Annotated in this window: 109 protein-coding genes and 1 tRNA gene (2 of these 110 running past the window's edge); 64 read left to right on the top strand and 46 right to left on the bottom strand. The window is 69.7% G+C overall.

Features of this window, described 5'->3' with window-relative positions; all coding sequences use genetic code 11:
• The 4 genes from ASF18_RS16770 to map (ASF18_RS16785) form a co-directional block, all read right to left on the bottom strand.
• Positions 1-147: the 5' portion of an alpha-E domain-containing protein gene (locus ASF18_RS16770; RefSeq protein ID WP_056218850.1), read on the bottom strand. 798 nt of this gene lie to the left of the window's left edge; 147 of the gene's 945 nt are visible here — the first part of the coding sequence; the start codon lies at positions 145-147; the stop codon falls past the left edge of the window.
• Positions 148-275: 128 nt separating this feature from the next.
• Entirely contained in the window at positions 276-1,715 is a 1,440-nt protein-coding gene (locus ASF18_RS16775) for a circularly permuted type 2 ATP-grasp protein (RefSeq protein ID WP_056218853.1), read from the bottom strand.
• A 102-nt stretch (positions 1,716-1,817) separates the two neighbouring features.
• The gene (gene radC / locus ASF18_RS16780; RefSeq protein ID WP_056218856.1) at positions 1,818-2,531 is read right to left on the bottom strand and encodes a DNA repair protein RadC; all 714 of its coding nucleotides are present in this window, start codon (positions 2,529-2,531) and stop codon (positions 1,818-1,820) included.
• A 10-nt stretch (positions 2,532-2,541) separates the two neighbouring features.
• Positions 2,542-3,372, bottom strand: a complete 831-nt coding sequence (gene map / locus ASF18_RS16785) for a type I methionyl aminopeptidase (protein WP_056353210.1) — start codon at positions 3,370-3,372, stop codon at positions 2,542-2,544.
• A 213-nt stretch (positions 3,373-3,585) separates the two neighbouring features.
• Between map (ASF18_RS16785) and ASF18_RS16790 the strand changes: the two genes are divergently transcribed.
• The 3 genes from ASF18_RS16790 (at position 3,586) to ASF18_RS16800 (ending at position 5,165) form a co-directional block, all read left to right on the top strand.
• Positions 3,586-3,840, top strand: coding sequence for a zinc-finger domain-containing protein (locus ASF18_RS16790; protein ID WP_055956304.1), 255 nt, complete (start codon positions 3,586-3,588; stop codon positions 3,838-3,840).
• A 17-nt stretch (positions 3,841-3,857) separates the two neighbouring features.
• A complete protein-coding gene (locus ASF18_RS16795; protein ID WP_056353212.1) occupies positions 3,858-5,042 on the top strand; it encodes an FAD-dependent monooxygenase in 1,185 nt (394 codons plus the stop codon).
• 37 nt (positions 5,043-5,079) lie between these two features.
• Positions 5,080-5,165, top strand: a tRNA-Leu gene (locus ASF18_RS16800).
• Positions 5,166-5,209: 44 nt separating this feature from the next.
• Here the strand turns inward: ASF18_RS16800 and ASF18_RS16805 are convergent.
• Both ASF18_RS16805 and ASF18_RS24325 read right to left on the bottom strand, forming a co-directional pair.
• Positions 5,210-6,073, bottom strand: a complete 864-nt coding sequence (locus ASF18_RS16805) for a DUF4336 domain-containing protein (protein WP_082487658.1) — start codon at positions 6,071-6,073, stop codon at positions 5,210-5,212.
• A 654-nt stretch (positions 6,074-6,727) separates the two neighbouring features.
• A complete protein-coding gene (locus ASF18_RS24325; RefSeq protein WP_056353213.1) occupies positions 6,728-7,141 on the bottom strand; it encodes a hypothetical protein in 414 nt (137 codons plus the stop codon).
• 298 nt (positions 7,142-7,439) lie between these two features.
• Here ASF18_RS24325 and ASF18_RS16815 point away from each other — a divergent pair, with 298 nt between their 5' ends.
• Together ASF18_RS16815 and ASF18_RS16820 are read left to right on the top strand one after the other, a co-directional pair.
• Positions 7,440-7,877, top strand: a complete 438-nt coding sequence (locus tag ASF18_RS16815; protein ID WP_056218867.1) for a globin family protein — start codon at positions 7,440-7,442, stop codon at positions 7,875-7,877.
• Positions 7,878-7,952: 75 nt separating this feature from the next.
• The gene (locus ASF18_RS16820) at positions 7,953-8,582 is read left to right on the top strand and encodes a L,D-transpeptidase (protein ID WP_082487660.1); all 630 of its coding nucleotides are present in this window, start codon (positions 7,953-7,955) and stop codon (positions 8,580-8,582) included.
• A 40-nt stretch (positions 8,583-8,622) separates the two neighbouring features.
• On the opposite strand, the gene ASF18_RS16825 is transcribed toward ASF18_RS16820, so the two are convergent.
• Positions 8,623-9,873 carry a GGDEF domain-containing protein gene (locus tag ASF18_RS16825; protein WP_056353214.1) on the bottom strand — a complete coding sequence of 417 codons (1,251 nt, stop codon included), beginning with the start codon at positions 9,871-9,873 and terminating at the stop codon, positions 8,623-8,625.
• A 341-nt stretch (positions 9,874-10,214) separates the two neighbouring features.
• Here ASF18_RS16825 and ASF18_RS16830 point away from each other — a divergent pair, with 341 nt between their 5' ends.
• The 3 genes from ASF18_RS16830 to eda all read left to right on the top strand — a co-directional run bounded on the left by ASF18_RS16830 (position 10,215) and on the right by eda (position 14,368).
• A complete protein-coding gene (locus ASF18_RS16830) occupies positions 10,215-11,693 on the top strand; it encodes a SulP family inorganic anion transporter (protein WP_056353216.1) in 1,479 nt (492 codons plus the stop codon).
• A 201-nt stretch (positions 11,694-11,894) separates the two neighbouring features.
• A complete protein-coding gene (gene edd, locus ASF18_RS16835) occupies positions 11,895-13,718 on the top strand; it encodes a phosphogluconate dehydratase (protein ID WP_056353219.1) in 1,824 nt (607 codons plus the stop codon).
• 32 nt (positions 13,719-13,750) lie between these two features.
• The gene (eda, locus tag ASF18_RS16840; RefSeq protein WP_056353221.1) at positions 13,751-14,368 is read left to right on the top strand and encodes a bifunctional 4-hydroxy-2-oxoglutarate aldolase/2-dehydro-3-deoxy-phosphogluconate aldolase; all 618 of its coding nucleotides are present in this window, start codon (positions 13,751-13,753) and stop codon (positions 14,366-14,368) included.
• A 189-nt stretch (positions 14,369-14,557) separates the two neighbouring features.
• Here eda and ASF18_RS24850 read toward each other — a convergent pair whose 3' ends face one another.
• Positions 14,558-14,791, bottom strand: a complete 234-nt coding sequence (locus ASF18_RS24850; RefSeq protein WP_244472779.1) for a hypothetical protein — start codon at positions 14,789-14,791, stop codon at positions 14,558-14,560.
• On the opposite strand from ASF18_RS24850, the gene ASF18_RS24855 reads away from it, so the two are divergent.
• The 5 genes from ASF18_RS24855 (at position 14,741) to ASF18_RS16860 (ending at position 19,491) form a co-directional block, all read left to right on the top strand.
• Entirely contained in the window at positions 14,741-14,971 is a 231-nt protein-coding gene (locus ASF18_RS24855; protein WP_056218889.1) for a cation:dicarboxylase symporter family transporter, read from the top strand. The genes ASF18_RS24850 and ASF18_RS24855 overlap by 51 nt on opposite strands.
• Before the next feature lie 349 nt (positions 14,972-15,320).
• The gene (locus tag ASF18_RS24860; RefSeq protein ID WP_348271407.1) at positions 15,321-15,653 is read left to right on the top strand and encodes a transporter substrate-binding domain-containing protein; all 333 of its coding nucleotides are present in this window, start codon (positions 15,321-15,323) and stop codon (positions 15,651-15,653) included.
• 32 nt (positions 15,654-15,685) lie between these two features.
• Positions 15,686-15,853 carry a hypothetical protein gene (locus ASF18_RS24865; protein WP_244472738.1) on the top strand — a complete coding sequence of 56 codons (168 nt, stop codon included), beginning with the start codon at positions 15,686-15,688 and terminating at the stop codon, positions 15,851-15,853.
• Positions 15,854-16,575: 722 nt separating this feature from the next.
• Positions 16,576-18,252 (top strand): porin, encoded by a 1,677-nt coding sequence (locus ASF18_RS16855; RefSeq protein ID WP_056218894.1) that lies wholly within the window; start codon positions 16,576-16,578, stop codon positions 18,250-18,252.
• A 309-nt stretch (positions 18,253-18,561) separates the two neighbouring features.
• On the top strand, positions 18,562-19,491 hold the full coding sequence (locus tag ASF18_RS16860; RefSeq protein ID WP_056218898.1) for an amino acid ABC transporter substrate-binding protein: 930 nt from the start codon (positions 18,562-18,564) through the stop codon (positions 19,489-19,491).
• Positions 19,492-19,530: 39 nt separating this feature from the next.
• On the opposite strand, the gene ASF18_RS16865 is transcribed toward ASF18_RS16860, so the two are convergent.
• Together ASF18_RS16865 and ASF18_RS23810 are read right to left on the bottom strand one after the other, a co-directional pair.
• Positions 19,531-21,795: an ATP-binding protein gene (locus tag ASF18_RS16865; RefSeq protein ID WP_162239181.1), complete on the bottom strand. Its 2,265-nt coding sequence runs from the start codon at positions 21,793-21,795 to the stop codon at positions 19,531-19,533.
• 118 nt (positions 21,796-21,913) lie between these two features.
• Positions 21,914-22,372, bottom strand: a complete 459-nt coding sequence (locus ASF18_RS23810) for a hypothetical protein (protein WP_156649908.1) — start codon at positions 22,370-22,372, stop codon at positions 21,914-21,916.
• Positions 22,373-22,885: 513 nt separating this feature from the next.
• On the opposite strand from ASF18_RS23810, the gene petA reads away from it, so the two are divergent.
• From petA to coaA, 11 genes are all read left to right on the top strand, one after another.
• Positions 22,886-23,461, top strand: a complete 576-nt coding sequence (petA, locus tag ASF18_RS16870) for a ubiquinol-cytochrome c reductase iron-sulfur subunit (protein WP_056218904.1) — start codon at positions 22,886-22,888, stop codon at positions 23,459-23,461.
• A 33-nt stretch (positions 23,462-23,494) separates the two neighbouring features.
• Positions 23,495-24,781, top strand: a complete 1,287-nt coding sequence (locus tag ASF18_RS16875) for a cytochrome b N-terminal domain-containing protein (protein ID WP_056218907.1) — start codon at positions 23,495-23,497, stop codon at positions 24,779-24,781.
• A 22-nt stretch (positions 24,782-24,803) separates the two neighbouring features.
• Complete coding sequence (locus ASF18_RS16880) at positions 24,804-25,694, top strand: cytochrome c1 (RefSeq protein ID WP_056353228.1); 891 nt, start codon at positions 24,804-24,806, stop codon at positions 25,692-25,694.
• Positions 25,695-25,794: 100 nt separating this feature from the next.
• Complete coding sequence (locus tag ASF18_RS16885; RefSeq protein ID WP_056218913.1) at positions 25,795-26,670, top strand: S-methyl-5'-thioadenosine phosphorylase; 876 nt, start codon at positions 25,795-25,797, stop codon at positions 26,668-26,670.
• A gap of 97 nt (positions 26,671-26,767) precedes the next feature.
• The gene (gene hisB / locus ASF18_RS16890) at positions 26,768-27,370 is read left to right on the top strand and encodes an imidazoleglycerol-phosphate dehydratase HisB (protein ID WP_056218915.1); all 603 of its coding nucleotides are present in this window, start codon (positions 26,768-26,770) and stop codon (positions 27,368-27,370) included.
• Positions 27,371-27,407: 37 nt separating this feature from the next.
• Complete coding sequence (locus tag ASF18_RS16895; protein ID WP_056353229.1) at positions 27,408-27,893, top strand: DUF2628 domain-containing protein; 486 nt, start codon at positions 27,408-27,410, stop codon at positions 27,891-27,893.
• Positions 27,890-28,552 carry an imidazole glycerol phosphate synthase subunit HisH gene (gene hisH, locus ASF18_RS16900; protein WP_056353230.1) on the top strand — a complete coding sequence of 221 codons (663 nt, stop codon included), beginning with the start codon at positions 27,890-27,892 and terminating at the stop codon, positions 28,550-28,552. Before ASF18_RS16895 ends, hisH begins: the two co-directional genes overlap by 4 nt.
• A gap of 48 nt (positions 28,553-28,600) precedes the next feature.
• Positions 28,601-29,359 carry a 1-(5-phosphoribosyl)-5-[(5-phosphoribosylamino)methylideneamino]imidazole-4-carboxamide isomerase gene (gene hisA / locus ASF18_RS16905; protein WP_056353231.1) on the top strand — a complete coding sequence of 253 codons (759 nt, stop codon included), beginning with the start codon at positions 28,601-28,603 and terminating at the stop codon, positions 29,357-29,359.
• Positions 29,360-29,376: 17 nt separating this feature from the next.
• On the top strand, positions 29,377-30,153 hold the full coding sequence (gene hisF / locus ASF18_RS16910) for an imidazole glycerol phosphate synthase subunit HisF (protein WP_056353234.1): 777 nt from the start codon (positions 29,377-29,379) through the stop codon (positions 30,151-30,153).
• A 92-nt stretch (positions 30,154-30,245) separates the two neighbouring features.
• The gene (locus tag ASF18_RS16915) at positions 30,246-30,569 is read left to right on the top strand and encodes a phosphoribosyl-ATP diphosphatase (RefSeq protein ID WP_056353238.1); all 324 of its coding nucleotides are present in this window, start codon (positions 30,246-30,248) and stop codon (positions 30,567-30,569) included.
• A gap of 20 nt (positions 30,570-30,589) precedes the next feature.
• Positions 30,590-31,594 carry a type I pantothenate kinase gene (coaA, locus tag ASF18_RS16920; RefSeq protein WP_056354475.1) on the top strand — a complete coding sequence of 335 codons (1,005 nt, stop codon included), beginning with the start codon at positions 30,590-30,592 and terminating at the stop codon, positions 31,592-31,594.
• Positions 31,595-31,614: 20 nt separating this feature from the next.
• Here coaA and thpR read toward each other — a convergent pair whose 3' ends face one another.
• Positions 31,615-32,154 (bottom strand): RNA 2',3'-cyclic phosphodiesterase, encoded by a 540-nt coding sequence (gene thpR, locus ASF18_RS16925; RefSeq protein ID WP_056353241.1) that lies wholly within the window; start codon positions 32,152-32,154, stop codon positions 31,615-31,617.
• Positions 32,155-32,158: 4 nt separating this feature from the next.
• On the bottom strand, positions 32,159-32,755 hold the full coding sequence (locus tag ASF18_RS16930; protein ID WP_244472772.1) for an arylesterase: 597 nt from the start codon (positions 32,753-32,755) through the stop codon (positions 32,159-32,161).
• A gap of 194 nt (positions 32,756-32,949) precedes the next feature.
• On the opposite strand from ASF18_RS16930, the gene ASF18_RS16935 reads away from it, so the two are divergent.
• Together ASF18_RS16935 and ASF18_RS16940 are read left to right on the top strand one after the other, a co-directional pair.
• Complete coding sequence (locus ASF18_RS16935; RefSeq protein WP_244472739.1) at positions 32,950-33,663, top strand: ABC transporter ATP-binding protein; 714 nt, start codon at positions 32,950-32,952, stop codon at positions 33,661-33,663.
• Positions 33,664-33,667: 4 nt separating this feature from the next.
• A complete protein-coding gene (locus tag ASF18_RS16940) occupies positions 33,668-36,244 on the top strand; it encodes an ABC transporter permease (protein ID WP_056353246.1) in 2,577 nt (858 codons plus the stop codon).
• Between the two features lie 9 nt (positions 36,245-36,253).
• Here the strand turns inward: ASF18_RS16940 and ASF18_RS16945 are convergent, their stop codons facing one another.
• On the bottom strand, positions 36,254-37,252 hold the full coding sequence (locus ASF18_RS16945) for an aldo/keto reductase (RefSeq protein ID WP_056353249.1): 999 nt from the start codon (positions 37,250-37,252) through the stop codon (positions 36,254-36,256).
• A 100-nt stretch (positions 37,253-37,352) separates the two neighbouring features.
• Between ASF18_RS16945 and ASF18_RS16950 the strand changes: the two genes are divergently transcribed.
• Positions 37,353-38,264 carry a LysR family transcriptional regulator gene (locus ASF18_RS16950; protein ID WP_056353252.1) on the top strand — a complete coding sequence of 304 codons (912 nt, stop codon included), beginning with the start codon at positions 37,353-37,355 and terminating at the stop codon, positions 38,262-38,264.
• Here ASF18_RS16950 and ASF18_RS16955 read toward each other — a convergent pair.
• Positions 38,248-39,432, bottom strand: a complete 1,185-nt coding sequence (locus tag ASF18_RS16955) for a hypothetical protein (RefSeq protein WP_056353255.1) — start codon at positions 39,430-39,432, stop codon at positions 38,248-38,250. The two genes, ASF18_RS16950 and ASF18_RS16955, sit on opposite strands and share 17 nt — an antisense overlap.
• A gap of 119 nt (positions 39,433-39,551) precedes the next feature.
• Here ASF18_RS16955 and ASF18_RS16960 point away from each other — a divergent pair, with 119 nt between their 5' ends.
• The 3 genes from ASF18_RS16960 (at position 39,552) to der (ending at position 42,399) form a co-directional block, all read left to right on the top strand.
• Positions 39,552-40,160, top strand: coding sequence for an NnrU family protein (locus ASF18_RS16960; RefSeq protein WP_056273304.1), 609 nt, complete (start codon positions 39,552-39,554; stop codon positions 40,158-40,160).
• Positions 40,161-40,280: 120 nt separating this feature from the next.
• Complete coding sequence (locus tag ASF18_RS16965) at positions 40,281-40,994, top strand: tetratricopeptide repeat protein (protein WP_056218953.1); 714 nt, start codon at positions 40,281-40,283, stop codon at positions 40,992-40,994.
• 46 nt (positions 40,995-41,040) lie between these two features.
• Positions 41,041-42,399: a ribosome biogenesis GTPase Der gene (gene der, locus ASF18_RS16970; protein WP_056353257.1), complete on the top strand. Its 1,359-nt coding sequence runs from the start codon at positions 41,041-41,043 to the stop codon at positions 42,397-42,399.
• 9 nt (positions 42,400-42,408) lie between these two features.
• On the opposite strand, the gene ASF18_RS16975 is transcribed toward der, so the two are convergent.
• The 21 genes from ASF18_RS16975 to ASF18_RS17075 form a co-directional block, all read right to left on the bottom strand.
• Complete coding sequence (locus ASF18_RS16975; protein WP_056353259.1) at positions 42,409-43,536, bottom strand: carboxylate-amine ligase; 1,128 nt, start codon at positions 43,534-43,536, stop codon at positions 42,409-42,411.
• A gap of 36 nt (positions 43,537-43,572) precedes the next feature.
• The gene (locus tag ASF18_RS16980; RefSeq protein ID WP_056354481.1) at positions 43,573-43,992 is read right to left on the bottom strand and encodes a dihydrofolate reductase; all 420 of its coding nucleotides are present in this window, start codon (positions 43,990-43,992) and stop codon (positions 43,573-43,575) included.
• A 41-nt stretch (positions 43,993-44,033) separates the two neighbouring features.
• Positions 44,034-44,783: an SDR family NAD(P)-dependent oxidoreductase gene (locus ASF18_RS16985; RefSeq protein ID WP_056273291.1), complete on the bottom strand. Its 750-nt coding sequence runs from the start codon at positions 44,781-44,783 to the stop codon at positions 44,034-44,036.
• Between the two features lie 7 nt (positions 44,784-44,790).
• The gene (gene purF, locus ASF18_RS16990) at positions 44,791-46,281 is read right to left on the bottom strand and encodes an amidophosphoribosyltransferase (protein ID WP_056218966.1); all 1,491 of its coding nucleotides are present in this window, start codon (positions 46,279-46,281) and stop codon (positions 44,791-44,793) included.
• 107 nt (positions 46,282-46,388) lie between these two features.
• Complete coding sequence (locus ASF18_RS16995; protein WP_056353262.1) at positions 46,389-46,994, bottom strand: CvpA family protein; 606 nt, start codon at positions 46,992-46,994, stop codon at positions 46,389-46,391.
• A 395-nt stretch (positions 46,995-47,389) separates the two neighbouring features.
• Positions 47,390-48,826, bottom strand: coding sequence for a DNA repair protein RadA (gene radA, locus ASF18_RS17000; RefSeq protein WP_056218973.1), 1,437 nt, complete (start codon positions 48,824-48,826; stop codon positions 47,390-47,392).
• A 49-nt stretch (positions 48,827-48,875) separates the two neighbouring features.
• Positions 48,876-49,973, bottom strand: a complete 1,098-nt coding sequence (alr, locus tag ASF18_RS17005) for an alanine racemase (protein WP_056353263.1) — start codon at positions 49,971-49,973, stop codon at positions 48,876-48,878.
• Positions 49,974-49,993: 20 nt separating this feature from the next.
• On the bottom strand, positions 49,994-50,500 hold the full coding sequence (locus ASF18_RS17010; RefSeq protein ID WP_082487664.1) for a DUF29 domain-containing protein: 507 nt from the start codon (positions 50,498-50,500) through the stop codon (positions 49,994-49,996).
• A gap of 118 nt (positions 50,501-50,618) precedes the next feature.
• Positions 50,619-52,106 (bottom strand): replicative DNA helicase, encoded by a 1,488-nt coding sequence (locus tag ASF18_RS17015; protein WP_056218979.1) that lies wholly within the window; start codon positions 52,104-52,106, stop codon positions 50,619-50,621.
• 290 nt (positions 52,107-52,396) lie between these two features.
• Complete coding sequence (gene rplI / locus ASF18_RS17020; RefSeq protein WP_056218980.1) at positions 52,397-52,960, bottom strand: 50S ribosomal protein L9; 564 nt, start codon at positions 52,958-52,960, stop codon at positions 52,397-52,399.
• Positions 52,961-52,989: 29 nt separating this feature from the next.
• Complete coding sequence (locus ASF18_RS17025; protein WP_056218984.1) at positions 52,990-54,015, bottom strand: DUF2232 domain-containing protein; 1,026 nt, start codon at positions 54,013-54,015, stop codon at positions 52,990-52,992.
• Between the two features lie 163 nt (positions 54,016-54,178).
• Positions 54,179-54,466 carry a 30S ribosomal protein S18 gene (gene rpsR, locus ASF18_RS17030; RefSeq protein WP_056173092.1) on the bottom strand — a complete coding sequence of 96 codons (288 nt, stop codon included), beginning with the start codon at positions 54,464-54,466 and terminating at the stop codon, positions 54,179-54,181.
• A gap of 3 nt (positions 54,467-54,469) precedes the next feature.
• Positions 54,470-54,946: a 30S ribosomal protein S6 gene (gene rpsF / locus ASF18_RS17035; protein ID WP_055956175.1), complete on the bottom strand. Its 477-nt coding sequence runs from the start codon at positions 54,944-54,946 to the stop codon at positions 54,470-54,472.
• 456 nt (positions 54,947-55,402) lie between these two features.
• Entirely contained in the window at positions 55,403-55,666 is a 264-nt protein-coding gene (locus ASF18_RS17040; protein WP_056353268.1) for a PepSY domain-containing protein, read from the bottom strand.
• 67 nt (positions 55,667-55,733) lie between these two features.
• A complete protein-coding gene (locus ASF18_RS17045; RefSeq protein WP_056353273.1) occupies positions 55,734-56,489 on the bottom strand; it encodes a pseudouridine synthase in 756 nt (251 codons plus the stop codon).
• A complete protein-coding gene (locus tag ASF18_RS17050; protein WP_156649910.1) occupies positions 56,486-57,406 on the bottom strand; it encodes a methyltransferase in 921 nt (306 codons plus the stop codon). The genes ASF18_RS17045 and ASF18_RS17050 overlap by 4 nt, the downstream gene beginning before the upstream one ends.
• Before the next feature lie 127 nt (positions 57,407-57,533).
• The gene (gene era / locus ASF18_RS17055) at positions 57,534-58,436 is read right to left on the bottom strand and encodes a GTPase Era (protein ID WP_156389836.1); all 903 of its coding nucleotides are present in this window, start codon (positions 58,434-58,436) and stop codon (positions 57,534-57,536) included.
• A gap of 79 nt (positions 58,437-58,515) precedes the next feature.
• Positions 58,516-59,310, bottom strand: a complete 795-nt coding sequence (gene rnc / locus ASF18_RS17060) for a ribonuclease III (protein WP_056218996.1) — start codon at positions 59,308-59,310, stop codon at positions 58,516-58,518.
• Positions 59,311-59,323: 13 nt separating this feature from the next.
• A complete protein-coding gene (gene lepB, locus ASF18_RS17065; RefSeq protein ID WP_056218999.1) occupies positions 59,324-60,124 on the bottom strand; it encodes a signal peptidase I in 801 nt (266 codons plus the stop codon).
• A gap of 116 nt (positions 60,125-60,240) precedes the next feature.
• Positions 60,241-60,654, bottom strand: coding sequence for a holo-ACP synthase (gene acpS, locus ASF18_RS17070; protein ID WP_056353278.1), 414 nt, complete (start codon positions 60,652-60,654; stop codon positions 60,241-60,243).
• Complete coding sequence (locus tag ASF18_RS17075) at positions 60,651-61,412, bottom strand: pyridoxine 5'-phosphate synthase (RefSeq protein ID WP_056273276.1); 762 nt, start codon at positions 61,410-61,412, stop codon at positions 60,651-60,653. Before ASF18_RS17075 ends, acpS begins: the two co-directional genes overlap by 4 nt.
• A gap of 95 nt (positions 61,413-61,507) precedes the next feature.
• Here ASF18_RS17075 and ASF18_RS17080 point away from each other — a divergent pair, with 95 nt between their 5' ends.
• The 8 genes from ASF18_RS17080 to dxr all read left to right on the top strand — a co-directional run bounded on the left by ASF18_RS17080 (position 61,508) and on the right by dxr (position 69,187).
• Positions 61,508-61,882, top strand: a complete 375-nt coding sequence (locus ASF18_RS17080) for a PH domain-containing protein (RefSeq protein WP_056353280.1) — start codon at positions 61,508-61,510, stop codon at positions 61,880-61,882.
• Positions 61,883-62,051: 169 nt separating this feature from the next.
• A complete protein-coding gene (locus tag ASF18_RS17085; RefSeq protein ID WP_056353282.1) occupies positions 62,052-63,119 on the top strand; it encodes a 30S ribosomal protein S2 in 1,068 nt (355 codons plus the stop codon).
• Positions 63,120-63,304: 185 nt separating this feature from the next.
• Entirely contained in the window at positions 63,305-64,228 is a 924-nt protein-coding gene (tsf, locus tag ASF18_RS17090) for a translation elongation factor Ts (RefSeq protein ID WP_056273267.1), read from the top strand.
• Positions 64,229-64,395: 167 nt separating this feature from the next.
• Entirely contained in the window at positions 64,396-65,118 is a 723-nt protein-coding gene (pyrH, locus tag ASF18_RS17095) for a UMP kinase (RefSeq protein ID WP_056219019.1), read from the top strand.
• Positions 65,119-65,681: 563 nt separating this feature from the next.
• Complete coding sequence (frr, locus tag ASF18_RS17100; protein WP_056219022.1) at positions 65,682-66,248, top strand: ribosome recycling factor; 567 nt, start codon at positions 65,682-65,684, stop codon at positions 66,246-66,248.
• A gap of 153 nt (positions 66,249-66,401) precedes the next feature.
• Positions 66,402-67,145: an isoprenyl transferase gene (locus ASF18_RS17105; RefSeq protein ID WP_056219506.1), complete on the top strand. Its 744-nt coding sequence runs from the start codon at positions 66,402-66,404 to the stop codon at positions 67,143-67,145.
• Positions 67,146-67,147: 2 nt separating this feature from the next.
• Complete coding sequence (locus tag ASF18_RS17110; RefSeq protein ID WP_056353285.1) at positions 67,148-68,011, top strand: phosphatidate cytidylyltransferase; 864 nt, start codon at positions 67,148-67,150, stop codon at positions 68,009-68,011.
• 12 nt (positions 68,012-68,023) lie between these two features.
• Entirely contained in the window at positions 68,024-69,187 is a 1,164-nt protein-coding gene (gene dxr / locus ASF18_RS17115) for a 1-deoxy-D-xylulose-5-phosphate reductoisomerase (RefSeq protein ID WP_056353288.1), read from the top strand.
• 8 nt (positions 69,188-69,195) lie between these two features.
• On the opposite strand, the gene ASF18_RS17120 is transcribed toward dxr, so the two are convergent.
• Positions 69,196-69,840, bottom strand: a complete 645-nt coding sequence (locus ASF18_RS17120; protein ID WP_056353290.1) for a TetR/AcrR family transcriptional regulator — start codon at positions 69,838-69,840, stop codon at positions 69,196-69,198.
• 261 nt (positions 69,841-70,101) lie between these two features.
• On the opposite strand from ASF18_RS17120, the gene ASF18_RS17125 reads away from it, so the two are divergent.
• From ASF18_RS17125 to lpxB, 9 genes are all read left to right on the top strand, one after another.
• A complete protein-coding gene (locus ASF18_RS17125) occupies positions 70,102-71,232 on the top strand; it encodes an HlyD family secretion protein (protein ID WP_156650017.1) in 1,131 nt (376 codons plus the stop codon).
• 9 nt (positions 71,233-71,241) lie between these two features.
• A complete protein-coding gene (locus tag ASF18_RS17130) occupies positions 71,242-72,819 on the top strand; it encodes a DHA2 family efflux MFS transporter permease subunit (protein ID WP_056353300.1) in 1,578 nt (525 codons plus the stop codon).
• Between the two features lie 184 nt (positions 72,820-73,003).
• Complete coding sequence (gene rseP / locus ASF18_RS17135; RefSeq protein WP_056353305.1) at positions 73,004-74,164, top strand: RIP metalloprotease RseP; 1,161 nt, start codon at positions 73,004-73,006, stop codon at positions 74,162-74,164.
• A gap of 335 nt (positions 74,165-74,499) precedes the next feature.
• The gene (gene bamA, locus ASF18_RS17140) at positions 74,500-77,088 is read left to right on the top strand and encodes an outer membrane protein assembly factor BamA (RefSeq protein WP_056219042.1); all 2,589 of its coding nucleotides are present in this window, start codon (positions 74,500-74,502) and stop codon (positions 77,086-77,088) included.
• Positions 77,089-77,133: 45 nt separating this feature from the next.
• Positions 77,134-78,192 (top strand): UDP-3-O-(3-hydroxymyristoyl)glucosamine N-acyltransferase, encoded by a 1,059-nt coding sequence (gene lpxD / locus ASF18_RS17145; RefSeq protein ID WP_056353313.1) that lies wholly within the window; start codon positions 77,134-77,136, stop codon positions 78,190-78,192.
• A 172-nt stretch (positions 78,193-78,364) separates the two neighbouring features.
• Positions 78,365-78,829 (top strand): 3-hydroxyacyl-ACP dehydratase FabZ, encoded by a 465-nt coding sequence (gene fabZ, locus ASF18_RS17150; RefSeq protein WP_056219047.1) that lies wholly within the window; start codon positions 78,365-78,367, stop codon positions 78,827-78,829.
• On the top strand, positions 78,826-79,638 hold the full coding sequence (lpxA, locus tag ASF18_RS17155) for an acyl-ACP--UDP-N-acetylglucosamine O-acyltransferase (RefSeq protein ID WP_056353316.1): 813 nt from the start codon (positions 78,826-78,828) through the stop codon (positions 79,636-79,638). Before fabZ ends, lpxA begins: the two co-directional genes overlap by 4 nt.
• On the top strand, positions 79,635-80,549 hold the full coding sequence (gene lpxI / locus ASF18_RS17160; RefSeq protein ID WP_082487668.1) for a UDP-2,3-diacylglucosamine diphosphatase LpxI: 915 nt from the start codon (positions 79,635-79,637) through the stop codon (positions 80,547-80,549). Before lpxA ends, lpxI begins: the two co-directional genes overlap by 4 nt.
• Positions 80,546-81,718, top strand: a complete 1,173-nt coding sequence (gene lpxB, locus ASF18_RS17165; RefSeq protein ID WP_056353324.1) for a lipid-A-disaccharide synthase — start codon at positions 80,546-80,548, stop codon at positions 81,716-81,718. Before lpxI ends, lpxB begins: the two co-directional genes overlap by 4 nt.
• A gap of 5 nt (positions 81,719-81,723) precedes the next feature.
• On the opposite strand, the gene ASF18_RS17170 is transcribed toward lpxB, so the two are convergent.
• Together ASF18_RS17170 and hrpB are read right to left on the bottom strand one after the other, a co-directional pair.
• Complete coding sequence (locus ASF18_RS17170; RefSeq protein WP_056353330.1) at positions 81,724-82,167, bottom strand: DUF805 domain-containing protein; 444 nt, start codon at positions 82,165-82,167, stop codon at positions 81,724-81,726.
• A complete protein-coding gene (gene hrpB, locus ASF18_RS17175) occupies positions 82,164-84,668 on the bottom strand; it encodes an ATP-dependent helicase HrpB (protein WP_056354490.1) in 2,505 nt (834 codons plus the stop codon). The genes ASF18_RS17170 and hrpB overlap by 4 nt, the downstream gene beginning before the upstream one ends.
• 177 nt (positions 84,669-84,845) lie before the next feature.
• Here hrpB and map (ASF18_RS17180) point away from each other — a divergent pair, with 177 nt between their 5' ends.
• Positions 84,846-85,595, top strand: coding sequence for a type I methionyl aminopeptidase (map, locus tag ASF18_RS17180; RefSeq protein WP_056353331.1), 750 nt, complete (start codon positions 84,846-84,848; stop codon positions 85,593-85,595).
• Between the two features lie 112 nt (positions 85,596-85,707).
• On the opposite strand, the gene ASF18_RS17185 is transcribed toward map (ASF18_RS17180), so the two are convergent.
• The 8 genes from ASF18_RS17185 to ASF18_RS17220 form a co-directional block, all read right to left on the bottom strand.
• Positions 85,708-87,288: a cytochrome c gene (locus ASF18_RS17185; protein ID WP_056353334.1), complete on the bottom strand. Its 1,581-nt coding sequence runs from the start codon at positions 87,286-87,288 to the stop codon at positions 85,708-85,710.
• Positions 87,289-87,323: 35 nt separating this feature from the next.
• Complete coding sequence (locus tag ASF18_RS17190) at positions 87,324-87,632, bottom strand: hypothetical protein (protein ID WP_056353337.1); 309 nt, start codon at positions 87,630-87,632, stop codon at positions 87,324-87,326.
• A gap of 3 nt (positions 87,633-87,635) precedes the next feature.
• Complete coding sequence (locus ASF18_RS17195) at positions 87,636-88,133, bottom strand: TspO/MBR family protein (RefSeq protein WP_056354493.1); 498 nt, start codon at positions 88,131-88,133, stop codon at positions 87,636-87,638.
• Positions 88,134-88,141: 8 nt separating this feature from the next.
• Positions 88,142-89,338 (bottom strand): geranylgeranyl diphosphate reductase, encoded by a 1,197-nt coding sequence (locus ASF18_RS17200; protein WP_056353340.1) that lies wholly within the window; start codon positions 89,336-89,338, stop codon positions 88,142-88,144.
• Between the two features lie 4 nt (positions 89,339-89,342).
• Positions 89,343-90,704, bottom strand: a complete 1,362-nt coding sequence (locus ASF18_RS17205) for a BCD family MFS transporter (protein ID WP_056353343.1) — start codon at positions 90,702-90,704, stop codon at positions 89,343-89,345.
• Positions 90,701-91,585: a chlorophyll synthase ChlG gene (chlG, locus tag ASF18_RS17210; RefSeq protein ID WP_056219076.1), complete on the bottom strand. Its 885-nt coding sequence runs from the start codon at positions 91,583-91,585 to the stop codon at positions 90,701-90,703. Before chlG ends, ASF18_RS17205 begins: the two co-directional genes overlap by 4 nt.
• Before the next feature lie 132 nt (positions 91,586-91,717).
• Positions 91,718-93,163, bottom strand: coding sequence for a transcriptional regulator PpsR (gene ppsR / locus ASF18_RS17215; protein ID WP_056353347.1), 1,446 nt, complete (start codon positions 93,161-93,163; stop codon positions 91,718-91,720).
• A 71-nt stretch (positions 93,164-93,234) separates the two neighbouring features.
• Entirely contained in the window at positions 93,235-94,119 is an 885-nt protein-coding gene (locus ASF18_RS17220) for a cobalamin B12-binding domain-containing protein (RefSeq protein ID WP_056219082.1), read from the bottom strand.
• Between the two features lie 310 nt (positions 94,120-94,429).
• Here ASF18_RS17220 and bchF point away from each other — a divergent pair, with 310 nt between their 5' ends.
• The 16 genes from bchF to ASF18_RS17300 all read left to right on the top strand — a co-directional run.
• Positions 94,430-94,933, top strand: coding sequence for a 2-vinyl bacteriochlorophyllide hydratase (gene bchF, locus ASF18_RS17225; protein ID WP_056273211.1), 504 nt, complete (start codon positions 94,430-94,432; stop codon positions 94,931-94,933).
• Entirely contained in the window at positions 94,930-96,207 is a 1,278-nt protein-coding gene (locus tag ASF18_RS17230; protein WP_056353350.1) for a ferredoxin:protochlorophyllide reductase (ATP-dependent) subunit N, read from the top strand. Before bchF ends, ASF18_RS17230 begins: the two co-directional genes overlap by 4 nt.
• 4 nt (positions 96,208-96,211) lie before the next feature.
• A complete protein-coding gene (gene bchB, locus ASF18_RS17235) occupies positions 96,212-97,753 on the top strand; it encodes a ferredoxin:protochlorophyllide reductase (ATP-dependent) subunit B (protein WP_056353353.1) in 1,542 nt (513 codons plus the stop codon).
• Entirely contained in the window at positions 97,728-101,438 is a 3,711-nt protein-coding gene (locus ASF18_RS17240) for a magnesium chelatase subunit H (RefSeq protein ID WP_056353357.1), read from the top strand. Before bchB ends, ASF18_RS17240 begins: the two co-directional genes overlap by 26 nt.
• A complete protein-coding gene (gene bchL / locus ASF18_RS17245; RefSeq protein WP_056219099.1) occupies positions 101,435-102,328 on the top strand; it encodes a ferredoxin:protochlorophyllide reductase (ATP-dependent) iron-sulfur ATP-binding protein in 894 nt (297 codons plus the stop codon). The genes ASF18_RS17240 and bchL overlap by 4 nt, the downstream gene beginning before the upstream one ends.
• A 14-nt stretch (positions 102,329-102,342) precedes the next feature.
• The gene (bchM, locus tag ASF18_RS17250; protein WP_056353360.1) at positions 102,343-103,044 is read left to right on the top strand and encodes a magnesium protoporphyrin IX methyltransferase; all 702 of its coding nucleotides are present in this window, start codon (positions 102,343-102,345) and stop codon (positions 103,042-103,044) included.
• Entirely contained in the window at positions 103,041-104,459 is a 1,419-nt protein-coding gene (locus ASF18_RS17255) for an MFS transporter (protein ID WP_056273192.1), read from the top strand. Before bchM ends, ASF18_RS17255 begins: the two co-directional genes overlap by 4 nt.
• Positions 104,460-104,471: 12 nt before the next feature.
• Positions 104,472-105,248 (top strand): photosynthetic reaction center subunit H, encoded by a 777-nt coding sequence (puhA, locus tag ASF18_RS17260; protein ID WP_056353362.1) that lies wholly within the window; start codon positions 104,472-104,474, stop codon positions 105,246-105,248.
• Complete coding sequence (puhB, locus tag ASF18_RS17265) at positions 105,245-105,931, top strand: photosynthetic complex putative assembly protein PuhB (protein WP_056353364.1); 687 nt, start codon at positions 105,245-105,247, stop codon at positions 105,929-105,931. The genes puhA and puhB overlap by 4 nt, the downstream gene beginning before the upstream one ends.
• Positions 105,932-105,935: 4 nt before the next feature.
• Positions 105,936-106,412: a photosynthetic complex assembly protein PuhC gene (puhC, locus tag ASF18_RS17270; protein WP_082487672.1), complete on the top strand. Its 477-nt coding sequence runs from the start codon at positions 105,936-105,938 to the stop codon at positions 106,410-106,412.
• Positions 106,412-106,711 (top strand): hypothetical protein, encoded by a 300-nt coding sequence (locus tag ASF18_RS17275; protein WP_056219521.1) that lies wholly within the window; start codon positions 106,412-106,414, stop codon positions 106,709-106,711. The genes puhC and ASF18_RS17275 overlap by 1 nt, the downstream gene beginning before the upstream one ends.
• Before the next feature lie 44 nt (positions 106,712-106,755).
• Positions 106,756-107,799 carry a magnesium-protoporphyrin IX monomethyl ester (oxidative) cyclase gene (acsF, locus tag ASF18_RS17280; RefSeq protein WP_200917666.1) on the top strand — a complete coding sequence of 348 codons (1,044 nt, stop codon included), beginning with the start codon at positions 106,756-106,758 and terminating at the stop codon, positions 107,797-107,799.
• 1 nt (position 107,800) lies between these two features.
• On the top strand, positions 107,801-108,652 hold the full coding sequence (gene puhE, locus ASF18_RS17285; protein ID WP_082487674.1) for a putative photosynthetic complex assembly protein PuhE: 852 nt from the start codon (positions 107,801-107,803) through the stop codon (positions 108,650-108,652).
• Between the two features lie 107 nt (positions 108,653-108,759).
• Positions 108,760-109,977, top strand: a complete 1,218-nt coding sequence (gene hemA, locus ASF18_RS17290; RefSeq protein WP_056353367.1) for a 5-aminolevulinate synthase — start codon at positions 108,760-108,762, stop codon at positions 109,975-109,977.
• A gap of 102 nt (positions 109,978-110,079) precedes the next feature.
• Positions 110,080-111,195, top strand: coding sequence for a magnesium chelatase ATPase subunit I (gene bchI, locus ASF18_RS17295; protein ID WP_082487780.1), 1,116 nt, complete (start codon positions 110,080-110,082; stop codon positions 111,193-111,195).
• Positions 111,192-112,145, top strand: the 5' portion of a protein-coding gene (locus tag ASF18_RS17300) for a magnesium chelatase subunit D (protein WP_056353370.1). The gene runs 744 nt beyond the window's last position; the window shows 954 of its 1,698 coding nt (coding positions 1-954); it begins with the start codon at positions 111,192-111,194; its stop codon lies beyond the right edge, outside the window. The genes bchI and ASF18_RS17300 overlap by 4 nt, the downstream gene beginning before the upstream one ends.

A 112,145-nucleotide genomic window follows, 5' to 3' on the forward strand; every position in this document is an offset into this window, starting at 1 on the left:
GGAGGCCCACTCGTTGGTCTCGCCGCCGCCGTAGCTCGACGGCAGGGCGGCCAGGCGCAGGGCGGCATCGAGGATGCGGGCGACGAACTCCGCTCGCTCGGCGTAGCGCGAGAGCCAGTACAGGTTGTCGGCGGTCCGGGACAGCATGGGGTTCCATCGGGACGTCGGCTGGCGTCGGAAACGCAGGCCGCAGGGCGAAAAGGACTATGCCGGAGCCGGCACGGACTTGGAAAGGCACCCGGGACGGAAGGCCCCGCCGGATGCCCCGCGATGGCTCAGGCGTCGAGGACCCAGGTGTCCTTGGTGCCGCCGCCCTGGCTCGAATTTACGACGAGCGACCCCTCCTTCAGGGCGACCCGGGTGAGGCCGCCGGGGACGATGCGGATCTCGTCCGAGCCGCACAGCACGAAGGGGCGCAGATCCACGTGCCGGGGTGCGACCCCGGATGCGACGAAAGTCGGGCAGGTGGAGAGGGCCAAGGTCGGCTGGGCGATGAAGCCGTCCGGCGCATGCTTCAGCTTGCGTCCGAACTCCTCGATCTCGCGCTTGGTGGCGTGTGGGCCGACCAGCATGCCGTAGCCGCCGGAGCCGTTGACCTCCTTCACCACGAGCTCGCTGAGATTGTCCATCACATAGGCGAAAGCCTCTTTCTCGCGGCAGCGGTAGGTCGGCACGTTGTGCAGGATCGGCTCCTCGCCGGTGAAGAACTTCACAATCTCCGGCATGTAGCTGTAGACCGCCTTGTCGTCGGCAATGCCGGTGCCGACGGCGTTGGCCAGGGTAACGGTCCCACGCTCGTAGGCGTTCATGATGCCGGGGACTCCGAGCACCGAGTCCGGGCGGAAGACCAGCGGATCGAGGAAATCGTCGTCGAGACGGCGGTACAGCACGTCGACCCGGCGGGGCCCCTCGGTCGTCCGCATGTAGACGACGTCGTCCTTGGTGAAGAGGTCGGAGGCCTCGACGAGGTCGACGCCGAGCTTGTCGGCCAGGAACGAGTGTTCGTAGAAGGCCGAGTTGTAACGACCCGGCGTCAGCAGCGCGACGGTGGGGTCGCGGGTCGCCGTGGACGGCGCGAGGCTGCGCAGGGTCGCCAGCAGGGCGTCGGGATAGTTCTCCACCGGTGCGACGCGGTGGCGGGAGAACAGCTCCGGGAACAGCCGCAGCATGACCTCGCGGTTCTCGAGCATGTAGGAGACGCCGGACGGGGTCCGGGCATTGTCCTCCAGCACGAAGAAGTCGTTCTCCCCGGTGCGGACGATGTCGATGCCGGCTATGTGGACGTAGAGGTCGTGCGGCACCCGGAAAGCGCGCATTTCCATGCGGTAATGCGGGTTGCGGTAGACGAGGTCGGCCGGGATCACGCCGGCCTTGATGCATTCCTGCGCCCCGTAGATGTCCTTCAGGAAGGCGTTGATGGCGGTGACGCGCTGCTTGAGGCCTCGCTCCAGGAAACCCCATTCGGGCTTCGTGATGACCCGCGGGATGATGTCGAAGGGGATCAGCCGTTCGGTGGACTCGTTCGCGCCGTAGACCGCGAAGGTGATGCCGATGCGCCGGAACAGCATCTCGGCCTGGCTGCGGCGGGTGTTGAAATGCTCAGGCGGCGTGGTGTCGAGCCAGTGCTTCAGGCTGTCGTAGGCTTCGCGCACGGCGGGGTTGCTCAGCGCCCCATCGGGCAGCCCGGTCATCTCGTCGAATGCAGCGAGCGCCATTCGCGTCTCCCCCTTGAACACCGTTCTTGTCTAGGCAAGAGGCGCGCCAGCGACCTGGGATCGGAGTCCGCGCCCACCGCCCTTGCGTGTAGGGTAGCACGTTCAGATCAACTTCAAGCCCTTGAAGCTGGCGTGACCCTCCCGACCCAGGATGATGTGATCGTGGATCAGGATGCCAAGGGGGTCCAGCACCCCGATGAGCTCGCGGGTCATCCGGATATCGGCGGCCGAGGGAGTGGGGTCGCCCGAGGGATGGTTATGAGCCAGGATGATGGCGGTGGCCGAGAGCTCGAGGGCACGGCGCGCCACCTCGCGCGGATAGACTGGCGTGTGGTCGACGGTTCCCCGCCCCTGGACCTCGTCGGCGATCAGGTGGTTGCGCCGGTCGAGGAACAGCACGCGGAACTGCTCGCGCGCCGCGAAAGCCATGGTGGCGCGGCAATACTCCAGCACGGCGCTCCACGACGAGAGCAGAGGGCGGTCGGCGATCGCCCCGCGCGCCAGCCGATGCCCTGCCGCTTCGATGAGCTTCAAGTCGGCGATGACCCCGGGGCCGATGCCTTCAATTTCAGCAAGTCGCGCCGGCTCAGCGCTCACCACCTCGGCAAAGCTGCCGAAGCGTCGGATCAGGGCCTTGGCCAGGGGCTTCACGTCCCGGCGGGGAATGGCCCGGAACAGGGCGAGTTCGAGAAGCTCGTAATCCGGAAGGGCCTCGGCCCCACCCTGGGCGAACCGGGCGCGCAGGCGGTCGCGATGGCCGAGGTAATGCGGCTCGCCGTCCGACGGGTCGGGCGCGGACGGCGGCCGGGTTGTCATGAGCCCGAAATCAACCGGCGGTCGGCGCGGGCTGGTGCAGACCCTTGGGCGAAAGGGTGAAGATTTCCGCGCCCGTCTCCGTCACCGCCACGGTGTGCTCGAACTGCGCCGAGAGCGAGCGGTCGCGGGTGACCGCGGTCCAGCCGTCGGAGAGGACCTTCACCGCTGGCCGGCCGAGATTGATCATGGGCTCGACGGTGAAGAACTGGCCGGGCTGGAACTTCACGTCGTAGCTCGGCTCGACGTAGTGCAGGATGGTTGGGGCATCGTGGTAGGTGCGCCCGAGGCCGTGGCCGCAGAAATCCCGCACGACGGAGCAGCGCTCCGCCTCGGCATAGGACTGGATCGCCCGGCCGATATCCGTGGTGGAGCCCCCCGGCTTGATCACCGCGATGCCGCGCATCAGGCACTCGTGGGTGATCTCGCACAGGCGCTGGGCCTTGCGCGGCACCTCTCCGACATAGGCCATCCGGCTCGAGTCGCCGTGCCATCCGTCGACGATGAGGCAGATGTCGAGGTTGACGATATCGCCCTCGCGCAGGGGCTTGTCGTTCGGGATGCCGTGGCAGACCACGTGGTTGATCGAGGTGCAGATCGATTTCGGATAGCCGCGGTAGAGCAGCGAGGCCGGATAGGCGCCGTGGTCCATAGCGAAGGTGTAGGCGAGCTTGTCGAGATGGTCCGTCGTGATGCCGGGAGCGGTGGCCTCCATCAGCAGATCCAGGGCTTCCGCGGTCAGACGGCCGGCCTTGCGCATGCCCTCGAAGGCCTCCGGTCCATGAATCGGCGGCTGGGGCGCGCGGCGTCCGCTCTCGGACACGGCCTGTTCGTTCTGGGTCATGGGGACGTTTCGCGGAGGGGAACCGGGGCGGGGCCTGCCCCTATGTACGGTGACGCGCGCGCGAGGCCAACCCTTCGCGCGCTGCGCACTAGGATTGCGCCGAGGGAGAGGCTAGAGACGGGTCCCGGCAGACCCCGACAACACGGATGCCCGCACGAGCACGATCCTTCCTCGAGGACGAGGCTTCGGCGGGCCGGCAGGCAGGACGAGGCGATGGCTGACAAGGCGGTCCCGCATTTCCACAACGAGCCCGGCGTGGCGGTCATTCACGTCGGCTCCAAGGAGTTCATGTGCATCGGGGCCAAGCCCCCCTTCGATCATCCGCACATCTTCCTCGACATGGGCACGGACGACGAGACCATCTGCCAGTACTGCTCGACGCTGTTCCGCTACCGGCCGACCCTGGCCGCTGGCAACGCCGATCCGGCGATCTGCGTCTGGGACGACCGGACCTCGGCCGCCGCCTGATCAGGCGAGGCGGCTCCGTGCCGGCCCTGAACATCGCTATCGTCGGCGCGGGCATCGGCGGCCTGACGGCTGCGCTCACCCTCGATTCCGCCGGCCATGCCGTCACCCTCATCGAGCGCCGCACCGGATTCAGCGAAGTCGGGGCCGGGATCCAGCTCTCGCCGAATGCCAGCCGAGTGTTGATCGGCCTCGGCCTCGGCGCCGCCCTGCGACGCGCGGCGAGCGAGCCGCCGGCAGTGGTGGTGCGGGCCCTGACGAGTGGGACGGTCATAGGCGGCGTCGCTCTAGGAGCCCATCTGCGCGAGCGCTTCGGCGCGCCCTACTACGTCATCCATCGGGCCGACCTGCAGACCCTGCTCCTCGACGCTGTGCGCGGCCGGCCGGGTATCCGCCTCCTGATGGGACGGGACGTGACCGGTCTGGCGGAGCGACCGGACGGTGTCGACCTGACCCTGGAAAGCGGCACGGGCACGCGGACCGAGCGGTTTTCCGCCGACCTCGTCATCGGGGCCGACGGTGTACGCTCCCGCCTGCGCGGCCACCTCGACGGCAAGGACCTGAGGTCCGGGCGTGCCGCGGCGTGGCGGGCCATCGTTCCGCGGGAAGCCCTGCCACCCGAACTTTCGGGCGAGGCCACGGGCCTGTGGCTTGGGCCGGCGCGCCACGTGGTGCATTACCCGATCCGGGGTGGCCAGCACGTCAACGTCGTCGCCGTGATTCCGGAGCGGAAGGGCAGCGAGGGCTGGGGCCAACTCGGTGAGCCGGCCGTACTGCGCGCCCGCTTTCGCGACGCGGCGCCGCCCCTCGCGGCCCTCCTGGCCGTACCGGATTCCTGGCTGGTCTGGTCGCTGGAGGATCGGGGTGCCGCCCGTCCGATGGCACGCGGACGGCTGGCCCTGATCGGGGATGCCGCCCATCCGATCCTGCCCTTCCTCGCACAGGGGGCCGCCCTCGCCATCGAGGATGCGGCGATCCTCGCCAGGGAACTGGGCGCGGACGGCGCCGATCTCGGTGCCGCCCTGGCCCGCTACGATGCGGTGCGGCGTGCGCGGGTGCGCCGCGTTCGCCGGGCCGCCCGTGCCAATGGCCGGACCTATCATGCGGGGGCTCTCGTCGGCACGATCCGTAATGTCGTGATGGGCCGCCTCGGGCCGGACGGAATGAACCGTCGCTACGCCTGGCTCTACGGCTGGACGCCTTGATCTGCGGAGGCCGCCCCGCTACCGCTGATGCTGGCATGCGGACGTGGCGAAACCGGTAGACGCACGAGACTTAAAATCTTGCGGCCTTTGGCTGTGCGGGTTCGAGTCCCGCCGTCCGCACCAACTCATGCGATCCTGTCTCTGCACTCATCGGCTTGCAGCGACGATCAGCGCCGCGACCGACGGAGATAGACGAAAAGTCCCACGACACCCGCGAGGGCCACGCCCGCGAGTGCCGTCGAACGCAGGGGCGCTCGGGTGGACATCTCGCCGTCCGCAGACAGTCGAGCCAAGGCGCGGTCTTCGTCGAGGATCCAGGCGAGCGAGCGCCGGAGTGCATCGGCGGCATCGCGGTTGAACCATTGGCCGTGCGCGAAGATCACCCGGTCCGGATGAAAGCCGACGAGACGCTGCGCGGCGCGGACCGTGTCCCGATGGTTTAGGCGCAGAAGGACTCGCAGGTAGAGCTGTGCCTTGCCATCCGGGGCGACGATGCCGAGCAGACGAGCCAGGGGGCGCGCGAAGACCGGCAGAAGGTCGCCCTCGAGGTTGATGACGAGATCCGTCAGCAGGAGGGTCCGGCTTGGGCGATGGAACAGACAGATTTCCTGGAACACGGGTCCGGCGACGAGGACCTGATCGATCTCGTTCGCCCAGACGCGTGGCGGCTGGTCTCCCAATTCCGCATCGATCGCGAGGCCAGATCGGCGCACCTGGCTCCGGTCTTCGAGCCCCGGCACCGCCCAGGTGATCGCGTTGGGGCAAGCGGTCTGCCAGTCCTTCAGGAACATCCAATGCCCGACACTCGGGGCTACGAGGTGCCCGATACGCCCGAGTCCCTCCACGGCACGTTGAAGGCCCGGGTGGTGCGGAACGGGCGAGTGGAGCAACAGCTCACCGCCGGCCAGTCGCAGCACCGTCATCCGCAAAGGGAGTAGAATGCCGCCCGCGCGAATCGGTGCGGCATCGACGATCCAGACGCCGTCCGCCACCTCCTTCGGTTGGTTCAGGGGGCGGATAGCTGAGGTCATGCGCCAAGGTCCTGCACTCCACATCGACGTACACCCGGGGGAACGCTTCGGCAGAACCCGGAGGTCCATCTGTCGTGCGCGACCACGACCATCCCTCGCGCCGGGCGCCGCCCGAAACCGGCGGGTACCACGCCCACCCAGGTCAGTTCCGAAGGAAAGGGCGCATCTTCGCTTACCGAGGCGTCATGCGTGTCGATGGGTCGAATCCGCGGGATGGTTTCCCGCCTTCGGCCGGCCTCTGCGATGAGCCTCACGCGCCCGGCGCTGCGCCCTCGGCTACGCCGGGATGCTAGCTCGGTCGTGATCACCCGCCCCCTTCATAGTGCGGCGGGAGGACGGCGATCAGCGCTTCCAGAGCGTGCATCAGCCGATCGGGAAGGTCTCCGTCCATTTGAGGCGGAAACAAGAGCGCCAAGGCGCGGTCGACCCCGACGCGAAAGGGCGTCCGATTGCAATTGTCGGGGCGAGGAAAGCAAAGATAGGGGTATTCGAAATCCATCCTAACAGTCGGCTACGGCGCCGTTCGCTGACGGATAGTCTATCTATCCGCGAATAGTGACAACGCGACTCGGCACAGACGGTTGCGCCGGCTTCCGTGGTGACGTTGGAAGGAGGCCGTCCGGTTCGCCCGGCCGGCCTTCGAGAGGGGCCTGACTACCAGCCGCCACGGCCGTAGGGACGGTCGCAGTCCGGACGATCCCCGTATCCGGCGTGGCGATAGCCGTATCCGCCGAATTCCTCACCATAGGTTCGGACCACAGTACGCGATCTGCGATAGACCGGGGCCTCGTCGTACCCGTAGTGGCGAACCAGCGGTGCCGGGCGGTCGCGCACGATGAGAGCCTCATCGTCGTCGGCATAGCGGGGTTCGGGAGGGCCGTAACCGTAGCCGTAGGCAGGAGCCTCGTGAGCTTCCGAGGCGGCGGTTCCCAGGAGAGCGCCCGCCGCGAGCCCCCCGATCACGCCGGCCAAGATGGCGCCGCCCTGGCCCCGGGCCTGCGCCTCTGGCGTTCCGAACGTGCCCATCGCCAAGAGCGCAACGGCTGTGAAAGCTGCCAACGTCTTCATCGCCCATCCCCTGATTTGTCGAGGAGGCCGGCATCGTGCGCGGCCTCGTTGGCCCAACCGGTGCTGTCCCGGCTGTTCAGGAGGAGATTGCCAAAGCGGCGCTGCACCCAGGCTGAAGCGCGTTGGCGGCATCCGTTCAGGTTCATCGGAGAAACGTCCGTCGCGGGGAATGCCCCTTCGCGAATCGACCCTATCGCAGGTTAGGACAGGGTTCTCTCTTGTGGGATGTCGCTGCCGGGGCAAGAACGTCATACGCGGCGTTCGCGCCGCAATCCCTTCCTCCCGCGTAGAGCTCCGCATGACCCCGGAACAAGTTGTTCTCGTCCAGGACAGTTTCGCCAAAGTTCGGCCGATCGCCGGCGCTGCGGCAGACCTTTTCTACGGACGCCTGTTCGAGATCGCTCCGCAGGTTCGGCCGATGTTTCCGGATGACATGCGCGAGCAGAAGAAAAAACTGATGGCGATGCTGGGGCTTGCGGTCACCAACCTGCATAAGCCCGAGATGGTGGTGCCGGCGCTGCAGACCTTGGGCCGACAGCATGTCTCGTTCGGAACCCAGGCCGCGCATTATGAACCGGTGGGCGCCGCCCTGCTCTGGGCGCTGGAGCAGGGCCTGGGCCCGGATTTTACCCCCGCGGTCCGGGAGGCCTGGGTGGAAACCTATGCGCTCGTGGCAAATGTGATGAAGGCGGCGGCTGCCGAGGTTCGTCGACCGGAATCGACCGCCGACGCCTGATCCGCGCTGCGCTGGAACCAACGCGCGCGGCAAGCGTAAGCGTTTCAGATTAGTTTTGTGTTTTCGAGGATTCCGATGCGTTCCCATCTGACGTCACTGGTCTCCGGTTTCGCCCTGGCGACGTTCTTGACCTGTCCCGCCTGGGCAGAGGTCCTGATCGCCGTCGACAAGGATGCGCAACGCATGACTGTGACGGTCGATGGCCAGACCCGCTACGACTGGCCCGTCTCCACGGGCCTGGACGGCTACGACACTCCCAGCGGAGCCCATCGGCCGTTCCGAATGGAGCGCACGCACTTCTCACGGGAGTTCGACGACGCTCCGATGCCGAACGCAATCTTCTTCACCGGGCAGGGCCACGCGATCCACGGGACCAATCACACCCGACGCCTCGGCAGCGCGGCATCCCATGGTTGTGTTAGGCTTGCCCCAAGGAATGCCGCGACCCTGTTCAGCCTCGTCAAGGCTGAGGGCATGGGCAAGACCCGGGTGGTCATCGAGGGCAGTTCCGTGATGGCGTCGCGGCGCCGCCGCGGCGCCGAGGACGGTGTGATGTCCGCCGGCATGCAGATGGGGCGCGAGCCCTCCGCAGCCTATCGGCCGGCCGCCGCCGTCGGGTTGGTGTCGCGCCGCGCCCCCGTCTATGATTTCCGGGACTCGGCCGGGGACGGTGACGCCTATTTCGTCGGTGACGGTCTCGATTAGGCGGGTCGAACTAAGCGATGGATCTCGCTGCTCGGCGCCCTCAGCCGAAGGCGCTGGTCCGCGCCGCCTCGGATGTGGCCGAGGCCGGCGCCAGAATCGTGCTCTCGACCCGGTTCCGTCCGCCGCGCTTGGCCCGATAGAGGGCATCGTCCGCCGCCTTGAGGCGATCGGCGGCCGTGATCGCGGGAGTTCCCAGGCTTCCATGCGCCGTCGCGACCCCGATGCTGACGGTGATGCAAGCGCCGTCGGGAAGAGCCGGATGGGGATAGGCCAGGGCCTGGATCGCCAGTCGCAGACTCTCCCCGATCCGCGCCGCCTCCGAAGGGTCCGCTCCGGGCCGGAATACGATGAACTCCTCGCCCCCGTAGCGGGCCGCCTGTGCGCCGTGGCGGGCTGCCGCCGCAGCGAGCGCCTCGGCCACTTGTCTCAGGCAGCGGTCGCCTTCGGGATGGCCGGCCGTGTCGTTCAGACGCTTGAAGGCGTCGATGTCGATGAGCACCAGCGTGGCCCAGGCGCCGCCTGCGCAAGCCTCGCCCCATCCGGCCTGGACCTGGGCCGTGGCGCTGCGCCGATTGCGGAGCCCGGTGAGGCTGTCGGTCTCGGACAGGACCGTCAGGCGCGCGTTGGCGGCCGCCAGATCGACGTCGCGGGCAGATTTTTCCAGGGTCAGGAGAAAGGCCTCCTTGCGCGTCCATTCGCGGGTATAGGCGAGCTTGATGGGGACGAGGGTGAGGCTGGCGATCAGGAGCGGCAGTCCGGTCGCCTCGCTGCGCGGAAGAACGAATGCGACGGCGTAGGCCGCGTAGACGCAGAAGGCGCTTCCGCAGAGGACGAGGCTGTGCCGGAACGAGAGCGGCGCGATCATCCCGACCACCATGGGCACGATCACCGCAAGGATCAGGTAGGTGTCTGCATGGGTCCGCGGCGCGATCCGGGCGCTGTTCAGGACGATCACCATGTCGAGCACGGAGATGCCGATGACGATCCCGGCCTGGCGCCGGGCACTGGTGATGCCGCGCAGCGCCGTGATCGCCGCGAATCCCGCAGGCAGGAACACGCCCAGGGTCAGGAAAGCCGGAACCACAAATTGCTCTGGACCGAGCAGGTCGAAGTCCATCTTCAGTGACAGCACATTGAAGACGATGAAGATCAGCAGCCACGACTGGATGTAGGTCGCCCGGGACCAGCGCGTCGTCTCGGTGAATTGTGCTTCGAGGTCTCTCGGCAGCCGCAGACGGTGCCAAGGTCTGCGGCGCGCAGCCTCGATCAGGCTGGAATTCGTTTCGGACATGAGGCGCGTTCACCGACGATCGAGCAGAGCCTATACGCGCCTTGCTTGCATGCGCGTAAACGCCATTCGTGCCTCGCGCGGAGCGTCGGCCCCTCCCGGCACGGACTTGGCGTCCATTGCACCACGGCGAAATCCTGTTAAGACCCACCACATGTTGAAGGATCGAGCCAGATTGTACGCACGGCCCACGCCGCCGTAGCTCCGCTCTCCTCGGCGCCCGCCTTCCGTTCGGGTTCCATGATGGCTGCCCCGCGATGCGCGTCGGGTGGCCTGTCTCGCATTCCCCGTCTCGATTCCCGGCCGCCCGACTGCGCGCGGGAACGATTGGATGTCCCATTTCCATGACCCTGACCAACCTGCGGAGCCAGTGGGCTCCCAATATCACGCGTGAAATCCTGGCCGGCACCGTGGTCGCCCTGGCCCTGATCCCGGAGGCGATTGCCTTCTCACTGATCGCCGGGGTGGACCCGAAGGTCGGCCTCTACGCGTCGTTCTGCATCGCCGTGATCACCGCCTTCGCGGGAGGACGCCCGGCGATGATCTCCGCCGCGACCGGGGCGATGGCCCTCGTGATGGTGTCGCTGGTGAAGGAGCACGGCCTCGGCTACCTGTTCGCCGCCACGATCCTCACCGGCCTGCTGCAGATCGCGGCCGGCCTCCTGCGCCTGGGAAATCTCATGCGCTTCGTCTCGCGCTCCGTGGTGACGGGATTCGTCAATGCGCTGGCGATCCTGATCTTCCTGGCGCAGATGCCGGAACTGATCGGGCAGGGGAGCACGGTCTACCTGATGACGGCGGTCGGTCTCGGCCTCATCTACGGGCTGCCGTACCTGACCAAGGCGGTACCCTCGCCGCTCATCACGATCCTCGTCCTGACGGCGTTCTCGATGGCCCTGGGCCTGCCGATCCACAAGGTCGGCGACATGGGCGCCCTACCCACCGAGTTGCCGGTCTTCGCCCTGCCGGAGGTCCCGTTCACCTGGGAGACTCTGCGGATCATCCTGCCCTACGCGCTGACGCTGACCATGGTCGGGCTGTTGGAGAGCCTGATGACGGCGGCGATCCTCGATGAAATGACGGATACGGGCTCCGACAAGAACCGCGAATGTGCCGGGCAGGGTATCGCCAATATCGGCGCCGGCCTGTTCGGCGGAATGGCGGGCTGCGCCATGATCGGACAATCGGTGATCAACGTCTCGTCCGGCGGCCGGGGCCGGCTCTCCACGCTCTGGGCCGGGGTATTCCTGCTCTTCCTGATCGTCGTGCTCGGCCCCTATGTGGCCCAGATTCCCATGGCCGCCCTGGTGGCGGTGATGATCATGGTGTCGATCAACACCTTCCAATGGGGCTCCCTGCGGACCCTCCTGACGCATCCGAAGAGTTCGAGCGTCGTCATGGTCGGCACCGTCGCCGTGGTGGTGGCGACCCACGACCTCGCCAAGGGCGTCCTGTTCGGGGTGGTGCTGAGCGGTCTGTTCTTTGCCCACAAGGTGACGCGCTACTTCTCCGTGGCCTCCGAGCGGACCGACACGGTGCGGACCTACCGGGTGACCGGCCAGATCTTCTTCGCCACGGCGGAAGCCTTCCACGGCGCCTTCGAGTTCCGCGAAGCCGGGCTGACGGGGATCGTCCTCGATCTCACGGCGGCCCATTTCTGGGACATCAGCGGGATCAATGCCCTCGACCGCGTGGTGCTCAAGTACCGGCACCACGGTGTGGCTGTGGAGATCGTCGGCATGAACGCCGCCACGGCCACGATGGTCGAGCGCCTGGGTACCCACCACAAGCCCGGCGCAACCCTCGCGGCTGGCAGTCATTAACGAACGGCCTGGCCCGCAACCTGCAGGAGGTGCTGGCCAGGCCGCCGCCCGGATGCCATTGACGGCGCGTGGGTCCGATTGCGATCAGGCCCCGCTTTCGCGCCCCTGTCGTGCTGGCGCGAGAGGTTGATGCAGGCGCGGGCCGCCGCCCCCGGCGCAAGCGGGCGTCGGGCATCGCCCGAATTCGAGGAGGAATTGGCCATGAGCGCGCTTCACCCGGAAATCGCGGCCGTTACGGCGCGCGTGATCGAACGCTCCGGACCAACCCGCAAGGCCTATCTCGACCTGATCGCCCGCGAGCGCGACTCGGGCGTTCAGCGCCCAATGCTGAATTGCGGCAACTTGGCCCACGGCTTCGCGGCCTCCGGCGAGGACAAGGCCGTCATCAAGTCCGGCCGGGCGATGAACATCGCCATCGTCACCGCCTACAACGACATGCTCTCGGCGCATCAGCCCTACGGCCGCTATCCCGAGCAGATGAAGCTGTTCGCCCGTGAGGTCGGCGCGACCGCGCAGGTCGCCGGCGGCGTACCGGCGATGTGCGACGGGGTCACCCAGGGCCAGCGCGGCATGGAGCTGTCTCTGTTCTCGCGCGACACGATCGCGCTCTCCACCGCGGTAGCCCTGAGCCACGGGATGTTCGACGGCGCGGCCCTGCTCGGCATCTGCGACAAGATCGTGCCCGGCCTCCTTATCGGAGCGCTTCGGTTCGGCCATTTGCCGATGATCCTGATTCCGGCTGGCCCGATGCCCTCGGGGCTAGCCAATAAGGAGAAGCAGCGCATCCGCCAGCTCTACGCCGAGGGCAAGGTCGGCCGCGATGAACTGCTGGAGAGCGAGTCGGCGTCCTATCACGGCGCGGGCACCTGCACCTTCTACGGCACCGCCAACTCGAACCAGATGATGATGGACGTGATGGGCCTGCACATGCCCGGCGCCTCCTTCATCAATCCCGGCACGAAGCTGCGCCAGGCTGTGACGCGGGCGGCAGTGCACCGCCTCTCCGAGATCGGCGCCTCGGGCAACGACTATCGGCCGCTCGGGCGCTGCATCGACGAGAAGGCCATCGTGAATGCGGTCGTCGGTCTGCTCGCCACGGGCGGCTCGACCAATCACGCCATCCACCTGCCGGCCATCGCCAGGGCGGCCGGCATCGTCCTGGACTGGGCGGATTTCGACCACCTCTCGGCTGTGGTTCCGCAGGTGGCCAAGGTCTACCCGAACGGCTCAGGCGACGTGAACCACTTCCACGCGGCCGGCGGCATGTCCTACGTCATCGCCAGCCTGATCGATGCCGGCCTCCTGCACGACGACATCCTCACCGTAGCCGGCACGCGCCTGCGCGATCATGCCCGCGATCCGAAGCTGATCAACGACGACCTCGTCTTCGAGGAGGCTCCGGAGCGCTCGCACGACGAGAGCATCCTGCGCAGTCCGGCCAACGCCTTCCAGCCGGACGGCGGCATGCGCCTGGTGAAGGGCAATCTCGGCCGGGCCACCTTCAAGACCAGCGCAGTCGACCCCGCGCGCTGGACGGTCCAGGCGCCGGCCCGCGTCTTCGACGACCAGGACGACGTCATGGCGGCTTTCAAGGCCGGTGAACTCAATCGGGACGTGGTGGTGGTGGTGCGCTTCCAAGGGCCCCGGGCCAACGGCATGCCCGAATTGCACAAGTTGACTCCGCAGCTCGGCGTTCTGCAGGATCGCGGCTTCCGCGTCGCCCTCGTGACCGACGGCCGGATGTCGGGCGCTTCCGGCAAAGTTCCGGCGGCCATCCATCTCAGCCCCGAAGCGCTCGGCGGCGGTCCCCTGGCCAGGGTTCGCGACGGCGACGTCGTGCGCCTGAGCGCGGAGGACGGTTCCCTGGAGGCCCTTGTCGACCCGGTCGAGTGGAAGGCTCGAGAAGAGGCAGCCGCGCCGCCGCCGGCCTTCGGCACGGGCCGCGAGCTCTTTGCCTTCATGCGTCACGGTGCCGACGGGGCCGAGCAGGGCGCCTCTGCCATGCTCGCAGCCGCCGGCCTCTGAAGCCTCCGCATTCCCTGCCAAGGACGCTCCCCATGACCACCATCGATGCCCTGATGCGCTCCGTTCCCGTCATCCCGGTGCTGGTGGTGGAGGAAGTCGCCCAGGCGGAACCGATCGCCCGTGCCCTGGTGGCGGGGGGCTTGACCGCCCTGGAGGTCACCCTGCGTACGCCAGCGGCCCTCGACGTGATCCGCGCCATGTCGCGGGTGGAAGGCGCCGTAGTGGGAGCTGGGACGGTCCTGAACCCGCGCGACCTCGACGCGGCGCTGGCGGCGGGTGCGCAGTTCATCGTAAGCCCCGGCCTGACCGATCCGTTGACCCGCGCCGCCCTCGCGCGGGGGGTGCCCTACCTGCCGGGTGTCGCCAATGCGGCGGACATCATGCGAGGGCTCGACCATGGCCTCGACCGGTTCAAGTTCTTCCCGGCCGAAGCCGCTGGCGGCATCAAGGCACTCAAGGCGCTCGCCGGTCCCTTCGGGCAGGTCCGGTTCTGCCCGACCGGGGGCATCTCCGAAGCAACCGCACCGGACTGGCTCGCCCTGAAGCCGGTGCTCTGCGTCGGTGGAAGCTGGGTCGTCCCGCCGGGCGCACCGGAGCCGGATCTCATCCGGCGCTCGGCCGAGGCGGCCCTGCGCCTGCGAGGCGCCTGACGATTTCTCGGCCGATTGACGCACTTTGCCGTAGCCGGAAAAAGGCTAGTCTTCTGCGATGAGGATGTGAAATGCATGGTCCGGCCCGGAGTTTCATTCTCTGGCCGACGGCGCGACCTCAAGCCTCGCACACCCTGTGCTCAACTGTGTCGGGTGAACCAGACGCTTAGCTCCCGGTGCGGAGCGCCATCAGGCGCGGCGGTTGGGGGGGAAGCGATGCAGTTCAGGCTCACCACCTCCATCCTCAATGAAATATTGCTCGAGATCGCTGTTGGGTAACTGAGCAATATCACGTGGCCTGACCCGCAGACCTCGAAGGAGATCTCCGGATACAGCGCCCTGATCAGTGATGTCTTCCTGCGCTTGATCAAGATGATCGTTGCGCCGCTCGTCCTCTCGAGGCTCGTCGCGGGCATCGCACATAGAGGCGACACGGCTTCGGTGGGTCGCGTCGGGGGCAGGGCGATGCTCTGGTTCGTGGGGGCCTCGCTCTTCTCGCTGCTTCTCGGTTTGGTGATGGTCCTCATTCTCCGGCCCGGCGAGGGCCGCTCGGCCACCAACGTGCTGCGCAACAGCGTCGCGACCGTGGCGGTGGCCAAGTGAGAAGGTCAACTATCGTTTACCGACCAGCGTCTGGATCATTAAGTCAGTCCACTGCCGGAACCGGTCGCGTAGCAAGCGGTCGCAAGCGTCGCGGGGGGACGTCCGATGCACCGGTACGGCTTCGTGGCGAGGACTCACATGTCAGCACGTCGCACCGTTCATGGGAGCCCTGGCTAGCGTCGGCTTGCTGGCCAGCGACGGTCCATCCTGGGCGATCGACGTTCTCTCCGGCTCCTGAAGACGATCGGCGAGACCGCCACCGTCCGCCTTCGCTAATCGAAAGAACGCCCTAACGTTCTCCTTCAGGGACCCGTCCGGCCAACCCGTCGGCTACGCCCCCGACCTCTGCCTGACGGTCGTCGACGACATCGGGACGGAACTCGGGCGTAGGGACTTGAAGGTGCTGTATGAGCCGGTGACGTCGGAGACGCGGATCGCGGCGGTGACGTCCGCGCGGATCGACCTCGAGTGCGGCTCGACCACGGCCAATGCCGAGCGGCGGAAGATGGCGGCCTTCTCGCCCATCACCTATGTCAGCGCGATCAAGCTTCTGGTGGAGCGCGGTGCTCCGGTCGGTTCATTCCGCGATCTGGCCGACCGGACGGTGGCGGTCACCGCCGGTACCACCAACGGGGTGTGGTGTGCGCGCTCTTCGCTCGTCTCGGCATCCCTGTCACCCTAAGGACTGGGCACGACCATGCCGAACCCTTCGCGATGGTCCGGGACAGGCATGCGGATGCCCTCGGTCCCGACGATGTCCGGCTCTACAGCCTGATCGCCGCCGCGGGGCCGGGCGGCTCCGCCGACACGGTCGGGCCCGACAAGTTCTCGTTCGAGCTCTATGGGCTGATGTTCCGCAACTCGCCGGCTTCGTCACCGTAACCTTGCAGCGTCTTGCCGAATCCCGCGAGCTGCGCTGGATCTAAAAGCGCTGGTTCCTCGAGCGCCTGCCGACCGGCATCCGTCTCAATGTGCCGATGTTCGATGAGCTTCGCACCAACTTTCAGGTGATCGGCCTGCAGGATTGACGGCCCGGACGCTCCCGGACGGACGCCGCGGGCGTCCGTCGCCGCGCGACCCGATTCGGCGCCGGTTGTCGGGACGCGTCCGCCGCGAGGCGCAGCGGCAGATCCGTCTCAGGCGGCGATCCACAGCATACCGGACGGTATGCCTGGCAGCTTGGCGGGCTGTGCACGCTTCCGAGAAATAGTCCACGAACGCCGTGGTCTCGGAATGTGTCGAAAATCACAGAATATTTCGTATTTTCGAGGACTTGACGGTCTCCGCGTCCTCAGGGGCGAACTGTAGAACGGTGGCCGGAGCGCTGAAAACCTGCCCACAGAACAGTTACTTAGTCGCCTGCGGAACGTTGCAGCGCCGCAACAGCGCCTTGGAACCGTTTCGCCGATCACGATTCCGAGTTGCCGCGAGGAACCACCTCGCACAGAGTGATCCTGCGCTGGGGGCAACGCCAGAGCAGCAAGTCAATTTCCAGCGGTCAACGCTCGGTCATTCAAGAACAAAGGGCCACGCGACACCGGGATCCATAGAGGTCTCGGGCGCAGTAAGCCTTCCCTCGGGTCTCGAAGCTTTTGGAGATATCAATGAAGCTCTTGAAGAGCTCGCTTCTCGCCTCCGCGGCAGGTTTTGCTGCGGTCGCAGGAGCACAGGCAGCCGACCTTCCGGTCAAGAAAGCTGTTCCGATCGAGTACGTCCGTGTCTGCTCCGCCTACGGCGCCGGCTTCTTCTACATCCCGGGCACCGATACCTGCATCCGTCTCTCGGGCCGCGCTCGCCTTGACGTCGGCTACCAGCCGACCGACAGCCGTTCAGGCACGAACGGTGACACCACCGGCTATATCGGCCTCGCCCGCATCAACGTCGATGCCCGCACCCAGACCGCCTACGGCACCCTGCGCGCCTTCGTGCGTCTCCAGTTCGCCTCGCGCACCGGCGCTACCGGCGGCCTCCGTTCCGGTACCCAGGAGCGTATCGGCAACGCGTTCGGTGCGACCGGCCAGGATCAGGCCGGCCGTGTCCAGCAGTTCGTGAACACCGACAAAGCCTTCATCCAGTTCGCCGGTCTCACCGCCGGTCGCGCTTCCTCGTTCTTCGACTTCTACGCTCACGATTTCGAGTTCGCCGGCGCGACCGCCAACTCGGATCTGCAGTCCACCAACCTGCTCGCCTATACGAGCAAGCTCGGCGACAGCGGCCTCTCGGCGACGATCTCGCTGGAAGATCCGTCCTTCCGTCGCAACACGATCTATTCGCAGCAGTTCGGTGCGAATGCCAACTTCGCTCCGGCCGGCTCACAGTCTCAGAATGTTGCCTTCTCGGGTGCGACTTCGCCGGTGCTCATCGGCATCAACAACGTGACCGGTGTCGGCACTTACGGCAACGTGGACGTAGCCCAGCGTAACCGCATGCCTGACTTCGTCGGTGTGCTTCGTTACGATGCGGCCTGGGGCTCCATGCAGCTCTCTGCTGCCGTCAAGGAGCTGAACACCGGCAACGCCATCGCCGGCAATGCAACCAACTTTAACGGCGGCATCCTGACCGCGCCCTTCATCCCGGGCGTGACCGGCGCTGCGATCGTGAACCAGCGTCCGCCCAGCGAGTACGGCTGGGCCGTGCAGGCCGGTGCCAAGATCAACCTGCCCTTCATCGCCCCGGGTGACACATTGTACCTGCAGGGTGCCTATGGCGAGGGTGCGACCCTCTACACTGGCTACTCCTCGTACAACGGCAGCTATGCCTCGCGCGCCAGCACCATCAACGGCGCTGCGTTCGACCCCTACATGTCCGATGCGACGCTCAACCCGTTCACGGGCAAGATCGAGCTGTCCACCAGCTTCACGGTGGTCGGCTCGCTGCTGCACTACTGGTCGCCTGAGTGGCGTTCGGCCGTGTTCGCCAGCTACGGCGAGCTCAACTTTGCCAACGGTGCCCGCGCCGCCAACGCCGCCGTGTTCCAGACGCTGGGTTCGACTGGTCAGTTCACCGGTATTCCGGGTCAGGCGTCCTTCGCCGTCAGCCCCGTCCTGCGTGACAATTACCAGATTGTTGCTGGTGGAAGCATCATCTGGTCGCCGGTTAAGGACCTCGATATCGGTCTGGAAGGCTTCTACACCAAGGTTGGTGTTCAGGACGGTCGCGTCGTTGACCAGACCCGTTCCACCGGTAACGTCACCGCTGCTTCCATCGCCAGCGGAGCAGTGCGCACTGTGACTGCATCGGACACCTTCCAGATCCGCGGCCGCGTTCAGCGCGACTTCTAAGGCCGCAGAGCGGCTCAATCCGGGCTCCTTGCGAGCCCGGATCCTCACAGATCCGAATCTTCGAGACATGCGAACTGGCCCGGCTGAGAAGTCGGGCCTTTTTGCGTACCGAGTGTTGATCTGCATGGGCGAGACCTGACGAAATCTACGCAGCGGGATTATCCGGCACGGGCTTTGCCAGGGGCGGGGGCGTTGCCAGCTTGCACAGCGCAAAAACAACGATTGCGGCGGCTCGTGCCGCTGCTACGTTGCCCAGGTCAGTCCTGTCGATCGCCGAACCGTGATCGACCTTCCGGAGTCAGCCCGCAGATGCGTTCGTGTCACCAGAGATCCACCCTATCCGCCGTTGCCGTCAGCTTCGCGCTGTCGGTACTCGCGGTAGGGAGCGCCCAGGCGCAAGAGCTCACCGGAACCCTGAAGAAGATCAAGGAAACCAATACGATCACCATCGGCTACCGGGACGCGTCGGTTCCGTTCTCCTACCTCGACGGCGACCAGAAGCCGGTCGGCTACGCCCTTGAGATCTGTCAGAAGATCGCCGAGGCCGTGAAGACGAACCTGAAGCTTCCGAACCTTGAGGTGAAGCTGAATCCGGTCACCTCGGCCACCCGTATCCCGCTGATTGCCAACGGCACCATCGACCTCGAGTGCGGTTCGACGACGAATAACGCCGACCGTCAGAAGCAGGCTTCCTTCACCAACACCCACTTCCTGACGGCCACTCGCTTCGTCGCCAAGAAGTCGGCCAAGCTCGACAAGATCGACGATCTGAAGGGCAAGACCGTGGTTTCGACCTCGGGCACCACCAATATCCGCCAGATTAACGAGGCGAACACTGCACGCAATCTCGGCCTGACCATCCTGCCGGCCAAGGATCATGCCGAAGCCTTCCTGATGGTCGAGACTGGCCGCGCGGTCGCCTTCGTCATGGATGACGTACTGCTGGCCTCGCTGGCCGCCAGCTCGAAGGACCCGGGTGCCTACGCGATCTCCAGCGAGGCGCTCTCGAAACCCGAGCCCTACGGCATCATGCTGCGCAAGGATGACGCGCCCTTCAAGGCCGTCGCCGACGAAGCCACCGCCAAGCTCTACAAAAGCCCCGAGGGCAAGGCGCTTTACGACAAGTGGTTCACGAAGCCGATTCCACCGCGCGGCATTAACCTGAACCTGCCGATGAGCGAGGCCATGGCGAAAGCCTTCGTCTCGCCGAGCGATAGTGCCGACCCGGCCGCGTACTGAGCCGACACACCATCGTCGCGCGTTCGAACGCCTCGCCCCTCACGGGGCGGGGCGTTCCTCTGTGAGGGCGAGCATGTCCTCGCGGTCGGCTGGTTCGACCCGCGCCGCCAGGCGCTCGACGGTCTCGAACAGCGTCGGCCACTCGATCGGCTTCGCGACATGTGCGTCCATACCGGCGGCGCGGCACCGCTCCATCTCCTCGGGCATGGCATTGGCGGTCAGTGCGATGATCGGGGTGGGAGAATGCCCTTCCTGCCGCTCCCGGGCGCGGATCACGCGGGTCGCTGCGAGACCGTCCAGTCCCGGCATCTGCACGTCCATCAGGATCAGGTCCGGACGTTCATGGCCGAAGGCCGCCGTCGCCGCCTGCTCTCCGTCATCCACCACCGTGACGGTGTGACCCTTGTGGCGCAGCACCGTCCCGATGATCTCCTGGTTGATCGAATTGTCTTCCGCCAACAGGATGCGCCAGCGCTGCGGCGATGGTCGGCTGAGAGTGGCGAGCCGCGAGTGCTCGACATCGTTCTCCGCCTCGGCGAGCCGCAGCGGCACCTCGAACCAGAACGTAGAGCCCTCGCCGACCCGGCTCAGCGCACCGATCTCGCCGCCCATCAGGTGCACCAGGCGTTTGCAGATGGTGAGGCCGAGACCGCTTCCACCATAGCGTCGCGAGATCGATCCGTCCGCCTGCGCGAAACGCTCGAACAGGTGGGGCAGGACATCTTCCGGGATGCCGATCCCGGTATCCATGAGTTCGATCCGCAGGGCCGGTCGCCGCCTCGGACCGCCGTTCGATGCCGCTTTCCAGGCCACGCGCATGGTGACGGAGCCCTGGGGCGTGAACTTGATGGCGTTGGCGGTGAGATTGAGGATGACCTGGCGCAATCGGGTCGGATCGCCCAGGACCCAGTCCGGGACATCAGGTCCGATCTGCGTGGCAACGCGGATCTCGCGGCCCTGTGCGATCTCGACGCTGAGCTCCCGACAGCCCTCGATCAGCCCGGCCAGGCTGAAGGGGAGTGACTCGATCACGAGGCGACCGGCCTCGATCTTCGAGACATCGAGGATGTCGTTCACGATGGTAAGGAGCGAGCGCCCCGCTTCCTGCGCGAGACCGACGAGGCGTGCCTGGTTTCGGTTGAGGCTGGCATCGCCCTGGAGAAGGTCGTGCACGCCGAGGATGCCCGCCAACGGTGTGCGCAACTCGTGGCTCATGGTGGCCAGGAATTCAGCTTTCGCACGCACGGCGGCCTCGGCTGCGATGCGGGCGCTGTGAAGGTCGGCCTCCTGTCTCTGTCGCTGCGTGACGTCGCGGATCGCCTGGATGACCTGGATCTCGCCCTGCTCCTCAATTCGCCGAAAGGCGGCCTCGACCCAGAGGTCATGCCCGGAACGGTGCCGCATCCGGTAGATCACCGATCCGGTCGGCTGCCCGAGCCCAAGAGCATGCAGAATTGCCGAGAGGTTTGCGATGTCCTCCCGATGGACGAGCGTCCGAAGACCCATGCGATTGGCCTCGTCCACGGTGTAGCCGAGCATGCTCGTCACCGCGGGCGAGATGTAGAGATGTCGGCCGCTGACATCGTCGAGGACGATGAGGTCCGAGGTGTAGTTGGCCAACAGGCGATAGCGCGCCTCGCTTTCCCGCACGCGCTCATCAGCGGGCCGCCGCTCCATCAGATCCGCTCGAACCGAGGCCGGGGGCGCCTCAGCCGGGCGGCGATCCGATCCGATTCGCTTCGAAGCCGATTCGGTGGGGGGGCGGTCGGGATTGGATTCGATGGGTCCCTGTCCTCGAAGAGCCGAAGACCTGGCCTTGCCGGTGAGCCGATCGGGCCCCGGCGGCCCAGAGTCCACCTGCCTCGAGGGTCCGAGGTCGTGTAGGCTGACCATGACCCGTCGGTCTGCCTGCGCACCTGTCACCCGAAGCGGGACGAAGGTCGCTTCGTACGCGTTCTGACCTTCGACACCCGCGGCCTCGCTCCGAATGCGAAGACTCGCACCGGTCGTGGCCGCCCGCTCGACGCCGGCGCGCAACAGCGCCGCCTGACTTGCAGGCAGCAGATCGGCAAATGCGCGACCCATGGCGTCGGCGCTGTCGTGATGGTTTCGCGCCGCTGCGTTCCAGTCCTCGAGCCGAACTTCGTCGTCGGGTCGGAGCGCGACGATGAATTGCGGATCCGGAAAGGCCTCGAACGCGTCGCGCAGGACCTCGGCGTCGAGAAGCACCCGCTTTGGCGCATCACGCCTTCTGCGCTGGAGCATCCGTCCGATGACCTGAAGCCCTTGGAGTGCTCCCTTCACGTCGCACCTCCGAACTGCGCCGTCCGATGTCGCGAGTAGAGCCAGCCTATACCTTCCGCTAGGCGGGCGCCTGCGGCTCCCGCCATGGTCGTCGACTGAGCGTGTTTCGAGATCGTGCTCACCGCGAGGGGATCGGTGGCGATCGCCCTGCCGTCAATCGAGACCCGCGGGGCGGCTCCCGAAACGACGAGGAGAAACGAGAGCGCGCGGTGGAAGAGGAACAGGATGGTAGGCCCTTTCGTGCCGCCGCGTCCGCGACGACGTTTTCGAGGTTCATCGCCACGTCAGTGCCTGCGACGGTCTGGAACGCGCGCCAGCGGGTCACGCCTTCCGTAGCATTCGGATGCGCCTCGTCCTCACCGCCCGCGAGGTTCGCCGCGATCATCGGGGGAGTTCCGCCGACAATCCGCAGACGTGGCGTCGTCCGCCAGGAAAAGACCACCGGGGCGGCGAAGATGCGCAGCAGCACGGCCGGCGGGGACTGCAGATCAGGGGTATCCATCGAATCTTTCGGCGCTTCTGCCCGGACCGAGCGCCCCGACAGAGCTGTCGAGTCAGTCCGGCCGAGGTACTCCATCCGGCCGATCGCGCCCAGGCGGGGTAAGGTGAAGGATCGGCGGAAGGCATGCAACCGGAGCGCGTAAAGTCAGCGCCGCTTTCGGATCCAGAGCTTGTGCCGGTTGCAATGCGAGCTCTTCGAGCCGGCACGCTGCTGGACAGCGTCCGCCCGCGGAACCGGCGGTCGGAGATATTCTTCCAAATTCCACCCAGTGGAGTGCCGCTGTCGATACCCCCGGCATGTGCATGGCCGCCGGCGGGATTCGAGCTGGTCCGCGCGTGTGCGCATGTCTTCTGTGGTCTTCCTGCGCCACCCCCGCGACGGGGTCGCTCCACGAATAGAAACCGCACGTTCTGAAAGGCTTCGCGCCTTGACTTCGGGTGACGCGGGGTCGCATTGCACAATCATGTGGGATGGTGCTTCCGTCCCGCCGGGATGACATTCCTTTTAAAGCCTCTAAGGTCCCGGCCGGCCCTGGACGCAGGGTTGGGATCAGGGTCGCCCGGCGCAATCATGCTTGGAGTTTGACACTTGGCGAACACGGCAGCCGATCCCGACAGCTCCCACGGCGCGCCGGACGGCACGCGTCGCGATTTCATGTTCCTCGCGACGGGCGCGGGACTGGCCGTCGGGGCCGGTGCCTTGGCTTGGCCCTTCGTCGCCTCAATGGCGCCCGATGCCGAGACCATTGCGGCCGGCGCACCCCTCGAAGTCGACCTGACGCCAATTCAGGAAGGCCAGATCGTCAACGTGTTCTGGCGCGGCAAGCTCATTTTCGTGCGCAGTCGCTCCGAGAAAGAGATCAAGGAAGCTTCCGAGGTGAAGCTCACCGATCTGATCGATCCGCAGCCCGATTCGGCTCGCGTGAAGCAAGGCCACGCCAAGTGGCTCGTCGTCTACGGCAACTGCACGCATCTCGGCTGCGTGCCGATCGGCCATCAAGGACAGTACGAGGGCTGGTCCTGCCCCTGTCACGGCTCCCTCTACGACACGTCGGGCCGGGTACGCCGGGGTCCCGCCCCGACGAACCTACCGATCCCCCCCTACGTCTTCGAGTCGGACTCCAAGATCCGGATCGGCGAGGAGGGCGGCAAGGCCGTCGCCTGACACCCTGAAACAGGATTTGGAGCGGGTCGCCCCATGAGCGGACACGGCAATACCTACGTTCCCAAGAGCGCCTTGGCGAAGTGGTTCGAATCGCGCCTCCCTTTGATCGGGCTGGTGCATTCGTCCTTCGTCTCCTTCCCGGTGCCGCGGAACCTGAACTACTTCTGGACCTTCGGCGCGATCCTGATCGCCATGCTGGTGTCGCAGATCGTCACCGGCGTTTGGCTGGCGATGCACTACGACCCGTCGGCCGCTAATGCGTTCAACTCCGTCGAGCACATCATGCGCGACGTGAACTACGGCTGGCTGCTGCGCTACATGCACGCCAACGGCGCATCGATGTTTTTCGTGGCGGTCTACGTCCACATCTTCCGGGCGCTGTATTACGGGTCGTACAAGGCGCCGCGCGAGGTGCTCTACATCCTCGGCGTGATCATCTACCTCCTGATGATGGCGACCGCCTTTCTCGGCTACACCCTGCCGTGGGGCCAGATGAGCTTCTGGGGTGCCACCGTCATCACGAACATCCTGGCCGCGATCCCCGTGGTGGGTGACACGATCCAGAGCCTGCTCTGGGGCGGCTACTCCGTAGGCAATCCGACCCTGAATCGGTTCTTCTCGCTGCATTACCTCCTGCCGTTCATGATCACCGGCGTGGTGATCCTGCACGTCTGGGCGCTGCATGTGACGGGGCAGAACAATCCGGCCGGAATTCCGATCAAGTCGGGCAAGGACGCGGTGGCCTTCACGCCCTACGCGACGATCAAGGATGTCTTCGCCTCGGTCGTATTCTTCGCCTTCTTCGCCTACTGGATCTTCTACCAGCCGAACTATCTCGGTCACGCCGACAACTACGTGCCGGCCAACCCGGCGGTGACGCCCGCCCACATCGTTCCGGAATGGTACTTCCTGCCGTTCTACGCGATCCTGCGCGCCGTGCCGGACAAGCTCGGCGGCGTCATTCTGATGTTCAGCGCCGTGCTCATCCTGGCCCTGGCCCCTTGGCTCGATACGTCCCGGGTTCGCTCGTGTAATTACCGCCCGATCTACCGGCAGTTCTTCTGGCTGTTCGTGGTGGTCTGCGTGGTGCTCGGTTGGCTCGGCGCCAAGCCGCCGGAGGGTGGCTACGTCATCGCCGCCCGGATCTGCACGGCCTACTACTTCCTGCACTTCCTGCTCGTGATGCCGCTGGTCGGCCTGTTCGAGACGCCGAAGGCTCTTCCGGGCTCGATCCTCGAGACGGTGACGGGTCCCGGAAAGCAGGTGGGCGGGTCCGGCATGCCGGTCGGCGCCGCAGCCGCACCGTCCTCCAAGGGTTGAAGGCAGGGGACTTTTGAGAACCATGAAAACGACCCGCGTCCTCGCCGCAACCCTGCTCGCGGCTGTCATGAGCATCACCGTCGCGTCGGCAGATGAGGGAACTCCCCATCCGCCCCGTGAGAAGTGGAGCTTCGCTGGCACCTTCGGCCGCTTCGACCAAGCTCAGCTTCAGCGCGGCTTTCAGGTCTACAAGGAAGTCTGCTCGAGCTGTCACAGCATGAGCCTGGTGCGCTTCCGCAACCTCTCGGAGGAGGGGGGGCCTGGCTTCACCACCGGGCAGGTCAAGGAACTCGCCGCCCAGTACAAGGTGAAGGAGCAGAACGATGCCGGCGAGGACGTCGACCGTCCCGCCCGCGCTGCCGACGCCTTCCCGTCGCCCTTCCCGAACGAGAAGGCGGCGGCCGCCGCCAACGGCGGCAAGGCGCCGCCGGACTTCTCCGTGCTGGCCAAAGCCCGCACCTACGAGCGCGGCTTCCCGTGGTTCGTCTTCGACGCGATGCCGTTCATCGGCTTCTCGGAGCAGGGCGTTGACTACATTCACGCGCTCCTGAACGGCTACGAGGATCCGCCGGCCGGCAAGGAAATTCCGGCTGGCACCTACTACAACAAGTACTATGCCGGTCACCTCATCGCGATGCCGAAGCCGATCAGCGATGGGCAGGTGACCTACGCGAAGAACGACAAGGGCGAGCCGGTGGTGCCGGAGACCACGGAGCAGTATTCCCGCGACGTTGCGGCGTTCATGGCCTGGGCGGCCGAGCCCCACATGATGGCGCGCAAGGCTCTCGGCTTACGGGTGATCCTGTTCCTGCTCGTGCTCTCCGGTCTGCTCTACTACGTGAAGAAGAAGATCTGGGCGAAGGTCGGCGGCGAGGTCCACGGACTCCAGCCCGAACTGCACAAGACCTACTGATCCGGTTCGGGCAGTCCTTCTGGGCTGCCCGTCCTCCGTTGACACGACCCGCGCCGGCGTCCCAGGGAAGGGCGACCGGCGCTAACTTTTGGAGATCGGGATGACGGCAGCGGTGCTCGGTGTGATGGGCGGGTCCGGGGTCTATGACCTGCCCGGCCTGGAGGATGTCCGCGAGGAGCGGATCGAATCCCCCTGGGGCGCGCCTTCAGACGCGCTGCGAATCGGCCGCATCGGCGCGACGAAGGTGGTGTTCCTCGCCCGCCACGGCCGCGGGCACCGCTTCTCGCCATCGGGTATCAACTATCGCGCGAACATCGACGTGCTGAAGCGGGCTGGTGTCACCGACCTCGTCTCGCTCTCGGCCTGCGGCTCGTTCAAAGCCGAGCTGCATCCCGGTCTTTTCGTGCTCGTCGATCAGTTCGTTGACCGCACCCACGGCCGCGCCGGTTCGTTCTTCGGCGATGGCTGCGTCGCCCACGTCTCCCTGGCGCATCCCGTCGGACCGACACTGCAGGCGCGCATCGCTGCGGCGGCACAGGCGGAGGATATCGCGGTCCATCGCGACGGGACCTATGTCTGCATGGAGGGTCCGCAATTCTCCACCTATGCCGAGTCGACCACTTACAAGGCGCTCGGCTACGACGTGATCGGCATGACCAACATGCCGGAGGCCAAGCTCGCCCGCGAAGCCGAAATCACCTATGCGACGATCGCGATGGTGACCGATTTCGACTGTTGGCACCCGACCCACGATGCCGTCGACGTCGCTGCCGTGGTGGCGGTGGCGCGAGCCAATGCCGACAAGGCCGCGCGCCTCGTCGCCCGTCTCGCCCGCGATTTCCCGGCCGAGCGCGAGCCCTGCCCCGTCGGTACGGAGCACGCCCTCGACGGCGCCATCATGACCGCTCCCGCGCAGCGCGACCCAGCCCTACTCGCCAAGCTCGACGCGGTGGCGGGCCGAGTCCTGCACCGCTGAGTAGCCGGGAGCGCCGGTGAAATCGGCTCCGTCCACCCTTTCCGCGACCCAGTCTTCCCTCTAGAAGGCGGGTTCTTCCCCAAACCGGAACCGAACCGTGACCCACGAGGCCAAGCGCGCCGCCCGCATCAGCCGCAAGACAGCGGAGACCGACGTGCAGGTCGCGCTCGACCTCGACGGGACGGGGCGGGCTCAAGTCTCGACGGGGGTCGGGTTCTTCGACCACATGCTCGAGCTCTTCGCGCGCCACGCGCTGTTCGACCTCGACGTGGCGGTCACGGGTGATCTCCATGTCGATCACCATCATACGGTGGAAGATGCGGGCATCGCCCTGGGACAGGCCTTCGCGCAGGCCCTCGCGGACAAGCGCGGCATCGGCCGCTATGCCGACATCCATTTGCCGATGGACGAGACCCTAACGCGGGTCTCCATCGATATCTCGGGCCGCCCGTTCCTCGTGTTCCGAACCCAGTTTCGGGTCGAAAAAATCGGACAGTTCGATACGGAACTCGTCCGCGAGTGGTTCCAGGCCTTCGCCATGAACGCTGGCATTACGTTGCATGTCGAGACGCTCTACGGTGAGAATGCTCACCATATCGCGGAGAGCTGCTTCAAGGGCTTGGCCCGCGCCTTGCGGCACGCAGTGTCGATCGATCCCCGCGAGGGCGGCCGTGTTCCCTCGACCAAGGGATCGCTCTGATCCGCCCGTCGGGTCGGCAGGGAGGATGCTAGACGTGATGCGCACCTACACATTGCACCCCGCGAAGGGGGCCCTCGTCGGCGAGGCACACGGTCTCGAGCGGGCGCACCTCGTGTCGGATGGCTTCTCCTGGCCGGCTTTCGCTTTCGGGCCGCTCTGGTTCTTCTTTCACAGGCTCTGGCTCGCCGGCCTCGGTGTTCTGACTCTGCTGGCCGTCGTGGCGTTCGGGGGGCGGTTCCTCGAGCTGACGCCGATCGCCGGTTTCGTCATCACGGTCCTCGTTTCGCTCCTGATCGGACTGGAGGCTTCGTCCCTTCGACGGTGGACCTACGCCCGGGCGGGGCGTCCGGTGCGCGACGCCGTGACGGCCGCGAATGCCGAGGAGGCCGAAATGAAGGCTGCTGCACGCTGGCTGGACGGTGTTCCCACAGGGCGCACCGGACCGGCGCCCCATATCGGCATCTCGGTGCCGCCGAGTGACCTTGCCATCGGCATGTTCCCGTTCAGCGAGGGTCGGCGGTGAGTGCAGAGACCGTCGCGATCATCGATTACGGCTCGGGCAACCTGCATTCCGCCGCAAAGGCGTTCGAGCGGGCGGCTCGGGAGGCCGGCCTCGACGCGACGCGCATCGTCCTGACGAGCGAGGCCGAGGCGGTCGCCAAGGCCGACCGGGTGGTTCTGCCCGGTGTCGGCGCCTACGCCGATTGTCGCCGCGGCCTCGACGCCCTATCCGGCATGGTCGAGGCGATGACCCATGCGGCGCACGAGCGGGGTCGCCCGTTCCTCGGCATCTGCGTCGGCATGCAGCTCCTGGCGACGCGGGGCCTGGAATACGACACGACCGCGGGCCTCGGCTGGATTCCCGGCGATGTCGGTCCGATCCAGCCGAACGATCCCGGCCTCAAGGTACCCCACATGGGCTGGAACACCCTCGAGATCGACCGGCCACACGCTTTGCTGTCGGAGATCCCGACGGGCGAGGGCGGACTGCACGCCTACTTCGTACACAGTTACGCGCTGTCGCCTGAGCGGATGGAAGATCGCGTCGCCCACAGCGATTACGGCGGTTCGGTCACCGCGATGGTGGCGCGCGACAACGTCGCCGGCACCCAATTCCACCCGGAAAAGAGCCAACGGCTCGGCCTCGCACTGCTCGCCAACTTCCTCCGCTGGCGTCCCTGAGGCGCAGACCCCACCTGTGACCCGTCCCACCCGAAAGCGAACCGACGCGTGATCCTGTTTCCGGCCATCGATCTCAAGGAAGGGCGCTGTGTCCGCCTCGTTCAGGGCGACATGGCCCAGGCCATCGTGTTCAGCGACGATCCTGCGGCCCAGGCGGCGGTCTTCGAGGAGCAGGGTTTCTCCTGGCTTCACGTCGTCGACCTCGACGGCGCCTTCGCGGGCGCGCCGATGAACGCGGATGCCGTCGATGCGATCCTGGCGCGGACCAAGCTTCCGGTGCAACTCGGCGGCGGCATCCGCGAGATGCGGACCCTGGAGGCCTGGCTCGCTAAAGGCGTCAGCCGCGTCATCATCGGCACTGCCGCCGTGCGCGATCCCGCCTTCGTGCGCGAGGCCGCCCGCCTCTATCCGGGCAAGATCGCGGTCGGCATCGACGCCAAGGACGGCCGCGTCGCGGTCGAGGGCTGGGCCACCACCTCCAGCATGACGGCGGAGGAACTCGGGCGTCGCTTCGAGGATGCCGGCGTTGCCGCCATCATCTACACCGACATCGCCCGCGACGGCATCCTGAAGGGCCTCAATATCGAGATGACCCTCGGCCTTGCTCGCGCGGTGACCATCCCGGTGATCGCTTCCGGTGGCCTTGCCTCGATCGATGACGTCCACCGCATCCTGGAACCGGACTGCGCGCTCCTCGCCGGCGCCATCACAGGCCGTGCCCTCTACGACGGGCGGATCGACCCGCGCGAGGCCCTGGCGGCCATCCGGCGCGCGACCGGTGCGCCCGATGCGGCTCCGGCGGCCTGACGCATCCGAGGTTATTCGTGCTCAAAACTCGCATCATCCCGTGCCTCGACGTCAAGGACGGCCGTGTCGTGAAAGGCGTCCAGTTCCTGGAACTGCGCGATGCCGGCGATCCCGTTGAGGCGGCTAAGGCCTACGACGCGGCTGGTGCCGACGAGCTCTGCTTCCTCGACATCACGGCGAGCCATGAGGATCGCGGGACGCTCCTCGACGTCGTCAGCCGAACGGCGGAAGCCTGCTTCATGCCGCTCACCGTCGGTGGTGGCATCCGTACGGTGGCGGATATCCGCAATCTCCTGTTGGCCGGGGCCGACAAGGTTTCCATCAACACGGCAGCCGTGAACGATCCCGATTTCGTCGCCCGCGGTGCGGAAAAGTTCGGTAGCCAGTGCATCGTCGTGGCGATCGATGCCAAGCGGACCTCCGGTCCCGGCGAAGCGCCGGAATGGCAGATCTTCACCCATGGCGGGCGCAAGCCCACCGGCATCGACGCCATCGCCTTCGCCCGCACCGTCACGGCCCGCGGCGCCGGTGAATTGCTCGTGACCTCAATGGATCGCGACGGGATGCGCTCCGGGTACGATATCGGCCTGACGCGGGCCATTTCCGATGCCGTCACGGTGCCGGTCATCGCCTCGGGCGGTGTGGGCGGCCTGGACGATCTGGTAGCGGGAGTCCGCGAAGGCGGTGCCAGTGCGGTTCTGGCGGCCTCGATCTTCCATTTCGGGCAGCACACGGTATCCGAGGCCAAGGTCCACATGGCCGCGGCCGGTCTCTCCATGCGCCTCGATCTCTGAGGCGGACCTTCGCAGCCCTTGCGTCATGATCCATCGTGCCGCACGCTTGGTTGCACGGCACGATAGGCCCGGTTCGCCGGGACCAGGATTGTATGACCCAGTTCACTCTCAGCGATCTCGAAGCCCTCGTCGCGGATCGTGCGGCAGCGTCTCCCGAGACTTCCTACACCGCAAAGCTCCTAGCCGGCGGCCCGGCCAAACCGGCCAAGAAGCTCGGCGAGGAGGCGGTCGAGGCGGCGATCGCCGCCGTACAGGGTGACCGATCCGGCCTCATCAGCGAGGCCGCGGACGTGCTGTACCATCTCCTGGTCCTGCTGCGGGTCGGTGGCGTGACTTTGAACGAGGTGCTGGCCGAGCTCGAGCGGCGAACGGTTCAGAGCGGGATCGCGGAGAAGGCCTCCCGGAGCCCCGCGTGAACGCCGAATCGCTTTTCACGATGCCGCCTGCCGTGATCGAACGCCCGACCGCCCGGGGCCAGGACCCAGTCACCGGCCAGGGCTCGGAGCGGCTGTCGCCTTACCGCTTGTTCACCCGAGAAGAATGGGCTCAGCTGCGTGCCGACACCCCCCTGACCCTGGCGGCGGAGGAAGTGGCGCGCCTGCAATCCCTCAACGATCCGATCTCGGTCGAGGAGGTGGAGGCGATCTACCTGCCGCTTTCACGGCTGCTTTCACTCTACGTGGCAGCGACGCAAGGCCTGTTCAAGGCGACCCAGCGCTTCCTTCTCGCCGAGCACGAGACGAAGGTACCGTACATCATCGGCCTCGCCGGATCTGTGGCCGTGGGCAAGTCGACCTCCGCCCGTGTCCTCGCCGCCCTGCTCGCGCGCTGGCCCAACACCCCCAAGGTCGACCTCATCACCACCGACGGCTTTCTGCTGCCCAATGCCGAGCTGAAGCGGATGGGCGCGATGGAGCGGAAGGGCTTCCCCGAAAGCTACGACACGGCCGCGCTGTTGCGCTTCCTCACCGACATCAAGGCCGGCAAGAAGCGTGTCGCGGCGCCCCTCTACTCTCACCTCGTCTACGACGTGGTGCAGGGCGAGGAGCGGATCATCGAATCGCCCGACATCCTCATCGTCGAGGGCTTGAACGTCCTGCAGCCGGCGCGCCTGCCCCGCGACGGCACCGCGATCCCGTTCGTCTCGGACTTCTTCGACTTCTCGATCTACCTCGACGGCCACGAGGACGACCTGCACCGCTGGTACGTCAATCGCTTCCTGCGCCTGCGCCAGACCGCTTTCCGCGATCCGCTCTCCTATTTCCGAAAGTACGCCGAGGTGACGGAATCCGAGGCGATCGAGAGCGCCGATACGCTCTGGACGACCATCAACCTGCCGAACCTGCGTGACAACATCCTGCCGACCCGGCAGCGGGCCAGCCTGATCCTCGCCAAGGGGGCCAGCCACCGCATCGAGTCGGTGGCACTGCGTCGCCTCTGACGTCTCCGCGCGCCCGTTCCCTATCCGAGCGGGTAGGCTGCCTCGACCACGTAGGGACCGCCGCCCTTCGATTCCCGCGCCGAGAACAGCGCCACACGCTCTGCCGTGAAGGTAAGGGGCGTGAACAGGCCGCGCTCGCCCAGATAGGCCGCGACATCCTCCGCGCCGGCCTCGCATCGGAGGCGTGCGAGCGTGACGTGCGGCGTGAACTTGCGCCGTTCCGGCTCGGCACCGGCCTGACGGGCGAGACGCTCCTGTTCGGCCTGAAGGTCGAGAAGCTCCGGGGTTGGCAGCACCGTGGCGAGAATCGCGCGCGGCCTGTCGCCGCCGAAGCTCGCCATACCGTCGAGGGTCACGGGGAAGGGGGACCGGGGTCGCGCCTCGATCAGGCGCTCGTGCAGCGCCTCCGCGAGGTCGATCTCGACATCGCCGAGGAAGCGCAGGGTGATGTGATAGTCCGACGGCTCGATCCAGCGGCTTCCGCGCAGAGCGCCGCGCTTCAGGGCGAGCGCCTGCGCGAGGTCGGGGGGAACTTCGAGGCCGGTGAACAGGCGGGGCACGGGCTCAGCGCGCCTGCAGATGGAGACGGTCGAGGAAGGTCTCGACCGTCGGCAACATGCCGGCCACGATCGTTTCGACGCCCCTGGCGTTCGGATGCAGGCCATCGTCCAGGTGGGCCTGCCGGTCGCCGACGATGCCGTCGAGGAAGAACGGGTACAGGATGAGGTCGTAGCGCTTGGCGAGGTCCGGGTAGATCGCGTCGAAGCGCGCGGCGTAGTCCGGCCCGAGGTTGGGGGAGGCCTTCATCCCCGCAAGCAGCACGGGAATGCCGCGTTCCTTGAGCCGCTCGATCATCGCATCGAGGGCCTTGCGGGTCACCGCCGGGTCGGTGCCGCGCAGCATGTCGTTGGCGCCGAGTTCGAGGATGACGCCGTTGGTGTCGTCTGGGACCGACCAGTCGAGGCGATCAAGGCCTCCGGTCGTGGTGTCGCCCGAGACACCCGCATTCGCCACCGTGACGACGCGTCCGCGTGCCTTCAGGGCCCGCTCCAGCACCACCGGAAAGGCCGCGTTCGCGGGCAGGCGATACCCGGCGGTCAGGCTGTCGCCGAAGGCCACCAGCTTCACCGGCGGCACGTCGGGCGTGGCGCGCGATGGCATCGTGCCGAGCCCGAGTGCGGCAAAGAGCGTCATCAGAGCGGCGAGGCCGAGCCCGGCATGGCGCGCCGCCCGTGAGCGGACCATATCGGCGAGGCGTGAGACTCCACACAGACCCATGCGATCACAACCCCGACCCTTGCATCCACCTTGCCCGCCGTCACGATGACGACAGCTGCACACAGATCGGTCGCCCGTTGAAGTCCGACAACCCCATTGCGCCGACGGCGCAGACCATCGCCCTCTCCGACATCGACCTCAGCCTCGGCCGTGGGGCGGCGCGCGTCCATGTCCTGCGCGGCATCTCCCTCGACGTGGCGCCGGGCGAGGCGGTCGGTCTCGTGGGTCCCTCCGGCTCCGGCAAATCGACTCTGCTGATGGTCATGGCGGGCCTGGAACGGCCGGATTCGGGCCGCATCCTGGTCGAGGGCACCGATCTCGGAAGCCTCGACGAGGATGCCCTGGCGCGCTTTCGCGGGCGCCGCATCGGCATCGTGTTCCAGGCCTTCCACCTCGTCCCGACGATGACCGCCCTGGAGAACGTGGCGCTGCCCCTGGAACTCGCCGACCAGCCCGACGCGCACCGCCGGGCACAGGTCGAGCTGGAGGCGGTCGGGCTCGGCCATCGTCTGCACCACTATCCGGCCCAGCTCTCGGGTGGCGAGCAGCAGCGGGTCGCCATCGCGCGGGCTATCGCGCCCGACCCCGCGATCCTCGTGGCCGACGAGCCGACCGGCAACCTCGACGAGGCGACCGGTCGCCAGATCGTCGACCTGCTCTTCGCCCTGAAGCGCGACCGCGGCGCGACCCTCGTCCTCGTCACCCACGACCCCGGCCTCGCGCGTCTCTGTGACCGCACCGTCCGCCTCCGCTCTGGCCGGGTGGAAGCGCCGGTGCCGGTCCAGGCCTGACCCGATGCATGGCTCCCTTCCCAAGCCGAGCGGACGTTCCTCAGGGGGGCACGTTCCACTCACCCTGCGCCTCGCGCTTCGCGAATTACGCGGCGGGCTGGCGGGCTTCACCGTGTTCCTCGCCTGCATCGCCCTCGGCGTCGCGGCCATCGCCGGCGTCGCCTCGATCTCGCGCTCCCTCACCGACGGTCTCGGCCGCGAGGGGGCGCGCATCCTCGGCGGCGATCTCACCTACAGCCTGATCAACCGGGAGGCGACGCCCGAGGAGCGCGCCGCCTTGGATGCGCAGGGTCGCGTCTCCGTGGTCACGACCCTGCGCGCCATGGCCGTGGCCGGAGAGACCGGCGCGGCCCTGGTCGAGCTGAAGGCGGTGGGCGCCGACTACCCCACCACCGGCGAACTCGTCACCGAACCGGCCGAACCCCTCGCCGATCTCCTGGCCGAACGCGACGGCGCTGCCGGCGCGGTGGCGGACCCGGCCCTGCTCACCCGCCTCGACCTCACGGTCGGTGACCGGATCACCATCGCGGGCAGGCCGTTCGTCATCCGCGCCACCCTCGTGTCGGAGCCCGATCGCATCGCCAACGGTATCGGTTTCGGCCCCCGGGTGCTGATCACGCACGAGGCTCTGACGGCCTCGGGCCTGATCCGGCCGGGCAGCCTGAACCGCTGGAGCTATCGCCTGCAGATCCCGGGGGTCGGAGACGCCGATCTCGAGGCGCGCGCCGCCGCCATCGCCAAGGCCGCTCCGGATGCGGGCTGGGAGATGCGGGCGCGCACCAACGCCGATCCGCGCTTTGCCAAGAGCATTGAGCGCTTCACCCAGTTCCTCACCCTGGTCGGCCTGACGGCGCTCATCGTCGGCGGCGTCGGGGTGGCCAATGCGGTCGCGGCCTTCGTCGAGCGAAAACGCGGCTCCATCGCGACCCTGAAGAGCGTCGGTGCGCCGGGCGGGCAGGTGGTGGTCCTCTACCTGACCCAGGTCCTGCTGATCGCGGGCCTCGGGATCGCGATCGGCCTCGCGGTGGGCGCGTTCCTGCCTTTCGGGCTCGATGCGCTGTTCCACGATGCCCTGCCGCTGCCGCTGAATCCGACCCTCGCACCCGGCGAGCTCGCTCTTGCGGCGGCCTATGGGTTCCTGACGGCGCTCGCCTTCGCCATCCTGCCCCTGGGTCGCGCCCACGACATTCCCGTCTCGGGGCTGTTCCGGGATGTGGTCGATCCGGGGTCCGCCCGCACCCGTCTGCGCTATCGCCTGATCCTGGCGGCCGCCCTCATGGGGCTGGTCGGGCTGGCATTGGTCACCGCCTTCGACCGGCGCCTGGCGCTCGTCTTCATCGTCGCCGCCGGCCTCGCCTTCGGGCTGCTGCGCCTCGTCGCCCTCGGGCTGATGGCGGTGGCGCGACGGCTCCCGCGCCCGCGCATGGCGGCTCCCCGCATGGCCCTGGCGAATCTGCATCGGCCGGGGGCGCTCACCCCCGCCATCGTGCTCTCCCTTGGCCTCGGCGTGACCCTTCTCGTCACCCTGAGCCTGATCGACGCCAACGTTCGGCGGACGCTGACGAATTCCCTGCCGGCTAAGGCGCCGAACCTGTTCTTCCTCGACATCCCGTCCAGCGATGCGGACGCCTTCCACGCCTTCCTCGGCGGCCTTTCGCCGGGGGCGAAGATCGAACGCGTTCCGATGATGCGCGGTCGGATCACCGCCCTGAACGGTGTTCCGGCCGGCGAGATCAAGGCGCCCGAGGATGCTGCCTGGGTGCTCGACGGGGACCGCGGCATCACCTACGCCGACGACCTTCCAGAGGGCTCGTCTCTAGTCGGCGGTCACTGGTGGACCGCCGAGGAGGCTCGGACGCCGCTTGTGTCCTTCGATGCCGAACTGGCGGGCAAGCTCAACCTCGCCGTCGGCAGCAACGTGACAGTCAACGTCCTGGGGCGGACGCTGACGGCCAGGGTCGCCAACCTGCGCAAGGTCGAGTGGCGCTCGCTCGGGATCAACTTCGTCATGGTGTTCTCGCCGGGGACGTTCCGGGGCGCGCCGCACTCCGATCTGGCGACCCTCACCCTGCCGAACGGACCCGACGCCAAGGCAGAGGCGGAAATTCTGCGTGACGTGGCAAAGGCTTACCCCTCCGTCACCAGCGTGCGGGTGAAGGAGGCCCTGGAGGCCGTGAGCGACATCGTCGCCAAGCTGGTCCTGGCCATTCGCGGCGCCAGCGGCGTCGCCGTGGTGGCGAGTCTGTTCGTTCTGGCCGGCGCCCTCGCGGCCGGGCACCGCGCCCGGCTCTACGACGCGGTCGTGCTCAAGACCCTGGGCGCCACGCGGGGCCGGCTGCTGGCGGCCTACACCCTCGAATACGGCGCCCTCGGCCTCGCCACGGCGATCTTCGGCCTCGCCGCCGGCACTCTGGCGGGCTGGGTCATCGTCACCCGGGTGATGAAGCTCGAGTTCACCCTCGACCTGTCGGGGGCGATCCTCGCGGCGGCCCTCGCGGTCGCCTTCGCGATTCTCCTCGGTCTGGCAGGGACTTGGCGGATCCTCGGCCAGAAGCCGGCGCCGTATCTACGCCAGTTCTGACGGCGGTCGTCACAGAACCTCAATGCCGGCGGTTCCTCCTGCGGCATAGCGGGCGCCGGCGGCGGCGCCGGGCGGGAACAGCCCGTCGAGCTCGGCGATCTCGCCGGGGGTGAGCGCGAGGTCCATGGCCGCGGCGTTCTCGGCGAGGCGGGCCACCCGCCGCGTCCCCGGGATCGGCACCACGCCCGGTGCGCGGTCGACGAGCCAGGCGAGGGCGATCTGGCCGGAGCTGGCGTTCCGGCGGGCTGCGATGGCGCTGAGCCCGTCGAGCAGGCGCTGATTCCGGGCCAGGGCGTCGGACTGGAAGCGCGGATTTCCCCGGCGGAAATCGTCCGCGGCGAGCCGCGCCGGATCGAGGCTGCCGGTGAGGAACCCGCGTCCGAGCGGTGCGTATGCCACGAAGGTGACGTCGAGGTCGCGGCAGGTCTGCAGCATCTCGTCCTCGGGTCCCCGGCTCCACAGCGAATACTCGCTCTGGACCGCCGCGATCGGATGAATCGCGTGGGCGGCGCGCAGGGTTTCGGGCGAGACCTCGGACAGCCCGAGTCCGCGCACCTTGCCCTGCTCGACCAGGCGCGCCATCGCGCCGATCATCTCGGCCAGCGGGGTCTCCGGGTTGCGACGGTGGCAGTAGTAGAGATCGATGGTCTCGACGCCGAGCCGGGTCAGCGACGCCTCGCAGGCCGCGGTGAGATAGGCCGGTGTGTTGTCGATCCGCCGCTTCGCGCTGTCGTCGGGGCTGTCGGAGGGGCGGACGATGCCGAACTTGGTGGCGAGCACGACCCGGTCGCGGCGGCCCTTCAGGAAGCGGCCCAGCAGGGTCTCGTTATGGCCGAGCCCGTAGGTGTCGGCGGTGTCGAGGAAGTCGTAGCCGAGGTCGAGGGCCGCCGCGAGGGCGTCGAGGGACTCCGTCTCGTCGGCCGGCCCGTAGAATTCGGACATGCCCATGCAGCCGAGGCCGGGGACGGAGACGGTGAGGCCGGTCTGGCCGAGGGGGTGGTGTCGCATCGCGGTGCCTGGGTTCGAAATTCGCCGCATCGGTGTGCCATGGGGCCGGATCGGCGATAAGATCGACACTCCTGGACGAACCGTTGAGCGAGGCTCATCAATGCAGCGGGCCGACCTCGCGGACCTCGCGGCGTTCGCGGCCATCGCCCGGCACGGCAGCTTCCGGCGGGCCGCCCTCGAACTCGGGGTGTCCCCCTCCGCGCTGAGCCACGCCCTGCGGGGCCTGGAGACCCGGATGGGGGTGCGTCTGCTCCACCGGACCACCCGCAGCGTCGCGCCGACCGAGGCGGGGGCGGCCCTGCTCGCGGGGATCGGGCCGGCCCTGGCCGAGATCGCCGCGGCGGTCGGAGCCGCCGGCGCGTTCCGCGCAACGCTTGGTGGCGCCCTGCGCATCAACGCGCCGCGCTCGGCCTGCCGGCTCGTCCTGATGCCGCTGGTGGCGCGGTACCTCGCGCTCTATCCCGGCGTCCGCGTCGAGGTCGTGGGGGACGATGCGCTGACCGATGTGGTGGCCGGCGGGTTCGATGCCGGCGTCCGGTTCGGCGAGCACCTGGCCGGCGACATGATCGCGGTGCCCCTCGGAGGGCCCCAGCGCTTCGCCCTGGTGGGCGCCCCCGCCTATCTGGCCGGACGGCCGACGCCCGAGAGCCCGGCCGATCTCGTGGCGCACCGCTGCATCCGGCAGCGCTTTCCCGGCGGTGCGGTGTATCGCTGGGAACTGGAGAAGGACGGGCGGGCGCTGGCGGTCTCCGTCGACGGTCCCCTCGTCGTCAACGATCAGGAGATGATCGTGCAGGCGGCCCTGGCGGGGCTCGGCCTCGGCCTGGTCTTCGAGGACAGCGTCGCCGACCTCCTGGCGTCCGGTCGGCTCGTTCGCCTGATGCCCGACTGGTGTCCGAGCTTCCCCGGGCTGTTCCTGTACTATGCCGGCCGGCGCCAGATCCCCCCGCCGCTGCAGGCCTTCATCGACCTCGTGCGGCGGCCGGAGGCGGGGCTCACGGCCACACCTTGATCGCGAGGTTGCGCCGGAGAAGGTCGCGATCGGAGGTGATGGTGCAGCCTTCGGTGCGCAGGGTCACGTAGGTGAGGAAGGCCGTGTCGCCGGTGTCGTCGAAGTTGCGCCCCTGCGCGTCGGGATCGAGCAGCGACGGGTAGGCGATGAGTCCGCCGGGCGCCCGGCAGGGATCGTCGTACAGGGTGGCGCCGGCCAGGAGCAGGCGCGGCGTGTCCCAGTCCAGCAGGTCGCGGGAGGTGGTCCAGTAGAAGCCGGATTGCGGAAAGCCCGGCCCGGCCTTGGCCATGAAGACCGCGATCCAGGCGCCGCTGCCCCGGTGGCGCACGACGGCCCCGACCGGTGTCGGGAACGGCGCGACCGGCGCACAGGTCGCCGCCGCCTTGGCGGGCTTCGCGTAGGGGTCGGGGAAGGCCGCCGTGTAGCCGGTGCCGGTCCAGGCGCGCCACTGCGTCGGGTCGGCGGGATCGCGGGTGCGGAACAGGCAGACCCCCGCGGATTGGTCGCTGCCCGGCTGTGTCCAGCCCGTGGTGGAGGCGAGGAAGTAGCGCCAGGTCCCGTCCGAAAAGACATTCGACGGATTGAAGAAGCCGCGATGGCTGCCCTGCCCGACCTCCTGGCGGAAGGGGGCGCCGGCCACGACCACCGGTGGGGTCGCGCGGGTGAAGCTGCGTCCGCCATCGGTCGAGGCGGCCGCCACCACGCTGTTGTACCAGCACGCCATGTAGTCCTTGGCGCGGCAGCGGCCCGGATGCTCGTTGGCCCGGTACTCGTGGTGGACCAGGGCGGCGACGGCGCGGCCGTCCTCGGTCCAGGTGGCGGTGATCCACGAGGCGTCGTCGTAGGCGGCCGGATCGGCCTTGCCGCCGGATTCGAGCACCACCGCGCAGTCCAGTTTCAGGGCGTCGAGGCGGGGACCGCGGAAGGCGCGGTTCCGGTAGTGCATGCCGAACAGGGCGACGGCGCCGGAGGCCTCGCGGAAGGCGCGGGCCGAGGCGTCGGGCACGTCGACCCCGTCGCAGGCGTCGCGCCCGGCCTTGAACATCACCACCGGGGGGCCGACCAGGGTCAGGGCGGAGAGCGGCGGCTCCGCGGCGGCGCGCGCCGGGCCGCCGAGGCAGACCAGCGCGAGCAGGAGCCGGGCCGCGAGGGGAAGGGGGCGCGTCATCGGGAGTCCCTGGACATCGGCCGCAGATTGGGTTTTGAACCGTTACAGTTCGATTGTGCGCACGCGTCCGATTCCGGCCCTGTCCACAGATCCCCGACGCCCTCCCGCGAAGGCCTTCCATGCTCCTCCTCATCCTCGGGCTCGTGCTCTTCCTCGGCACGCATGCCTTCTCCATGGCACGGGCACGGCGGGCGCGGGTGATCGATCAGGTCGGCGAGGGCCGCTACAAGCTCGCCTACACCCTGGCCTCCCTCCTGGGCCTCGTGCTGATCGCCTACGGTTTCCACCTCTATCGCCAGTCCGGCTACATCGCCGTGTGGGACCCGCCGGTCTGGACCCGCCACCTCGCCCTGCTCCTGACCGCCCTGGCCTTCGTCGCCCTGGCCTCGGCCTACCTGCCGGGGCACATCCGCGCCCGGGCCAAGCACCCGATGCTGCTGGCCGTGAAGATCTGGGCCACCGCGCACCTGCTGGCCAATGGCGACCTCGGCTCGATCCTGCTGTTCGGCAGCTTCCTCGCCTGGGCGGTGATGGCCCGGATCAGCGCCAAGCGGCGGGCCCTCGCCCCCGGCGCCGTGGCCGCGCAGCATGGCGGCCCCGCCGCCGCACCGGCGGGCTGGCGCAACGACGCCCTGGCCGTCGTCATCGGCCTCGGTGTCTGGTTCGCGTTCGCGCGCTACCTGCATCCGCTCCTGATCGGCGTCGCCGCCTGGCCGGGCCAGGCCTGAGACGCGTCCGGACCGAAGGGCCTCGCGTCGAAGCCGGTCGCCAACCGCCCGCGCCTGTGATAGGCGCAAGCCTTCATCTTCATGCAGCGGCCGCTCGGTTCCCGATCGGCGTGAGACGACATGGCCGAAAACAACGAGTTCATCCGCGAGGTCAACGAGGACTATCGCCGGGATCAGGTCGCCGAGATCTGGCGCCGCTACAGCGGCGTGATCATCGCCCTGGCGGTCCTCGTGGTGGTCGCCGTCGGCGGCTGGCGCTACTGGCAGCACGACCAGCGCGTGCGCGCCGAGGCGGCCTCCGAGCGCTTCGAGGTCGCCAACCGCCTCGCCCGCGAGGGCAAGGCGGCGGAAGCCGACAAGGCCTTCGAGGCGATCGAGAGCGATGCACCCTCCGGCTACGCCCTCCTGGCGCGCTTCCGGTCCGCCACGGAGACCGCCAAGCGCGACCCGAAGGCCGGAGCCGCCGAGTACGACGCACTGGCCAACGACACCCGCGTGAGCACGGGCCTGCGTGACCTCGCCCGCCTGCGCTCGGCCCTGCTGCGCCTCGACGGCACGGAGCCCGACGCCGCCCTGGCGACGCTCCAGGGCCTCGCCGCGCCGAACGGCCCCTTCCGCCACACCGCCCGCGAGATGCTGGGCCTCGTCGCCCTGAAGCGCGGCGACTACGACGGCGCCGGGCGCTGGTTCGACCAGATCAACGCCGACCCGCAGACGCCGCAGAACCTGCGCCAGCGCATCGAGGTCTACGCGGCCCTGGTGGCCGGCGGACCCGTCACCGTGACCGCTGCGGCCCCCGCCGCCCCGGCCGCTCCCCCACCCGTCACGCGCTGAGCCCTCGACCCGCTTCTCACGGACGCCTGATCGAAACGAGCACACCATGGATATGCCGACCGTCGCGATCGTCGGACGGCCGAACGTCGGCAAGTCGACCCTGTTCAACCGCCTCGTGGGCAAGAAGCTCGCCCTGGTGGACGACCGCCCCGGCGTGACCCGCGACCGGCGCGAGGGCGACGTCAATTTCGGTGGTCTCGTCTTCCGCATCATCGACACCGCCGGCCTCGAAGAGGCCGATCCCGGCTCGCTGATCGGCCGCATGCGCGCTCAGACCGAGGCCGCGATCCTCGAGGCCGACGTGGTGCTGTTCGTGATCGACGCCCGCGCGGGCGTGCTCCCGGCGGACCAGCCCTTCGCCGAGATGGTGCGGCGGGCCGGCTGCCCGGTGATCCTCATCGCCAACAAGGCGGAAGGGGGCGCGGGCCTGTCGGGCGCCTACGAGGCGTTCTCCCTGGGCCTCGGCGACCCGATCCCGTTCTCGGCCGAGCACGGCGAGGGCATCGGCGAGTTGCACGACGCGCTGATCGAGTCCCTGCCGAAGCCCGACGACGACGACGAGGAATACGACGACGATCCGTCGAACCGCTCCCTCAAGGTCGCCATCGTCGGCCGCCCCAATGCGGGCAAGTCGACCTTAATTAACCGGATGCTCGGCGAGGAGCGCCTGCTCGTCGGTCCGGAGGCGGGCATCACCCGCGATTCGATCTCCCTCGACTGGGAATGGCGCGGCCGCCGGATCAAGCTCCACGACACCGCCGGCATGCGCCGCAAGGCGCGCATCGACGACAAGCTCGAGAAGCTCGCGGTCTCTGACGGCCTGCGCGCCGTGCGCTTCGCCGAGGTGGTGGTGGTGCTCCTCGACGCCACGATTCCGTTCGAGAAGCAGGACCTGACCATCGTCGACCTGATCGAGAGCGAGGGCCGCGCCCTCGTCATCGGCCTGAACAAGTGGGACCTCGTGGCCGACCAGAACGGCCTCCTCAAGAAGCTGCGTGAGGATTGCACCCGCCTGCTGCCGCAGGTCCGCGGCGTCTCCGTGGTGCCGCTCTCCGGCCTCGCCGGCGAAGGCATCGACAAGCTGATGCAGGCCGTGACCAACGCCGAGGAGATCTGGAGCACCCGCGTCTCCACCTCGCGGATCAACGACTGGCTCAGCGCCGCCACCCAGCGCAACCCGCCCCCGGCGGTGTCGGGCCGCCGGATCAAGATCCGCTACGCCACCCAGGTGAAGGCGCGGCCGCCGCACTTCGCCCTGTTCGGCAACCAGCTCGACGGCCTGCCGAAATCCTACACCCGCTACCTCGTCAACGCCCTGCGCGAGGCGTTCGAACTGCCCGGTACGCCGATCCGGCTGTCCCTGCGCACCTCGAAGAATCCCTTCGACCGGGAAAACAAGGGCTGAGCCTCGGGCTCAGGCCGCTCCGCAGGTCGTCCGCGCCAGCCAATCCACGACGGCATCGAGGGCCTGGCGGTTCGAGGTGTCGCCGTCGCGGGCCCCCTCGAAGGTGGCCGCCTGGCGCTCGGCGCTGGTGCCGTCCGCGAGGATACGGCGGGCCTGCGCCACCTCCGCTTCGCAGCCGAGGGCGGCGGCGTCCTCGGCGATGAGCACGAGGAGATCGTCCAGGGCCCGGGCGAAGGGCAGCGCCTCCTCGCTCGCCTCGTCGATCAGCTCGGCCTCGGTACCGCTGCGCTGGGCCCGCCACAGGTTCTCCTGGGCGAGCGCCCGTGAAACGCCGTCGAGGTCGGCGTTGAGCTCCGGCCGGCGCACCACCAGACGGACGAGGCAGCGGTAGAGCGCCGCGATGGTCAGCGCGTCCTCCAGCCGGGTGCAGGAATCGGCGATCCGCAATTCGAGGGTCGGGAACTTGATCGAGGGGCGCAGCGACCACCACAGGAAGCTCGCATCCTGGATCGAGCCGGCCCGGGTCATGATCCGCACGTAGCGGTCGTAGGCGGCCGTGTCGGCGAAGAGATCGGGCAGGCCGGTGCGGGGCAACTCGCCGAAGGCGCTGAGGCGATAGGCGCTGAGGCCCGTCGGCTTGCCCTGCCAGAACGGCGACGAGGCCGAGAGGGCGAGGAGCAGCGGCTGGTAAGGCAGGAGCCGGTTCATCAGGTCGACGCGGGCGTCGGGATCGGGCACCTCCACGTGGACGTGCATCCCGCAGATCAGGCTGCGGCGCCCGGCGAGGCCGACGTCGCGCAGGATGCCGCGGTAGCGGTCGCCCTTGGTGGGAAGCTGGCGCGCCCAGTCCGCCACCGGATGCGTGCCCGCCGCGAACACGAGGAGGCCGTGCTCGCGCCCGAGCTTGCCCAGGGCCGAGCGCTGGCGCGACAGGACGTCCCGCGCCTGCGCGAAGTCCGTGGAGGGCGGGGTGCAGACCTCGACCTGGCACTGGAGCAGTTCGCGCCCGATCTCGGGCAATTCCTCGCCGGCCTGGACGTGGAAGGGCTTCACCGAGCGACGGGGGGTGCCGCGTGTCTCGGCATCCGCCAGGAAGTACTCTTCCTCGATGCCGAAGCGGTAAGGGGCTGAGGTCATCGGGAGCCTTGTGGAAGGGTGGCTCCCCTCAACCCGTCAGGCGCCGGTTTGTGCCCGCGCGGGGCCGCCCACGAGCCAGGCGGGGTCGAACCAGCGGTCGGCCTCGCCGTCGTAGGGCAGGCGGGTGATGTCCCAGTGCTGGATATACTTGGCGTAGACGTTCCAGACCGCGATGCCGCCGCCCACGAAGATGCGCCGCCCGGGATAGCGCGCCAGCACGGCCTGCGGGTCCTCGTGGCTGCGGATGACGTCGATGGTCCGGTCCCGGAAGGCGAATTCGGGCACCGACGCGATGGTCTTCGGCCCGGCGATCAGGACGTGGCCCATGGTGACGGCGAAGAACCGCGTCACGTCCTCGACGAAGAGCGGACCGGTGTTGCCCTCCCAGGGCAGGTGCCCGTTGAGGCCCAGCTGTCCGCGAAGGCCGATGGCGCAGATGCAGCGAACGTCGATCATGGCGGTCTCGAAGAACGGAGGAGGAGGGACGGCGTCCGGCGTCAGCACGCCATCTGCGGCGTCAGGATCCGGTCGCTCGGGAAGTCGTAGATCTTGCCGGACTCCGAAAAATCCGGGCTGGCCAGGCGCACGAAGTGCGGCGCGAGATCCTCCGGGGTCTTCAGGGTCGTCTCGTCTTCGCCCGGCATCGCCGCCTTGCGCATCGCGGTCCGCAAGGGGCCGGGATTCAGCAGCATGGCTCGCACGGGCGTCGTCGCGGTCTCGGCCGCGTAGGTGCGCACGAGGGCGTCGAGGGCGGCCTTCGAGACGGAGTAGGGCCCCCAATAGGCCCGGCACTTCTGGGCTGCGCCGGAGGTCACGAAGATGGCCCGGCCCGCATCGGAGGCCCGCAGCAGCGGATCGAACGAGCGGATCAGGCGGTAATTCGCCGTGACGTTGATCTCCATCACCTGCGCCCAGGTCTTCGGCGTCACGTGCCCGATCGGCGTGAGGTTGCCGAGGATGCCGGCATTGCCCACCAGGATGTCGAGGCGCTGCCAGCGCTCGTGGATGCCCGCACCCAGGCGGTCGATGGCATCGTAATCCGTCAGGTCGAGGGGCACGAGGGTGGCGCTGCCGCCGACGCCCCGGATGGCGTCGTCGAGCTCTTCGAGGCCTCCTTGCGTCCGAGCGACGGCGACGATGTGGGCGCCGGCCTGGGCCAGGGCGAGGGCGGCGGCGCGGCCGATGCCGCGCGAGGCGCCGGTGACGACGGCGAGGCGGCCGGCGAGCGGCTGGGTCGGGTCGCTCATCGGACGCTCAATCGGCTTCGGCGAGCATGGCGAGGCGCCGCGGTCCCGCGATGGCGAGATCGGTCAGGCCGGTCGGGTAGTCGCCGGTGAAGCAATGGTCGGTGTATTGCGGGCAGGCCTCGTCGCGCCGCGCCTCGCCCATGGCCTTGTAGAGGCCGTCGATGGACAGGAAGGCCAGCGAATCGGCGCCGATGTAGCGGCGCATGCCCTCGAGATCGTGGGTGGCGGCGAGCAGCTTCTCCCGCTCCGGCGTGTCGATGCCGTAGAAGTCCGGGTAGGTGATCGGCGGCGAGGCGATCCGGAAATGCACCTCGCGGGCGCCGGCCTCGCGCATCATGCGCACGATCTTCACCGAGGTGGTGCCGCGCACGAGGCTGTCGTCGACCAGCACGATGCGCTTGCCTTCGACCACGGCCCGGTTGGCCGAGTGCTTCATGCGGACGCCGAGCTCGCGCACCGACTGGGTCGGCTGGATGAAGGTGCGCCCGACATAGTGGTTGCGGATGATGCCCATCTCGAAGGGCAGGCCGGTCTCCTGGGCGAAGCCCAGCGCCGCCGGCACGCCCGAATCCGGCACCGGGATGACCACGTCGGCCTCCGTCGCCGATTCCCGGGCCAGTTCGTGGCCGATGTTCTTGCGTACGGCGTAGACGCTCTTGCCGTTCACCACCGAATCCGGCCGGGCGAAGTAGATGTACTCGAAGATGCACGGCCGCATCGGCTGGGCCGGGGCGAAGCGGAGCGATTCGATGCCCTCTTCCGAGATCACCACGATCTCGCCGTTCTCGATGTCGCGGATGAACTTGGCGCCGATGATGTCGAGGGCGCAGGTCTCGGAGGCCAGGATGTAGCGGCCGTCGAGCTCGCCGAGCACCAGGGGGCGGATGCCCATGGGATCGCGGGCGCCGATGAGCTTCTTGTTGGTGAGCGCCACGATGGCGTAGGCGCCTTCGATCTGGCGCAGGGCCTCGGTGAAGCGCTCGACGATGCGCGGCGCCCGGGAGCGGGCGGCCAGGTGCAGGATCACCTCGGTGTCGGAGGTCGACTGCGTGATGGCGCCGTCGCGCACGAGGTCGCGGCGGATCGAGAGGGCGTTGGTGAGGTTGCCGTTGTGGGCCACGGCGAGGCCGCCGCTGGCGAGTTCGGCGAAGAGCGGCTGCACGTTGCGCAGGATGGTGCCGCCGGTGGTGGAGTAGCGGACGTGGCCGATGGCGGCCGGGCCTTCGAGGTGCTCGATGGTCGAGCGATCCGAGAACGAATCGCCGACGAGGCCGGGCCGGCGCTCGGAATGGAAGACCGCCCCGTCGAAGGAGACGATGCCGGCCGCCTCCTGACCGCGATGCTGCAGGGCGTGCAGGCCGAGGGCGACGATGGCGGAGGCATCGGGATGGCCGAAGATGCCGAACACGCCGCACTCCTCGCGCAGCGTGTCGCCGTCGCGGTCGAGCCCGTCCACGACCTCGACAGGGGGGCGGGCGCTCGACTTGGCTACAGACATGATGATGTCGTTCCCTGCTTGGCCCCGCGCGAATCCCGGGCGGGCACCGTCAAGAAGGCGTCATGTAGTCGGCCTTCGCGCTGCAACCAAGCGCGCAGGGACGCAGATCAGCGTCGCGGGGCAGGCGTGGCTGGCGCTTCGGTGCGGCGCTGGGCCGGGACTTCCCCTTCCGGCGGCTCGACGGGATCGGCCGGCGTCTCGGTCTTGGACTTCTTGAACTGCTTCAGCAGGCCTTCCGGATTCTCGGGCAGCTGGGCCACCAGGGCCTCGCCGGATTTCTCCAGCATCGGGCGGCTGCGGGCCTCGGACGCCCAGGGCGGCATCTTGCCCTGCACGAGCCAGGCCAGGAACACCCACCCGATGACGCAGATCAGGAAGCCGCGGCCGGCGCCGAACAGGAAGCCCAGCGAACGGTCGATCGCGCCGATGCGCGAATCGAGGATCATGTCCGACACCTTCACGGTGATGATCGATACGACGATCAGCGTCACCAGGAAGATCGCCGCGATCGAGGCCACCAGGGCGACGGTGGCATTCGTCACGTGCTGGCTGACGGTGGGCAGCAGGAGCGGATGGAATTTCCAGGCGATGGCGGCGGCGGCGACCCAGGCGATGATGGCGAGCACTTCGCGGGTCGCGCCGCGCACGGCGGCCAACAGCGCCGAGACCACGACGATACCCAGCACGACGAGATCGAGAACGGAGAACGGCATCTCTGACGATTGTCACTTCAAGGGGCGGAGCGGCGACGATGACCGGATCGTGCGGCTTCCCCCGGCCGCGGCCCTGTATATCGTGCGGAAACTCGGCCGTCACCCTGGCGTGGAGGCCCATTCCCGTCCGGTGCTCGTGCGGGTCCGGCGTGACGCCCGGTTCCATGACGACGTCCTCCGGCCGTTTCCGACGGCCAGAAAGCCGGCCGAGCGCCGCGTTGTTCGGCGGCGTGCCGGCCGTCTTCTGGTTTTAGCCGAAACACATCGCTGGGATCGCGGGCCTGACCTTCCGCCCGGCCGGGATCGTCTGTCGGCCCTCCGCTCGGGCCGGCGCTAGACCTGATCCGAGGTCTCGAGCGAGGCCCGCTCACCGGGCCGCCCGTTCGGCCGAGGGCCTAATCGTCGTCGCCGTAATCGGGCGGGTTGTGGCCACGGCGCTGCGCGACCCGGCGCGGACCGTTGCTGGCGATGCCCGCCACCATGTCGGCGATGTGGCGCAGGGCCTCCGTCGAGAGGGCGCCGTCGCCGCCCTCGCCGCGCCCCTGCGGCATCACCGCCTTGGCGAAGCCCAGCTTCAGCGCCTCCTTGAGCCGTGCCGGGGCCTGGGCCACCGGGCGGACCGCACCGGAGAGTCCGATCTCGCCGAAATACACCGTCTCGGGCGGCAGCGTGGCCCCGGACAGGGACGAGACCAAAGCGGCGGCCACCGCGAGATCGGCGGCGGGCTCCGAGATGCGCAGGCCGCCCGCCACGTTGAGGTAGACGTCGTGCGTGCCCAGGCGGATGCCGCCATGCGCCTCCAGCACCGCCAGCACCATCGACAGGCGGTTCGGGTCCCAGCCGACCACCGCCCGACGGGGCATCCCGAGGGAGGAGGGCGCCACGAGGGCCTGGATTTCGACGAGGAGTGGGCGCGTGCCCTCCATGCCGGCGAAGACCGCGGTGCCGGGGGCCGCGTGGTCGCGGCCGGCGAGGAACAGCGCGGACGGATTCGGAACCTCGGCCAGTCCCATGTCGGTCATCTCGAACACGCCGATCTCGTCGGTGGGCCCGAAGCGGTTCTTCACCGCGCGCAGGATGCGGAAGTGATGACCCTGGTCGCCCTCGAAAGAGGCGACGGCATCGACCATGTGCTCGACGACGCGGGGGCCGGCGATCTGACCGTCCTTGGTCACGTGCCCGACGAGGATCACCGCCGTGCCGCTGGTCTTGGCGAAGCGGATCAGGGTCTGGGCCGAGCCGCGCACCTGCGTGACAGTGCCGGGGGCGGATTCCACGGTCTCGGTCCACATGGTCTGGATCGAATCGATGATGGCGAGCGCCGGCGGGCGCCCCTGCGACAGGGTCTCGACGATGTCCTCGACATTGGTCTCGGCCGCCAGTTCGACCGCCGCCGAGGTCAGGCCCAGGCGCTCGGCCCGCAGGCGCACCTGCGCCACCGCCTCCTCGCCCGAGATGTAGACGACGCGCTCGCCCGTGCGGGCCATGGCGGCGGAGGCCTGCATCAGCAGGGTCGACTTGCCGATGCCGGGATCGCCGCCCAGGAGGATCACCGAACCGCGCACGAAGCCGCCCCCGGTGACGCGGTCGAGCTCGTTGATTCCCGACGGGATGCGCGGCGCCTCCTTCACCGCGCCGGTCAGGCCCTCCAGGGCGAAGACGCGGCCGCGGGCCCGGCTCGGCCGCGTCTTGACCGGCCCGGACTGGGGACCGGTGGCCCCGGTCTCCTCCACGATGGTGTTCCAGCCGTTGCAGGCCTCGCAGCGCCCGCGCCAGCGATTGTAGACCGCCCCGCAGGACTGGCAGACGAAGCTCTGTTGGATCTTGGCCATCGCGATTCCGCTGGGAGGGACGTTCCGGCGCCGCCCCGTCCGGCGGGTCTCAGGCGTCGTATCCTGTCACATAATGGCGAACATAGCGAGAACCCAGCCCCGTCAGAATCTCGTAGCCGATGGTGCCGGCGGCGCGGCCCACCGCATCGACGTCGAGGGCGTCGCCGATCAGGGTCGCGGTCGTGCCGCGCCGGGTCTCGGGGGCGTCGGTGACGTCGAGGATGACGAGGTCCATCGAGATCAGCCCGAGGATGGGGCAGCGGACGCCGTCGACCAGGGCGATGCCGCGTCCACTCGCGGCGCGCGGATAGCCGTCCGCGTAGCCCAGCGACAGGGTCGCCAGCCGCCGGGGCCCGGGCGCCCGCCAGCGTCCGTTGTAGCCGCAGGTCTCGCCGGCCGCGACGTCGCGGATCTGCGCGACCTGCGCCTCCAGGCGCACCACCGGCCGCATCGGGTTGGGCTTCCACGGGGTCGGGTTGCCGCCGAACAGGGCGTAGCCGGGCCGCAGCAGGTCGTGATGCGCGTCCGCGCCGAGAAAGATCCCCGAGGAATTGGCGAAGGAGCCGGGCAGGCCCGGATGCGCGGCCCGGACCCGGGCGAAATCCGCGATCTGGCGCGCATTGACCGGGTCGCTCGCCCGTTCGGCGCTGACGAGGTGGGTCATCAGCAGGGCGATGCCGCCGCCCGCGATCACCGGATCGCCCGCCAGCGCCAGGGCCTCGGGCACGGCGAGGCCGAGACGGTTCATGCCGGTGTCCACGTGCAGGGCCGCCGGCAGGGGGGCGGCGGCGGCCTCCGCCAGGGCGGCCCATTCGGCGAGTTCCTCCCGGCTGCCGAGGACCGGCCGCAGCGCATGCGCCGCCAGCGTCGGGCCGAGGCCGGGCAGGAGGCCGTTCAGCACGTAGATCGTCGCCTCGGGCAGGACGGCCCGGGCCGCGATCCCCTCGCTCAGGTGCGCGACGAAGAACGTCCGGCACCCGGCCGCCCACAGAGCGGGCGCGACCCGGGCGAGGCCGCAGCCATAGGCATCCGCCTTGACCACGGCGGCGCACGCCACCCCCGGCGCCTGCGCTCCGAGCCGCCGCCAGTTCTCCGCGATGGCCGCCAGGTCGATGGTGAGGCGGGCGCCGTGGGTGCCTTCGAGCATCGGGCGCCGTTCCAAATCATTCAGGGCTCGGATGAGATGCCCGCCTTCTCGTTGGCGGCCTGGGGCCAGGGCATGTCACGGTTCAGCACCGCGTCGGCGGAATAGGGACAGGTCTCGGGAAAGGTGGCCTCTGGGAGATTCGTCTCGGCCGCCGCCTCGATCCGTGCGCGTCGATAGGCACGGGCCAGGAGGTCCTCCATCTGCGCTCCGAGGCTCGGACTGTCCTCCATCCGCTCCAGCGCGGCGAGGCGCTGGACGCGGATGGAGGTCGTCCAGCTCCGACTTCGCATGTCCGGCTGATGGTCCCATTTCAGAAGGTGCAGCAGGATGATCCGAAGTGCGCTCGTCAGGGCGTTCCGTTCCGCGCGCGCCACCGATTCCACCTCGTCGATCAGATGGGGGATGTCGAGCTTCGCCCAGGCGCGCTGACGCAGATGTCCGGCCTGTTCAAGGGACCAGGCGGCCAGATCGCCGTCATAGGAGGCGCCGAGGCGCGGTTCGGCCTCGACGCGCTTGGGATGTGCCACGGTCGCTCCTTCTCGCGTCCGAGTGCGACGGTTCACGAATGCGGGCGATCTTACAGGATTCCTGGATCGTCCGCGAGGCGCGTCGGCGCACAGGCGGCCCCGGCCAGAAGCCGCCCGCCTACATCTGCTCCGGCAGGCGGTCGGACTGCGCGAGATCCGAGAAGCGCGTGATGTTGGCGTCGAACTGGAGTTCGACGGTGCCGGTGGGGCCGTGACGCTGCTTGCCCAGGATCACCTCGGCCTTGCCGTGCACGCGGTTCATCTCGGCCTCCCAGGCGAAGAACTCCTCCGTGCCTTCGCGGGGCTTCTTGTTGTTGACGTAGTATTCCTCGCGGAAGACGAACATCACCACGTCGGCGTCCTGCTCGATCGAGCCCGATTCGCGCAGGTCGGCGAGCTGCGGGCGCTTGTCCTCGCGGTTCTCGACCTGACGGGAGAGCTGGGACAGGGCGATGATCGGCACCGCCAGCTCCTTGGCCAGCGCCTTCATGCCGGTGGTGATCTCGGTCATCTCCTGCACGCGGTTGTCGCTGCGCTTGCCCGAGCCGGAGAGCAGCTGCAGGTAGTCGACGATGAGGAGATCGAGGCCCTTCTGGCGCTTGAGGCGCCGGGCGCGGGCGGCGAGCTGCGCGATGGAGATGCCGCCGGTCTGGTCGATGTAGAACGGGATCGTCTGCATGTCCCGGGCGGCATCGGTGATCTTGTAGAATTCCGCCGGCTGGATGTCGCCGCGGCGGATCTTGTAGGACGGCACGCCCGACTGCTCGGCGATGATACGGGTCGCCAATTGCTCGGCCGACATTTCGAGGGAGAAGAAGCCGACGATGCCGCCGTTCTTCGTCTCGGTCCGGCCGTCCGGCAGCTTCTCCGACTGGTAGGCCTTGGCGACGTTGAAGGCGATGTTGGTGACGAGCGAGGTCTTGCCCATGGCCGGGCGCCCCGCGAGGATGATCAGATCCGAGCGCTGCAGGCCGCCCATCTTGGCGTCGAGGTCCGACAGGCCGGTGGCGACGCCCGAGAGCTTGCCCTCGCGCTGGTAGGCCTTGGCCGCCATGTCCACCGCGGCCGTGAGGGCGTCGGAGAACTTCTGGAAGCCGCCATCGTACTTGCCCGATTCGGCGAGCTCGTAGAGACGCCGCTCGGTGCCCTCGATCTGGTCGCGGGGCGAGGATTCCACCGGCGCCTCGTAGGCGCCGTTCACCAGGTCCTCGCCGATGGTGATGAGGCGGCGGCGGATGGCGAGGTCGTAGATGGTGCGGCCGTAATCGCCGGCATTGATGACGGTGGTGGCCTCGGCGGCGAGGCGCGCCAGGTACTGCATCACCGTCTGGCCGCCGAGGTCGGCGTCGCCCAGGTAGGTCTTCAGGGTGATGGGGGTCGCGAGCTTGCCCGCCTTGATGAGCTGCGAGGCCACCTCGAAGATCTTGCGGTGGACGTCCTCCATGAAGTGCTCGGGCAGGAGGAAGTCCGAGATCCGGTAATAGGCGTCGTTGTTCACCAGGATCGCGCCGAGCAGGGCCTGCTCCGCATCGATGTTGTGCGGCGCGACGCGGAATTCCTGCGCGACGGGCTGAAGGTTGGCCGTCAGGGCGTTGGGCAGGGCCATGGGCTGATTCGAGGCTCCGACTCGTCGATTCATCGTCCGCGCGGTGGTCCGCCGCCGCACGTCGCTATCGCCCGACCATGGCGCCGGCATGGTTAGCCGAACCTTAGCCGATTCGCGCTTTGCGGCTTCCCGTTCCGTCGCGGCCGCATTCTTTGGACGCGCGGACGGGGAGGGCGGTCGCAGAAACGCCCGCCATCCTCGCGGATGACGGGCGTCCATGCTGGAACAAATGCGGAACTAGTCAACCGTTAAGGCCGGTCGTCCCCATTCTTCACCGTCCTGTGGCGCGATTACTCGCGGTCGTCGCCGGCCTCGGCGAGGGCGGCACCGACCTCGAGACCGAGGTCGTCGAGGTTGAAGGCCTCGCGCTCGGTGGTGGACTCGCCGCGGGCCTGACGCTCGGCCTCTTCGGGCGAACGGGCGACGTTCACCGTGATCGAGACCTCCACCTCGGGGTGCAGCACGACCGGGACGGTGTGCAGGCCCAGGGTCTTGATCGGCTGGTTGAGGGCGAACTGGTCGCGGCCCACGGTGAATCCGTCGGCGGTGACGACGTCGGCCAGGTCGCGGGTCGAGACCGAGCCGTAGAGCACGCCGGTCTCGCCCGACTGGCGGATGAGCACGAAGCTCTTGCCCTCGAGGGTCTCGGCGACGGACTGCGCCTCGGACTTGCGCTCGAGGTTGCGGGCCTCGAGCTGGGCGCGCTGGGTCTCGAAGTGCTTCTTGTTGCCGTCGGTGGCGCGCAGGGCCTTGCCGCGGGCGAGGAGGAAGTTGCGGGCGTAGCCCGGCTTCACGTTCACGGTCTCGCCCATCTGGCCGAGCTTGGCGACGCGCTCGAGGAGGATGACTTCCATGGTGTTGGTCCTTCGGTTGGGGGGGAGGATCAGGGTCGTCCGGCCGCGTCGCGGGGACGTCGGCGGTCGAGGGCGGTATCGGCGATGCCGAACAGGGTCAGGGCGACGAGAGCGACGCCCTGGGTGAAGAAGAGGATCAGGTAGAGGCCGAGCAGGAGGGCGAGGCGCCCGGGCCGACCGCGGCTGCGGTCGTGGAAGGCGGCGAGGCCCTGGATGGCGAAGGCGGCGCTGAGTGCCCCCGCCACGGCGACGCCGAGCACGCCCGGATAGCCCGGCACCAGGGCGAGCAGCACCGCACCCCCGAGCACGGCCAGCACCCGGCGCGGCATCATCGTCGCGGCGAGGTCCGGCCAGGGGCGGAGCAGGCGCCCGGAGATGCGCACGATGCGGGCGGCGGCCCAGAGATAGAAGGTCAGCAGGACCGTGAGGCCGTGGGTGGCGAGCCCGGGCGCGATGGCCGCGAGGGCGTTGGCGACCTCGGTCCGGGTCGCCTCGGCGGGATCCTGCGGACCCGGCTCGGCCGGGGCCTCGGCCGGAGGCTTGGCGTCTGCCTCGGGGGCGTCCGGCTTCGGAGCGGGGGGCGCCGGATTGGCGGCGCGGTCGGCCCGGACCTGGATCAGCGTCCGGGTCATGCCCCGCAGCTGGGACTGGAAGGTCTCGTAGTTCGGGGCGGCGATGACCGCGATGGCCACGAAGGCGAGGCCGGCCGTCCCGGCGGTCCAGGCGAGCAGGCGCCCGGTCGGATACCATTCCATCGTGCCGTCGGCGCCCGGCCGTCCGAGCAGCGCCAGATAGGCGAGCCACCAGGCGGGCAGGGCGAGATAGGCGAAGAAGCCGAGGCCGAGAAAGGGCTGGACCACGAGGGCGAGGGCCAGGGCGCCGGTCACGGCGGCCACGAGAGCGGCCCGGTGGCTCCAGCCGAGGCCCACGATCAGGATCGGGAGCGGGGCGAGCAGGTAGAGCAGGATCGCGAGCGCCGTCGCCTTCAGCAGGACGCCGAAGAGGAGGGCGGAGACGAGGCCCGCGCCGATACCGATGCCGAGAAACTGTGTCATCAGTCCCGCTGTCCCACTGTCCCGGTCCGGGCAGGGTTAGAGGCACGTCCGGCCCCAACGATTCCCGGCCCACCTGTCGGATCGGCCGGTACGAACCTGTGTGCCGCGCGAGCGGCGTGAGGCCCCGGCCCGTGGTGACGGGCCGGGGCGAGCGCCGAGGCGCTTACTTGATCACGTAGGGCAGGAAGCCGAGGAAGCGGGCGCGCTTGATCGCCTGGGCGAGCTCGCGCTGCTTCTTGGCCGACACCGCCGTGATGCGCGACGGCACGATCTTGCCGCGCTCGGAGACGTAGCGCGACAGGAGCTTGACGTCCTTGTAGTCGATCTTGGGCGCGTTCGCGCCCGAGAAGGGGCAGGTCTTCCGACGACGGAAGAAGGGACGGCGTCCGCCGCCCGCACCACCACCAGCCCCGCCAGCGGCGGGTGCACCGGGTCCAGCACCAAATGCCATGACTTAAGCCTCCCCGCCGAAGCTGCGCTCGGGGCGGTCGCCCCGGTCGCCGCGATCACCCCGGTCGCCGCGATCGCGGTCGCCGCCGAATCCACCACCGCCGAAGCCTTCGTCGTCCCGACGACGGCCGCGCTCACGATCCTTGCGGTCGTCGCGGTCGCGCTTTTGCATCATCGCCGACGGCTCGGACTCGAGCTCTTCGACGCGGACGGTCATGAAGCGGAGGACGTCCTCGGAGATCTGCATCTGGCGCTCCATCTCGGCCAGAGCGGCCGGGGGGGCGTCGACGTTGAGGAGCGTGAAATGCGCCTTGCGGTTCTTCTTGATGCGGTAGGCGAGGGACTTCACGCCCCACATCTCGATCTTCTCGACCTTGCCGCCATTGGCTTCGATGACGCCCTTGTAGGTCTCGACCATGGTCTCGACCTGCTGGGCCGTCACGTCCTGGCGCGCCAGGAAGACGTGTTCGTAGAGAGGCATTAACGGGCCCTTCATATTCAAAGGGACCCGACGGCACGAAAAACGTGCGGGAAAGGAAGCGTCGGGCCGGTTCATCCGCAATCGCCCGGCGCCAAGCCCTTCGAGCCGTTTGAAGGCCCGAGCGGTTGATCGAAGGCGGAGACACGGGACGACGGGATCGGCCCTTCACGAGGCTTCACCCTGTGCCGAACGAATCGGCACCGTCCGTTCAGCCCCCAGCCGGAGCGAACGCGAGGGGTGGCGGATAAACGAGTCGGTCGGGATTGGCAAGCCGGCTCGGACGCGGGGGGGCTGTCCGAGCCGCCGGCCGGAGCCTGATCCGCTTCGAACGGATCGTCACCCGGGCCGGCGGGTCGACCCCGCAACGCGGGCGGGCCGCGATGAGTCCGCGACGCGGCGGGCCGGGTCGGAAGGCCGATCGCGGCGTTCGCGACCGATTGACCGATCGGGACTGGCTTACTTGTCCGGCTTCTCCGAGAGGATCGCGCCGGTCTTCGGGGCGGCGTGGAACTGCATCTTGACGCCGTTCTTCACGCCCTCGCCCTCCCAGTGGCCGTCATCGGCCTCGAATTCGGTGATGCTGGTGTAGCCCGCGGCCATCAGCTTCTGCTTGACCTGATCGGCCGGCATCCAGTCGGCGCCCGGCGTGTCGGCCAGGGCGAGGCTCGCCGGGCCGGTGCTGAGGGCGAGGGCGAGGAGGAGCGTCGAGAACCGGTTCATTGCGGATCACCCGTCGGGTTGGCGTTCGCCGATCCAACAGGTCGCGCCGGGTCCGGTTCCGGACTGGTCACGGCGCCTCGCCCGCGAAGATCGCGGCGATCTCCGCCGGGCCGAGCACGCGGTATTCGCCTGGCGCGAGGTCGTGCGGCAGGCCGAGGCCTCCGACCCGGTCGCGGTGAAGGGCGGTGACGTGGTTGCCCAGAGCGGCGAACATGCGCCGGACCTGATGGTAGCGCCCCTCGTGCAGGGTCACCACGGCGCCGGTCTCGCCCTCGGCCTCGAACCCGACCGGCAGGAGCGGCTTCTCCTCGCCTTCCAGCATCAGCGTGCCGGAGGCGAGGACCGTGCCCTCGTCGCCCTTCAGCCGACGATCCAGGGCGACGCGGTAGCGCTTGGCCACGTTGGCCTTCGGCGCGATGATCCGATGCAGGAGGGCGCCGTCATCGGTGAGGAGCAGGAGGCCGGAGGTCTCCTTGTCCAGGCGGCCGACCGTGGAGAGGGCGGGGTCGCGCCGGCGCCAGCGATCGGGCAGGAGACCGTAGACGAGAGGGCCCGCCTCCTTGTGCGAGCAGGTCACGCCGAGGGGCTTGTGCAGCATCAGGGTCAGGCCCGGCGGCGGGTCGAGGGGGGCGCCGTCGACGGTCATTCGCTGGGCGAGGTCCGGCGTCACCGGGATGCGCTGATCCGCGTCGCGCAGGGGCGAGCCGTCGAGGACCACGAGGCCGGCGCGGGTGAGGAGCGCGATCTCCCGCCGCGAGCCGTAGCCCATATTGGCGAGCAGGCGGTCGAGCCGCAGCTGCGCGATCTTGGCCGGCCGCGTCATCGGCGCGCCTCGTAGATCTTGTAGCCGCCGGCCGAGGCCTTCAGCGTCACGCTCTTGAAGGCCGCCTTCAGGGGCGCCTCGTAGGGCAGGTGGGTGTTGGCGGTGAGCCAGAGGCTGCCCCCCGGGCGCAGGGCTTCCGCCGCCCGGGCGATGAAGGCCTGGCCGAGGGCCTGGTCCTCGGCGCCGCCGTCGTGGAAGGGCGGGTTCATCACCACGAAGTCCAGCCGCGACAGGCCGAGGCCGCCGGCGCGGATATCGGCCCAGCGCAGGGTGGCGCGCGGATCGCCGACGTTGCGCGTCGCCATCTCGATGGCGCGCCGGTCGAGGTCGATCAGCGTCAGGGCCGTCACCTTCGGCGAATGGAGGACGGCCCGGGCCAGGATGCCGAGGCCGCAGCCGAAATCGGCGCCGGCGCCGGCGAGGGGCGGCAGGTGGGCGAGGAGCAGGGCCGTGCCGGGATCAAGGCGGTCGTAGGAGAAGATCCCGGCCTGCGTGCAGAGGGCGAGGTTGTCGATGTGGCGCGGACCGCCCTCGTGGAGGGCGTCCTCGAGACCGCTGATCGCTTCCGGGCGCGTGCCGACGCAGATCCGGTGGTGGCGCCGCGCCTCCTCCTGAACCGCGCAGCCGAACCCGGCGAGTTCCTTGGCGAGGCGGCTGCCGCCGCGATCCTTGGGGGCCAGCGCCGTCAGACGCCCGCCGGGCTGCAGGGCCTTGAGGCCGAGTGCCAGCACGTAGCGTCGCTCGATCGTCCCGGCCGGCGCCAGGATGTCGAGCCGCTCCAGGCGCCCGGGCTCCAGATCCTCGAGGCGGGCCGCGCCGGGGCTCAGTGGCGAGAGCTGGACCGCGTGCGGGGGCACCTCCACCAGTTCCAGGGGCGGCGCGCCGTAGACGGCTTCCGAGACAGGCATGGTGGACATCGTGACGGGATCCGGCGCGACGGCGCGCGCGCCTCGACGGCTCAGGGCGTGACAGGAAATCGGGAGGCTCGGCCAGCGCGCGACAAGAATCGCCGCGGTGCCGATCTCCCGTTCTCATAGCCCATGCTCAGCCGCGCGGGAACTCCAGACCCATCTCCCGATAGCGCGCCGGATCGTCCGCCCAGTTCTCGCGCACCTTCACGTGCAGGAAGAGGTGCACCGTCTGCTCGGCCGCTTCCGCGATCTCGTGGCGGGCCGCCTGGCCGATGGCCTTGATGGTCTGGCCGCCCTTGCCGAGCACGATGGAGCGCTGGCTCTCGCGCTCCACGAAGATGGTCTGCTCGATGCGGACCGATCCATCGGGACGCACCTGCCACTGGTCCGTCTCGACGGTGGAGCGGTAGGGCAGTTCCTCGTGCAGCCGGTCGTACAGCTTCTCGCGCGTGATCTCGGCGGCCAGCATCCGGATCGGCGCGTCCGAGACCTGGTCCTCCGGGTAGAGCCAAGGGCTCTTCGGCATCATGCCGGCCAACGTCGTCTTCAGCGTTTCGATGCCGTCGCCGTTCAGGGCCGAGACCATGAAGGTGTGCAGGAACGGAATCCGCTCGTTCAGGGATGCCGCGAGGGCCAGCAGGCGGTCACGCGGGATCAGGTCGATCTTGTTCAAGATCAGCACCTTGGGGCGCTTCACGTCCGGCAGCTTGGCCAGGATCGCGTCGACCTCCTCGCTCACGCCCTTGCGGGCGTCGATCAGCAGGCAGACCGCATCGGCATCCGAGGCGCCGCTCCAGGCCGAATGCACCATCGCGCGGTCGAGGCGGCGCTTGGGGGCGAAGATCCCCGGCGTGTCGACGAGGATGATCTGCGCGGTGTCGTGCATGACGATGCCGCGCACCAGGGCGCGGGTGGTCTGCACCTTGCGGGAGACGATCGAAACCTTGGTGCCCACGAGGCTGTTCAGCAGCGTCGACTTGCCGGCATTGGGGATGCCGATCAGCGCGACGAACCCCGCGGTGGTGTTCTCCGGCATCGTCACCGCGGGAAGCGGCTGCAGCGGTGGCGGGGCGAAGTCGTCGTCGCCGTCGAAATCGTCGTCGGGCACATCGGCGTCAGGCATCGGGGGCATGTCCTTCAGCGACGTCCGCCGACGTCTCCTGGGTTCGGGAGGGAGCGGGGCCGGTGATCTCGCGCTCCAGCACGAGGCGGGCGGCCTCCTGCTCGGCGAGGCGCTTCGAGGGGCCGATGCCGATGCCGGCCTCCAGTCCCTCGACGCGGACGGCGATCTGGAACACCGGCGCGTGGTCGGGGCCCGAGCGTTCGACCACTTCGTAGAACGGGATCGGCAGGGCCCGGGCCATGGCCCATTCCTGCAGGGCCGATTTGGCGTCGCGGCCGCGGGGGGCCGCCGTGTCGGTGTCGGGGGTGAAGGCCGCGTTGACGATGCCCTTGGCGACCTCGTAGCCGGCATCGAGGAACACCGCCCCGAGGATCGACTCGCACACGTCCGCCAGGATGGTCTGGTTGCGCCGTCCGCCGCTCTGGACCTCGCCGGGGCCGAGGGCGAGATGCGGGCCGACGTCCCAGGTGGTCGCGACGGCGGCGCAGGTCTCGCGCCGGACGAGCCCGGCGAGACGCCGCGACAGCTCGCCCTCGTCGGCCTGCGGAAACGCCTCGTAGAGGAGGTCGCCTATGGCGAGGCCGAGGACGCGATCGCCCAGGAATTCCAGGCGCTGGTAGCTGCCGAGCCGGCCGTTCCCGCCGGCCTTGCTCACGTGGGTGAGGGCCTGGACCAGCAGCTTCGGGTCGGCGAAGACGTGGCCGACCCGCGCCTCGAGCACCGCGAGGTCGGGCTTCGGACGGGGCGCGCGCCGCGCCCGGCTGGAGGGACGCGCCTCTTCGGTCACGATGGATAACGTCCTAGTGGATGGTCGTGAACAGCCGGTTCCAGCGCACCTTCGCCGGCCAGTTCCAGATCTGCCATGCCGGCGTGCCTTCGTCGATGGAGAAGAAGATCATCTCCGCGCGGCCGACGAAGTTCTCGAACGGCACGAAGCCGACATTGGCGAGATCGCGCGAATCCGTCGAGTTGTCGCGGTTGTCGCCCATCATGAAGAACCGGCCTTGCGGCACGGTGTAGGGCTCGGTGTTGTCCCAGTAGCCGTTGTCGCCGTCGCGCTCGATCACCCGGTGGGTGACGCCGTTGGGCAGGGTCTCGAGGTACTGCTCGGCCTTGGCCTGCTCGCCGTACGGCCCGGTGGTCTCGAAGGGCGCGATCTTCTCGCGCTTCACCGGCACGTCGTTGATGTAGAGCAGCCCGGCCTTCATCTGGATCTTGTCGCCGGGCAGGCCGATGACGCGCTTGATGTAGTCGGTGGCGTTGTCCTTGGGCAGCTTGAACACGGCGATGTCGCCGCGCTTGGGCTCGGCGCCCCAGATCCTGCCATCGGCCGTGAAGGGCAGGTACTCGCTCAAGGGCAGGGAGTACTTCGAATAGCCATACGAATATTTCGAGACGAACAGGTAATCGCCGATCAGGAGCGTGGGAACGAGGGAGCCCGAGGGGATGTTGAACGGCTGGAACAGGAGCGTGCGCACCACCAGCGCGATCAGCAGCGCCTGGCCGCCGACCTTCAGCGTCTCCTTGATGCTCGCCCAGGTGCCGGTGTCAGCAGCCTTCAGGTCACGCTTCGTCTGCTGGTCCACGCGGGCACGTTCCATCTGGCTGCCATCTCCGGTCCGACGCTCGCGCCCGGATTCCGGGCGGCTTCCGTCGTTGACGGTCGACCGGCGGCATAGACCATGCGGAAAGGCGCCGCAACGCAGGGGGCTATCGGCTAAGTCCCGGGCGTGCTGTCCGGCACCGCCTCGATGATCACGAAGGCCTGAGCCATGGGCGGGTCGTCCGTGAGGGTGATGTGCAGCTTCGGCACGTGGCCGGCCGGGACCATCGCGGCGAGGTGCTCTGCGGCCGCCCCGGTGAGGCGGAGGGTCGGCCGGCCGCCGGGCAGGTTCACCACCTCCATGTCGCGCCAGAAGACGCCCCGGGCGATGCCGGTGCCCAGCGCCTTGGCGCAGGCCTCCTTGGCGGCGAAGCGACGGGCATAGGAGGGGGCCCGCGCCGCGCGGGCATCGCACTTGGCGCGCTCGCCATCGGTGAAGACCCGATGGGTGAAGCGCTCGCCGTAACGGTCCAGCGACTTCTCGATCCGGCGGATGTCGCAGAGGTCGGAGCCGATGCCGAGAATCATGCCCGGGCCGCGTCCATAGCAGCGCGCAGGTCGCGGATCGCCTGGGGCAGGCCCACGAAGATCGCCTCGCCGATGAGCGCGTGGCCGATGTTCAGCTCGGCGATCTCCGGCAGGGCCGCCACCGGACCGACGCTGTCGAGGGCCAGGCCGTGACCGGCATGGACCTCCAGGCCGAGTCCCGCCCCGTAGGTGGCCGCCCGGGCGATGCGGTCGAGCTCGTGCGCCGTGCGCGTGGCGTCGCCCTCGGCCACCGCCTCGCAGTAGCTGCCGGTGTGGAGCTCGACCACCGGCGCCCCGAGCCGGCGGGCCGCCTCCATCACCGCCTCGTCCGGCTCGACGAAGAGCGAGACCCGGATGCCGGCCTCGGACAGGCGGGCGATGCGGGGTTGCAGGGCGTCGTGGCCGCCGATGATGTCGAGGCCGCCCTCGGTGGTGCGCTCCGCCCGCTTCTCCGGCACCAGACAGGCGGCATGCGGCTTCAGCCGGATCGCCATCTCGATCATCTCGTCGGTGGCCGCCATCTCGAAATTGAGCGGCACCGTCAGGATGCGCGCCAGCGTTTCCATGTCGGCGTCGCGGATGTGCCGCCGGTCCTCGCGCAGATGCGCCGTGATCCCATCCGCTCCCGCCGCGACCGCCTCGCGGGCCGCGCGAATCGGATCGGGCGCCGTGCCGCCGCGGGCGTTCCGCACGGTCGCGACGTGGTCGATGTTGACGCCGAGCCGGAGGCGGCTCGGCCGAGAGGTAGGAAAGGACATGGAGGCGGACTCCGGGCACGGGCGTGGCGCCCTGACGGAACGGCGGACGCGCCCCTACATAGGTGCGGCGAGGCTTCAGGGGGATACGGCGCGCGATGGGTTTTCTCGATGGACTGCTCGGCCACGGCAGCGATCTCTCGCCGGCGGAGGTCAACCAGCAGATGGCCGGCATCCTGACCGAGGGCGAGCCGGTGCAGGTCGCCTTCCGGATCCTGCGCGACCTCATCGTGTTCACGGACCGGCGCCTGATCCTCGTGGACAAGCAGGGCCTCACCGGCCGGAAGGTCTCGTACCTGACCGTGCCCTACCGGGCGATCACATCGTTCTCGGTGGAGACGGCAGGCAGCTTCGACCTCGATTCCGAACTCGCGATCTGGGTGTCAGGCCGGGGCGAGCCGATCCGCAAGACCCTGAAGCGCGGCGCCAACATCCTGGCGATCCAGCAGGCGATCGCGGCGTCGATCCGCTGAGCGGGGTCGGCGCCGGCAAACCTTGCCTCGGGGGCCGGGCTCTGTTAAGGCCCCGCCCATTCCACACGCGGAGCCGGCCTCATGCCTGAATGAGGCGTTTCCGGTGGTCGTCGTCCCTCGGGCGCGATCGCTTCCTCCGCGGCGGTACCAACCGGAGAGTACAAGAGACATGGCCGTCGATTTCACCATGCGTCAGCTTCTCGAGGCCGGCGCCCACTTCGGACACCAGGCCCACCGCTGGAACCCGAAGATGCAGTCCTACATCTTCGGGACGCGCAACAACATCCACATCATCGACCTCGCCCAGACCGTGCCGGCCCTCCACCAGGCCCTTCAGGCGGTGAGCGACACCGTCGCCAAGGGCGGCCGCGTGCTGTTCGTCGGCACCAAGCGCCAGGCGGCCGACACCATCGCGGAAGCCGCCAAGCGCTCGGCCCAGTACTACGTCAACTCCCGCTGGCTCGGCGGCATGCTGACCAACTGGAAGACCATCTCGGGCTCGATCCAGCGCCTGCGCAAGGTCGACGAGACCCTCGACGGCGGGGCCCAGGGCCTCACCAAGAAGGAGCGCCTGATGCTCGCCCGCGAGAAGGACAAGCTCGAGAAGGCGCTCGGCGGCATCAAGGACATGGGCGGCGTGCCGGACCTGCTGTTCGTGATCGACACCAACAAGGAGCAGCTGGCGATCAAGGAGGCCCAGCGCCTCGGGATCCCGGTGGCGGCCATCGTCGACACCAACTGCAACCCGGACGGCATCACCTACGTCGTTCCCGCCAACGATGACGCCGGCCGCGCCATCGCCCTGTACTGCGACCTGATCGCCCGCGCCGCCATCGACGGCATCTCGCGCGGCCAGGGCTCGATGGGCATCGATCTCGGCGCCTCCGAGGAGCCGGTCGCCGAGGAGCTGCCGGCGAACGACGACGGCGCGACCTCCGTCGAGTCGGGCTCGGTCAACCAGGCCGACGTCGCCGCCCTCGTCGAGTCCACCGAGCACTTCGAGCTGCTCTCGGCCCCCCGCGGCGCGCCCGACGACCTGTCCAAGCTCCACGGCGCCGGCCCGCAGATCGTGCAGAAGCTCAACGAAGCCGGCATCTATCACTACTGGCAGCTGGCCTCCATGAGCGCCGACGACATCGCCAAGGTCGATGCCGACCTGAAGCTGAACGGCCGCATCGGTCGCGACGGCTGGGTCGACCAGGCCCGCGGCTTCGTCGAGGCTGCCGCTGCCGCCTGATCCCGCTGCGGCGGCCCGTCATCGGGCCGCCATCGCCAGATCGGACACTGCTTCCTGAAGCCCGGTGCTTTCCAAGAGCGCCGGGCTCAGTCGCTTCAAAAGACTCAGCTTCGCTGAACCCGTTCGCTTCAGAAGCCTTCCCGCGGGAAGGTTTCGCATCCGACAAGACACGGAAAGGACCCGCCATGGCCAACATCACCGCCGCACTGGTGAAAGAGCTCCGCGAGAAGACCGGCGCGGGCATGATGGACTGCAAGGGCGCGCTCAACGAGACCGATGGTGACATCGAAGCCGCCGTCGACTGGCTGCGCAAGAAGGGCCTCGCCAAGGCCGCCAAGAAGGCCGGCCGCGTGGCCGCCGAGGGTCTGGTCGCCGTCGAGTCCGCCGGCCACCACGCCGCGATCGTCGAGGTGAACTCCGAGACGGACTTCGTCGCCCGCAACGACAGCTTCCAGGCCTTCGCCCGCGAGGCTGCTAAGCTCGCGCTCAATACCGACGGCACGCTGGACGGCCTCGAAGCCGCTACGTTCCCCGGCGCCGCGACCACGGTCAAGGAGAGCCTCGCCAACCTCATCGCCACCATCGGTGAGAACATGACCCTGCGCCGCGTCGCCAAGCTCGACGTGACCAAGGGCGTGATCGCCTCCTACGTCCACGGCCAGGTGGTCGAGGGCCTCGGCAAGATCGGCGTGCTCGTCGCGCTCGAGTCCGAGGGCGACGTCGAGGTGCTCTCCACCCTCGGCCGTCAGATCGCCATGCACGTCGCCGCCACCAACCCGGTGGCACTCGATGCCGCCGGCGTCGATCAGGCGACCCTCGACCGCGAGATCAACATCCTGCGCGAGAAGAATGCCGGCAAGCCCGAGAACGTGCTCGCCAAGATCGTCGAGAGCGGCCTGAAGAGCTACTACAAGGAGGTCACCCTCCTGGAGCAGCCCTTCGTGCACGACGGCTCCAAGACCATCTCCCAGGTGCTGAAGGAGGCCGAGGGCAAGGCCGGCGCGCCGGTCAAGCTCGCCGCCTTCGTGCGCTACGCCCTCGGCGAGGGTATCGAGAAGGAGGAGGCGCCCGATTTCGCCTCCGAGGTGGCCGCCGCCGCCCGCGGCTGAGCCGGACCGTCCCGGGTAAGGCCCCGCGGAAACCAGGGAATCGTCCAAGGGGCGGCGGCAGGAATGCCGCCGCCCCTCGACGTTCCGGCCTCCCTTGGGCTAGACACCCCTCCGCTTCCGATTGGCTCCCCGACCTGATCCAGGCCGGGTTAGAGGGGACTGGCTCGATGCCGGAGACCACACCGTTTCGCCGCGTCCTCGTGAAACTCTCCGGCGAGGCGCTGGCCGCACCGGACGGGTACTGGCTGCATCCCCCGACCCTGGCGGGCATCGCCGACGACATCGCCCGCACCCGCGAGGCCGGCGTGCAGATCGCCCTGGTGGTCGGCGGCGGCAACATGATCCGCGGTGCCCGCATCTCGGCGGCGGGCTGGATCGACCGGGCCACCGGCGATTCCCTCGGAATGATGGCGACCGTGATGAACTCCCTGGCGCTGGAAACGGCTCTGAACGCTGCAGGCGTCCCGGCGCGTACGATGTCGGCGGTCTCGATGCCGACCATCTGCGAGACCTATGCGCGCCAACCGGCCCTGCACCACCTCGACAAGGGCCAGGTCGTCGTCCTCGCCGGCGGCACCGGAAACCCGTTCTTCACCACCGACACCGCCGCCGTCCTGCGGGCGGCCGAGCTGCGCTGCGATGCGGTGTTGAAGGCCACGCAGGTGGACGGCGTCTATTCGGCCGATCCGAACCGCGACCCCACCGCCACGCGCTACGACCGGCTGACCCATGACGAGGCCATCGCCCGCGACCTCAAGGTGATGGACACCGCCGCCTTCGCGCTCGCCCGCGAGAGCCGCCTGTCGATCGTCGTCGGGTCCGTCCATGCGCCGAGCTCGATCCTGGCGATCCTCACGGGTGGTGCCCCGGCGACCCAGGTCGTCCCCTAGGCACCGCTGCGGCCGCGGCCTCTCGGTGGGCGACGCCTGCGGACGTCGCCGATGTCCTTCCGGCTGTGGCGCCCGATCTTGATCAGGGGTTCGCGAGCCTGTCGCCGGGTCGGGCGGCCGGCGATCTCTTGAAGCCCCGGAGGAGCTCCGGTCGCCGGCGCGGCACAAGCGTCTTGCGGCGCATCGCCGCCACAGCGGTCGGGCGCCGATCGAGCCGTGCGACGTCTCCAGGTGTAGGGTCGGGGATGCCGGTCGCGCCGCACGCCCGTGAGGCTGTCCATCCGCTGCGGCGATTCGATCCGATCCCGCTGTCCGCGGCCGGCGTCTGCCCGCCTGCGCGCCCGCGCCGATGTCGGGGGAAGGCAGGGCGTGCCGCGCTCCGGACCGGCTGCAGAGGAGGCCGGGAAGGCTCGGGCCCGCAGCGCGCCCGCCCGGCCCGGGCGTTTCCTGCCCCAACGACACGAACGCCATTTGCGACCCACTGGATTTTGGTTCATTGAGGCCCACGAACGGGCCCCGGCGGCCCGACCCATTCCCTCAAGTTCGCGTCGGGATAGTCCAGCATGGCAGCCATTCCAGAATTCGACCTGAATGACCTCAAGCGTCGCATGCAGGGCGCCGTGACGTCGCTGAAGGGGGATCTCGGATCGCTCCGGACCGGCCGCGCGACCCCGAGCATCCTCGATCCGATCCAGGTCGATGCCTACGGGGCGATGATGCCCATGGCGCAGGTGGCGACGGTGAGCGTGCCCGAGCCCCGTCTTCTCAGCATCTCGGTCTGGGACCGCGGCATGATCGCCGCCGTCGAGAAGGCGATCCGGGAATCCGACCTCGGCATGAACCCGCAGACCGAGGGCCAGACCATCCGCCTGCGCGTGCCCGAGATGAACGAGCAGCGCCGCAAGGAGATGGTCAAGGTCGCGCACAAGTACACCGAGGAAGCGCGCGTCGCCGTCCGCCACGTCCGCCGGGACGGTCTGGACCATCTCAAGAAGCTGGAGAAGGACGGCGCGATCAGCGAGGATGACGAGAAGCGTCAGGCCGGCGAGGTCCAGAAGGCCACCGACCAGTTCATCGCCGAGATCGACGGCGTGCTCGCCGCCAAGGAGAAGGAGATCATGCAGGTCTAGGATCCCGGATCGGGATCGGGGCCACGTGTGATCGGCACGAGAGACGGTTGGGGGAGAAGCGCGTTGGGTCGCTCAGAAGGCGCGCGTCAGATCGAGACGGCGCGGGTGCACGGCACGGACGTCGCGCTGGGCGCGGCGGAGACCGTTGCGGCGGTGTATCCGGGTGCGCCCCTGCCTGCCCTGGCGGCGCCCCCGACGCACGTCGCCATCATCATGGACGGGAACGGCCGCTGGGCCGCCGATCGCGGCCTGCCACGGGTCGAGGGGCATCGGCGTGGCGTCGAGGCGGTCCGGCGCGCCGTGCGCTCCGCCATCGAACTCGGCGTGCGCTACCTGACGATCTACAGCTTCTCCTCCGAGAACTGGCGGCGGCCGCCTGCCGAGGTCGCGGACCTCATGGGTCTGATGAAGCTCTTCGTCCGCCGCGACCTGGCGGATCTCCACGGCAACAACGTGCGCATCCGCATCATCGGCGAGCGCGAAGGCCTGCCGGCGGACATCGCCGGTTTGCTCGACGAGGCCGAGCAACGCACCCGGGCCAATACGGGCCTGACCCTCATCGTGGCGTTCAACTACGGCGGCCGGCAGGAAATCCTGCGGGCGGTCCGCAGCCTGGCCCGGGACGTGGCGGCGGGACGGCTCGCACCCGATGCCATCGATCTCGACGTACTCACGGGCGCCCTCGACACCACCGGCATCCCGGACCCGGATCTCGTGATCCGCACCTCCGGCGAGCAGCGCCTGTCGAACTTTTTGACCTGGCAGACGGCCTACGCGGAATACGTGATCGTGCCGGAGTTCTGGCCGGATTTCGACCATGCCGCCTTCCGCGCCGCCGTCGACGAGTATCACCGCCGCGACCGTCGCTTCGGCGGCCTCAGCGGCAAGGCCGGCTGATCATGGCACCCGGAGAGGCGGCACCCGCCTCGCAGCGCGGCCTCCTCGCCAGCCGCGAGTTCCACACCCGCCTGGTGTCGGCCATCCTGCTCGGCGCGATCGTGCTCTCCGCCCTCGTCCTCGGCGGCTGGCCCTTCGCGGTGATCTGGCTCGCCGCCGGGATCGTCTTCGCGGCCGAGTGGATCGGCATGAGCGCGGTCGTGCCCCGGCGTCTCGTCCTGGCGCTGACTGCCGCGACGCTGTTCGGCCTCGTCCTCTGCCTGCACGGCGACGCGCCGCTCGGGATCGCCCTCGGGGTCGGCGCCGTCGGGGCGGTCCTCGTGGCGGCCGTGGCCCGCGGCGGGGCGGGACGGGGGCGGGCCCTCGCGGGCCTGGCCAGCTCGGCGGTGATCGCCCTGGTTCCCACCGCCCTGCGCGACGATCCTTCCATCGGCCTCCTGGGACCGGCCTGGATGTTCGCCGTGGTCTGGTCCACCGACATCATCGCCTACTTCACCGGCCGGACCTTCGGCGGCCCGAAGCTGATGCCGAAGGTCAGCCCGAAGAAGACCTGGTCCGGGGCGCTCGGCGGCCTCGCGGCGGGCACGTTGGCTGGTGTCGCCCTGGTGATGGTCGCGCGCGACCATGGCTGGAGCGACCTCGCGACCACCTCGCTCGCCCTCGTCGCCCTCGTCAGCGCCACCGCCTCCATCCTGAGCCAGGGCGGGGATCTCGTGGAATCCGCCCTCAAGCGCCGCTACGGCGTGAAGGATTCGGGCCGTTCCATTCCCGGCCATGGCGGCGTCATGGATCGCCTCGACGGCTTCTTCGCCGTGGCCGTCCTGGTCGGCCTCTATCTCATCGCCCGCCGCCTCGCGGCGGCCTGAAGGACCCTTCCGTTGCTGACCGTCACCATTCTCGGCGCCACCGGCTCCATCGGCCAATCGACCGTCGACCTGCTGCTTCAGCATCCCGACCGCTTCCGCATCGGCGGTCTCGTGGCGGGGCGCGACGTCGAGGCCATCGCCCGGCTCGCCGGCAACCTGCAGCCCGATTTCGTGGCCCTGGCCGACGCGTCCGCCGGTCCGGCCCTGCGCGACGCCCTGGCCCATACCGGCATCCCGAACGGGGCTGGTGAGGGCGCCGTCCTCGAGGCGGTCGCCCGGGATGCCGACATCGTGGTGGCGGCCGTGAGCGGGGCCGCCGGTCTGCGCCCGACGCACGCGGCGCTGAAGCTCGGGCGTACCGTCGCCCTCGCCAACAAGGAGAGCCTGGTCTGCGCCGGCGACGCCTTCATGCGCGACGCCAAGCGCTACGGCGCCACCCTGCTGCCGGTCGATTCCGAGCACAACGCCCTCGCGCAGGCCCTGGGCGACGGCCGCCTCGCCGATGTGGCGAAGATGACCATCACCGCTTCGGGCGGTCCGTTCCGGACCTGGACGCGCGAGCGCATCGCCGCCGCGTCGCCCACGGAAGCGGCGGCCCACCCGACCTGGTCGATGGGCATGAAGATCAACATCGATTCGGCCTCCCTGATGAACAAGGGGCTGGAGCTGATCGAGGCGCACCACCTGTTCGCCCTCGAACCCGAGCGCCTCGATGTCATCGTCCATCCGCAATCGATCGTGCACGGCCTCGTCTACTGGCGCGACGGCGCGGTGACCGCGGGCCTCGCCATGCCGGACATGCGAGTGCCGATCGCCCATTGCCTCGGTCTCGGCGAGCGCCTGACGATCGCCCGCGGCCGCCATCTCGATCTCGCCGCCGCCGGCAGCCTGACCTTCGAGGCCGCCGACGAGGCGCGCTTCCCCTGCTTGGCGATCGCCCGGGCGGCGCTCGCCGCCAGGGGCGCCGCGCCCACCGTGATGAACGCGGCCAACGAGATCGCGGTCGCGGCCTTCATCAAGGGCGCGATCGGCTTCTACGGCATCGCCGACCTGGTCGAGCGCGCCTGCGCGCACTTCGCGGGCCACTACCGGACCGCGCCCGAGGATGTCGACGAGGCCCTGGCCATCGATGCCGAGGTGCGCCGCTGGAGCAGCCAGGCCGTCGCGGCGGCCTGAGCCCGAGCTCAGGCCTCGGGACTGTAGCCCGCCAGGAAGACGCGCACGGCCTCGCTGACGTTGTGCTCGATCTCCGCCTCGGAGACGCCGTCGCCGGCGTTGAAGAGGAGGCGCGTCAGGAGGCCGGCCTGGCAGATCTGCAGGAACTGGCGTGCGGCGAGATCCGTACCGGCCGGGCGCAGGCGCCCCGCCGCGACCTGCGCATCGAGATAGGCGGCCAAGCGCGTCGTGCCCTGCACCGGCCCGGCCTCGAAATAGGCCTGGCCCAGGCGCGGGAACTTCTCGCAGGCGCCGATGACCATCCGAATCACCGTGACGTGCTCCGGCCGGATCATCTCGGCAAGGTAGCTCCGGCCGAGACGTGTGAGGACGCCCCGCACGTCGGGATCGTCCGCATCGAGCCGGAACAGCACCTCCGCGAGACCCCGCTTCTCGGCGAGCGCCAGATCCTCGAACAGCGCCTCCTTGCTGTCGAAGTAGACGTAGAGGGTCCCCTTCGAGACGCCCGCCGCCTTGGCGATCTCGCCCATGCTCGCCCCGTCGAAGCCCGATGCCATGAAGACCGCGCGCGCCCCGTCGAGGATCTGGCGACGCTTGTCGGTCTCCCCTGATGTGCGCTCCCGCGCATCGCGCGGGGCCTCTGCGGTCCCCATGGCCCTGACCCTCATTGACCGAACGGTTCGGTCACAATATCCCAAGCACTTGGGTCGCGCCAGCGTTCGCAGCCCCGAAAATGACCGAACGGTTCGGTCAATTTTCTCGAAGAACCGGATCGAAGCCATGAGATCGATGCCATGAGCTTGCGCCAGGACGACGGGTTTCGGGCCGTGCCGGCCCAAGGCGACGCCATCCGAGCCGACGCCGTCGAGACGCGGACCGTCTCGGCGTCACCGGCCGCCGCGCCGGCCCAGCCGATGACGCCGGCGGTCATCGCGCCGTCGACGGGCGAAGCCCGAGTCAAGCCCCGGCGGACGCGCAACGTCGTTCTGGCGACGCTGCTTCTCGCCGCCCTCGGCGGGGGGGCCTACAAGGCGCAGGCCTGGTGGACCGTCGGACGGTTCTTCGTCAGCACCGACGACGCCTATGTCCAGGCCGACATCTCGGTCCTGGCCGCCAAGATCCCGGGTTATCTCGCGGCGGTTCCGGTCGTGAACGGGCAGATGATGCACAGGGGCGACGTCATCGCCCGGATCGACGACGGCGATTACCGCCTTGCCGCGCAGGCCGCCCACGACAAGCTCGTCACCCAGCAGGCGGCCATCGCCCGGATCGCCCGGCAGGTCGAGGCGGCGCAGGCGCAGATGCTGCAGGCCTCGGCCCAGATCGATGCCAACCGGGCTGATGCGGTCCGCGCCACGGCCGATTACGCCCGCCAGCAGCAGCTCGAGAAGGTCGACTTCGTCGCCAAGGCGCGGATCGAGCAGGCGCGGGCCGACCGCGACCGGACGGACGCCGCCGTGAAGGGGGCCGAGGCCGCCCTCGTGGCCATGCGCGCCAATGTCGAGGTGCTGCGCGCGCAGGGCAAGGAGGCGGAGGGCCTCGCCGCCGAATTGCGCACCGCCGAGGCACGGGCCGCGCGCGATCTGGACTTCACGACGATCCGGGCGCCCTTCGACGGCGTGATCGGCAACAAGGCCGCGGAGGCCGGCGCCTATGTCTCCCCGGGCTCGCGCATCGCCGCCCTGGTTCCCCTGGAGAGCGTCCGCATCGACGCGAACTTCAAGGAGACCCAGGTCGAGCGCATGCATCCGGGCCAGCGCGTGCACATCGCGGTGGATGCCTATCCGGATCGCGACATCGTCGGCGAGCTCGAGTCGCTCTCCCCCGCCTCCGGCTCGGTCTTCAGCCTGCTGCCCCCCGACAACGCCACCGGCAACTTCACCAAGATCGTCCAGCGCCTGCCGGTGCGGGTCCACGTACCGGCGGACGTCGCCCGCGCGGGCCTCCTGCGGCCCGGCCTGTCCGTGACCGTCCGGGTGGACACCCGCGAGAACGCCGAGACCGCGGCCAGAGACGACCGCCTCCGCACGGCCGCCCGGCACTAGGCGCCAGCGATGGCCGCGACCGCCACCCTGGGACCGGCCGCACCGGCCGCCGAGCCGCCGCTCGACCGCCGCCGGATGGTGGCGTTCGTCTGCATGGTGTTCGGGATGTTCATGGCGATCCTGGACATCCAGATCGTCTCGGCGTCGCTCGCCGAGATCCAGGCCGGCCTGTCGGCCTCGGGCGACGAGATCCCCTGGGTCCAGACCAGCTACCTCATCGCCGAGGTGATCTCGATCCCGCTCTCCGGCTTCCTGTCGCGGGTCGTCTCGACGCGCTGGATGTTCGTGATCTCGGCCGGCGGCTTCACGCTGATGAGCCTGATGTGCGCCACCTCCACCTCGATCGACGAGATGATCGTCTGGCGGGCCGCGCAGGGCTTCATCGGCGGCGGTATGATCCCCACGGTCTTCGCCTCCGCCTTCACGATCTTCCCGCCCTCGAAGCGCTCCATCGTTTCGCCGATGATCGGCCTCGTGGCGACGCTCGCGCCCACCATCGGGCCGACCGTCGGCGGTTACCTCACCGACCTGTTCGACTGGCACTGGCTGTTCCTCGTCAACGTCGTGCCGGGGATCTTCGTGACGGTGTCGACCTACCTGCTGGTCGATTTCGACGAGCCGAACCTGGCCCTGTTCAAGCGCTTCGACTGGTTCGGCCTCGTGTTCATGGCGCTGATGCTCGGCTGCCTCGAATACGTGCTGGAAGAAGGTCCGAATCACGACTGGCTCGCCGACGAGGCGGTCTTCGCCTGCGCGGTGGTGTGCCTGACCGCCGGACCCGCCTTCTTCTGGCGGGCCTTCACGGCCGCCGAGCCCATCGTCGACCTGCGCGCCTTCTCCGACCGCAACTTCACGGCCGGCTGCCTCTTCAGCTTCGTCCTGGGCATCGGCCTCTACGGCCTGACCTACCTCTACCCGGTCTATCTCGGGCGCGTGCGCGGTTACTCGGCGCTCCAGATCGGCGAGACGATGTTCGTCTCGGGCCTCTGCATGTTCGCTACCGCGCCGATCGCCGGGCGCTTCTCGGGCAAGGTCGACCCGCGCTTGATGATGGCGCTCGGCTTCCTCGGGTTCGCCACCGGCACCTGGATGGTCACGGGCCTGACCAAGGACTGGGACTTCTGGGAACTCCTGGTGCCGCAGATCCTGCGGGGCTGTTCGCTGATGATGTGCATGATCCCGATCAACAACATCGCCCTCGGCACCCTGCCGCCGGCGCGCATGAAGAATGCCTCGGGCCTCTACAACCTCACCCGCAACCTCGGCGGGGCCGTCGGGCTCGCGCTGATCAACACCGTCCTGAACGACCGCTGGGACCTTCACCTCGCCCGCCTGCACGAGCGCTTCACCTGGACCAACACCGCCGTGCTGGAGCGCCTGGACATGACCCGCCGGCAGTTCGAGGTGCTCGGCGGCGATGCCGACGCGATGGCGCTGAAGGCCATGATGAACACCGTGCGGGTCCAAGGTCTGGTGATGGGATTCACCGACGTCTTCTTGGTTCTAACCGTCCTGTTCGTGGCCATGGCCTGCGCCGTGCCCTTCATCCGGCGGCCCCGTGCGGCGGCCGGCGGCGGCGGGCACTGAGGACGTCGAGCGCGCATCCGAAGCCGGCGCGGTTCTTTACCCTGACCCCGGGAATGCGGGGACAGCGCCGCGCGATGCGCCCCTGCGACCGCAAACCCCGGCCAAAAGGTTTGCGTTCGCGTTCGACGCATCCGATCTGCTACAGCGGAGCGACGGCCCCGGGGGAGGCCGAGAGGATCGACCAATGGACTTTCTGAACGCCATGGGCGGCACGGCGAGCGGTTTCTTCGGCGCCGTGATCCCCTTCCTGATCGTGCTGAGCATCGTCGTGTTCGTGCACGAGATGGGACATTTCTTGGTGGGGCGTTGGTGCGGGGTCGGCGTTCACGCCTTCTCCCTCGGCTTCGGACCGGAACTGTTCGGCTTCAACGACCGGCATGGGACGCGCTGGAAGCTCTCGGCGATCCCCCTCGGCGGCTACGTGAAGTTCCACGGCGACGCCAACGGCGCCAGCGTTCCGGATCCCGAGGCCCTGGCCCGCATGTCCCCACAGGAGCGGGCCACCAGCTTCCCGACGCAGCCCCTGCCGAAGCGCGCCGCCATCGTGGCCGCGGGACCGATCGCCAACTTCATCCTCGCCATCGCGCTGTTCTCCGGCGCCATCTATTTCGGAGGGCGTTACGAGACGCCGGCCCGCGTCGAGGCCGTGATGCCCGACAGCGCCGCCGCCCGGGCCGGCTTCGAGCCCGGCGACGTGATCCGCGCCATCGGCGGATCGCGGGTCAACAGCTTCACCGACATGCAGCGGACGGTCTCGGGGGCGGCCGGCTCCAGCCTGACCTTCACGGTCGAGCGCGGCGGCGAGACCCGCGAGCTCGTGGCCGTGCCCGAGCGCAAGGAGGATGTGACGCCGTTCGGACGTCACCGCTTCGGCCGGCTCGGGATCCAGGGTCCGAAGGCGAGCGAGGCGAAGCTCGTGCATTACGGCCCGGCCCAGTCCCTCGGCCTCGGGACCTACGAGACCTACTTCGTGGTCGACCGGACGATCGACTACATCGGCAAGCTGGTCACCGGCCGGGAATCCCCCGATCAGCTCTCCGGACCGATCGGGATCGCCCGCGTGTCGGGCGCCGTGGCCCAGAGCGGCGGCCTCGGGGGCCTGATCGGGCTGATCGCCCTGCTCTCGGTCTCGATCGGCCTCCTCAACCTCTTCCCCGTGCCCCTGCTCGATGGGGGCCACCTGCTGTTCTACGCCTTCGAGGCCGTCCGCGGCCGGCCGCTGAGCGAGCGGGCCCAGGAGATCGGTTTCCGCATCGGCCTCGCCCTCGTGCTGTTCCTCATGCTGTTCGCCGCCTGGAACGACATCCTCAATCTCGGCGCGTCCTGGGGCGCACGCGGAACCTGAACACCCCTGGGCGCGACCGTTCGGCGTTCGCGCTCCGGTCCCGCTACGGGACACGCAACCGCCTCGATCTTAACCACAATCCGTCGCGCGCGCGGAACCTTCGGGTTTCGCGCGCAACCGTTTGTTGACCCTATTCAACGATCGGGCCGGGGCGTTAAGTGACCGGAAGGCCACGTCTCCCCAAAATCCCCGGTGTGCAGGACCCCCCGGCGTTTGCTTAACGCCGGAATCCCGATAGAAGCTGAGCTTGGGACCAGATGTCAGGACGCCCGGAAAACGGACGCCTGATTGCGGGTGCAAACTCGCGCTGAAGATATAAAGAGACGGGCGATTACATGATGTCGATGACGGGGAAGCGCCGGCGTAAGTCGGCGGAACAGACCATCGTCCTAGTCGCCGCGGCGGCCGCTGGCCTTGTTCTCGGTGGAACCGCTCAGGCGCAGCAGATCGTCGTCCAGGGTAACAAGCGTGTCGATGCCGACACCATCCGGTCCTACGTGACCGGCACCGCCTCCGGCTCGCCCGAGGAAGCCCGCCGCAACCTGCTGGCGAGCGGCATGTTCTCGGACGTGAAGGTCTCCCGCAGCGGCGCCAGCACCGTCGTCAGCGTCCGCGAGAACAACCTGATCAATCGGGTGGTGTTCGAGGGCAACAAGAAGATCGAGAAGGCCACCCTCGAGGGCGAGGTCGAGGCCAAGGCGCGCGGCGCCTTCAGCGAGGCCGTGGTCCAGGCCGACATCCAGCGCATCAAGGAAGTCTACCGCCGCGCGGGCCGCGGGACGGCGAAGGTGACCTACCGGACGGTGGACCTGCCGAACGGCCGCCTCGACGTGATCTACGTGATCGAGGAAGGCGACAAGACCGGCATCAAGGCGATCAACTTCGTGGGCAACAGCGCCTACTCGTCGTCCAAGCTGCGCGAGCTGATGTCCTCCTCGGAGATGAACTTCCTCAGCTTCATCAAGACGTCCGACGTCTACGACCCGGATCGCATCACCAACGACCTCGACATCGTCCGGCGCTACTACCTGAAGAACGGCTACGCCGACTTCCGCGTCGTCAATGCCGATGCCCGCTACGTCGAGGGCGAGGGCGATGCCGGCTGGGTCGTCACCGTCACCGTCGATGAGGGCGAGCAGTACCGCGTCGGCGCGGTGGCGATCGATTCCCGCCTGCCGGGCCTCGACACCCAGACCCTCGACGGCGAGATCCGCGCCCAGGTCGGCGACGTCTACAACGCAGAGGACGTGGAGCGGACCCTCAACGGCGTGACCAACCAGGTCGGGCGCCAGGGATACCCCTTCGCTCAGGTACGTCCCACCGGCCAGCGCGACCGCGCCACCCACACCGTGGCCCTGGGCTTCGTGGTCGAGGACGGTCCGCGCGTCTACGTCGAGCGCATCAACATCCGCGGCAACACCCGCACCCGCGACTACGTCATCCGGCGCGAGCTCGATATCACCGAGGGCGATGCCTACAACCGGGTGCTGACCGACAGGGCCGAGCGGCGCCTGAACGGCCTCGGCTTCTTCAAGAAGGTGCGCTTCTCCAACGAGCCGGGCTCCTCGGCCGACCGCGTGATCATCAACATCGACGTCGAGGATCAGCCCACGGGCTCGTTCTCGGTGGCGGGCGGCTACTCCACCCAGGACGGCATCATCGGCGAGGTCTCGATCTCGGAGTCGAACTTCCTCGGACGCGGCCAGTACGTCCGCGTGGCCGGTACCGGTGGCCAGTACTCACGCGGCTTCGACTTCTCGTTCACCGAGCCGTACTTCCTCGGCTACCGCCTCGCCGCCGGCTTCGACGCCTTCTACAAGTACAGCGACCAGACCCGCTACTCGCGCTACGAGACCACGGTCTATGGCGGCCAGCTCCGCGTCGGCCTGCCGATCACCGAAGAGTTCGGCATCACGCTGCGCTACTCGCTCTACAACACCGAGCTGAAGGTCCCGAACACGGTCAAGCGGCCGTACAACGACTGTTCGAACCCGATCTCTGGCTACACCGCGACCTACGCCGCGAACGCGACGCTTCCGGGTCTGAACCCGGGTGACCCGGTGCGAAACGTCGGTGGTCAGGCGATCTATCCGAACTGTGCCCTCGACGGCGAGGCCTCGATCGCGCTTAAGGGTTCGCAGGGCAGCACGCTGACCTCGCTCGCCGGCCTGACGCTGGCCTACTCGACCCTCGACAACCTGGGCTCGCCCCGCAACGGTCTCTACGCCGAGTTGAAGCCCGACGTCGCGGGCCTGGGCGGCGACTCGAAGTTCTTCCGCGTGACCGGCGACGCCCGGTACTACAAGGAGCTCTACGAGGACGTGGTCGGCTTCGTCCGCTTCCAGGGCGGTCACATCACGGCGCTGAACGACCAGCCCCTGCGCATCACCGACCAGTTCTTCCTCGGACCGTCGCTGGTCCGCGGCTTCGCGCCCAACGGCATCGGCCCGCGCGACGTCGGCATCAGCGACAGCCGCTCGAACGCCATCGGCGGCTCGACTTACTTCGGCGGTACGGTCGAAGTTCAGTTCCCGCTTCCCGGCGTGCCGCGCGATCTCGGCCTGAAGGGCGCGGTGTTCGCCGATGCCGGTACGCTGTTCGGCTATAACGGCCGGACGCAGTTCAACGTGAACGGCGATGCCTTCATCAACGGTATCGCTCCGGGCGGCGCCTGTAACTTCAACCAGAACACCATCGGCGTCGAACCCGAATGCGTGAACGTGCGCGACAAGATGACGATCCGCTCCTCGGTCGGCGCATCGATCCTCTGGAACTCTCCGCTGGGTCCGATCCGCTTCGACTACGCCTACGCCCTCTCGAAGGATGAAGGTGTTAAGGCCTACGATGCGACCGGCAACTACCTCGGCCGCGTCGGCAAGGATCAGCTCCAGGCCTTCCGGTTCTCCGGCGGCTCGCGGTTCTGACCCGGAGCGCTGCCTCCTTTCGGGGAGGCAGCGCGTTGTGACGGCATGTCAGATCCGATCTTCTTCTCCGCGACCACCACCCTCAGCCTCGGCGCCATCGCCGAGGCTGCTGGCGTTTCGCTTCCCGAGGGGGCGAACCCCGACGGCGTGATCACCGGCGCCGCGCCGCTGGAATCCGCCACGCCGGCCGACGTCGCCTACATGGACAATGCCCGCTACGGCGACGCCCTCGCGGCGACCCGGGCGGGGCTCTGCCTCGTGTCGCCCCGGTTCGCCCCGCGCGTCCCAGCCGAGACCGTGGCCCTCGTCCTGCGGGATCCCTACCGGATCTACGCCGGCCTGCTGGCCCGGCTTCATCCGGAGGCGATGCGGCCCGCCTCGCTCTTCGGCTCCACCGGCGTCGCCCCGGGCGCGCACATCCATCCCGAGGCCCGCCTCGAACCCGGCGTGCGGGTCGATCCGGGGGCCGTCGTCGGCCCCGGTGCCGAGATCGGCTCCGGCACCGTCATCGGGCCGAATGCCAGCATCGGCCCCCGCGTCCGGATCGGGCGCGACTGCGCGATCGGGGCCGGGGCCACCCTGACCCACGCCCTCCTGGGCAACCGGGTCATCATCCATCCGGGCGCCCGCCTCGGGCAGGACGGTTTCGGCTTCGCCATGGGCCCCGGCGGGCACCTGAAGGTGCCCCAGATCGGCCGGGTCATCGTTCAGGACGATGTCGAGATCGGCGCCAACACCACGATCGATCGTGGCGCCAGCCGCGACACCATCATCGGTGAGGGCACCAAGATCGATAACCTCGTGCAGATCGCCCACAACGTCGTCGTCGGACGCCACTGCGTGATCGTTTCGGGAGTCGGGATCTCCGGCTCCACCACCCTCGAGGACTACGTCGTCCTGGGTGGTCAGGTCGGCGTCGTCGGCCACCTGCGGATCGGCATGGGCTCCCAGATCGCGGGGTCGTCGAACGTGAACCGCGACGTCCCCCCGGGCAGCCGATGGGGCGGGACCCCGGCCAAGCCCGTGAGGGCCTGGTTCCGCGAATTGACCACGCTGGCGCGCCTGGCCGAGCGGTCCACCGGCGGAGACGAGCCGAAGGCCTGAGGCGCGGCCGCGTCCATCCGGGCGCGGAGACGGCATGTTGCCGCCGCATTCGTCGCCGAGGGCTTGCATCCGCCGGGCTTCTGCCGAATGAAGGCGCATCCTCCAGGTCTGGCGACACACGGGAAAAAGGCGGGCGGCGGAGGCGCCGACGCGCAGCAGGGTATTGCAATCGATGAGCGACATGCCGCGTGAACTCGGCTCGGCTGACATCCAGACGGTTCTGGAACTCCTGCCGCACCGCTATCCCTTCCTGATGATCGACCGGATCGTCGAGATCGACGGCGACCGGAGCTGCGTCGGGATCAAGAACGTCACGATCAACGAGCCGCAATTCACCGGGCATTTCCCCGGCCTGCCGGTGTTTCCCGGCGTCCTGCTGATCGAGGGCATGGCCCAGACCGCGGGCGCCATCTGCTGCCGCCACATCATGAGCGACGAGCTGCGCACCAAGCAGGTGTTCTTCATGACCATCGACAAGTGCAAGTTCCGCAAGCCCGTCGTGCCCGGCGACACCGTCCGCTACCACATGACCAAGACGAACCACCGGCGGACCATGTGGTGGTTCCGAGGCGAGGCGCGGGTCGACGGCGTCCTCGTCGCCGAGGCCGAGATCGGCGCGATGCTGGTGACGGAGTGAGCGCCGCCGCGGAGATCCATCCGAGCGCGGTGGTCGAGGACGGCGCGACCCTGGGCGAGGGCGTCCGGATCGGTCCGTTCTGCCATGTCGGCCCGGCCGTGACCCTCGGGGCGGGCTGCGAGCTGGTCAGCCACGTCGTGGTGGCCGGCCAGACCACGATCGGCCCCCGGACCCGGCTCTATCCCTTCGCCTCCATCGGCCATCCGCCGCAGGACCTGAAGTTCAAGGGCGAGGCCTCGACCCTCACGATCGGCGCCGATTGCCTGATCCGCGAGGGCGTGACCATGAATCCCGGCACGGCCGGGGGCGGGCTCGAGACCACGGTCGGCGATCACTGCACCTTCCTCGCCAATTCGCATGTCGGGCACGATTGCCGGGTCGGCGACGGCGTCGTGTTCTCGAACAACGTCATGCTCGCCGGCCATTGCAGCGTCGGCGACTACGCCATCCTCGGCGGCGGTGCCGCCGTGATCCAGTTCGCGCGCGTCGGGGCCCACGCTTTCGTCGGCGGCCTGTCGGGACTGGAGAACGACTGCATCCCCTACGGGATGGCCCTGGGCAACCGGGCCTACCTGTCGGGCCTCAACATCATCGGCCTTCAGCGGCGTGGCTTCGCCCGGGAGGACATCCACACCCTGCGGCGTGCCTATCGGCTGCTCTTCGCCAACGAGGGCACGCTGATGGAGCGGCTCGAGGACGTCGCCGCCGAGTTCGAGACCCACCGCGCCGTGGCCGAGATCGTCGCCTTCATCCGCGCCGGTGGCAAGCGTTCGCTCTGCACCCCGCGCGAGACGCCGGGCGCCGCTTGAGCGCGAACCCGGTGCCGGCGGCGCGCATCGCGTCCGCACCGGCGGCGCTGGTCCTGGTGGCCGGCGCCGGCCGCCTGCCGGAACTCGTAGCCACCTCCCTCGACCGGGCCGGACGGCCGTTCCGCGTCCTGGCCATCCGGGGCTTCGCCGAGCGGGCGATGCGCGCCCGTGCGGACGCCACCGTCGACCTCCTCGACATCGCCGGCATCCTGGCGATCCTCAAGGCCTGGGGGCCGGTCGCCGTGGTGCCGGCCGGCGGCGTGTCCCGGCCGAACCCGGCCGCGATCCTCAACGCCGCCGCGGCCCTGCGCAACCGCGACGCCCTCAAGGCCATCTCCGGCGGGGGCGACGACCGCCTCCTGCGCGGCGCCCTGGCGCTCCTGGAAGAGCACGGCCACGGGGTGGTCGGCGTCCACGAGGTCGCCCCGGATCTTCTCACGCCCGAGGGCCTGCTCGGCCGGCACGCGCCCGATGCCGCGGCGCGGGAGTCCATCGTCACCGGCCGCGCCCTACTGGCGGCCCTGTCGGATTTCGATGTCGGCCAGGCCTCCGTCGTCGTCGGGCAGCGGGCCCTGGCCGTCGAGGGTCCGGAGGGGACCGACCGGATGCTGGCCCGTGCCCGGATGCTCGGACGCCGCCCCTTCGGCTACGGCAGCGCGCAGCCCGGCACCGTGCTGGTGAAATGCGCCAAGATCGGTCAGGACCTGCGCGTCGACCTGCCGGCGATCGGCCCCCGCACGGTGGCGAACGCGGCGGCGGCGGGCTGCGCCGGCCTCGCCATCCAGGCGGCCTTCACCCTGATCATCGACCGTCCGGCCACGATCGCGGCCGCGGACCGGGCGGGCCTCTTTCTCCTCGGCCTCGGCGCCGACGCGGGCGGCCCGGAGGCTGGAACGGGATCGGGATCATGAGCGCACCGCACAGTGAGCGGACGATCTGGCTGGTGGCCGGCGAGGATTCCGGGGATCAGCTCGGGGCCAAGCTGATGCGCGGCCTGCGCGAGCTGTCCGACCGGCCGATCCGCTTCGGCGGCGTCGGCGGCGAGGCCATGGCGGCGGAAGGCTTCGCCTCGCTGTTTCCCATCGATGACGTGGCGGTGATGGGCTACCTGCCGGTGGCCGCCCGGCTGCGCACCCTGCTGCGCCGTATCCGCCAGACCGTCCGCGACGTCGTCGAGGCCCGGCCGGACGTCCTCGTCATCATCGACAGCCCCGGCTTCACCCACGCGGTCGCTTCGCGGGTGCGCAAGCGGATGCCGGACCTGCCCATCGTCGACTACGTCTCCCCGAGCGTCTGGGCCTGGCGTCCGTGGCGGGCGGCAAAGATGCGCCCCTTCATCGACCACGTCCTGGCCCTCCTACCATTCGAGCCGGAGGCGCACCGGCGCCTCAACGGCCCCGCCTGCACCTATGTCGGCCACCCGCTGATCGAGCGGCTCGGCGAGCTGCGGCCGGACCCCGTCGAGGCCGAGGCCCGGATGACGGGGCGACCGGTCCTGGCGATCCTGCCAGGCTCGCGCCGCTCGGAGATCGAGCGACTGATGCCGGTCTTCGGCGCCACCCTGGCGCGGCTCACGGCGCGCTTCGGCCCGATCGAGGCGGTGCTGCCGGCGGTGACCCGGCACAGGGCCCTGATCGAGCGCCTCGCGCTGTCGTGGGACAGCCCGGTCACCCTCGTACACGGCGAGGCGGCCAAGCACGCCACCTTCCGCCGGGCCCGGGCGGCCCTGGCGGCCTCGGGCACCGTCACCCTGGAACTGGCCTTGGCCGGCGTGCCGATGGTGGTCGCCTACAAGGTCTCGCGTATCGAGGAGGCGGTGGCCCGCCGCCTCATCCAGGTGCCCACGATCGTGCTGCCGAACCTGATCCTCGGGCGGAATGCCATGCCGGAATTCATCCAGGCCGAGTGCACGGCCCCGCGCCTCGCCGAGGCGGTGGCGCCGCTCCTCGCGGGTGAGCCGGCGCGGGAGGCGCAGGTCGATGCGCTCGCCCGCATCGACAGCCTGATGCGCCTGCCCGACGACGAGCCCCCGAGCCGGAGCGCCGCCCGCATCGTCCTGGCCGCCCGGCGCGCGGCCTGACCCGCTCAAGGCGCTGCGGGGACCGGACCGTACCGGTTGGTCCCGGGGCTCCCCGCCCGGAACACCGTCTCGACGAAGAACCAGACGAAGACGCCGAGCATCGCCGCCACGAGGGCGATGACGGGGAGGGGATGGGTGTCGACGGCCCGCTCCAGGGGCAGGACGCCGACGGTTTCCGCCAGGACATACAGGCCGAGCCAGCCGCCGCCGCGGTTCCGGTCGTGCAGGCGCCGGACCGTCTGGATCGCCGTCGCCCCCATCACCGGCAGGATCCCGGCGACCGCGAGGAACCCGACCCAGCGCAGGCCGAGGCTCGCGAGCCAGATACCGAGGCAGAGCAGCCCGGAGCCGAGGAGCAGCGCGCGGATCAGCAGGTACCGGTAGGCGGAGACCGCGAGCCGCCCGCGCGGATCGTAGAGGGCGAGGGGGGAGTGGAGGCGTTCGCTCACGTGCCCCTCGGCTTCACCCGCCGGGTCGGCGGCTCGGCGACCGGGTCCTCGGGCCAGGGATGGCGGGGATAGCGTCCGCGCATCTCCGCCCGCACGGCGCTCCACGACCCGCGCCAGAAGCCCGGCAGGTCGCGGGTGATCTGGATCGGCCGCGAGGCCGGCGAGAGCAGGTGCAGCACCAGGGGGATGCGTCCCCCGGCGATGCTCGGATGGCGTTCGAGCCCGAACAGCTCCTGCACCCGGACGGCGAGCACCGGCCCGCCCTCGGCCTCGTAGTCGAGGGCGATGCGTGAGCCGGTGGGTACCTCGACGTGTGTCGGGGCTTCCGCGTCGAGCCGGGCGCGCAGGGACCAGGGCAGGAGCGCCTGGAGGGCGCGCGCCAGGTCGTCGGCACCGATCGCATCGAGGCTGGTGCGCCCGACGATCTCGGGCGCCAGCCAGGCCTCGATCGTGGACACGAGGTGGGCGTCGGACAGGTCGGGCCAGGTCTCGGGATCGGCCGTGCGCAGGAACTGCAGGCGGGCGCGCCACTGCGTCAGCGCGGGCGTCCACGGCAGGGCCTGGAGACCGATCTCGCCGACGCCCCGCGCTAGGATCTCCGCCGAGGCGAGGTCGGCCGGGACGGGCAGGGTGCGCTCCCCCAGGGTGAGCGCGCCGAGGCGCCGCAGGGAGCGGGCCCGCAGGGCGCGGGCGCTCCGATCGAAGGCGATCTGCGTCGCCGCCTCGATCGCCGGTCCGAACAACGCCTCGATCGCCTCCAGGGTGATCGGGGCCGCCGACAGGATGCGCCCCTGGGCGGCGCTGCCGGTGAGCTCGGCGACGACGAGGAAGGGTGCGCGGGCCAGGGCGGAGGCCGCATCGACGCGCCCGGCCCGGCCATTGGCCATCACGAACTCGCCGTCACGGCCGCGGGCGCGAGCGACGCGGTCGGGATAGGCCAGGGCGAGGAGCGGTCCGGCCTCGCCCATGTCGAGGCCGGCCGGTGCGCTGATCAGTTTGCCGGCGAAGCCCTCCGCCTGTCGGGCCCAGCCCTGGGCGAGGCGGCGCATGTCCGCGGCCCGCTGGGCGCGGTCGCGGCCGTAGCGCTCGGCTCGATGGGTCACGTCGGTGTCGTCCCCGCCGAGGCCGCGCTCGACCAGCACCGCCGCGAGATCCGCCGCCGCGCGGGCCGTGCCGTATCCGGCCGCGCCGACGACCATGCGGGCGAGGCGCGGCGGCAGGGGCAGGGCACGCAGGGCCCGGCCGGTCTCCGTGAGCCGCCCTTCGCCCTCGATCGCTCCGAGGTCGCGCAGCATCGCCCGCGCCTCGGTCAGGGCGGGCGCGGGCGGTGGGTCGAGGAAGGCGAGGGATGCGGGATCGGAAACGCCCCAGGCGGCGCAGTCGAGCACCAGGCCCGAGAGGTCGGCGGCGAGGATCTCCGGGCGGGTGAAGGGCTCGAGGGCGTTGGTGGCGGCCTCCGCCCAGAGGCGGTGGCAGATGCCGGGCTCGGTGCGGCCGGCGCGACCCCGGCGCTGGTCCACGGAGGCCCGGGAGGCGCGCGCGGTGACAAGGCGGGTCAGCCCCAGGCCGGGCTCGTAGATGGGGACGCGCGACAGTCCGGAATCGACGACGATGCGCACGCCCTGGATGGTCAGCGAGGTCTCGGCGATGCTGGTCGCGAGCACCACCTTGCGCCGGCCCGGGGGCGCGGGCGCCACGGCGCGGTCCTGCTCGGCGGGCGTCAGCGCCCCGTAGAGCGGCGCGATCTCGGTGACGGCGTCGACCTTGTCGCCCAGCAAGGTCGCGACCCGGCGGATCTCGCCCTGGCCCGGCAGGAAGGCCAGGACCGAGCCCGGATCGGCACGCAGGGCCCGCAGGATGGCCTCGGCCATGACCTCCTCGATCCGACGGTTCGGGTCGCGATCCCAGTACCGCGTCTCCACCGGGTAGGCGCGCCCCTCCGATGCGATCACCGGCGCCGCGCCGAGCAGCCCGGAGACCCGGGCGCCGTCGAGGGTCGCCGACATGACGAGGATCCGCAGGTCCTCGCGCAGGGCGCCCTGCGCGTCGAGGGCCAGGGCGAGGCCGAGATCCGCGTCGAGGGAGCGCTCGTGGAACTCGTCGAACAGGACGGCGCCGATGCCCGTGAGTTCCGGGTCGTCGAGGATCATGCGGGTGAAGACGCCCTCGGTGACGACCTCGATCCGGGTACGGCCGGAGATCTTCGAGCCGAGGCGGACCCGCAGGCCGACCGTGTCGCCGACGCGCTCGCCCAGCGTAGCGGCCATGCGCTCGGCGGCCCCCCGGGCGGCGAGGCGGCGCGGCTCCAGCAGGATGATCTTGTCGGTGGGCCGCAGCCAGGGCGCGTCGAGGAGGGCCAGCGGCACCCGGGTGGTCTTGCCCGCGCCGGGCGGTGCCACCAGCACCGCGGCCGGCCCTCCGGCGAGGGCGTCGCGCAGGGCCGGGAGGGCGTCCTCGATCGGCAGGTCCGATACGGCGGTGGCGGGAAGCGTCTGAGCCATCGCGGTGCTGGTGACGCGATCCGGCGCGATCCGCAAGCCGGGGCATCGCCCGATGAAGGCTGATGGCCGCCATGCCGAACCCCCGGTCGTCCCGGGGCCGACGATCCGCTATGGGAATGCCGCGACGAGCGGCGATGCGCGCGGCCGGCCATTCGGGCGGCCCCGAGGGACAGCGACATGACGGTATCGAGCGACGACGACTTGGCGGCGCTGAAGCGGATCGGGCGCATCGTTGCCCAGACGCTGGACGCGATGGGGAAGGCCATCGAGCCCGGGATGACGACGGCGGAGCTGGACCGGATCGGACGCCAGCTCCTGGAGGCGGCCGGCGCCCAGCCGGCGCCGGAATTGGCCTACGGCTTTCCCGGGGCCACCTGCATCAGCGTCAACGAAGAGGTCGCCCACGGCATCCCGGGGGACCGCCGGATCGCTCCGGGCGACCTCGTCAACATCGACGTCTCCGCGGCGAAGGACGGCTACTTCGCCGATACCGGCGCCTCGTTCCCCGTGCCGCCCGTGACCCGCGCAGTGGAGCGGCTGTGCAAGGATGGCCGCCGGGCGATGTGGACCGGCCTGCGCCAGGTCGGCACCGGCAAGCCGATCGCCGCCATCGGCCAGGCGGTCGGCGCCTTTGCGCGCCGGAACGGCTACACGCTGGTGCGCAACCTAGCGAGCCACGGGGTCGGCCACTCCCTCCACGAGGAGCCCACCGAGATCGCCACCTGGCCCGACGCCTCCGAGCGCCGGGTCGCGACGGAGGGCCTGGTCTTCACCGTCGAACCGTTCCTCTCCCTCGGGGCCGAATTCGCCGAGGACGGGGACGATCCCTGGACCCTCTACAGCCGGCCGCAGGCGCCCACGGTCCAGTACGAGCACACGGTCGTCGCCACCCGCAACGGCCCGCTCGTCGTCACCATGGCGAGCTAGGGAGGCGCACCACCGGCGCAGAAGCGGAGCCCGTGCCGGGCGACCCGTCGCAGCAGGATCCGCGGCGCAGGATCCACCGTCTTCGCGACCGGCCCCGTTCAAGGCGATCCCGTCAGGGCGTGGGCGTCGAACCCATGGTCGAGGCCTTCAGCTCGGGATTCTTGAGCTGGGCATAGGTCACGCTGGCGAAGCTGCCGATCACCGCGTGCCATCCGGCCTTGTCGTAGCGCGTGTCGTTCCGTCCGGCCTTGCAGAAGGCCGTCGTCAGCCCGTTGACGATGTCGTCGCCCTTGGCGTCCGGGACGGCGGCCTTGATCTTCGGCAAGAGCGCGTTGAGGATCGGGATGAAGTTCTCGGGGTCGAGGCCCGCGAGGCTCTGGGCGGCCCCCGACTCGGCCACCGCCTTGGCGATCTCCGGCTGGGCGATCTCCGCGCAGGGCGCGGTGCCGGCCAGCATCGTCTCGGTCGCCTTGCGCGCCGTGGCGACGACGCCGCGCTCGCTGATCACCGGGGCGGCATTGCCCCAGGCATTGCGGACGTAGTCGGTGACGTCGGCCACCTCCTGGTCGGTCATGCCCGCGCCGATGGCGGGCATCGGCGCGTAGCCGTTCTGGGCCGAGAGGCCGCCGAGGATGACGCGGATCACCGTCTCGGGGCCTTGCGCCTGCACCGAGGTGTTGCCGGCGAGCGCCGGGATCGCCCCCTCGACGCCCTTCCCGTCCGGCTTGTGGCAGGAGGAGCAGTAGCTGAGATAGGTCGCCGCACCGGGGGCGTCGGCTTGGTTGAAGGCCTGGATGTCCTTGACCTTGTAGCTCTCCTTGGCCTTCTGCGTGCGCAGGTAGGCCACCATCGCCTTCAGGTCCGCATCGGTCATCTTCGACAGGGATTCCTGGATGGTCTGGCGCATCGGGCCCGCCGCGACGCCTGGCTGGTTCCCTGGGGCGGCGCCGGTCTTCAGGTAGGTCACGACCTGGTCGTCGCTCCAGCCACCGATGCCGGTATGGTCGTCGGGGGTGATGTTGGGGGCGTACCAGCCGTCGATGACGCCGCCGCCGAGCTTGCCGGCCAAGCCGCTGTTGCCGACGATCTTGTTGGCGTTGTGACACATGCCGCAATGCCCGAGCCCCTCGACGAGGTAGCCGCCGCGGTTGACCTCGGCGCTCGCCTGCGGGTCCGGCTGGAATTCGCCGGCCGTGAAGAAGGCGGTGCGCCAGGTGATGAGCGCCGTGCGGATGTTGAAGGGGAAGGGAATCTCGGAGGGCTTGCGCGGCTCATGCACCGCCGGCAGCGACTTCAGATAGGCGAAGATCGCATCGGAATCGGCGCGGGTGACCTTCGTGTACCAGGCGAAGGGAAAGGCCGGGTAGAGGTAGGAGCCGTCCTTGGTGATGCCCTCGTGGAAGGCGCGGTAGAAGTCGTCCGCGCTCCACCGGCCGAGGCCGGTCTCCGGGTCCGGGGTCAGGTTCGGCGTACGGATCTTCCCAATCGGCGTGTTGAGCACGTAGTTGCCGGCGAAGGGCTTCCCGTCCGGTGCCGTGTGGCAGGCGACGCAGTCTCCGGCGGTCGCCAGGTACTCGCCGCGCTTGATCAGCTCGGCATCCTGGGCCGAGGCGCCATGGATCGAGACGCCCGGGGCGGCCAATCCCACGACGAGGCCGGTCCCCAGACGGAGAGCGGTGCGGCGGTAGTCCATGGCGTCTCTCCGGAACTGTGGGGTCTGGGGGGTGGTCAGATGGGCGTGTCGTGGGGATCGCGAAGGCGGACGGGCGGGGCGAGGAGGCCGAGGCGCAGCGCCATCTCGGTGAGGTGCGCCAGCCCGGCCCCGGCGAGGCATCCGGCAATCACGGGCCAGCCGGCACCGGTCAGGGCGCCGCGCAGCGCCAGCATCAGGGCCGCGCCGGCGGCCAGATTGCACAGGAGCGCGAGCGGCCAGACGCCCTGCGCCCGACGGCTCCACAGGATCAGCCCCAACGCCTCGATGGCCACGAGGAGCAGGATGGCGTCCACGAGGTGACCGCTGGCGAGAAAGGCCTCCATCGCTCACGCGCTCCGAAACGGACCGTTGAGGCGGACGATCGCCCGGTTCAGGCAGGCGGCGATCCCGACCCAGAGGAGGTAGGGCAGCAGGAGAAGGGCGGCCATCCCGTGCACGCGCCCTGTGACGATGATCAGCACCGCGATCGACAGCCACAGGAACAGCACCTCGACGAAGGCCCAGTCCGGCCGCCGCAGGCGGAAGAACAGGCCGCTCCAGGCGATGTTCAGCACGGCGTTGACGGCGTAGGCGGCCACCAGGGCCGCCCGGGCCGCCGGGCTCGCATCGGCGTTCCAGGCGAGCACCGCCGAGATCGCCGTCAGCGTGAAGATCGTGGTCCAGACCGGGCCGAAGGCCCAGTCCGGCGGCTTCCACGCGGGGCGCCTGAGGGCCTGGTACCAGGGCCCGGTCGTGGTCAGGAGGCCACCCGCCAGCGCCACCAGGATCGCCAAGATGGCGGCGATTCCGGCCGGCGCCCAGCCGCTCGCCCCGTCGAGAGCCATGGCGGGATTCACGGCGAGACCCAGCGGAACAGGTGCGCGAGATCCTTGAAGAAGATTCGCGCATGGGCCGCGGGCTTGGCCCGGACCAGCTCCTTGTTCATGTAGGATTCCCAGGTCAGCTGCTGCACGTCGCGATCCCGGCAGATCGACACGAAGCGCTCGCGCAGGCCGTCGTTGCGATACCAGACCGCCTGCATGATCCGCAGGATCAGGAAGACGCGTCCGTGCAGCCGCATGAAGTTGCGGCGCGCGCCCGCGAGGGCCCGAGCCTGCCCCGTGGCGAGGAAGGCTTGGCCCGCCTCGGCGGCGAGGCGTCCGCCGAGCATGGCGTAGTAGATGCCCTCGCCGGAGGCCGGCGCGACGATGCCGGCGGCGTCCCCGGTGAGGAGGACGTCGCGGCCGTTGTCCCAGCGGCGCAGGGGCTTCAGGGGCAGGGGGGCGCCCTCGCGGCGGACGGTCTCGCCCGCCTCGAGGCCGGTGGAGGCGCGCAGGGCCCGGATGGCGCCCCGCAGGGAGAAGCCCTTGCGGGCACTCCCGGTGCCGATGCTCACCGTGTCGCCGTGCGGGAACACCCAGGCGTAGAAGTCCGGCGAGAGCTTACCCTGGTAATAGACGTCGCAGCGCGTGGCCTCGACGTCGTGCGCATCCCCCTCGGGCAGGCGGACGATCTCGTGATAGGCGAAGACCTGCCGCATGGCGGCGTGGCCGGGGATCTCGGCGCGGCCCACCGCCGAACTCGCCCCGTCGGCCCCGATGACGAGGCGCGCCCGGGCGGCGCGGGGAAAGCCGTCCTGGAGATAGTGCACGGCGACCCCCTCCGCGTCGCGCTCGATGTGCCGGAAGGTGGCGGGCCGGAGCACCGCGCCCGCGGCGGCGGCCCGCTCCCGCAGCCAGGGATCGAAGTCGGCCCGGTCGACCATGCCGACGAAGCCGTCGCCGATCGGCATGTCCACGCGCTTGTCCCGGGGTGAGACCATCCGGGCCGAGCAGATTCGCGCGACAAGGAGATGGTCGGGGATGGCGAAATCGCGGATCAGGCGCGGCGGGATGGCGCCGCCACAGGGCTTGATCCGTCCGGGCTTGTCGAGGAGCAGCACGCGCCGCCCGCTGCGGGCGAGGTCGGTGGCCGCGGTGGCCCCGGCCGGGCCACCGCCCACAACCACCACATCGTAGGTTTCGAGGTCGGTGTCCCGATCGGCCGCCATGATCTCACCTCGTGGATAGCGATGTCTCGAACGACAGCTGCTGACGCCGGCCCCGCGGCACCTGGGTTGCTGGGGCTTGGGTCCTGGGAGCATGGGCGATGCGCAGGGCCAGGGCGGCGGCGAGAACGAAGAGCAGCGCCTCGGCGGCGAACACGCTGGCATAGGCGTCGACCACGCGCGGCGTGACGAGGCGGGCCAGGTCCACTGCGACGGTGCCGAGGAATCCGCCGGCTCCGAAGGCCACGCCCTGGGCCGCGCCCCAGACGCCCATCCGCGTGCCGCGCTCGGCCTCGCCGCCGGCCCCGGCCAGCGCCATCATCGAGCCGATGGCCGCTACGGCGAAGATGCCGTTGAACAGGCCGAGGGCGAAGACCGGCACCCGCAAGGGGAAGTCGGCGCCCGCCAGGCCACCCGCCGCGATGCCCAGGAGGGCGAGGGCCGAGCCGAGGCAGCCCAGCGTGGTCCAGACCTTCAGGGACCCGAGCACCGGACCGCCGAGGCCCATGGTGAGGCCCGCCACGGTCAGCATGCCGGCGAGCACGCCGCCGTGCTGCAGGCCCGCGAGCTTGGTGGTCACCCCGGGCGTCATCGCGAAGACGAGGCCGGCGAAGGGTTCGAGGATGAGTTCCTGCGCGCTGTAGGCCAGCATCGCCATGAAGATGAAGATCGTGAAGCGCCGGGATTCCGGCTCGGCCCACACCCGCGCCAGCACCTCGCGGAACGGACGCTTCTCCGCCGTTTCGGTGCTGCCGGACGACCCTTTTGCCGGCTCGACGCCGCGCAGCGCCAGGACCGCCATCGCGAAGGCGAGGAGCGAGACCGTGCCGGACACGGCGATCAAGCGGTCGCCCGAGAAGGGATCGAGGAAGTGCCCGGCCAGCGGCGCCGTGATGGCGAAGCCCGCGATCATCATGACCCAGACGACGGTGGCGGCGGCCCCGCGGCGGCGGGCGTCGACGCCGGTGGCGAGGAGCACGAGGAGCGAGGTTCCGGCGGCGCCCGCGCCCATGCCGACCGTCAGGAACGACGCCACCGCCAGGGCGAGGCCCGCGGCCTGGTGCGTCTCGGCGAGGGCGGTGGCCACGGCCGCGCCGAAGCCGCCGAGGGCCAGGGCCGCCATGCCGCCCACGATCCAGGGCGTGCGCCGGCCGGTGCGATCCGAGCCGTAGCCCCAGCGCGGGCGCAGGACCTGGACGGCGTAGTGCAGGGCGATGAGGCCGCCCGGCACGATGGCCGGCAGGGCGAGTTCCACCACCATCACGCGGTTGATGGTCGAGGTCATCAGGACCACGACGGCGCCGAGGGCCGTCTGCACGAGGCCGAGCCGGACGATGGCGATCCAGCCGAAGGTCGGGTTCGGCATCATGGACCTCCCTGGACCAGGGGCCGGAGGGCGAAGGCCGCCACCAGCATGCCGAGCACGTAGAGGGTGGTGCCGGTGCCGTTGTACCAGGCGGCCCGCTCGCGGGGTGCGGCCAGGAGGCGGCGCATCAGGATGAACTGACCGAGCAGCAGGAGGCCGATGACCGTTCCGTGCCAGGGCCGGTCCCAGGCGAACAGACCGAGGATGACGGCTACCTGGGGGACGGCCATGACGAGGCAGGCGAGACGGGCAGCCCCGAGCGTTCCGAGCTGAACGGGCAGGGAGCGGATGCCGGTCCGGCCGTCGCCCTCCACCGACTTGAAGTCGTTGAGGGTCATGATGCCGTGGGCACCGACCGAGTAGAGCAGGGCGACCAGCAGGACCCGGTGGTCCGGCACCGACGCGGCCATCACCGCCGCTCCGGTGAACCAGGGCAACCCTTCGTAGCAGATCGCCACCGCCGAATTGCCCCACCAGCCGTTGCGCTTCAGGCGCAGGGGCGGGGCGCTGTAGATCCAGGCCAGCACGAGGCCGAACAGGGCGGCGCCGAGAATCCAGGGACCGAGGGCGGCGGCCACGACGAGGGACAGGACGGTCCAGCCCGCGGCGACGTAGAGACCCCAGCGCCCGGGCATCCGACCCGAGGGGATCGGCCGCTGCGGCTCGTTGATGGCGTCGACGTGGCGATCGTACCAGTCGTTCACCGCCTGCGAAGTGGCGCAGACGAGGGGGCCGGCCAGGATCACCCCCGCGGCGATCACCGGCCATTGCCCGGTGGGCGAGGCGCCGGAGGAGACCACACCGCAGGTGAATGCCCACATCGGCGCGAACCATGTGATCGGCTTCAGAAGCTCGATGAGGGCGCTGGGTGCAGGCGTTGCCATACCGACGACGCTAGAGTTTTACATACCTGAGTGTCAAGTTTGATTTACAATATTGTCGTGAGGCCGGGCCCCGGCGACGCCGCATCCGGTCGCCCGGTCAGACGTTCGTGACGACCGGTTCTCCGCCGCAGGTCAGGCTTCGTCGGGGGCGTCGCGGCCTTCGAGATCGCCGATGCCGTAACGGTGCATCTTGGCGTAGAGGCCCTGGCGGCTCAGACCCAGCATCTCGGCGGCCGAGGCCCGGTTGTCGCGGGTGATGCGCAGAGCGGCCTCGATGCACAGGCGCTCGATCAGATCGGTGGATTCGCGCACGAGGTTCTTCATCGAGACGCGCCCGACGAGCTCCGTCATCTGCTCGACGGAGCGGGGCAGCTCGCGCCCGCCGGCCACGGCCGCGGCGCGCCGGGGCGTCGCACGGAGGGTGAAGCCGATGCAGGGCTGGCTGCCGCCGGGGACCGAGACGGCGGCGATCTCGACATCCTCGACGCTGCCGTAAGCCCCGCGGACCTGCGTGGGGAAGTGGCGGACGGAGCCATGCTGCGACAGCGTCGCGAACAGGGCGGCGGCCTCCGATTCCTCCCGCCCGATCCAGCTGTCGAGGGGCTGACCGCGAACCTGCTCCTCCGTGGCGAGCTGCACCAGGTCCAGGAAGGCGGGATTCGCGGTGAGCACCCGGCGGGCGGGGTCGGTGACCACGAAGCCTTCGGGCAGATTGCGCAGGACGTCGAGGGCCCCGGCGCCCGTACGGGCCGCGCTCGTCTCCAGGGGTTCGGGGGAGGCCAGCCGCAGCAGGATGCTGGTGGCGTTCTCCTGGCGGAACAGCGAGGCGGCGACGCGCACGACGCCGCGCCCATGCCCGAGCCTTGCCTCCAGGTCGGCCGCCTGCCCGGTCATCCGCAGGCCGGCGAAGAGCGATTCGAGGTCGCGGACACAGGAGCCGTCGAACAGGTCGACCGCATCCTGGCCGACGATGCGCTTCTCGGCCCGCCCGATCAGCCGGGAGGCGGCGGGATTCACCTCGGTCACCCGGCGGGTCGCTGCATCGACCACGAGGACGGGCTCGGAGCCGAGCTGGAACAGCAGGCGGTACCGGGTCTCGGCGCCGCGCATGCGCAGGTAGTCGCGCTCCAGCGCCTGCTGCGTCTCGGCCAGGGTCCGCTGCAGCGAGGCCATGGCACGCAGGTTCCGCCCGAGGACGAGGATCTGGCCGTCCTTGGCCAACCGCATGGCGGCGTAGCGCACGGGCAGGTCGGTGCCGGTGGGCGAGACGTGGTTCACTTGGCGCCAGCGCGTGACGGCGCCGGGCGCGGCATCCTTGAGGAGCGCGGCGATCTTCGGGCGACTCTCCACCGTGACCGTGTCGACCCACGGCCGACCCAGCCAGGTTTCGCAGCCCTCGTCCGCGAGATCGGCGCTGCCGAACGTCGCTTCCCGGACGACGCCGTCACCGTCGATGACCAGGGACAGGTCCGTCGCGGCAGCCACCAGCAATCCCGCCGCCTGCGCGTCGAGAGGGCCGAGTGACTTTTGAAGCGCCGCGAGCGCATGGCTCGCGGCAGGAAGCGCCAGGCTGGTCACGGATCACCACGTCGGGATGTGGTCGGGCAGGTCGGATCAGGGAGGGAGGCTGTGTCGATCGAAACTGTCTTTCAGCAGGGTCTGACCGGCAGATCAAGCAAGCATTCGGCAACGGACAGGGCCGTGCGGGCGTCGCCGGCGCTCGCGTCGGCCCCGACGCGCCGGAAGCTGTCCGGATTGGCGGCGAAGGCCGGGCCCCCAACGAGGACCCGCAGCGCTTCGTTCCGAGAATTCCGGCGCAAGGCCGCCACGGTCTCGGTCATCGTCGGAAGCAGGGTCTCGGAGGCGAGGGACAGTCCCACGACGTCGAACCACTCCTCCTGGATGCAGCGGAGGCTGTCCGTCTCCGGCTGCGTGATCGTCGAGGTCACCGACCAGCCGGCTTCCCGAAAGAACTGCTCCACCAGGGTGAGGCCAAACCTGTGGGAATCTCCCGGACAGGGCAGCAGCAGGATCTTCCGGTTCACGGCGGGGGCCACGGGCTCGCTGCGAAAGCGGCTCGTGATCTCGCGCATGATTCGCTGCAGCCGCCCCATGGCGCGGGTCACCTCGACGAAGTCGCAGAGGTCCTCCTCCCACAGGGTGCCGAGGTGGCGGGCCGTCGGTGCGAGGAGATCGAGGAGGAGGCTGTCGGTCCCAAGGCCGGTCGCCAGGAGTTCCGCGAGCCGGCCCTCCACGTCGTCGCCCGCCGGGTCGAGCATGAGGGCCGTGAAGGCCGCGATCTGCTCCTCGCTTGGCAGCACGTCCGTCGGCTCCGGGGCTGGCTCGATCCGGTGCGCCAGCATCAGGCGGGGAATGATCTCGGATTCGACGACGCGCGCCAGATCCCGTTGCAGCCGGATCGCCTGTCCGAAGACTGCGAGCTGGGCGCTGATGCGGGATTCGCACAGGTCAGCGACATCCCGGCTGGATGGTTCGTAGCGCAAGCGATCACCGAACTGACTCACATCATCCATTGGTCCCTCCCAATGTGGCTGACGGCTTTACTGTCGGTTCGATCTTGCGCGTCGAATTCCGGGACGTCTGAGCACGCGCCTCAGTACCCCGGCGCCGGGGAGGGCCAGCTTGGCCGGCCTCTGCAATGAAGCCGCACGATACGCCCGAAACTGACTTTATCAATACGCACCCTGTAACTATTTTGCATTCAATCTGTCATTTCGTTTTGACGTAAAGCTGGCTTGACACATCGGGACCGCCTTCCTAACCTCCCCTTCAACGAGGCTCGGCGACTTGGTCGCAAGGGGTCTCCACAGGGGGGCGGACAGCATGATCCGGAGTGCGGACAGGCCCAGACGACCTCTCTACGACGCCGATCAGCGCGCCCGTCGCGACGCCACCCGCTGGACCCTGGTCCAGGGGGTTCTGGCCCCCCTTCAATTCCTCGTGTTCGCCGTGAGTCTGGGCCTCGTCCTGCGCACCCTGTGGACAGGTGAAGGCGCGACCGCCGCCAACGCGTCCGTGGTGGTGAAGACCCTGGTGCTCTACGCGATCATGGTCACGGGCTCGATCTGGGAGAAGGCCGTCTTCGGCCGCTACCTCTTCGCCCCGGCCTTCTACTGGGAGGACATGGTCAGCATGCTCGTGCTGGCCCTGCACACCGCCTACCTCGTGGCGCTGGCCGCCGGCGCCCTCGACACCGCCGGCCTGATGGGCCTCGCCCTGGCCGCCTACGCCTCCTACGCGGTCAACGCCGCGCAATTCGTGCTGAAGCTGCGCGCCGCCCGGCTCCACACGCGGCCGTCCCGCCTCGTCGCGGAGGCCGCGCGATGAACGCCCACGCGCTGTTTCCCGCCCTGGAGACGGGCTGCGACATCCGCCAGGAGCGCGGCCAGCGCGCGGTGTTCTGCGGATTGACCGGCATCGTCTGGCTGCACCGCAAGATCCAGGACGCCTTCTTCCTCGTGGTCGGCTCGCGCACCTGCGCCCACCTCATCCAGTCCGCCGCCGGGGTGATGATCTTCGCCGAGCCGCGCTTCGCCACCGCGATCCTCGACGAGCGCGACCTCGCCGGCCTCGTCGACGCCAACGAGGAGCTCGACCGGGTGGTCGCCCGTCTGATCGAGCGCCGCCCCGACATCCGCCTGCTGTTCCTCGTGGGCTCGTGCCCCTCGGAGGTGATCAAGCTCGACCTGTCGCGGGCGGCCCAGCGCCTGTCCCGCAGCTTCCACCCCGACGTGCGGGTGCTGAGCTACTCGGGCAGCGGCATCGAGACCACCTTCACGCAAGGGGAGGATGCCTGCCTCGCCGCCCTCGTCCCCGAGATGCCCCGCGCCGCGGAGACCGGGGCGCCCGCGCTCCTGGTGGTCGGCGCCCTGGCCGACGTGGTCGAGGACCAGTTCGCCCGCCTCTTCGCGGATCTCGGCCTCGCCGACGTGGCCTTCCTGCCCGCGCGCCGCGCCGGGGCGCTGCCGGCGGTCGGGCCCAACACCCGCTTTCTCCTCGCCCAGCCCTTCCTGGCCGAGACCGCCCGCGCCCTCGAGGCCCGGGGTGCGAAGCGGCTCCCGGCGCCGTTCCCCCTTGGGGCGGAGGGCACGACAGGCTGGCTCGCTGCCACCGCGGAGACCTTCGACGTCCCGGCCGAGCGATTCGCCCGCGTCACCGCCCCGGGTCGAGCCCGCGCCGCCGTCGCCCTCGACCTCTACCGGGAGCGCCTCGCCGGAAAGCGGGTGTTCTTCTTTCCCGATTCGCAGCTCGAACTGCCGCTCGCCCGTTTCCTGTCGCGCGAGATGGGGGCGGCGCTGATCGAGGTCGGCACGCCCTACCTCCATCGCCAGCACCATGCGCCGGAACTGGCGCTGCTGCCGGCCGGCACGAAGGTGGTGGAGGGCCAGAACCTCGACGCGCAGATGGATCGCTGCCGGTCGGAAAAGCCCGACCTCACGGTCTGCGGCCTCGGCCTCGCCAACCCGCTGGAGGCGGAAGGGCTGGCGACCAAGTGGTCGATCGAGCTGCTGTTCACCCCGATCCAGGGCTACGACCAGGCCGGAGACCTCGCCGAACTGTTTGCGCGCCCGCTGAAGCGCCGCGCCCGGCTGGAGGTCTGAGGCGATGCAGCTCACGCTCTGGACCTACGAGGGACCGCCGCATATCGGCGCCATGCGGATCGCCACCGCCATGCAGGGCCTGCACTACGTGCTGCACGCGCCGCAGGGCGACACCTATGCCGACCTCCTCTTCACCATGATCGAGCGGCGCGACGCCCGCCCGCCGGTGACCTACACGACCTTCCAGGCCCGCGATCTCGGCGCCGACACCGCCGCGATCTTCCAGAACGCCGTGGGAGAGGCCTACGCGCGCTTTCAGCCGCAGGCGATGATCGTCGGGGCCTCCTGCACCGCCGAGCTGATCCAGGACGACCCGGGCGGCCTCGCCCGCGCCCTCGACCTGCCGATCCCGGTCATCCCCCTGGAGCTTCCGGCCTACCAGAAGAAGGAGAACTGGGGCGCCTCGGAGACCCTCTACCGCCTCGTCCGGGCGCTGGCCGGCGGCACGCCGAGCGCGCGCAACGGGCGCCGCCCCCTCTGCAACATCCTCGGCCCCACGGCACTGGGCTTCCGCCATCGCGACGACCTCGTGGAGGTCACCAAGATCCTCGCCGCCCTCGGCATCGACGTGAACGTGGTGGCGCCGCTCGGTGCGACGCCCGCCGATCTCGGGCGCCTCGGGGCGGCGGATTTTAACGTCGTGCTCTATCCCGAGATCGCCCGTGCCGCCGGCCTGCACCTTCAGAAGACCTTCGGCCAGCCGATGGTCGAGATCGTCCCGATCGGCGTCCAGGCCACCATCCGCTTCGTCGAGGCGGTGGCCGCCGCCGCGGGCGTCGATCCCGCCCCCGTCCTCGCCGGCGCCCCCTCGCGCCTGCCCTGGTATTCGCGCTCGGTCGATTCGACCTACCTCACCGACAAGCGGGTCTTCATCTTCGGCGACGCCACCCACGCGCTGGCCGCCGCCCGCGTCGCCGCCACGGAACTCGGCTTCAAGGTGGTGGGCCTGGGCACCTACACCCGCGAATTGGCCCGCGAGGTCCGGGCCGAGGCGGCGCTCCACGGCATCGAGGCCACGATCACCGACGATTACCTCGACGTCGAGGCCGCGATCCAGGCCGCGGGACCGGAGCTCGTGCTCGGCACCCAGATGGAGCGGCACATCGCCAAGCGCCTCGGGTTGCCCTGCGCGGTGATCTCGGCGCCGATCCACGTCCAGGACTTCCCCGCGCGCCACTCGCCGCAGATGGGGTTCGAAGGCGCCAACGTCCTGTTCGACACCTGGGTCCACCCGCTGATGATGGGCCTGGAGGAACACCTGCTCGGCATGTTCCGCGAGGATGCCGAGTTCCACGGTGCCGCCGCGCCCTCGCACCTGCCCCGGCACGGCGTCGCTGCGCCGCAGCCGGTCGCCCCGGCACCTTCTGTGGCCGCAGAACCGATTCTCCTGACCTGGGCGACCGATGCCGAGAAGGAACTGAAGAAGATCCCGTTCTTCGTGCGGGGCAAGGCCCGCGCGAACACCGAGCGCTTCGCACGGGAACGTGCCCTGCCGCTCATCACCGTCGAGACATTGTACGATGCCAAAGCGCATTTCGGACGCTGAGCGCCCGGCGCTCCGGGTCGTCCTCGTGACGATGGACAACCACGTGGCGAGCGCGCTGGAGCGCGCCCGCCAACGGCTCGCCCGCGACCTGCCGGGCCTCACCCTGGACTTCCACGCGGCCGCCGCCTGGGACACCGACGCCACCGCCCTGGAGGCCTGCAAGGCCGACATCGCCCGCGCCGACATCGTCCTCTCCACCATGCTGTTCATGGACGAGCACGTCCGGGCGATCCTGCCGTCCCTGCTGGCCCGGCGCCCGCATTGCGACGCCATGATCGGCTGCCTGTCGGCGAGCGAGGTGGTGAAGACCACCCGCCTCAACCGCTTCGACATGGACAGCACCAAGCGCGGCGCCCTCGATTTCCTGAAGAAGCTGCGTGGCAAGCCCGGCGCCCAGGGCAACGGCGCCCGCCAGATGGCGATGATCCGCAAGCTGCCCAAGATCCTGCGGTTCATTCCCGGTTCGGCCCAGGACGTCCGGGCCTATTTCCTTACCCTGCAATACTGGCTCTCGGGCTCGGACGAGAACATCGCCAACCTCGTGCGCTTCCTGGTCGGCCGCTACGCCGCCGGCCCGCGCGAGGGCTGGCGCCGAATCGCCGCCGCGCCGGCGCCGCTCAGCTACCCCGAGACCGGGCTGTATCATCCGCGCATGGCCGGCCGGATCGGCGAGGATGGGGCGAAGGTGCCCGCACCCGCCGGCGCCCTGAAGGGCCGCGTCGGCCTCCTCGTCATGCGCTCCTACGTGCTGGCCGGAAACACGGCGCATTACGACGGCGTCATCGCCGCCCTGGAGGCGCGGGGGCTCAGCGTCGTGCCAGCCTTCGCCAGCGGCCTCGACAACCGCCCGGCCATCGATGCGTTCTTCCGGCGCGACGGGCGCCCGACCATCGACGCGCTTGTCTCGCTCACCGGCTTCTCCCTGGTGGGCGGCCCGGCCTACAACGACGCCGCCGGGGCCCAGGCGCTCCTCACCGACCTCGACGTGCCCTACCTCGCGGCCCACGCCCTCGAGTTCCAGACCCTGGAGCAGTGGGAAGCCTCCGACCGGGGCCTGTCGCCGGTGGAAGCCACCATGATGGTGGCGATCCCCGAGCTCGACGGCGCGACCAGTCCGATGGTGTTCGGCGGACGCTCCAGCCGCTCCCTCGGCGCCAGCGCCCGCGACATGGTCGTGCATCCCGAGCGCGCCGACATGCTCGCCGCCCGCGTCGAGCGCCTCGTGGTCCTGCGCCGCAAGGCGCGGGCCGAGCGCCGGGTCGCCGTGGTGCTGTTCGGCTTCCCGCCCAATGCCGGCAGCATCGGCACCGCCGCCTTCCTGTCGGTCTACCACTCCCTCCACAACACCCTTGCGGCCCTGAAGGCCGAGGGTTACGCGGTCGATCTGCCCGAGAGCGTGGAAGCCCTGCGCGGGGCGGTGCTCGACGGCAACGCCACCCGGTTCGGCACGCCCGCCAACGTCCACCACCGCATCCCGGCCGACGACCATGTCCGCCGCGAGCGCCACCTCGCCGAGATCGAGGCGCAGTGGGGGCCGGCCCCCGGCCGCCAGAACAGCAACGGCTCGCAGATCTTCGTGCTCGGCGCGCAGTTCGGCAACGTCTTCGTCGGCGTCCAGCCGGGCTTCGGCTACGAGGGCGACCCGATGCGGCTGCTGTTCGAGCGCGGCTTCGCCCCGACCCACGCCTTCTCGGCCTTCTACCGCTACCTGCGCGAGGATTTCCGCGCCGACGCGGTGCTGCATTTCGGCACCCACGGGGCGCTGGAATTCATGCCCGGCAAGCAGACCGGCCTGTCCGGCGCCTGCTGGCCCGAGCGGCTGATCGGCGCGCTGCCCCACATCTATCTCTACGCCGCCAACAACCCGTCCGAGGGCCTGCTGGCCAAGCGCCGCTCGGCCGCGACCCTGGTAAGCTACCTGACCCCGAGCCTGGCCCAGGCCGGACTTTATCGCGGCCTGATCGACCTCAAGGCCTCGATCGAACGCTGGCGCGGCCTGGAGCCGGAGGCGGTGGGCGAGCGCCGCGATCTCGCCGAGCTGATCCAGGCCCAGGGCGCCGGCCTCGACCTCGTTGCCGCCGAGCCCGCCTGGACCGCCGATCTCGCCGGCCACGTCCACGGCCTCGGCACGGCACTCCATGAACTGGAGCACACCCTGATCCCGCACGGCCTCCACGTGGTCGGGCAGGCGACGCCGCCGGAGGAGCGGACCGACATCCTCCTCGCCCTGGCGGAGGCCAGCCACGGCCTCGTGCCCACCCGTGCCGGCCTCCAGGCCCTTGTGGCCGGCGCGGCCATCGACGCCGCCCTGGCGCAGGGCGGTCTCGGCCCCTCCGATGCGAACCGCGCCGCCTTCGCGTCCCTGCGCGAGACCGATCTCCTGTTGTCACGGGATCACGAGATCCGGGGCCTCCTTGCCGCCCTCGACGGCCGCTTCATCGCCCCCGTCGCCGGCGGGGACCTCCTGCGCAACCCGGACATCCTGCCCACGGGCCGCAACCTGCACGGCTTCGACCCCTACCGCCTGCCCTCGGCCTTCGCCCTCGCGGACGGCGCCCGGCAGGCCGCGCGTCTCCTGGCCCGCTACCGCGACGAGGGCGCGGCGCTGCCCGAGAGCATCGCCCTCGTGCTCTGGGGCACCGACAACCTGAAGAGCGAGGGCGGTCCCATCGCCCAGGCCCTGGCGCTGATCGGCGCGGCCCCGCGCTTCGACGGCTACGGCCGCCTCTGCGGCGCCATTCTGATCCCCCTCGAAACCCTGGGTCGCCCGCGCATCGACGTGGTCGTGACCCTGTCGGGCATCTTCCGCGATCTGCTGCCGCTCCAGACCAAGCTCCTGGCCGAAGCCTCTTATCTCGCCGCCACCGCCGACGAGCCGTCCGACCGGAACTTCGTGCGCAAGCACGCCCTGGCGCTCCAGGCCGAGCACGGGATCGACCTCGAAACCGCGGCCCTGCGGGTGTTCTCCAACGCGGAGGGCACCTACGGCGCCAACGTCAACCAGCTCGTCGAATCCGGCCGTTGGGAAGAGGCCGACGAGATCTCCGAGACCTTCGCGCGGCGCAAATCCTTCGCCTACGGCCGCACCGGCGTGCCCACCGCCCAGCGCGCCCTGATGGGGGCCGTGCTCGCCACCGTCGATCTCGCCTACCAGAACCTCGATTCGGTCGAGGTCGGCGTCACCTCGGTGGACCACTACTTCGACGGTCTCGGCGGCATGGGCCGCGCCGTCGCCGAAGCCCGCGGCGCGGCGGTACCGATCTTCATCAGCGACCAGACCCGCGGCGAAGGCGTGGTCCGGACCCTGACGGAGCAGGTCTCCCTGGAGACCCGCACCCGGATGCTCAACCCGAAATGGACCGAGGGCATGCTCGGCCACGGCTACGAGGGCGTGCGCCAGATCGAGGCGCACCTCACCAACACCCTGGGCTGGTCGGCCACCACCAACGGCGTCGCCCCCTGGGTCTACCAGCGCATCACCGAGACCTACGTCCTCGACCCCGCCATGCGCGCGCGCATGGCGGCCCTCAACCCGACCGCTTCGGCCAAGGTGGCTCACCGGCTGATCGAGGCGCACCAGCGCGGCTTCTGGACCCCCGACGCGGAGACGCGCGACGCGCTCGACCGCGCCGAGGAGGAACTCGAGGACCGCGTCGAAGGCATCACCGCAGGGGTCGCCGCATGAACATCGCCATCCGCAATCCCGTCACCGCGCGCCAGCCCGAGGGCAGCGTCCAGGTCGAGCTCGACCCGAACCTCAAGATCGGCACCGCCAAGGTGTTCGCGGTCTACGGCAAGGGCGGCATCGGCAAGTCGACCACTTCGTCGAACCTGTCGGTGGCGTTCTCCAAGCTCGGCAAGCGCGTGCTGCAGATCGGCTGCGACCCCAAGCACGATTCGACCTTCACGCTGACGAAGCGCCTGGCCCCGACCGTGATCGATGCCCTGGAGGCCGTGCAGTTCCACTCCGAGGAGCTGCGCATCGAGGATTTCGTGGCCGAGGGCTACAACGGCGTCATGTGCGTCGAGGCCGGCGGCCCGCCGGCGGGCACCGGCTGCGGCGGCTACGTCGTCGGCCAGACGGTGAAGCTCCTCAAGGAGCATCACCTCCTCGAGGACACCGACGTGGTGATCTTCGACGTGCTCGGCGACGTGGTCTGCGGCGGCTTCGCCTCGCCGCTCCAGCACGCCGACCAGGCCCTCATCGTCACCGCCAACGACTTCGACTCGATCTTCGCCATGAACCGCATCGTGGCCGCGATCCATGCCAAGGCGAAGAACTATCCGGTGCGCCTCGGCGGGGTCATCGCCAACCGCTCGGCCAAGACCGACGAGATCGACCGCTTCAATGCCGCCGTGGGCCTCGAGCGCATCGCGCACTTCCCCGACCTCGACGTGGTCCGGCGCTCGCGCCTCAAGAAGTCGACCCTGTTCGAGATGGAGCCGACGCCGGAACTCGAAGCCGTCACCACCGAGTACATGCGTCTCGCGGCGCATCTTTGGGCCGGCGGCAAGCCGCTCAACGCGATCCCCATGAAGGACCGTGACCTGTTCGAATTCCTCGGCTTCGATTGAGCGGGCGCCGAACCATGACCTCGCACAGCTACGCCGCCCGCCGCTCCCAGCTCACCACCTACTTCGACCGCACCGCGGTCGAAGCCTGGGCCCGGCTGACCTCGGACGCGCCGGTCTCGAAGATCCGCGCCACGGTGCGGGCCGGCCGCGACGCCATGCGGGCCAACCTCCTGTCCTGGCTGCCCGACGACCTCACGGGCCGGCGCCTCCTCGATGCCGGCTGCGGCACCGGGGCCCTGAGCCTGGAGGCGGCGCGCCGCGGCGCCGAGGTCGTCGCCATCGACGTGTCGCCGACGCTGATCGGCCTCGCCCGGGAGCGCACCACCCTGTCGGCCCCGGGGCGGATCGACTTCCGGGTCGGCGACATGCTCGACCCGGCGCTGGGCCGATTCGACCACGTCGTGGCGATGGATTCCCTGATCCACTACGCCACGCCCGACATCGTGCAGGCGCTCGCGGCTCTGGCGGCCCGGACCGAGGCCGGCATCCTCTTCACCGTCGCGCCGCGCACGCCCCTTCTCACGCTGATGCACATGGCCGGCCGCGCCTTCCCGCGAGGCGACCGGGCGCCCGCCATCGTGCCCGTCGGCGCGGCGGACCTGCGCCGTCGCCTGGCGGCGGAGCCGGCCCTGGCCGGTGTCCGGGTCGCACGCGCGCACCGGGTGAACAGCGGGTTCTACCTGTCCCAGGCCTTCGAACTCCGGCGGTTGCCATGACCCGCCTCGGCGCCTCCATGGCCCGCGCCCTGCAACGCGTCGGTCCCGGCTTCCTGCCCTTCGCCGACGCGGCGACGGCGGAGCTGCCCATGGGGCGCCTGCTGCGGCTCGCCCTGTTCCAGGTCACGGTCGGCATGGCCGCGGTGCTGCTCATCGGCACCCTCAACCGGGTGATGATCGTCGAACTCGCGGTGCCGGCCTGGATCGTGGCCGTGATGCTGTCCCTGCCGCTGATCTTCGCGCCGTTCCGGGCGCTCGTCGGGTTCCGCTCGGACACCCACCGCTCGGTCCTGGGCTGGCGCCGGGTGCCCTACATCTGGTTCGGCACGCTGCTGCAGTTCGGCGGGCTGGCCATCATGCCCTTCGCCCTGCTGATCTTGTCGGGCGACACCACCGGCCCGGCTTGGCCCGGCCACGTGGCCGCCGCGCTCGCCTTCGTCATGGTCGGCGCCGGCCTCCATACCACCCAGACCGTGGGCCTGGCGCTGGCCACCGACCTCGCCCCGGCCCATGCGCGACCGCGGGTGGTGGCGCTGCTCTGCGTCATGCTGCTGGCCGGCATGGTGGTGAGCGCCATCGCCTTCGGGCTGCTGCTGGCGGATTTCTCGGCCCTGCGCCTCATCAAGGTGATCCAGGGGGCCGCGCTCCTCACCGTCGTGCTCAACGGCATCGCCCTCTGGAAGCAGGAGCCCCGGTCGCCCACCCGCACGGCGCGCGACCTGCCCCGGCCGACCTTCTCGGACTCCTGGGCCCTCTATGCCGGCAAGGGCCGGGCGCGCCGCCGCCTCGTCGCCACCGGGCTCGGCACCGCCGCCTTCTCGATGCAGGACATCCTGCTCGAGCCCTATGGTGGCCAGATCCTGCACCTGCCGGTGGCCGCCACCACGGCCCTGACCGCGCTGCTGGCCGCCGGCGGCGGCCTCGGGCTCCTGATCGCGGCGCGCTGGCTCGACCGGGGCGGCGACGCCTTCCGGGTCGCGGCCTCCGGGGCGGTCGTGGGCATCGCGGCCTTCTCCGCGGTGGTCTTCGCCGCGCCCCTGGATTCCGCCCGGCTCTTCGCCGTGGGCGTCGCCCTGATCGGCCTCGGCGGCGGACTCTTCGCTCACGGGACACTGACGGCCTCCATGGCCAAGGCCGGCCCGGAGGATACGGGCCTCGCCCTCGGCGCCTGGGGCGCGGTCCAGGCCAGCGCGGCCGGCCTCGCCATCGCGGCGAGCGGCATCCTGCGCGATCTCGGCGCGCATCTGGCCGAGACCGGCCGGCTCGGCGAGGCGCTGAACCTGCCCTCCACCGGGTACCTCATCGTCTACCATCTGGAGATCGCGCTGCTGTTCGCGACGCTGCTGGCCATCGGCCCGCTCGTCCGGCCCGAGAGCCGCACGCCTCTTCCTCGATCCCTGCCTCGCTCAGCCTGAAGGAGACCGGCCATGCCGAGAGGTGAAATCACGGGCTACGTCGACGTCGCGCAGCTGGTCCTCTACGCGTTCTGGATCTTCTTCGCCGGCCTCGTCTTCTATCTGCGCCGCGAGGATCGCCGCGAGGGCTACCCGCTCGAATCCGAGGCCGCCCGCGGCCGAGCGATGCCCCCGGACCCGTTCCTGATCCCGTCGCCGAAGGCCTTCTTCCTCTCCAACGGCCACGTGAAGCACGCGCCCCAGACCGGCGAGCGCACCCCCTGGACCTATCGCGGCCACAAGCACGAGGTCTGGCCGGGCGCGCCGCTGGAGCCCGATACGGATGGACTGCACGACGCCATCGGTCCCGGCTCCTACGCCGACCGCGAGGACAGCCACGACGAGACCTGGGATCGCGAGAAGCGCATCGTGCCCCTGCGGGTCGCGGCGCACTTCGTGGTCCATGAACTCGGCCCGAACCCCATCGGCATGTCGGTGTTCGGCGCCGACCGGCAGGTGGCCGGCACCGTAAGCGATCTCTGGGTCGATCGCGGGGAATCCATGGTGCGCTACTACGAGGTCGAGCTCGGCGCCGGCGGCCGGCGGGTGCTGATGCCCGCCACCTTCTGCCGGACCGGCCGGTTCTCCCAGCGCGTGACCTGCGAAGCCCTGCTGGCGCACCAGTTCGCCGACGTCCCCACCACCAAGGATCCGGATTCGGTCACCCTCAACGAAGAGGAGCGGATCATGGCGTTCTACGGCGGCGGCACCCTCTACGCGACCCCCACCCGGCAGGAGGCCATCCTGTGAACCGGTCCATCAGGCGGCCCGTGCCGCACCTGCCCGCCAACGCCTTCGACGCGCCGCCCGGCCTGCCGGCGCCGCTGCCCGCCGGCGAGCACATCCTCTGGCAGGGACGCCCCTGCGGCTTCGGCATCGCCTTCCGGGCGCTGCATCTGCGCCTCGTCGGCCTCTGGTTCGTCGGGCTGGCCCTGTGGGCGGCGCTCCCGGCGGCCCTCGCCGGACAGGTTCGGGAGGCCGCGTCGCTCGCCCTGCCCACCCTGGGGATCGGCACCGGTGCGGTCCTGCTCCTGGGCCTCCTCGGCTGGCTCTCGGCCCGCACCACCACCTACACCATCACCAACCGCCGGGTGGTCATGCGGATCGGCATCGCCCTGCCGATGACCCTGAACCTGCCCTTCGCCCTGGTGGAGGGGGCCGGCTGCCACCTCTATGGCGACAGCAGCGCCGATCTTCCCCTGCGCCTTCGCCCGGGCAACCGCGTCGCCTACCTCCACCTCTGGCCCCATGCCCGGCCCTGGCACGTGAAGCGGCCCGAGCCGATGCTGCGCACGGTGGCGCAGGGCGGCGAGGTGGCCGCGATCCTGGCCCGCGCGCTGGCGGCCCATCGCGCGGCGCCGGAGGAGACGGCCGGCCCGGTCATCCTGCGGCCGCGCGTGGCGCCCGGCCCGCGCCTCGCCACTGCGAGCTGATCCGATGACCCGATCCAACCCGCATCCCCTCGCACGCACCGCCGGCCGCACCTCCCGGGGACTCGTGGCCGGCGTCGGCCTCCTCCTCGGCTTCGTCGTGGTGGCCGTGACCGTCGGCCGGGTCGAGAGCATCGGCCTGACCCGGATGGAGCCGGCGCGCCCCGTCCAGAGCCTCGCCCTCCGGGTCGACGACGCGGCGGACGGCTCGATCACCCTGCGGGACGCCGAGCACGGCGACCTCGTCGCCACCGTCCGGCCGGGCGCGGACAACTTCATCCGTGCCACCCTGCGGGGCTTCGCACAGGGGCGGCTCCGGGCCGGCCTGCCGCGCGACGTCCCCTTCCGCCTGACGCGCTTCGACGACGGCTCCCTCCGGCTCGACGACGCGCTCACCGGCCGCAGCGTCGATTTCGGCGCCTTCGGTCCCTCGAACTTCGCCGCCTTCGCCCGCCTGATGCCGAACGACGGAGCCGCACGATGATGGCCTGGCTGAACGGACGCCGCACCGTCGACGTCCCCTGCACCGTCGAGATCGAACAGACGCCCGAGAGCCTGCACGCCCACGTGGTCCTCGACGCCAGCTTCGAGATCGAGCCCGGCGACGCCGTGCAGGTGCACGACGCGCCCACCTCGGTGCCCTACGGCGAACGCCTCGTGGTGCGCCGGACCGCCACCGTGACCCGCGCCGGACGCCTGGAGCGGCTCTGGACCAAGCTCGCGGGCCACCTCGAGCTCACCGAACTCTACGAAGTCAGCTTTTCCGAGAGGAGGCGCCTGTGACCGCAGCCATTCAGCAGTCCGTTCCCAAGGCTCCCGCGCCCAAACTGCCCCTCAACGAGGCCACCAAGGCCGCGCAGGAGACGACGTTCCTGTCGCCGCGCTTCTACACGACCAACTTCGAGGAACTCGACCGCACCGACGTCGAGCCCGTCCGGGCCGAGTGGAACAAGCTCATCGCCGAGCTGCGCGCCGATCCGAACAAGCGCCACTTCACCCGCAATTCGGAGTTCGACTGCGACATGTCCGGGCTCGACCCGGCCCTGCGCAAGGAGTTCATGGACTTCCTGGTCTCGTCGATCACCGCCGAGTTCTCGGGCTGCGTGCTCTATGCCGAGATGCGCAAGCGCGCCAAGAACCCCGACATCCGCGAGCTGTTCGGCTTCATGAGCCGGGACGAGGCGCGCCACGCCGGGTTCATCAACGACGTGCTGAAGGATTTCGGCATCGGCGTGGACCTGGGCTTCCTGACCAAATCGAAGAAGTACACCTTCTTCCGGCCGAAGTTCATCTTCTACGCCACCTATCTCTCCGAGAAGATCGGTTACGCCCGCTACATCACCATCTTCCGCGAGCTGGAGCGCAGGCCCGAGCGCCGCTTCCACCCGATCTTCAAGTGGTTCGAGAAGTGGTGCAACGACGAGTTCCGCCACGGCGAGGCCTTCGCCCTGTTGATGCGGGCCAACCCGAAGCTGACCTCCGGCGTGAACCGCTACTGGATCAAGTTCTTCCTCCTGGCGGTCTTCGCGACCATGTATGTCCGCGATCATTGCCGGCCGGCCTTCCATGAGGCCCTCGGGGTCGATCCGACCGATTACGACTTCCAGGTCTTCCGGATCACTTCGGAGATCTCGAAGCAGACGTTCCCCCTGACGCTGGACCTCGACAATCCGCGCTTCAAGCAGGCCCTCGACCGGCTGCTCGCCTGCTCGGTGGGGATCGCCGATGCCAAGGCGCAGGGCGGCTTCCTCGGTAAGCTCAAGCAGGGCGCCTGGGTCGCCGCCTCGGCGGTGAACTTCGCCCGGCTCTACGCCCTGCCGACCCGCGACAACCCGATGCCGGCGGAGATCCGCCTCGAGCCGGTCTGGTAGGATGGCCGCCTACGCGCTTCCCGCCCTCTATGCGGTGCTGGTCTGGTGGTTCTCCACCGGCCTGATCCTGCTCCTCGACCACCGCCCGCGCGCGACGCACGGGGTCAGCATGGCGGCGGGCACGGGCGTGCTCGCTCTGGCGCTGTGGGCCATCGGCGCCTCGGCCGGCGATGCCAGCGCGGGCGGCGCATACGTCGCCTTCACGGCGGCCCTGGTGGTCTGGGGCTGGCAGGAGATGAGCTACTACATGGGCTACGTCTCCGGCCCCCGGGCGGAGGGCTGCCCGCCCGACGCACGGGGCTTCCGGCGCTTTCGCGCGGCGGCGGCCACCAGCCTGTGGCACGAGGCGGCCATCGTCGCCGGCGGCCTCGCGATCCTGGTTCTGACCTGGCGCCAGCCGAACCTCTTCGCCCTGTGGACCTACCTCGTCCTGTGGGGGATGAATCTCTCCGCCCGGCTGAACCTCTTCCTCGGGGTGCGCAACCTCAACGCCGAATTCCTGCCCGAGCACCTCGCCTATCTCGGCAGCTACCTGCGGGTGCGCGCCATGAACCCGCTGTTCCCGGTCTCGGTGACGGCGGCCGGCCTCGCCACCGCCGCCCTGGTGCTGGCGGCCCTGGCCGAGGGCATCACCGCCCACGAAGTCGCCGGCCTCAGCATCCTGGCGACCCTGATGGCGCTGGCCACCCTGGAACACGGCTTCCTCATGCTGCCGCTGCCCTCGGCCGCTCTGTGGCAGTGGAGCCTGCCGAAACCGGACCGGGGCGGCCCGGTGTCCTCGCCCGTCCCGGCCGCGCGCGGGGAAAGCCCTCGCGTCGGCGAGCCCCGCCTCGCCGAGGCCGAGGGACGCTGAAACAGGTTCCCGGTCCGCCCCGGCGGACCGGCGCGATCGACGCCGCCGCGGCGGCAGGAGAGGCGAGCGGGCCGAAACCCGCCGTGCAACGAGGGAAGGGGACGGGCATGAACTACGAAGAGATCTTCGGCTCTGCTTTGGCCGGCCTGCATCGCGAGGGTCGCTACCGCGTCTTCACCGACCTCGAACGGCAGGCGGGCCGCTTCCCGCACGCCACCCACCACACGCCGGCCGGCACGCGGCCCGTCACCGTCTGGTGCTCCAACGACTATCTCGGCATGGGCCAGAACCCGGCCGTGCTCGACGCCATGCACGAGGCCCTGGACCGCTGCGGCGCCGGGGCCGGGGGCACCCGCAACATCTCGGGCACCAACCATTACCACGTGCTCCTCGAGCGCGAGCTCGCCGACCTCCACGCCAAGGAGGCCGCTTTGCTCTTCACCTCCGGCTACGTCTCGAACTGGGCGGCTTTGGGCACCCTCGGGAGCCAGCTCCCCGGCTGCGCGATCTTCTCGGATGCCGGCAACCACGCCTCAATGATCGAGGGGATCAAGGCGAGCCGCGCCGAGCGCCACATCTTCCGCCACAACGACCCCGAGGATCTCGACCGCAAGCTGCGCCTCGTCGATCCGGGCCGCCCGAAGATCGTGGCCTTCGAGTCGGTCTACTCGATGGACGGCGACATCGCTCCGATCGCGGAGATCTGTGACGTCGCCGAGGCGCACGGCGCGCTCACCTACCTCGACGAGGTGCACGCCGTCGGCCTCTACGGGGCGCGCGGCGGCGGCATCTCGGAGCGCGACGGCCTCGCCCACCGCCTCGACGTGATCGAGGGCACGCTCGGCAAGGCCTTCGCGGTCCATGGCGGCTACATCACCGGCTCGGCCAGGCTCTGCGACTTCGTGCGCAGCTTCGCCTCAGGCTTCATCTTCACCACCTCGCTGCCGCCCGCCGTGGCGGCGGGGGCCGCGGCGAGCATCCGCCACCTCAAGGCGAGCGGAGCCGAGCGGGCCCGGCACCAGGAGCGGGTCGCCGCGGTGCGCGCCCGCCTCGACGCCGCCGGCATCCCCTATCTGCCGAACGACAGCCACATCGTGCCGGTGATGGTCTGCGATCCCGTGCTGTGCAAGGCGATCAGCGACACCCTGCTCGACGAGTTCGGCATCTACGTCCAGCCGATCAACTACCCCACCGTGCCCCGCGGCACCGAGCGCCTCCGGATCACGCCGTCGCCCCTGCATTCCGACGGCGACATCGACCACCTCGTCGGCGCGCTGAGCACGATCTGGGGCCGGATGGGCGTCCAGCGCGCGGCGGCCGAGTAGGACGCCCGCGAACCCTGCACCCCGCATGGGGGCAGGGGAGCCCGCACACGGTCTCGCGCAAGGAAGATCAAGCCCATGATCGTGAATGGATCGATCCGAGCGATGTCCCTCAAACCGGTCTCCGCGACGCCTTCGAGCGAGACGCCGCCGATCCTCCGGGCCGCGGGTCCGGTCAAGGCGCCGCAGGCCCAAACGGCCTCGGCCACGCCGACCTTCCCCTTCTCGGCCATCGTCGGCCAGGACGAGATGCGCCGGGCGCTGCTCATCGCGGCCGTCGACCCGTCGGTCGGCGGCGTGCTGGTGTTCGGCGACCGCGGCACCGGCAAGTCGACGGCGATCCGCGGCCTCGCCGCGCTGCTGCCGCCGATGACGGCGGTGGCGGGCTGCCCCTATGCCTGCGATCCCGGCCGGCCGGCCGAGCACTGCCACCGCTGCCGCGAGCAGGTGGAGCTGCGCGCCGAATCTATTCCTGTCCCGGTGGTGGACCTGCCGCTGGGCGCCACCGAGGACCGGGTGGTCGGTGCCCTCGACCTGGAGCGCGCTCTGACCCGCGGCGAGAAGGCCTTCGAGCCGGGCCTGCTCGCCCGGGCCAATCGCGGCTTCCTCTACATCGACGAGGTCAACCTGCTGGAGGACCACCTCGTCGACCTCCTCCTCGACGTCGCCGCCTCCGGGGTGAACACCGTGGAGCGCGAGGGCCTCAGCATCCGCCATCCCGCCCGGTTCGTCCTCGTCGGCAGCGGCAACCCGGAGGAGGGGGAGCTGCGGCCCCAGCTCCTCGACCGCTTCGGCCTTGCCGTCGAGGTGACGACGCCCACCGACCTGCCGACCCGCATCGACGTGGTCCGCCGCCGCGACGCCTACGAGCGCGATCCGGCGGCCTTCTGTGCCGGCTACGCCAAGGCCGACCGCGCCATCCGCAAGGCGCTCACCGCCGCCCGCGCCCGGCTTCCCGCCCTCGCCGTGCCCGACGCCACCCTGGAGGCCGCCGCCCGCCTCTGCCTGGCGCTCGGCACCGACGGCCTGCGCGGCGAACTCACGCTGATGCGCACCGCCCGGGCGCTCGCCGCCTACGAGGGCGCCGAGACCGTGGGCCTCGATCACCTGGCCCGGATCGCCCCCTCGGCCCTGCGCCACCGCCTGCGCCGCAACCCCCTCGACGAATCCGGTTCCACCGCGCGGGTCGCCCGCGCCGTGGAGGACATCCTCGCCCGATGAGCCCCGCCTGGGCCGTCGCCCTGCGCGTGGCGCACCTCGTCGCCCGCGACCCACATGCCTGCGGCGGCGTCCTCGTCCGGGCCGGGGCCGGCCCGGTGCGGGACCTCTGGCTCGACCGTCTCGCAGGCGAACTCGCACCCGCCCGGCCCGTCCGCCGGATGCCGGCGGGCATCGCCGACGACCGCCTCCTCGGGGGACTCGACCTCGCCGCGACCCTGGCGGCGGGGCGGCCCGTCGCCCAGTCCGGCCTTCTGGCCGAGGCCGATGGCGGGCTCGTGGTGGTGCCCATGGCGGAGCGCCTGTCCTCCGGCACCGCCGCTCGCCTCGCCGCCGCGCTGGATGCCGGCGAGGTGCGCGCCGAGCGCGACGGACTGGCGACGCGGACCCGCACGCGGATCGGCCTCATCCTCCTCGACGAGGGGGAGGGCGACGACGCCGCGGTTCCCGAGGCCCTGGCCGATCGCCTGGCCTTCCGTCTCGACCTGACCGGTCTCGCCTGGGGCGACACGCAAGGGGCGGCGACTGAAGGCGATCCGGAACCGGACGACCCGGACCTCGAACCCGACGCCGCGGTCGCGGATCTCTGCGCGGTCGCGGCCGCGCTCGGCATCGCCTCCCTTCGGGCGCCCCTGCTGGCCCTGCGGATCGCCCGCCTGCTGGCGGGGCACAAGGCGCTTCGCGCGCGAGACGTTCGCGAGGCCTCCTGCCTCGTCCTCGCCCCGCGCGCGACGCGCCTGCCGTCGAGCCCGGAGGACGCGGAGGCGGCGCCGGCGGATCGGCCCGAGTCGCCCGCATCGGACGGGACCGAGTCGTCCGATCCCGGTCTCGAACCGGGTGCCGAGAGCCTGGTCGAGGCCGCCCGCGCGGCGATCCCGCCGAATCTCCTCGCCCGCCTGGGCGAGGCCGGCGCGGCGCCGGCCGCCCCGAAGGCCGGGCGCGTCGGCGCGGTG

Origin of the sequence: Methylobacterium sp. Leaf89, from assembly GCF_001422215.1 — a bacterium.
Classification (GTDB): Bacteria; Pseudomonadota; Alphaproteobacteria; order Rhizobiales; family Beijerinckiaceae; genus Methylobacterium.

Bases quoted from the DNA above. Each gene is read 5' to 3' on its own strand.
- lpxB (WP_056353324.1), top strand. From the start codon at position 80,546: ATGAGCGCACCGCACAGTGAGCGGACGATCTGGCTGGTGGCCGGCGAG.
- ASF18_RS17130 (WP_056353300.1), top strand. From the start codon at position 71,242: ATGGCCGCGACCGCCACCCTGGGACCGGCCGCACCGGCCGCCGAGCCG.
- ASF18_RS16805 (WP_082487658.1), bottom strand. From the start codon at position 6,073: ATGACCTCAGCTATCCGCCCCCTGAACCAACCGAAGGAGGTGGCGGAC.
- puhA (WP_056353362.1), top strand. From the start codon at position 104,472: ATGCCGAGAGGTGAAATCACGGGCTACGTCGACGTCGCGCAGCTGGTC.
- fabZ (WP_056219047.1), top strand. From the start codon at position 78,365: ATGAGCGACATGCCGCGTGAACTCGGCTCGGCTGACATCCAGACGGTT.
- ASF18_RS16985 (WP_056273291.1), bottom strand. From the start codon at position 44,783: ATGAGCGACCCGACCCAGCCGCTCGCCGGCCGCCTCGCCGTCGTCACC.
- puhE (WP_082487674.1), top strand. From the start codon at position 107,801: ATGGCCGCCTACGCGCTTCCCGCCCTCTATGCGGTGCTGGTCTGGTGG.
- ASF18_RS24865 (WP_244472738.1), top strand. From the start codon at position 15,686: ATGGTCCGGGACAGGCATGCGGATGCCCTCGGTCCCGACGATGTCCGG.
- ASF18_RS16885 (WP_056218913.1), top strand. From the start codon at position 25,795: ATGACGGCAGCGGTGCTCGGTGTGATGGGCGGGTCCGGGGTCTATGAC.
- ASF18_RS17110 (WP_056353285.1), top strand. From the start codon at position 67,148: ATGGCACCCGGAGAGGCGGCACCCGCCTCGCAGCGCGGCCTCCTCGCC.
- ASF18_RS16975 (WP_056353259.1), bottom strand. From the start codon at position 43,536: ATGACCTCAGCCCCTTACCGCTTCGGCATCGAGGAAGAGTACTTCCTG.
- bchF (WP_056273211.1), top strand. From the start codon at position 94,430: ATGATCCGGAGTGCGGACAGGCCCAGACGACCTCTCTACGACGCCGAT.
- ASF18_RS17045 (WP_056353273.1), bottom strand. From the start codon at position 56,489: ATGACGCGGCCGGCCAAGATCGCGCAGCTGCGGCTCGACCGCCTGCTC.
- ASF18_RS16815 (WP_056218867.1), top strand. From the start codon at position 7,440: ATGACCCCGGAACAAGTTGTTCTCGTCCAGGACAGTTTCGCCAAAGTT.
- ASF18_RS16830 (WP_056353216.1), top strand. From the start codon at position 10,215: ATGACCCTGACCAACCTGCGGAGCCAGTGGGCTCCCAATATCACGCGT.
- ASF18_RS17120 (WP_056353290.1), bottom strand. From the start codon at position 69,840: ATGGGGACCGCAGAGGCCCCGCGCGATGCGCGGGAGCGCACATCAGGG.
- ASF18_RS17230 (WP_056353350.1), top strand. From the start codon at position 94,930: ATGAACGCCCACGCGCTGTTTCCCGCCCTGGAGACGGGCTGCGACATC.
- edd (WP_056353219.1), top strand. From the start codon at position 11,895: ATGAGCGCGCTTCACCCGGAAATCGCGGCCGTTACGGCGCGCGTGATC.
- ASF18_RS17015 (WP_056218979.1), bottom strand. From the start codon at position 52,106: ATGGCCCTGCCCAACGCCCTGACGGCCAACCTTCAGCCCGTCGCGCAG.
- bchB (WP_056353353.1), top strand. From the start codon at position 96,212: ATGCAGCTCACGCTCTGGACCTACGAGGGACCGCCGCATATCGGCGCC.
- ASF18_RS16960 (WP_056273304.1), top strand. From the start codon at position 39,552: ATGCTCCTCCTCATCCTCGGGCTCGTGCTCTTCCTCGGCACGCATGCC.
- purF (WP_056218966.1), bottom strand. From the start codon at position 46,281: ATGTCTGTAGCCAAGTCGAGCGCCCGCCCCCCTGTCGAGGTCGTGGAC.
- ASF18_RS17205 (WP_056353343.1), bottom strand. From the start codon at position 90,704: ATGATGCCGAACCCGACCTTCGGCTGGATCGCCATCGTCCGGCTCGGC.
- ASF18_RS17075 (WP_056273276.1), bottom strand. From the start codon at position 61,412: ATGTCCTTTCCTACCTCTCGGCCGAGCCGCCTCCGGCTCGGCGTCAAC.
- frr (WP_056219022.1), top strand. From the start codon at position 65,682: ATGGCAGCCATTCCAGAATTCGACCTGAATGACCTCAAGCGTCGCATG.
- ASF18_RS16915 (WP_056353238.1), top strand. From the start codon at position 30,246: ATGACCCAGTTCACTCTCAGCGATCTCGAAGCCCTCGTCGCGGATCGT.
- acpS (WP_056353278.1), bottom strand. From the start codon at position 60,654: ATGATTCTCGGCATCGGCTCCGACCTCTGCGACATCCGCCGGATCGAG.
- ASF18_RS16875 (WP_056218907.1), top strand. From the start codon at position 23,495: ATGAGCGGACACGGCAATACCTACGTTCCCAAGAGCGCCTTGGCGAAG.
- ASF18_RS16965 (WP_056218953.1), top strand. From the start codon at position 40,281: ATGGCCGAAAACAACGAGTTCATCCGCGAGGTCAACGAGGACTATCGC.
- ASF18_RS16775 (WP_056218853.1), bottom strand. From the start codon at position 1,715: ATGGCGCTCGCTGCATTCGACGAGATGACCGGGCTGCCCGATGGGGCG.
- ASF18_RS17050 (WP_156649910.1), bottom strand. From the start codon at position 57,406: ATGTCCACCATGCCTGTCTCGGAAGCCGTCTACGGCGCGCCGCCCCTG.
- ASF18_RS17195 (WP_056354493.1), bottom strand. From the start codon at position 88,133: ATGGCTCTCGACGGGGCGAGCGGCTGGGCGCCGGCCGGAATCGCCGCC.
- alr (WP_056353263.1), bottom strand. From the start codon at position 49,973: ATGCTCGAAGGCACCCACGGCGCCCGCCTCACCATCGACCTGGCGGCC.
- ASF18_RS17040 (WP_056353268.1), bottom strand. From the start codon at position 55,666: ATGAACCGGTTCTCGACGCTCCTCCTCGCCCTCGCCCTCAGCACCGGC.
- bchI (WP_082487780.1), top strand. From the start codon at position 110,080: ATGTCCCTCAAACCGGTCTCCGCGACGCCTTCGAGCGAGACGCCGCCG.
- ASF18_RS16980 (WP_056354481.1), bottom strand. From the start codon at position 43,992: ATGATCGACGTTCGCTGCATCTGCGCCATCGGCCTTCGCGGACAGCTG.
- ASF18_RS17080 (WP_056353280.1), top strand. From the start codon at position 61,508: ATGGGTTTTCTCGATGGACTGCTCGGCCACGGCAGCGATCTCTCGCCG.
- bamA (WP_056219042.1), top strand. From the start codon at position 74,500: ATGATGTCGATGACGGGGAAGCGCCGGCGTAAGTCGGCGGAACAGACC.
- radC (WP_056218856.1), bottom strand. From the start codon at position 2,531: ATGACAACCCGGCCGCCGTCCGCGCCCGACCCGTCGGACGGCGAGCCG.
- tsf (WP_056273267.1), top strand. From the start codon at position 63,305: ATGGCCAACATCACCGCCGCACTGGTGAAAGAGCTCCGCGAGAAGACC.
- rpsF (WP_055956175.1), bottom strand. From the start codon at position 54,946: ATGCCTCTCTACGAACACGTCTTCCTGGCGCGCCAGGACGTGACGGCC.
- ASF18_RS17240 (WP_056353357.1), top strand. From the start codon at position 97,728: ATGCCAAAGCGCATTTCGGACGCTGAGCGCCCGGCGCTCCGGGTCGTC.
- ASF18_RS17025 (WP_056218984.1), bottom strand. From the start codon at position 54,015: ATGACACAGTTTCTCGGCATCGGTATCGGCGCGGGCCTCGTCTCCGCC.
- ASF18_RS17185 (WP_056353334.1), bottom strand. From the start codon at position 87,288: ATGGACTACCGCCGCACCGCTCTCCGTCTGGGGACCGGCCTCGTCGTG.
- ASF18_RS16950 (WP_056353252.1), top strand. From the start codon at position 37,353: ATGCAGCGGGCCGACCTCGCGGACCTCGCGGCGTTCGCGGCCATCGCC.
- hemA (WP_056353367.1), top strand. From the start codon at position 108,760: ATGAACTACGAAGAGATCTTCGGCTCTGCTTTGGCCGGCCTGCATCGC.
- ASF18_RS17200 (WP_056353340.1), bottom strand. From the start codon at position 89,338: ATGGCGGCCGATCGGGACACCGACCTCGAAACCTACGATGTGGTGGTT.
- ASF18_RS24850 (WP_244472779.1), bottom strand. From the start codon at position 14,791: ATGTGCGATGCCCGCGACGAGCCTCGAGAGGACGAGCGGCGCAACGAT.
- ASF18_RS16940 (WP_056353246.1), top strand. From the start codon at position 33,668: ATGCATGGCTCCCTTCCCAAGCCGAGCGGACGTTCCTCAGGGGGGCAC.
- eda (WP_056353221.1), top strand. From the start codon at position 13,751: ATGACCACCATCGATGCCCTGATGCGCTCCGTTCCCGTCATCCCGGTG.
- rseP (WP_056353305.1), top strand. From the start codon at position 73,004: ATGGACTTTCTGAACGCCATGGGCGGCACGGCGAGCGGTTTCTTCGGC.
- lpxD (WP_056353313.1), top strand. From the start codon at position 77,134: ATGTCAGATCCGATCTTCTTCTCCGCGACCACCACCCTCAGCCTCGGC.
- ASF18_RS16895 (WP_056353229.1), top strand. From the start codon at position 27,408: ATGCGCACCTACACATTGCACCCCGCGAAGGGGGCCCTCGTCGGCGAG.
- bchL (WP_056219099.1), top strand. From the start codon at position 101,435: ATGAACATCGCCATCCGCAATCCCGTCACCGCGCGCCAGCCCGAGGGC.
- ASF18_RS16825 (WP_056353214.1), bottom strand. From the start codon at position 9,873: ATGTCCGAAACGAATTCCAGCCTGATCGAGGCTGCGCGCCGCAGACCT.
- ASF18_RS16930 (WP_244472772.1), bottom strand. From the start codon at position 32,755: ATGCCATCGCGCGCCACGCCCGACGTGCCGCCGGTGAAGCTGGTGGCC.
- ASF18_RS17190 (WP_056353337.1), bottom strand. From the start codon at position 87,632: ATGGAGGCCTTTCTCGCCAGCGGTCACCTCGTGGACGCCATCCTGCTC.
- ASF18_RS23810 (WP_156649908.1), bottom strand. From the start codon at position 22,372: ATGGAGTACCTCGGCCGGACTGACTCGACAGCTCTGTCGGGGCGCTCG.
- ASF18_RS16955 (WP_056353255.1), bottom strand. From the start codon at position 39,432: ATGACGCGCCCCCTTCCCCTCGCGGCCCGGCTCCTGCTCGCGCTGGTC.
- radA (WP_056218973.1), bottom strand. From the start codon at position 48,826: ATGGCCAAGATCCAACAGAGCTTCGTCTGCCAGTCCTGCGGGGCGGTC.
- ASF18_RS17255 (WP_056273192.1), top strand. From the start codon at position 103,041: ATGACCCGCCTCGGCGCCTCCATGGCCCGCGCCCTGCAACGCGTCGGT.
- ASF18_RS16820 (WP_082487660.1), top strand. From the start codon at position 7,953: ATGCGTTCCCATCTGACGTCACTGGTCTCCGGTTTCGCCCTGGCGACG.
- ASF18_RS24855 (WP_056218889.1), top strand. From the start codon at position 14,741: ATGATCGTTGCGCCGCTCGTCCTCTCGAGGCTCGTCGCGGGCATCGCA.
- puhC (WP_082487672.1), top strand. From the start codon at position 105,936: ATGACCCGATCCAACCCGCATCCCCTCGCACGCACCGCCGGCCGCACC.
- ASF18_RS16995 (WP_056353262.1), bottom strand. From the start codon at position 46,994: ATGCCGTTCTCCGTTCTCGATCTCGTCGTGCTGGGTATCGTCGTGGTC.
- ASF18_RS17085 (WP_056353282.1), top strand. From the start codon at position 62,052: ATGGCCGTCGATTTCACCATGCGTCAGCTTCTCGAGGCCGGCGCCCAC.
- ASF18_RS16860 (WP_056218898.1), top strand. From the start codon at position 18,562: ATGCGTTCGTGTCACCAGAGATCCACCCTATCCGCCGTTGCCGTCAGC.
- ASF18_RS16855 (WP_056218894.1), top strand. From the start codon at position 16,576: ATGAAGCTCTTGAAGAGCTCGCTTCTCGCCTCCGCGGCAGGTTTTGCT.
- rpsR (WP_056173092.1), bottom strand. From the start codon at position 54,466: ATGGCATTTGGTGCTGGACCCGGTGCACCCGCCGCTGGCGGGGCTGGT.
- ASF18_RS17275 (WP_056219521.1), top strand. From the start codon at position 106,412: ATGGCCTGGCTGAACGGACGCCGCACCGTCGACGTCCCCTGCACCGTC.
- ASF18_RS16790 (WP_055956304.1), top strand. From the start codon at position 3,586: ATGGCTGACAAGGCGGTCCCGCATTTCCACAACGAGCCCGGCGTGGCG.
- bchM (WP_056353360.1), top strand. From the start codon at position 102,343: ATGACCTCGCACAGCTACGCCGCCCGCCGCTCCCAGCTCACCACCTAC.
- chlG (WP_056219076.1), bottom strand. From the start codon at position 91,585: ATGGCAACGCCTGCACCCAGCGCCCTCATCGAGCTTCTGAAGCCGATC.
- ASF18_RS17125 (WP_156650017.1), top strand. From the start codon at position 70,102: ATGACGCCGGCGGTCATCGCGCCGTCGACGGGCGAAGCCCGAGTCAAG.
- der (WP_056353257.1), top strand. From the start codon at position 41,041: ATGGATATGCCGACCGTCGCGATCGTCGGACGGCCGAACGTCGGCAAG.
- ASF18_RS17220 (WP_056219082.1), bottom strand. From the start codon at position 94,119: ATGGATGATGTGAGTCAGTTCGGTGATCGCTTGCGCTACGAACCATCC.
- ASF18_RS24325 (WP_056353213.1), bottom strand. From the start codon at position 7,141: ATGAAGACGTTGGCAGCTTTCACAGCCGTTGCGCTCTTGGCGATGGGC.
- ASF18_RS16880 (WP_056353228.1), top strand. From the start codon at position 24,804: ATGAAAACGACCCGCGTCCTCGCCGCAACCCTGCTCGCGGCTGTCATG.
- pyrH (WP_056219019.1), top strand. From the start codon at position 64,396: ATGCCGGAGACCACACCGTTTCGCCGCGTCCTCGTGAAACTCTCCGGC.
- lepB (WP_056218999.1), bottom strand. From the start codon at position 60,124: ATGGAACGTGCCCGCGTGGACCAGCAGACGAAGCGTGACCTGAAGGCT.
- hrpB (WP_056354490.1), bottom strand. From the start codon at position 84,668: ATGGCTCAGACGCTTCCCGCCACCGCCGTATCGGACCTGCCGATCGAG.
- ASF18_RS16945 (WP_056353249.1), bottom strand. From the start codon at position 37,252: ATGCGACACCACCCCCTCGGCCAGACCGGCCTCACCGTCTCCGTCCCC.
- map (WP_056353331.1), top strand. From the start codon at position 84,846: ATGACGGTATCGAGCGACGACGACTTGGCGGCGCTGAAGCGGATCGGG.
- rplI (WP_056218980.1), bottom strand. From the start codon at position 52,960: ATGGAAGTCATCCTCCTCGAGCGCGTCGCCAAGCTCGGCCAGATGGGC.
- map (WP_056353210.1), bottom strand. From the start codon at position 3,372: ATGACCCAGAACGAACAGGCCGTGTCCGAGAGCGGACGCCGCGCGCCC.
- era (WP_156389836.1), bottom strand. From the start codon at position 58,436: ATGCCGGAGAACACCACCGCGGGGTTCGTCGCGCTGATCGGCATCCCC.
- coaA (WP_056354475.1), top strand. From the start codon at position 30,590: ATGCCGCCTGCCGTGATCGAACGCCCGACCGCCCGGGGCCAGGACCCA.